The sequence below is a fragment of the Microbacterium sp. Y-01 genome (genome assembly GCF_003856715.1).
Classification (GTDB): Bacteria; Actinomycetota; Actinomycetes; order Actinomycetales; family Microbacteriaceae; genus Microbacterium; species Microbacterium algeriense.
The window spans coordinates 282,203-395,547 of the sequence record NZ_CP024170.1 but is presented as its reverse complement, the minus strand read 5'-3'; the positions used below and the strand labels follow the sequence as shown (position 1 = coordinate 395,547).

The following is a 113,345-nucleotide window of genomic DNA, read 5'->3' as shown; positions in this document are numbered from 1 at the left end:
CGCGCCTCGGCGGTGCCGATCGTCGACAGGACGGTGCCGTCGGCGAGTTCGATGGCGACCCCGTGGTGGGCCGCCTCGGAGGTGAGGGTGTCCACCTCGGGGAGCGTGCCGGTGCCGATGGCGTCCGTGTCGAACACGCGCACCTCGCCTGTGCCGTCGTCGAACAGGGCCGTGCGTCCGGCATGCGGAGTGGCGTGGCCGGCTGCGACGGCTTCGAACACCTCGCCCGTGAATTCCACGGCGTCGGAGGCGAGGCCGCTGTCGAGGACGTGGAAGCCGTCTTCCGCGGTGACGAAGACGTGACCGTCGTGATCGCCGGCGCTGTTGACGCGAAGGAAGCCGCCGAGCGGCGCCTCCCCGATCGTCTCGAGGGTCTTCCCGTCGAGCACCAGGACTCCTCCGTCGTAGGTGACGGCGACGCGCGTGTCGCCGTCATGCTGTTCGCCGCTCGGGGCGTCGGCCGAGGAGCCGGCGGGGGCGGCGCCGGCGCATCCGGCGAGCGCCGCGACGGCGAGCGCGCCGAACGCGGCGAGCGCGAAGCGGGTGCGGGGTCGGGACATGGGTGGTCTCCTTCTCTGTGTGGTGGGTGCGCAGGTGCGCGGTGACGACCGGGGCCGCCGAAGACTCGGGTCAGCCGACGAGCTGGAGGAACGAGGGGTCGAGATCGTCGAAGGAACGGGTGATGCGCGCGTCGGTGTGGTCGATCTCGTGCACGGCGCCGAGAGCGGGGTCTGCGAGGTACGCGTGCCGCCCGCCGACGACGAGCTGCACCCGCTCGCGCAGCGCCGGGTCGGAGACGGCATCCGCGAGCAGCGGTTCCGTCCGAGCGAGCACCGAGCCGTCCGCTGCCAGGATCCGCACCCGCCCTTCGGCGTCGACCGCGACCGTGCGGCTGTCGTCATCGCCCACGGCGACCGCACGCAGCAGCGGCACATCCGAGGGCAGGAACGTCCAGCGGCGCTGCCGGACGTCGAGCAGCCAGGCCCCCGCGGAACCGGCGACGCCGGCGAGATCAGGACGATCGGTTCGCCCGGCGAGGTCGGTCGCCGGAGGAGCATCCGCGGGGAAGGGGATGACCTCGGCGGCGACGGTTCCCCCACCTCGCGGGTGAACAGCACAGCGCCGTCGGCGCACGCGAACACGGCGCCGACGCGGGTGAAGTCCGCGTCGGAAGCGTCGCGGCAGGGCGCGGATGCATCGAGCGCGGCGCCGGAGAGATCGGTCGCCGCGACCGCCCGGTCGGCGGGCACGAGCAGCCCGCCGGCGAACGGCACCACCGGGCCGGTGTGCATGACGGCGACCGGGGCCGCGGACTCGAGCCCCGCGCCGAGCTCCTCATGGTCGAGGACCACGAGGCTCGAGCCGCCGAACGCGACGGACGCACGCTGCCCTCCTGCGGTCACGCGCACGTCGCCGGTGCCGTCGAGCGTTCCCGCGACCGCGCGTCGCCGCGGAACGAATGGGTGTGGTCGCCGTGCGGAACGGTCCAGCGTGCGGTGTCGATCACCTCGACGCCGGCGTCGTCTGCGAGAGCCCGGTAGATCAGGCGCCCGTCGCCGGACACCGCGGTCACGTCTCCGGGGGCGGATGCGAACTCCTCCCGCTCCTCGGTGTCGAGGTCGATCAGGGTGAGCGCTCCCTCTTCGTCGGCGATGACGAGCGCGAGGGCAGGGGAGGCGACCTCGGCGGCACCCCCGGCGTCGAAGCCGTGAACCTCGGTGGTGGTCGGGCGGGGCGTCGGGGCGACCGCGCAGGAGGCGAGGGTGAGCAGGAGCGCGAGCCCGGCGGAGGCGACGGCGAGGCGGGGAGTGGAGCGTGTCATGGCTCTCTCACCCTATTGAGAATGATTCTCATCCTCAAGTCGGAAGTCCGATGCCGCGTGTGTCCGGCGTCGGAGACGGATGCGCGCGAACGTCGCCACCCCGGCGTAGGGTCGCAGCATGAGCAGCACAGCGGCGGTACGTCACGGAGTGGTCCCCTCCTATCTGCTGGCGCGCCTCGCCGAGTCCGGCCGCTTCCCGAAGGCCGCGGCCGCCGCCCGGCAGACGCTGACCGCGGGGCGCCCGCCGTTCCGCGCCCGCATCGACCTCTCGATCGACGAGAACGGCGACCTCGTCGCGCAGCTCTCCGATGCGCCGAACCGCACCATCAGCGACGCCGGCAACACGCAGCAGCTCCCGGGGGCGATCGTGCGCGGCGAAGACGACGCCCCGGTCGAAGACGCCGCGGTGAACGAGGCCTTCGACGGCCTCGGGGCGACGTTCGAGATGCTGCTCGCGGCGTTCGGCCGCAACTCGCTCGACGACGCCGGCGCACCGCTCAACGCCACGGTGCACTACGGCGTCGACTACGACAACGCCTTCTGGACGGCGAGCGCATGGTGTTCGGCGACGGCGACGGCGAGGTGTTCCAGGGGTTCACCGCGTCTCTCACCGTGATCGGCCACGAACTCGCACACGGGGTCGTGCAGCACACGGCCAACCTCGAATACCAGGGCCAGCCCGGCGCCCTGAACGAGTCGATCGCCGATGTGTTCGGCGCCCTGACCGAGCAGTACGCCCTCGGGCAGACCGCCGACCAGGCCAGCTGGCTCATCGGCGCCGAGATCTTCACCGACGCCGTCGAGGGTGCGGCCCTGCGGTCGATGATCGCTCCGGGCACGGCCTACGACGACGATGAGCTCGGCAAAGACCCGCAGCCCGACCACATGAGCGGCTTCGTCCGCACGACGGAGGACAACGGCGGGGTGCACATCAACTCCGGCATCCCGAACCGGGCCTTCGCCCTGTTCGCCCGCGATCTCGGCGGCAACGCCTGGGAGCGCGCTGGCACGGTCTGGTATCGGGCGCTGACCGGCGGGCTGTCCGACACCGCGACGTTCACCGAGTTCGCTGACGCCACGGTCTCCGCCGCCGAGTCCATCGACCGCGCCACGGTCGCAGCGGCTCGACGCGCGTGGACGGCCGTGGGAGTCTATGAGGATGAGCGAGTCCCCTCCGCCGACTGACCCGCAGGTCGTGGTCGCGGTGGTGCGCTCCGGCGGCATCGCGGGGATCCGCCGGCAGTGGCGGGTCGAGGTGGAATCGTCGGACGCGTCGGAGTGGATCGACCTGATCGACCGCTGCCCTGGGACCAGGAGACGGATGCCGACACCGGGGCCGACCGCTTCGTCTGGCGGATCCGCGCCCGCACCCCTCCGAGCGCCGCGAGCGCGAGCTCCCGGACTCTGCCCTGGACGGCCCTGGCTCGCGCTCGTCCAGGCCGTCCGCGCTGCCGCTGCCTGACGGATCGCGCAGGCACCGGCATCCGATCAATCCGGTGTGAATCAGACCCGGCTGCCCCCTCCCGGGGTCACAATGGACCGCATGGGACTGTTCCAGCACAAGCCTGAAGAAGAAGAGAACCCGTGGGCTCTGCCCTCCGAGCCGCTCGAGCACTCGGAGTCGGATCAGCTGGACACCGCCCCCGTGGTCGATCCGCTCTCGATCGGCCTCGGGCCGAGACCAGCGGCGACCTCAGCTCGATCCTGTTCCCCGTCGCGCCGCCCCCGCCCCTGCCGAGGAGCGCGCGGAGACCGGAGAGCCCGAGGACTGACCCCGCCGCAGATTCGCGCTCGCGTCGCATCCCTGCGCCCCTCCGCTGCGACCTCGGTGCGAAACGGCGGTGGCACGGGCACGCACTCGCCCGCGGCTACGGTGGAGGGATGACGATCACCGCCGCCGCAGACGGCTCCGCCCTGGGAAACCCCGGCCCCAACGGCTGGGCCTGGTACATCGACGAAGCCAACTGGGCAGCCGGCGGCTCCCCGCACGGGACGAACAATCAGGGCGAGCTGCGTGCGGTGCTCGAACTGCTGCGCGCGACGGCCGGCACCGACGAGAAGCTGCTCATCGAATGCGACAGCCGCTACGTGATCGACTCCGTGACCAAGTGGATGCCGGGATGGAAGCGGCGCGGATGGCGCAAGTCCGACGGCGGCCCGGTGCTCAACCGTGACCTGCTGGAGGGGATCGATGAGGCGATCCGCGGCCGCGACGTGGAGTTCTCCTGGGTCAAGGGACACGCGGGGCACCCCTGAACGAGGCCGCGGACGAGCGCGCGAACGCCGCGGCCAAGGCATACCAGCAGAAGCAGGAGCCGCGTCGTGGCCCCGGGTTCACGCTCGCGACGGATGCCGGCGCCGCCGTGGCCGCGTCCGCCTCCGTGGCCGCAGCCGCCGCCCCCGCCCCCGATCCGGCACCGGCTGCGACACCGGCACCCGCTGCCGCAGAGCCGCTCTGGGCCGAGGCATCCGACCTGCTCGACGGTCTCGACGCCCCCGTGGACGACCCGATCGAGGTGCGCATCCCGCTCTCCTCCGACGAGCACGCCCGGCTGCGAGACCGCGCCGAGGCGCAGGGGGTCACCCTGGAAGAGGCTCTGCGCCGTCTGATCTGAGGCACCGGCGCCGCACCCCGCGTCGGCGCGTACACTCGCACCATGTCGACTCCCGCTCGCACCATCGGCCGTATCTTCCTCGGTTCCTCCCTCGTCTTCGCGGGAGTGTCGCACCTCACGGTGGCGCGGAAGGAGTTCCAGGCGCAGGTGCCCGAATCCCTGCCCCTCGATCCGGATGCGACGGTGCTGGCGTCCGGCGTGGCCGAGATCGCGCTCGGATCGGCGCTGCTCTGGGCGCATCGGCGCCGACGCGCGGTCGGGCGGATCGCTGCCCTGTTCTTCATCGCCGTGTTCCCGGGCAACGTGGCGCAGTGGATGCATCACCGCGACGGCTTCGGACTCGACACGGACATGAAGCGGTTCGTGCGGCTGTTCTTCCAGCCCGTGCTCGTCGCACTGGCCCTGTGGTCGACCCGCCCCGCTCGCCGCTGACGCCCGCGACCGCCCCCGTCACAGTCGCTCCGGCCGGGCTCCCAGTCCCACGAACCGCCCGGTGACCCGCGTCAGCGCCGGATGATCGCGCAGCAGCCGCAGCGGGACGGGAAGCGGTGCGCCGACCGGAGTGGAGGCGAGCAGCGGACGCTGCAGGATCCGCTGCACTCCCTGCGTGACCACGACCGGCCAGGTGCGTCGGCGCTGCACGCGTCGAAGGTCGCGGATGCGGGGTGTCCCCCGCTCCAGCGCCGGACCGAGGACGCGCGCGGCCGCCACCGCATCCTGGATCGCGAGGTTGATGCCCACGCCTCCGGCCGGGGACATGGCGTGCGCGGCATCGCCGATGCACAGCAGGCCGTCGCTCCACCAGCGACGCAAGCGCTCGAGCCGCACGCGCAGCAGGTGCACGTCCTCGGCGGTCAGATCGGCCGCGGCGGCTCCGAGCCCCGGGGCGATGCGGCGCACCCGCTGGATCATCCGCTGCACATCGGCCGTCGATCCGGTCCAGGTCCCGGCGGGGATCACATGCGCGATCTGGAGGAAATCCCCGCGGTCGATCGTGATGATCATCCCCTCGCCCGCCTGGATGAACGGATGCGTCTCTCCCGGGTGCTTCGGCAGCCGGAACCAGAGCACATCCATCGCGGCCGCCACCCCGACAGGCGTCAGGCCCGCCGCGGCTCGGACCTCGGAATCGCGCCCGGATGCGTCGACGACGACGCGGGCGCGCACGTCGACCGCGCCGTCGGGTCCGGTGCCCGTGACGCCGACGATCCGCCCGCCCTCCCTGGTCACACCCGCCCCCCGCGTCGACCGGAGCAGATGGAACCCGGGGCGCCGGCCCGCGGCATCCGCCAGCAGATCGAGGAAGTCCCACTGCGGCATGAACGTCATCACCCGCCTCGCGGTCGGCAGACGCGAGAAGTCGGCGAGCGTCAGTTCGGTGCCGTGCCAGCTGAGAGTGACCCGCGACATGTCGGCGTGCGGACGGGCCAGGATCTCGTCGAGGAGGCCGAGCTCTGCGAGCAGCTGCTGCGTCGAGGGGTGGATCGTGTCGCCGCGGAAATCCCGCAGGAAGTCGGCGTGCTTCTCGATCACCGTGACGTCGAGGCCGCGGCGCACCAGCAGAAGCCCCAGCATGAGTCCTGCGGGCCCGCCGCCGACGATGACGGCATCCGTCTCGATCTCCGTGTCCATGGGGAAAGCGTGCATCGCTCCGTGCGACGATGCGAGCATGGTCGATAAACGCGCAGGGCGCCCACGGGGGCCGTCGACCGTGCGACAGCGGCTCCTGGATGCCACCCAACGCCATTTCGACGCGGGCGACCTGCCGACCGTCTCGTCCAGGGACCTCGCCGCCGAGGTCGGCGTCAGCCACTCCCTGGTCAATTATCACTTCGGCTCGCGAGAGCAGTTGGTGGCCGCGGCGATCGCGTTGCGCGCCGCGCCGCACGACGTCATCGCCCTGTCCCGCGACGAGGACGGACGAGTCGATCTGTCGCGCCTTGCTCACGGCATCCTCGCGGTCTGGGAGCACCAGGAGCACGGCACTCGACTCGCCGAGTTCGCGCGGCGGCTGGCGTCCGGCGACGGCTCGTCCGACGCGATCGGCGACTACATCCAACGCTCCGTCTTCGAGCCGCTCGCCGTCGACTTCGGTCGCGAGCATGCCCGCCGCATCGCCGTGGCCGTCGTCGGATTCCTGTTCGGCCGCTACGTGCTGGCGCTGCCGATGTTCACCGCGCCGACGCGCGACGAGGCCGGACGACTCCTGCTCTCGATGATCCGCTGACCCGCGATCCGTAGACTCGGCGGATGACGGAATGGGTGGTGACGCAGCGGTGAAGGCCCGCACCGTCTTCGGCCTGCTCCGCCTCGCCGCCGCCGTCGTCTGCCTCGTGGCGCTGATCCATCGCCTCGCGTGGGGTCTCGCCTCCCACACCATCGCGAGCCAGAACTTCTTCACCTACCTGACCAACCAGTCCAACATCGCGTTCGTGGTGCTGCTGTCGATCGCCGGTGTCATCGCCCTCCGCACAGCACGCGATCCGCGGTGGCTCACGGTCGCCCTGGCGCTCGTGCTGACCTGGACGATCACGGCCGGGCTCGTCTTCGCGATCCTCGTGTGGCAGGCCGGGCTCCGGGGGATCCGCATCGACGTGCCCTGGTCGGACCAGGTGCTTCACTTCTGGCTTCCGGCGGTGACGGTCGCCGCCTGGGCGCTCGCTCCCGGTCACCGCTCCGTCCCCTGGCGGGTGGTGCCGATCACGCTCGCCTACCCGGTGCTGTGGGGCGTGTTCACGATGGTCCGCGGGCCGATGATCGGCTGGTACCCGTACTACTTCCTGGACCCCCGACAGGTGAGCGGACCGCTCGAGTTCGTCGTCTCCTCCTCGATCGCTCTCGGCACGTTCGCGGTGGTGGCCTGCGCGCTCGTCCTGATCAGCCGGATGCCGCTGCCGAGACGACGCGGCGGCGAGGAGGATGCGGCGCAGGGACCTGCACCGGACGCCCTCGCCGTCCGGGAGCGCGTGACTCAGAGGTAGAGGGCGAGTGAGGCGAGCGCCGCGTCGAGGGCGTCGTCCTCGTCGAGGGCCGCGAAGTCCGCTGCCGCCGATCCCCGACGATCCCGACCAGCACGTTCTCGCCGGTCGCCGGTCGCAGGTTGATCCAGGTCGGGATGGCCACGTCGGCGCCCACCGAGTGCCAGATGGCCTCCTCGTTCTCCCAGAACGGCTCGTCCCACCGCAGCCAGACGGTCTCGATCGCGCCCATGCCGAGGGCGGAGATCGCGCCGCGGTTCGAGAAGGGCAGCGGCGGATCGAACTCGATCGCACGATCCTGCAGCACACCCAGCGGCACGGTCACCAGCACCCGGTCGAACGACATCGCCTCGCCGGTGCCGAGGCGCACGCTGACCCCGCTGTCGTCGTAGGCGAGTCGGGAGACCGGGGAGTTCAGGCCCACCTGGACGCCGTCGAGCGCCTGATCCACGAACGGGGTGAGGCTGTCGCGCGCGCCGGACAGGTCTCCCGTCGGCAGCGGCGGTGCGAACCAGCTGGAGAGCTCATCGGCTCCGGCGCCCGTGCGGGTGGCGAGGATCGCGAGCAGCGCGGCGGTCCCCGGATCAGCGGGGTCGAGGCCGGCCGCGGCGAGCGCGTCCGCGATCGAGGAGTCTTCGGGGGCGGCCTGGGCCGTGGCGACGGCGGCGGTGAAGGGCTGGGGGTCGACGGGGTCGCTGTCGCCTTCGGGGGTGCGCCAGAGCTCGCCGGTCAGGTCCTCGACGTCGACCTCGCCGCCGCCCAGGCGGTCGAGCACCTCGGCGTCGTCCGCGCCGAAGAGCCACGCGCCGAGCTGCACCGGGAGCGGCCAGGTGTCGTCCTCGCGCGAGAAGACACGGCCGCCGACGCGGTCCCGCGCCTCGAACACCGTCACCTGCATCCCGCTCTCCGCGAGTCGGGCCGCGGCGGTGGCTCCGGCGAGCCCTGCCCCGATCACGGCGATGCGCTCTCCCGAGGTCGCCGGGATCAGGAGCTCGTCCGCGGCCCGCTGCCCCGAGCTGATCGCGCCGCGCACGGTGCCGGGAGCATCCGGATCGGTCGCCTCGCCCGCGAAGAACAGCCGCTTGTCGACGGGTCGGGCCAGCGCGATGCGGGTGTCGGACAGCACGCCGACCGGGGTGAAGCTGACCGCGCCGAGGGCGAACGGGTCGGAGGTCCACGTGCTGCGGATGCTCCCCGCCGGGGCGGGCATCCCGGGGGGAGGCTCCGGTTCGCGCGTGCGGGTCGGGGTGGGCGTCGGCGCGGGCTCGGGTGTGCAGGAGGCGAGCAGCACCGAGGCGACACCGGCTCCGGCGCCGAGGAGCAGAGTGCGGCGCGTGATCCTCATCGTGTCGCCACTTTATCCCTCATCCGTCGCGTCCGCTTCGCTCGCCCGGCGCCCCAGCTCTGCCGCCACAGGCAGAAACGCCGAATCAGGCGGTCTCCGGAGAGAACCGCCTGATCCGGCGTGACCGCCTGATCCGGCGCGGGATGGCGCGGGATGGCGCGGGATGGCGCGGGGGCGGGGGTCAGACCGCGAGCAGCTGGCGCTCCAGGCGGGCGAACGATGCCTCCATGCCGTCGGCCATGCCGGTGGCGAGGATCATGTCGCGCGTCTCCTTGTCCGGGTACTCGATCAGCACCGTGACGAGGGTCGCGCCGTCCTCCTCGTAGAGGTTCAGGTCGTTCAGGGTCTCCGTGGGCATGCCCTGCATCCGTTCGGTGGTCACGGCGCGACGGGGCGCGTCGATCAGCAGCGCCTCCCCCTCGAACCCGAACGGCTCGCCCTCGGTGTCGCCGACCGGCGCCCAGGAGTTCCGGTACGACTGGCCGACCTCGGTCGCGGCGACGCACTCCGTCATCTCCCAGCCGTCGGGACCGAGCATCCACTGGCGGATGAGCTCCGGCTCGAAGTGGGCGCGCCAGACCAGCTCGCGCGGTCCCTCCACCAGCCGCGTGATGCGCACGTGCGTGTCGTCGAGCAGCTCCACCCTGGTGCCCTTGCCCTGCGCGTAGTCGCGGAGGTCCTGCAGCACGGCGTCCAGCTGGCTCATCGCCATCTTGATGCCCTCGACCTGGCCCATCGACACGACCTGCTCGAGCGCGTCGACCGAGTCGAAGTGACTCGTCGTGACCATGCGGGTGCCGTCCGCGGTCGGCTCGAAGGCGAACGACATGCGCTGCGCGGGGAAGCCGTCCAGCGGTGTGCCGTTCTCGTCGACGAAGGAGTCGATCACCTCGAAGCCGCGCGGCTCGTCGATGGAGAGGAACTCCCACGAGCCGGAGGAGCGCTCGCCCCGCGGTCCGTTCATCGTGTACACGGCCTTGCCGCCGACGGTGTGGTCCCAGGCGGTGAAGGTCGCCGGCCATCCGGGAGGGCCCCAGAAGCGCTCGAGCTGGCGCGGGTCGCTGTAGGCGCTCCAGACCCGCTCGACCGGGGCGGCGAAGTCCGCGACCACGGTCATGGTGAGGTTTTCGGCGTCGGTGGTGACATCGGTGACGGGCATTTCAGTCTCCTTGTTCGGTGTTCGTATTCTCGGTGCTCTCGGCCCCGTGGGTCCCTGAGCTCACCCCGTGGGTCCCTGAGCTCACCCCGTGGGTCCCTGAGCTTGTCGAAGGGTCCGCCAGCAGGTCGTCGAGCCGGGCGATGCGCGAGCGCCACAGCTCTTCGTATCGGGCGAGGAGCGCCCTGGCGCGGGCGATCATCTCGGGGTTCGCGCGGACGAGCCGCTCGCGTCCCTCGGCGCGCTTGACGATGAGGTTCGCGGCCTCGAGCACGGCGACGTGCTTCTGCACCGCGGCGAACGACATCTCGTATTCGGAGGCGAGGGTCGAGACGGACTGCTCCCGCTCGATCGTCCGGCGCAGGATGTCGCGCCGGGTCGACGTCGCCAGTGCGTGGAACACACGGTCGACCTCCGCTTCGCTCAACTTCTCTTGTGCAACCATTTGGTTGTACGTTATGCCCACGGCGAAGCGGTGTCAACACTTCTATTGTGACTTGCGGCTTTAGATCGGACTAGATGCTTTACATCGGACTACCCGAGGCTGAGCCGGACTGAGTCCGATCTAAAGCAGAGTGCTGGGGGCCGCCTCCCTTCGGAGTGGCAATGAAGCCAGCTGCGGTCGCGAGGAAAGTCAGATCGTCAGGCCGACTCATGCAGGACGACGGTCAAAACGCGCGCACATCCAGACCCCGAATACGGATGGTTGGCGGTCGGCAGAACCTGCGCCGAAACCCATACACCACCCGTTTCGGCGCCCTAACGTTTCGGCAGGGGGTTACGGCGGGGCGACGCTCGGCGTGTCGCACTTCCCCAGCACCACCACGGGTGCCCGGCCGCAAACGATCGTTTTCGGTGGTAGCCCGGGCACGACATCAACAGCGAAGTCGAGGATGATTGAGTCGTGGAGATTGAGCTGCTTTATATCGCCGGTTGCCCCAGCTGGGTTGAGGCTGGCCGTCGTGTTTCTGAGGCGCTACGAGAAACAGGCCACGACGAATCGGAGGTTCACTACCGACTCATCCGGACGGAGGAGGACGCGGGCGCAGTCTCGTTCGCGGGCTCCCCCACGATCACCCTGGATGGCAACGATCTCTTTCCGGGGTCGGGGCGAAGCAATGACCTCGCCTGCCGTATTTACAGCACCCCTGCTGGGCTGGCCGGGATGCCAACGGTTGAACAGATTCGAGAGGCGCTCTCCGCTCATGGCGACTGACGAGGACGTTGCGTGCACGTGCTGCGGGCGACATCTGCCACGCAAGAAGCTGCACGCACTCGGAGACGATCGCGCTTTCATCTGTCGACGATGCGGCTGGTGGGTGGCTCTGCGCCTACATCGCGACCGCCCGCCTGCCTAAGCGTGAACTCACTCAACGGCTGCCCACGGCGATCGCGCCGATGTAGAGGGCGAGTTGATGGGTGTCCCACCACCGCACAACGGATCTCACTCGGTGCTCTCATCCCCGGCGCGGATCATGAAAACTGCTCCGGTGATCGCTGCGGCGAAGATTACGATGTCGGCGATGTTGCCGATGAACCAGTTTCCGTAGGCGAGGAAGTCCACGACGTGACCACGGGCGAATCCGGGGTCCCGGAAAAGGCGGTCGCCTGCGTGTGAGGCGGAAGCGCCGCCGAGCGCGCCGATGACGATCGCCCATCTCACGCGTTGCACTCGGAACGCGAACACGATCGCTGTGACCGTGGCGGCGACAGCGAGCAGCGCGAACACCCAGGTGAAGCCTTCCCCGAAGGAGAATGCCGCTCCGGGGTTATAGGCGAGCTGCAAACCCAGCAGGTCACCGATCAGCGGGATGCGCTCACGGTCGGTGAGGGTCGCTTCGGCCCACACCTTGGTTCCCTGATCGATCAGCACGACGACCACGGCGATCAAGAGCGCTCCACCAGTGAGCTGCCGCCGCCGGGTCGACGACAGCTTGCGCGCAGCGGGCGGATGAGCCTCTGACTGGGAGGAGGTCATGCGAGCACCTCGATCAGACGGACGATGACCCCAGATTCGATCAGGATGAACAGGCCCAGGCCGATGAACACGGCCGGTACGAGCCAGTGCTCGACGCGCTCCAGCCCCTCGGTAACAGCCTTGTTGGTGCCGATCAGCCGGCCGGCCGCGCACCAGAGCGCGACGAGGATCAGGAATACGACGATCATGATCGCGACGTCGCTGGGGGCGCTGGTGCGGAAGATCGGCGTGTAGAGGGAGATGTTGTCGGCCCCGTTGGCGATCGTGATCCCTGCGACGCCCCATAGTCCGACCGCGGTGATCTTGGAGTCGTCATCATCGTCATCGCTGTTACGGCGCAGGCCGCGAATGAGCGTCCAGATGCCGATGCCGAGCGGGATCAGACCCAGGAAACCGACCCATTCGTCCGGAACGATGGTGAGACCGAGAGCGGCGATCACGCTGATCACGACGAGGGTGATGAACCCGAGATACTGGCCCGCGACGATCTGCCACGGCCGGGGCTTCCCTCGACTGGAAGCCAGGAACAGCACGGTGAGCACGACAATGTCGTCGATGTTGGTTGCCGCGAACAGGCCGATCGCTGAACCGATAGTTGCGAGCATCAGCTTTCCAGTCGTGGCGTGCGGGTGCGTGCGGCGCGCAGACCGTTGAGGATCACGATGACCTCCGCGACCTCGTGGACCAGGACGACGGCCGCGAGCCCCAGGACGCCGAAGAGCGCGAGCGGGAGCAGTGCAGTGATGATCAGCAGCGACAGGATGATGTTCTGGTTGATGATCCGTCGACCGCGGCGGGCGTGATCGAACGCTCGCGGGATGAGGCGCAGATCATGGCCGGTGAAGGCCACGTCGGCGGATTCGATTGCCGCGTCGGAGCCGGTGGCGCCCATCGCGATACCGATGTCTGCGCCAGCGAGGGCCGGTGCGTCGTTGATTCCGTCGCCGATCATCGCGACCGGCCCCGCCTTTGACAGCTCGCCGATCGCGGTTGCCTTATCCTCGGGACGCAGTTCCGCGCGCACGTTGCTGATCCCGGCCTGCGCGGCCAGTGCACGAGCGGTGCGGGCGTTGTCTCCGGTGAGCATCGTCACGCCGACGCCTTGGTTGGTGAGCGTCCGGACTACCTCGGGGACTTCAGGGCGCAGTTCGTCGCGGACGCCGATCGCGGCGACGGGGGTTCCGTCGCGGTGGACGATCACGACGGTCATGCCCTGCTCCTCCAACTCCGCGACCTGCTTCCCGAGGTCGCCCGCGTCCAGCCAGCGAGGACTGCCGACGGTGATTCTCGATCCGCCGACAGTGCCGTCGATGCCGTGCCCGGCCTGCTCGGTCACATCTGCAGCTGCCGGTGTGCCCGGGGCCGCGGCGGTGATCGCAGAGGCAAGGGGATGCGTGCTGTGCTGCTCCAGTGCGGCCGCCCAGGCCAGCGCCTGTGTCTCGGTCACGCCGTTCGCAGTGAGCACCGCGGTGACCGCAGGTTCGTTGCGGGTGAGGGTGCCGGTCTTGTCGACCGCGACGTGGCGGACCGTGCCGAAGCGCTCGAAGACGGCGCCGGACTTGATGATCACGCCGAACTTGCTTGCTGCGCCGATCGCGGCGACGACCGTCAGCGGCACCGAGATCGCCAGCGCACACGGAGAAGCGGCGACCAGCACGACAAGCGCGCGGGTGATCCACACCTCTGGATCGCCCAGCAGCGACCCGATGATCGCGACGAGCGCTGCGAGGATCAGAACGCCGGGTACGAGCGGGCGGGCGATCCTGTCCGCGAGACGTGCACGCTCGCCCTTCTCGGTCTGCGCCTTCTCGACCAGCTCCACGATCGTGGTGAGCGAGTTGTCGGTGCCCGCAGCGGTCGTTTCGACCTCCAGCGCGCCGGCGCTGTTGATCGCACCGGCCGACACCGCATCGCCGGGCTCGACCTCGACGGGGATCGACTCCCCGGTGATCGCCGAGGTGTCCAGGCTGGAGCGGCCAGAACGGACGATCCCGTCGGTTGCGATCCGCTCGCCGGGACGGACCACCATGACCTGGCCGACCGTCAGATCTCTCGCGGGCACCTGCGCAGAGACGCCGTTCTGCAGCACGGTCGCTGTCTCCGGCACGAGCTTCAGCAGCGCCCTCAGCCCGCCCCGGGCACGGTCCATCGCCTTGTCCTCGAGCGCCTCAGCAATCGAGTACAAGAACGCCAGAGCCGCAGCCTCCTCCACGTAGCCGAGGATGACCGCGCCGATCGCGCTGATCGTCATCAGCAGCCCGATACCGAGCTTGCCCTTGAACAGTTTCCGGATCGCGCCGGGCGTGAACGTCGACGCACCGAGGAGCAGACCGGCCCAGAACAACACCAGCGCCGGGATCTCGAGGCCGGACCATTCAAGGATCAGACCGGCCAGGAATGCGACACCGGAGAAGACCGGCACCATGATCCCACGGTCCCTCCACCAGGGCCGCACAACCTCTTCGGTCTCATCCTCCGCCGCAGTGGCAGGCTGGGCAGGCTCGTGCTCGCAGCCACACGCCGCGCTCACGCGTCCGCCCCCGTCCCACAGCAGCCAGCCACCGTGCACGCAGAGTCCACGCACGGCGCGTGCTCATCGACCGCCAGCGTCACGTCCACGAGCGCGACGAGCGCAGCCGTAAGATGCGGGTCGGCGATCTCGTAACGAGTCTGGCGACCCTCCGGCTCGGCAACGACAATCCCGCAGTCACGCAGGCAGGTGAGATGGTTCGACACGTTCGAACGCGTCAGCTCCAGCTCACGAGAGAGCACAGCCGGGTAGCTCGGTCCACCGAGCAGAGACATTAGGATTCGGGAACGCGTGGGATCGGCCATGGCCCGGCCGAGCCGGTTCATGACATCGAGGCGTGAGGAAATAGTCAGCACACACTGAACTATACAGTGATTGATGACCTATTGGAACGGCTTCACCCCAGGCGACATCTCTGGGGCCTGGGTGTAAGTACATCCGGCTCACACCCCACCGAATACGCCTACCGAAACCCGCTTACGGCGCACGTTTCTGGCATTCGATCTGGTGTGCCTTCACTCACCGCGCCGCAAACGATCGTTTTCGGCAGCTCTCGCGTAAGGCTGAGGCGTAAGGTTGCCTGGTCGACCCGGACCCTGTCGACGGCGGTGATCCGGTCCGCTCGTCATGAGCGCGGTAGCCGGTCCACTCGTCGCAAGGGTGGTGCCGACGCCCCACTAATCGTCGAGACGGTCGAGAATCTCATTCATCTGGTCGATCTCTTCCTGCTGTGACGAGATGATCTGCTCACAGAGATCTTGGATCTCCGGGTCGCTGATGTCTGATTGCTCACACACCAGAATCGCTCGAGAGTGATGCGGGATCATGGAACGGAGGAACTGGTCGTTACCGACGAACGCTTCCGAGCGTCCCATGAAGAAGGCGACAAGGAAAAGCGCGGCGAAACCTACGAGCAAGCTGATGTTCGCGGCCTTGTTCGGGAACATCTTCCACATGACGATGACCATGATGATGCCCATGGGGAAGACCATCATCAGTGCCATGTAGAGGTTGCTGATGTTGAGGAAGAGATCGTCCAGGACGTTGATCATCGCAAACGTGAGGAAGTACATCACAACGAAGCTGAGCGATAGCGAGACGGCGAGCTTAAGGTAGCTCGACATCCCGCCCTGATTCTTCCCCTGGGAGTGGCCGGCCGGCGGGCGTGAACCGTTGTCGGCGTGCTGGCTTGTCATAGCGACTCCAGCAGTGCAACGCACGCCTGTTCGCAGCGTCGGCATGCCTCAGCGCAGATCGTGCAGTGTTCGTGCATGGTGTGCTGTTCACACTCGTTAGCACAGCTCAGGCACGCCGCTCGGCAAGCTTCGAGCGCGGCACGGGTGACGCTGGCGTCGTGCCCGGTGCGACGGGAGAGGATCCGGGTGGTGGTTACGCAAAGGTCTGCACAGTCCTGGTTCGCGCGAATGCACTTGATTAGGTCAGCAACCATGTCCTCGCTGAGGCAAGCGTCGGCACATGCGGTGCAGGCTTGCGCGCACGCGAGACACGCGTCGATGCAGTCGACGAGCTTCTTCTGATCAATTCCGCCCAGATCTTTCGGATACGTGCTGAGCATTTCTTCGGTGACGGTCATGAGAGAACTCCTTTCGTGAGCCACGAAAGTACGCTCGCATCGCCCGCGCACTGAGGCCCTTGAATACCCCGCTGGGGTCTGGTAACCCGGTATTGATAAGCCGCCGCGCTGCGCAGATCAGCCTGTGAGCTGAACAGAGTCGGCGACCACGTTCGCCTAGCGGGAATAGAAGCGAAAACATTGAGTTAGATACCCCCAGGGGGTATGCTCGAGGCATGAACGGGTACGACGGAAGCAAGGACGACCTGCGCAAGCGGTTGAATCGCGTCGAAGGCCAGGTGCGGGGGATCTCCCGGATGGTTGATGAGGACAAGTACTGCATCGACATCCTTACGCAGGTCTCTGCGGCGACGAAGGCCCTGGAGACGGTGGCGTTGTCGTTGCTGAGCGATCATCTGAGTCACTGCGTCGCTCAGGCAAGTGCTGAGGGTGGCGACTTCGCAGCGGAGAAGGTTCGTGAGGCCAACGAAGCCATCGCCCGCCTGGTTCGTTCATGACCACACGTCTGTTTAGTAAAGGAGAACACCATGACTGATCGCCCCGAGCTGGGACTGACGGATGCGAACGCTGGTTGCGCATGCTGCGCTGCCCCACCGAACACAGAGACAGCCGTCCACGACGATTCTGCGGTCACATCGGAGGTGCTCGTCGACGGGATGACATGCTCGCATTGCGCATCGAGCGTCAGTGAGGAGCTGGGCGCTGTCGACGGTGTCGAGTCCGTCACCGTGGATCTCAACGCGGGTGGCACCTCCCGGGTGACCATCCGCAGCACCGCCCCGGTTGACCCCGCCGCTGTGAAGGCTGCGGTGGAGGAGGCCGGCTACGCTCTCGCGACCAGCCAGCCCTGAGTTGCATCTGTCGGCGTCCGGCTTACCCCGGGCGCACCTGAGCAAGGAGTCTCCGATGAGCCAGCACGACGAACACACCGATCACACCGCGCACCGCAACCACACGGCGGCGGCAACGACGGAGCACGACCATGGGGCGATGAGCCACGATCACGCTGCACCGCACGAAGACACCGGGCACGGCGGCCACGAAGATCACGCCGGTCACGGCGGGCATGGCGGCCACGGGGATCATGTGGGGCAGTTCCGGCGCCTGTTCTGGATCATGCTGCTCCTCGCCGTGCCGGTGGTCGGATTCTCGACGATGTTCTCGATGATCCTGGGGTACCCGCTGCCGGACGCGGCGTGGGTCGCGTGGGTGTCACCGGCTCTCGGAACGGTGATGTACGTGTGGGGCGGTGCCCCGTTCCTGACCGGTGCGGTCGGTGAACTTCGTGCCCGCAAACCGGGGATGATGCTGCTGATCGCCCTCGCGATCACCGTGGCGTTCCTCGCCTCCTGGGGGGCGAGCATCGGGCTGCTGCACCACGAGCTGGATTTCTGGTGGGAGCTGGCGCTGCTGATCGTGATCATGCTGCTCGGCCACTGGATCGAGATGCGTTCCCTCGCCCAGACGACGTCGGCGTTGGATTCCCTCGCCGCATTGCTGCCCGACGAGGCGGAGAAGGTCGACGGAGACACCACTGTCACCGTCGCACCGGCTGATCTGCAGGTCGGAGACGTGGTGGTGGTGCGTCCGGGCGGGCGGGTCCCCGCGGATGGGCGGATCGTGCAGGGTTCGGCCAGCATGGACGAGTCGATGATCACCGGAGAGTCTCGGCCGGTGCGCCGCAGCGATGGTGACCCGGTAATCGCTGGAACCGTAGCCACCGATTCCGGGGTGCGGGTAGAGATCACCGCCATTGGTGAAGACACCGCACTCGCGGGCATCCAGAAACTGGTCACGGAGGCGCAGAGTTCATCGTCGCGGGCGCAACGACTCGCGGATAAGGCAGCGGGGTGGCTGTTCTGGTTCGCGCTCGGCGCTGCCGCGATCACCGCGATTGTGTGGACTCTCGTCGGCCAGCCCGAGGCAGCCGTGATCCGCACCATCACCGTGCTGGTCATCGCCTGCCCGCACGCGCTGGGTCTCGCGATCCCACTGGTCGTGTCGATAGCGACCGAACGCGCCGCCCGTGGAGGTGTGCTGATCAAGGATCGTCTCGCCCTGGAGAGCATGCGCACCGTCGACACGATCCTGTTCGACAAGACCGGCACGCTCACCAAGGGCACCCCCGCCGTGACCGCGATCGATCCCGTCACAGGGGCCGACGCCGATCAGCTGCTCGCGTGGGCGGCGGCCGCGGAAGCGGACTCCGAGCACCCCCTCGCCCGTGCGATCGTCAACGCAGCGAAAGAGAAGAACCTCACCGTTCCGCGATCGACCGATTTTGAATCCTCCCCCGCCGTGGGGGTGCGTGCCCGTGTCGACGGACACGTCGTGCAGGTCGGCGGCCCGTACATGCTCGAGCAAGAACACGCCGCCGAGCTGCCGGTTGCCGACGAGTGGCGCGGTGAGGGTGCGATCATCCTCCACGTGCTCGTCGACGGTCAGGTGACGGGCGCGCTGCGCCTCGCGGATGAAATCCGCTCCGAGTCGCGTCACGCGGTCGTTGCGCTTCACGAGCGCGGCGTGCAGGTGGTCATGATCACCGGTGACGCTGACGCGGTCGCCGCGTCCGTCGCCGGCGAGCTGGGTATCGACCGGTACTTCGCCGGGGTCCGTCCGGAGGACAAAGCCTCCAAGGTGAAAGAACTGCAAAACGAAGGCCGCAAGGTCGGGATGGTCGGTGACGGCGTGAACGACGCCCCCGCCCTCGCCCAGGCAGACGTAGGGATTGCGATCGGTGCAGGAACGGACGTTGCGATCGCCTCCGCAGGTGTCATCCTCGCCAGCGACGACCCCCGATCGGTGATCTCCGTGATTGAGCTGTCGCGGGCCAGTTACCGGAAGATGAAACAGAACCTCTGGTGGGCCGCCGGGTACAACCTTCTCTCGGTGCCGTTGGCTGCCGGTGCGCTCGCCCCCGTCGGGTTCGTGTTGCCGATGTCGGTCGGTGCAGTGTTGATGTCACTATCCACGATCGTTGTCGCGCTGAATGCGCAGTTGCTGCGACGGCTGAACCTCAGCCCGGACGCCGTCGTCGACAAGTAGGCGCATGGGCGGCGGCGACGTACCCTGGAAGAAAGGGAGGTGGGACAGTGTTGACGACGATCGCACGGCGCGTGCATGACCAGCGCACCCTCACCCGCACCCTCCTGACCGTCGTCGCCGTCGCCTTTTCCGTGATCTTCGGGCTTCTGGCGATGCACTCGATGAACACGCACACCATGCCCTCCGGGCACAGCGAAACCATCGCGGTCGCACCCGCGCATGCCGACGCTCACCCCGCACACGCCTCAGGCGAAGCTGCAGCGATGGATGAGACGGGCTGTGCGACGTGCTCTGACGATCACGGCATGTCGTGGATGGCCTGCGTTCTCGCGCTCCTCATCGCCGTAGTGCTGGTCACCCGGCCGCCCGCCTGGTGGCGCTCACTCACCGAAACCCCTGGTCCGCTCCTTTCACGTTTTGCGCTTCGCGGCGCGCTGTACCCGCTGCGGCCGCCGTCTCTCACCGTTCTCTGCATCAGTCGCACCTGATGGCTGGCATGCCCGTTCTATGGGCAACGCCCCCTCGCCCAGCCTGTCTCGCTGGGCACCATCATCGACTCTTGGAGAGAACCATCATGAAGACCCGTTTTGCGGCGACCGCCGCACTCACTCTCACTGCTGTGCTCGCCCTTGCCGGCTGCGCTGGAAACACCTCCGGCGGAGGCGATATGCCCGGCATGAATCACGAGAGCAGCAGCTCCGCCCCGGCGTCGGCGGACGCCAATGACGCCGACATCATGTTCGCCAGCATGATGAAGGAGCACCACGCTCAGGCCATCGAGATGTCTGACATGCTCCTCAGCAAGGACGGCGTCAACGAGCGCGTCGCCGCCCTCGCGGAAGAGATCAAGGCAGCGCAGGGCCCCGAAATCCAGAAGATGGAGCAGTGGCTCGAAGAGTGGGGCGCTGATACCTCCAACATGGAAGGCATGGACCACGGCGGCGGCATGATGTCCGACGACGACATGCAGGCCCTCGAAGATGCCACCGGGGCGGACGCCAGCCGTCTGTTCCTCGAGCAGATGATCGAGCACCACCAGGGTGCCGTCGAAATGGCCCAAGACGAAGTCGACAACGGCCAGAACAGTGACGCGGTCGCCCTGGCCGAGACGATCATCGAGGCACAGACCACGGAGATCGCCACGATGAAAGACCTCCTCGACACACTCTGATCTACCTTCGGGGGTGCGGCGCTCGCCCGCACCCCCGAACTGGCCTTCTCGCAGTAACCCACGCCACCGCGCTGGTGCCATGTCGCGACTCTCATTCGCGTACCGCTCGCGCACCTGCATGCATTTCTTCACGTCGGAGTCTCATGAACCGCCACTCGCCCCTACCCGCTTTCGCGATCGCTCTCGCAGCCGTCGCCCTCACCGGCTGCGCCGTGCCGCAGGCCTCCGGCACCAACGCGGTCCCCCCCGTTATCCAACACATTCACGGTGTTGCCGCTGACCCCCGCGGTGAGGACCTCTTCATAGCCACCCACGGAGGACTCTTCACCCTCACTCCTGAAGGTGCGATCGCCGGTCCCATCGGAGGCCACGATTTCGATGCGATGGGCTTTACCGTCCTCGACGACGCCCTCTTCGCATCCGGTCACCCGGGCACACAGACACCCGCAGAGCTCGGCTCCCCGAACCTAGGTGTCATTCGTAGTGACGACTTCGGCGAATCGTGGTCACCGATCGCCCTCACTGGCAGTACGGACTTCCATGTCCTCACCGCCGGACCAGACGGCACTCTCTACGGGATCGCCTCCGATGGCGTCGATCTGCTCATCAGCACTGACGACGGTCTCGAATGGACCCGCGGCGCAACACTTGCCGCGGCAGACCTCGCCGCCACCGGCGACGGTCTCTACGCCGCCGCGGAAGAAGGACTGCTCCTCAGCACCGACAACGGCGCCACCTTTACCCCCGTCGCCGACGCCCCGCTGCTCTACACACTCGACGCCAAACCCAATGGCTCGCTCGCAGGAGTCGGAACCGACGGTGCCCTCTGGTCACAGAACACCGAAGGAACATGGCAACGCCTCGACGCGCTTCAAGGGGCCGCTCAGGCCTTCACCGCGATCGATGACGAACGCTTCATCGTTGTCGACGACCGCGGCATCGTCCAGATCACAGCCGACGACACAACCATCCTCGCCCCCGCCCGGTAGAGAACGCCACCACCAGAACGGCCACCCATGGTCCCCCGCCGCAATCCCTTCCGACGCATATCCGTCTTCATCGCGTGCGCCACAGTCCTCGCCCTGCTTCTCGCCCTTGCGAGCTTCTACCTCATCGGAGCCATATTCAGATGACCCGCCACCTGCACCCAGCTCGGCACCGTCCACGAGCACACGTTCCCACGCGCACCAGCCACATGTCCCCACAGCGGCGTCACGATCGCCTCGTACGTATCGGGGCCTTCCTTCTCCTGGCCGCCGTCGCACTGATCGCAACTCATCTCCTCATCGACACAACCGTTCCAGACCAACGGTCACTCTGGGCATACACGCTCGGAAGCTACGAAACAGCGTTCATCCTCGCGATCGTCGGACTGGCGCTCGTGCTGCGTGAACCCCCGGGAGGCGCGGATGAATCTCAATGACTACTGGACCAACGCCTTTTGGTCCGTCATCCCCACGATCGCCGTCGTCGCAGCATTCTGGTTCGTCCTGCGGTCCATCATCAGAGCCGACCGCAACGAACGAAAAGCACACGCCAAGATCGAGCAACAACTCCGCGCGGAACGAAACCATCCTCGCCAACTCGCATCGGCGGACGACGAGCGAGACCCGCTACCTGAACGCCGGAAACGTCTGCCGAAAGCAGATACCGGCGAACGTTAACGGCGGGCGCACGATGACGGGCGACGCGAACTCGCCGGAAACGATCGTTTTCGGCGGGTCGTCTGCTGCACGCTCCCTCCTGCTGTGCTCACTCGCGTCTTCAGCGGGAGATTTTGGAAAGCGGAGATGGGTCCGAGGCCTCGCTTGCGGCACCACCAGTAGAACCGAATGCGAAACCACGCCGCAAACGATCGTGTACGGCGGGCGGCACCGAACCGTGAGGTTGCTCAACATTTTCTTGCGAGAGGCGAGGGGAAGTCTGCAATGTCGGACATATGAGGGATCGTGGTGACTATGAGCTGACCAGGATCGTGAGGGAACGCTATGACCGGTAACGACGAGCCCGAAGGGCATTCGTCCCCCGATGGCGTTCCTACTCTCATCGCGTGGGCAACGGATCAGGCCTGGCTGGCCGAGGCAGACCGCGATCGCGCCGAGGAACGTTTCGACCGGCTCGCTGGAGACCGCGAACTCGCGACCGCACTCCAGGCCAGCGGATACCGTGGCCGGAACTACGATCTGTTCGCGAATGAGATCGCGAAGTACGGGTGGGCTGTCATCCGCGGGTGGATCTACAAAGGGCAGATTCGTGGCGAGGTGAAGCGAAAAGGCTTCGGCGCACTGGAGCCTGAGCCCCGCCCGGGCTCGATGATCGAAGAGGCCGAGAGCCTGGCGGATGAGACGATCGTGCTCGCCCTCACCGCGTTCCGAGACAAGGTGCTCGTCCCGGGCAAGTGGGACCCCGCCAAGGGAGCTTCCCTGCGCACGTTCTTCGTGGGCCAGTGCCTTCTGCAGTTCAGCAACGTCTACAAGCGTTGGCGTCGAGAAGAGCTGCGTTCATATGCGGAGCCGCAGGCTCCGCCGCCCGCAGCGGCCTGGGCCGACGACTTCGAGGAGGGTCCGTCGACGTCGGCTGCTCCCGACGCGAGCGAGGCGGCGCACATCAAGGACGAGCTGCGTCGTGCATTCGGGAGCATCAAGGACGAGCGTGTCCGCTCAGCCTTTTATCTGAACGTGACGCATGGCTTCACGCACGCGGAGATCGGCGAGAAGCTTGGCATGACCGCGAAAGCGGTGGAGTCGGCGATCGCGCGCGCACGTCAGCAAGTACGACAGAACCGGGAGTCCGCATGAGCAGTGAATTTCGAGGCAAGATCGAGCGCTCGTCCTTCGGGACCCAGAACGCGAAGGCGGCACGCCGAACCGTTTCCGCCAACAAAGCGCAGTCGCTCGTCTCGCGATCGATGACGGGCAAGACTCAATCGAAGCAGTTGAGAGGCCGCGAGGGGAAGTGACCAGCGGCGGACATATACCGAGATGTCGGGATCACAACGGAAAAGAGCCGCCCCGCGGTAACGGGACGGCTCACAAGCCCTGAGAAGGTCAGGTCTCATCCAGAGCACTGACTGTACCGGAGTTGGCAGCCGCAGACTAGCGGCGCTCCATCTCATGGCACCCCGGCACCAATCAGTGAAGGAGTTCCCATGGGAACCGTTCGTCGCTCTGCATCCACCGGTCGTTTCGTCTCCAAGGCCGCTGCGGCCCGCTGGCCCGGAAAGACCACCACCGAACGTGTCGGTTCCGGCACGAGCAACTCGACCACGGTGCACCGCTCCGCGTCGTCGGGCCGGTTCGTCACCGAATCGACCGCCAACCGCAACCCGGGCGGCACGATCAGCCAGCGCGTCTAATCGAACCTGAGGGCCTGCACGTGCACACGTGCAGGCCCTCGTTGTGTAAGTCGAGGGCCTCCAGAACCCCGTCGGTGGCGGTCAGTAGTTCACCTTGTCGATGACGAGGTTCCCGTCGAGCATCTCGTGCGGGACGGGTCCTGCACTGGGGGAGCGGGATGGTCAGTCTCACGAGGTCGGGGTCCGCAACGGTCTCCGCGGACGCCAAGGCGTGAGCGCCCGGGACGGCAACGCCGACCGGCATCTCAATGTCTGCCGCAGCGCCGGAGCCGGCAATGTTCACCGGAAGCCGGCGGCGAGTACTGTTCACCCGAAGGCTAGTGGGGGAGCTTTCCCCTCGTTCGTTCAAGTCTGGCCTTGCGTTGCCTAGACCTTGCGACGGAAGCCGGTGGAGTCCCGAGTGACATCGGGCGACCAACGATGCGGTTCTCGCTTCACGTCGGGCCACTCGAGATCAGATCGAACGATATCCGGTCCGCGCCGGTGTGTCGGAAGCCCGTCGAAGCCGACCGGGCTGATCCTGGGCGCAGGCGACGAAGATGTGCCTACCGGCACTCCGCCTCCCTCCGGGAGTGATGATGAAGCCAGCTGAGATCGCACGGATGATCGCTCGTCGACGGTTCTCGAAAGAGTCGGAGCTGCACTGGGTGCCGCGTGATCATCGTTCGGAGACTGGCTATGCGAACAACACCTCGTTCGCACCGGTCGACCGAAGTCTCGGCCGTTTGGATTGGTCTGTCATCGACCCCATGAAGGTTCGAGTATCGAAGGGCGCCAGCCACTTCTTCACAGGATCTGAGTACTTCTGGAGTCGCACCCGCAGCCACGTGTGGTGTGAGTCTCAGTTCGAGCGCGACGAGTTGATGTGGCTCGATTTTGCCGGACAGGTCGAAAGGGTGTGGTCGCAGCCGTTTGGCGTGGTGTTCGGCGTCCGCTCACCGATGGCCGGTCATTGGCACGTGCCGGATTTCTTGTTGCAGATGTCGGACGGCTCCTACGCCGTCCGAGATGTGAAGCCGAAGGAACGCATCGACGAGTCCGTGCAACTGCAGTTCGATGAAACCGCACGGCTGTCGGCAACGCTCGGCTGGCACTACGAGGTGCTCTCCGGTCACAGCGTCCATGCGACTCGCGTGGTCGAATGGTTGTCGGCGTCGCGTCATGACCGTTGCAGGCCGTCGGCGGACATCGAGGACAAGATCCTCGACGCAGCTACTCAGGGCAAAACACGCCGGGAGTTGTGTGAGCTGGCGTCTCCAGATTGCCCGCTTCTAGCGTGCGCATGGGTTGACAACCTCGCCTGGCGCAGACTTCTCGCGCTCGACTTGTCGTCCGTATTCAATAGCAACACGCTACTGACTACCGCACATCGGGAGAGAACGGACGCGATCAGTGTCCGATGAACGCAAACTGAAGCTCGGAGACTCTTTCGAGATTGACGGCGAGAGCTGGGTCTGGGTCCACATCATTCCTGGCCTGGAGGTGAAGCTCCGCTCTGAACACGCGCCCGATCGACACCTGATCATGTCCGTAGACGAGTTCCTGCTCCAGGCCGGAACAGCCCAACGGGATCGCAGCGTATCTCTTCGACCGGACGGGGATGCATGGCCGACCGACGTATGCGATATGGAAGCCCATCTCCTTGAGGCGTTCACGGGCAGGCCGATGGATCCGTTGGCCTCCGCTTCTCGGGCACAATACGACCCTGCGCTGACAACTCAGAACGCACGCGTTGACGCGAAGCTGCTCGAGCTAAAAGGCACGTCACTTGGGCGAGCGCGCAGCACCTTTCACCTCCTGTGGAAGACGTACCAGCAAGACGGTGCAGCCGGGCTGAATGCCCGCATGCATCGCAAGGGCGAGCAGCGACTCTCCATCAGCCGGGCAGATGCACGGCTGGTGACGATCATCGATCGATTCCTCGATCGCCAAACGGACAAGTCGACGAGCAGCAAACGCCGGTGCGCTGTCTTGGTGAGGCGAGAGCTCGAGACCACTTACCCGGGCGATCCTCTATGCGAAATCAAGGCTCGCACCCTCCAGGGCTACATCAACGAGCGGGCGGCCGGCCGTTACAGCTTCGACAAAGCGACCACCCGGCGAAACACCGATAACAGCCCCAAGCGTCAGTACTACTCCGGGGCTGCCTATCAACTTGGGGAGCGATGCGAGATCGATTCAACGAAACTCGACGTTCTCGTCTGGGATGAGAACAGTGAGTTCCGGCCGACACTCACCGTGCTTCTCGATGTCGCAAGCCGGGTACCGCTCGCTTGGGCGATTCACGCGGACAGCCCTGGCGGATTCGACCATGCACTCCTGCTCGCCCGGGCTGTCATCGGGCGCAAAGCCGTACCTGGTTCGGGAGCAGCCACCCTCGCGGGATCAGCCACGTTGCCTTCTGACCTGATGAAGCAGGTGAACCCCTACCTCACTGACGATTCTCTGGCCCTCCCGTGGATCTTCCCGCGATCGATCACTATCGACGGCGGAGCAGATTTTCGGTCCCGCACGTTCAGAGATGCCTGCAGCGCGTACGGAATCCACAGGGAACTTGCCCCCTCCAGAACGCCGACGGTAAAGCCACACGTAGAGCGCAACTTCGGCACCCTCTCGACAGACTTCGCCGCATGGCTGGCCGGTTTCGTGGGGAACTCCGTCGCCCATCGGGCCGCCAAAGACGACCCCACCCTCACCCTGGATTCGCTTCGCCTCATCCTCGACAGCTGGATAACGAACATCTACCTGAACAGGCCTCACCGTGGCTTGAAGTCGACGAGCTCCCCAGGGCGCATCTTCACCCCGAATCAGATGTACACCGAACTGTTCGCTGTAGGACCCGGCGTCCCGGTGCCTTTCGGAGTTGAGGAGTACCTCGCGCTCTTGCCCACGGAACGGCGCATGATCGGTCGTGCAGGGATCGAACTCCACAATCGCCGCTACGACTCATCCCACCTGGAAGATCTCCGCAATCGCTCCCTCACGGGCGCTGAACCGGGATCCGCGAAAGCCAGGAAATTCCCAGTGAGCTTCGACCCCTACAACGCCAATGCCGTCTGGGTGCGTCACCCAGAAACCGGTGTGTGGATCGAGTGCTGGGACATCGCTCTGCGGGAGAAGACAGCACCGATGGTCGCCGAGATCGACATGAAACTCCTTGCCCGATACCCCGACGCCGCAATCGACGATCCCGACCGCCGCCGCGAGTGGATCGACCACGTCGAAAGTCGCGAACGAGGAGACAAACGGAAGCGCACCCAGCACAAACGGGAGCAACAGCGCCTCAAGGTCGAAGCGCAACGTGAACCAGGCCCCTCGACAACGACACCGATCCCACTACGGCAATGGGCCAAACCCGTCGACATCAGCACCATCGATTGGACATCCCCCGACATAGATCTCGCGCAAGCAGAGGAGCTTGATTCATGAAGATCACCCCACTCGTCCTCCACCATGACCGCAAGACCAGCCTTGCAGGGCTTCGAGAAGCATTCGACGCCGAGCCCGCATCCCCGCCGAAGATCACCTTCCGGCAGTACACAGATCTGGACAGTGAAGCCCGAGAGCTATACGACCAAGCTCGCGAAGACTTTCTCCGGCTGACGCTGAGGGTGAAGACACGCGAGCAAGCGGTCTGCGCTCGCATTCTGGAGGACCTCATCCGGATCAACCCTCGGCTGAAGAACTCGCGGCGCGGGCTGATGATATCCGCGCCGATGTTCTCCGGCAAGACAGAGCTCGCTCTCCTGTTGGCTCGATCCGTAGAACGCAGACACGCAGCCCAACGCCCCGACTACCTCAGAGACGGAGACACACCGGTCGTCTGGGTGGAGATGACCGAACACTCGACCGGGAAGGCTCTCCTTGCCCAGATCGTGGAGTTTCTCGCCCCCACCATCGTTCTCCCCAAACAAATCGCCACCGACAGGCTGCGGAAACTTGCCGTCGAAGCCCTCCACCGTCACGGCACGAAGCTGCTCGTGATCGACGAAGCGCACAAGCTCGGCGGGACTGAACCCTCCAGTGTCATCAAAGCCCTCCAGAACGAGTCCTGTGCGACCGTCGTCCTGGTTGGAATCAGTCTCGACCAAGCATTCAAGACGGGCGACGGCCTGCAAGTCAGCGCACGCTGCGACTTCGTCACACTCGACAAGATCGACCCGGACGTCAAAGAGGACTTCGAACAATGGATCAAATGGGTCGCCACCTTCGACAGCTTCCTACCACTATGCGGGCACTCCCACGGCCTTCTCACCCGCAACGCCGGCACGCTAGTCCACGCCGCCGACGGGCAGCTCGCCGTTCTCGCGATGATTGTGGACCGCCTCGTCGCGTCCATCTTGCGAGACGAATCGCGCACCTCTGAGACCGTAACCCGCGAGCGACTCTTCGGGGTTCTCGATACTCTCCGGCGCACCACGCTCAACAAACACAACGTCACCCTGGACGACTTGGTGGACGCCGCATGATCAGCACGCAGGCGTGGGCGAAACGACCCAAGTGGCATCATCTTGAGACGCCACGCTCCTACGCGCAGCGGCAATGCCGCGCCGCAGGAGTGCCGTTCGACTTCGCCGAGAGAGCACTGACCAGCCGAGCGCAACCGAACATCCACCGCGTCTGGATCGACGACGAAGCGGCCGCTCGGACGGTCGAGGCGACGGCGGGGCGCCCGGCCGGTCATTACCTCCGCATGAAACGTCTAGCGCAACCGGACTCCACACGGGCCTACCCGCAGCGCTTCCTGTGCCGCCTATGCAGTGCCGGGGAGACGATCGAGCAGATTCCCCACGATCGGGAGAACTTCTGTCTCCGACACCCGGGGCAGATGGTGTGGTTCGGTCCCGGAACCGAAACCGATACCCAGGTGATCGTTCCCTTCGATCCCTCTCTTCGGAACACGGAACTCTCCTTCCGTCGACTCGTCGCTACTGGTCGGGTCACCACGCAACTGCACGGTCAGGTGTGGGCCATGGTGCGCGACAACGACACGCTCTCCGCCCAGAACGCAGAGACCGGGCAGAGTCCGTCTTTGATGAGCGCGGTACGCGAGATCGATCGCCGCGCACATCTGTACCGCGCGACGGTGCGCGTTCTGCAGATCTTGTCCAATCGTTCGCACTGCGCACGATGGCGCACTCAGTCGGCGGCAGATCTACGGCTCGATATCAAGGAAACGTTGGGCTTCACCAATAGCGACACCCTCGTCGAACGGGTGATTCTCTGGCTCCGCCCCCTCCGCCGCCACACCATCCCCACGAAGTTCCGCCCCCTGGAAGCTGCCCTCGACACTGTCGACGTCCCCCGCATCCTCGACACCACCGCCAACTACCCGCTGTGGATCCTCCGCCACCCGAAAGCCATCTCCGAATGGGACTGGGATCGCAACCCGCCCACCCGCGACCCCTGGTCCGGAGTCGATGTCTCCCACAAAGCCTGGTGGTTGTGCGAGGAGGGGCACTCCTGGGAAGCAAGCCCCCACGTGCGAGGCTTTGCCGAGACAAACTGCTCGTACTGCATCGGCATGGACTTCTGGCCTGGACACACCGACCTTGGCACCCTGCGGCCAGACATCGCCGCGGAATGGGACACCACCTCAGGAGCCAACCGCGGGGACCCACATCACGTCAGCGTCACCTCTGCCCGGAGAATCAACTGGAGGTGTACTGCTCGAGAGCACACCTGGCCCGCCCAGGTGCGTTCCCGCACCACGCAAGAAAGCAGCTGCCCCTACTGCAGCGGTAGCCGGGCGATACCGGGTGAAACAGACTTAGCCACACTTCACCCGGGCCTTGCAGCAGAGTGGGATTGCGAACGCAACGACAGCTCCATCACTCCGGAGACAGTCACCCCCGGATCGGACCGTGTCGTCTGGTGGCGCGGTCCCTGCGACCACCGCTGGGACGCGGCCGTCGGCGACCGTTGCTCAGGACACGGCTGCCCGTACTGCTCCAATCAACGCACCCTCGCCGGTTTCAATGACCTGGCCACCACCCACCCTCAACTCGCCGACCAGTGGGACCCCGCAAACTCCAAGACTCCGCGCGAGGTCACCGCGGGTTCGGATTACCCCGCGGTATGGCGTTGCGCGCTGAGTCACACGTGGGAGCTTCCCGTCTGGGGTCGCACGAAGGACAAGACGGGATGCCCCGTGTGCGCGAATCGGGTCGTCCTCGCGGGATTCAACGACTTGGGAACCCTCGACCCTCATCTGGCTTCGGAGTGGGACCATGAAGCGGGGGCGAACGACCGAACACCCTCCGAAGTGACCGTTAGTAGCTCCTATGAAGCCCAGTGGCGCTGCGCTGAGAATCACACGTGGCCAGCGACAGTCGCCAACCGACACGCAGGCTCCGGGTGCCCCTCATGCTCCGGACGGGTCGCCATCCCGGGAGCCACTGACCTCGCGACACGCCGACCGGATATCGCCGCACAATGGGACCCCAGCAACGACTGCTCACCGAATCAAGTCACGGTCTCCTCCCACGTGAAAGTGTCGTGGATCTGCCACCGCAATCACTCGTGGCCCGCGACAGTCAAGAACCGGACGTCCGGCTGCGGCTGCCCTTACTGCACAGGAAAGCTACCCATCCCAGGGGAGACCGACCTTGCAACCCTGCGACCCGATCTCGCAGCGCAGTGGGACTCCTCTAACACCCTCTCGCCCACCGAGGTCACCGTCGGATCGGGGAGAAAAGTCACCTGGCACTGTGCCTGCGGGTACACGTGGCCATCGAGAGTTCAGACCAGAACCCGCAGGCCCCACGCCCGCTGCCCCGAATGCCGCAAATAGCGACACTCCAGGTTCCAACGCCATCGAGCTCGCACTTGGCAATGCTGACCCCCTCGAGCACGAAGGGCAAAGGCTCACGTGTTCGCTGCTCGCCCAAACGCGAGCGAGTCGAGAAGCGCTGAAGGCCTGACCAAGGTCGCACTGCCGACTCGCCGTTCACGTCAGCGTCGCGGATTGTCGAGCCCGTGCGCTTCTCAGAGGAGCTCGCTCACCAGCTGTTCGATGCGACCACGGATATCGTCGCGGATGGGCCGTACGGCGTCGATGCCCTGGCCAGCGGGGTCGTCGAGCTTCCAGTCTTCGTAGCGCTTTCCGGGGAAGAACGGGCAGGCGTCGCCACAACCCATGGTGATCACGACGTCAGAGGCCTGCACCGCCTCGGTGGTGAGGACCTTGGGCTGCTCGGCGGTGATGTCGATACCAAGTTCCTGCATCGCGTCGACGGCGGTGGGGTTGATCTGATCCGCAGGCATGGACCCGGCCGAGCGCACTTCGATACGGTCGCCAGCGATCTCGCGGAGGAACCCGGCCGCCATCTGCGACCGTCCGGCATTGTGAACGCAGACGAAGAGGACGGACGGCTTGACGGTGGTGTCAGTCATGTTTGCTCCTGAATGGGCGGTAGAGGGGTTAGCGGAGAAGGTCGTCGACGAGAACATGGACGCGTGCGGCGATATCGTCACGGATCGCTTCGACGCCTTCGCGAGACGCGAGAGCGGGGTCACCCACCGCCCAGTCGTCGTACCGAACGCCGGGGATGATCGGGCAAACGTCCCCGCAGCCCATCGTGACGACCACATCTGCCGCGCGCACCGCGTCGTCGGTGAGCGGCTTGGGATACCGATCGGCGGCAATGTCACCTTCGATGTCCGTGAGCAATGATCGCACATGGGGGTGGATGACGTCCGCGGGATTCGACCCTGCGGAGCGCGCAACGACCTTGCCGCCGCTGATCTGATTCACGAGTGCTGCGGCGAGCTGGGAGCGTCCGGCGTTCGCGACGCACACAAACAGCACCTGCGGGACGGAAGAGACGCGGTCTCTGGTGAGGTCAGCGAGGCGCTGCCGGGCGAACCTCTCGGTCAAGGGGATCAATGCAGAGGTGACGCGAGCAGTGCGGGCAAGGGACGTGTACGACTCGCGGACGATGGTGAGCACCACGTCCGCGTCAACCTCCGGAATCTCGGCGGCGAGCTCATCGGCAAGATGAGTCACGCGCGCGTCGAAGTCGGGTCGAGTGCTCGCATCCGTGCGCTCAACGCTCCACGGCTCACTCACGGTCGCAGGTGCGAACGAGTCCAGGAGAGCGGTGACCGCGCCTCGGCGGTTCGGGTTGATGCGGTACCAGACCCAGGTGCCACGCCGCTCGGAGACGAGGACATCCACGTCTTTGAGGACTTTCAGGTGGTGCGACACGGTGGGCTGGGAGACGTCGGCCAGTTCGGCCAGGTCGCACACGCACGATTCTCCGCGGGGATCGGAGGCGATGGCCGACAGCATGCGCAGCCTGAGCGGGTCGGACAGCGCTTTTAGCGTCGCTGCGACCGAGGTGGCAGCGTCGATGCCGATCGCGTGGGTGGCGACGGGACTGCAGGTGTCGCCGGTGGTCGTCAGTGTGACGTTCATGGCTACATCCTTTCAGCGGTGTACGGGTTGGTGTGGAACCAGCGTCGGGCCGCCCACAGGGAGACGTAAACGAGTCCGACGAGCACGGGGACCTCGATCAGTGGGCCGACGACACCGGCGAGGGCCTGACCGGAGGTGGCCCCGAAGGTGCCGATGGCGACGGCGATGGCGAGTTCGAAGTTGTTGCCCGCGGCCGTGAACGCCAGCGTGGAGGATCGGGCGTATCCGAGCCCGAGCGCCTTCCCGGTGAACAGTCCGATGAACCACATCACGGCGAAGTACGCCAACAGCGGGAGGGCGATACGGGCCACATCCCACGGCCGGTTGGTGACCTGCTCGCCCTGCAGGGCGAACAGCAACACAATCGTGAACAGCAGGCCGTACAGCGCCCACGGTCCGATCTTGGGAAGGAACTTCTCTTCGTACCAGTCGCGGCCCTTCGCACGCTCCCCGATCAGGCGGGAGGCGAAGCCGGCGATCAGGGGGATGCCGAGGAAGACGAGGACATTGAGGGCGATCTGCCAGACCGAGATCTCCAGTCCCTGCGAGTCCAGTCCGAGCCATCCGGGGAGCACGGTGAGGTAGAACCAACCGAGCAGGGAGAAGGCGATGACCTGGAACACGGAGTTGATGGCGACAAGGACGGCGGCGGCTTCCCGATCGCCGCAGGCGAGATCGTTCCAGATGACGACCATCGCGATGCAGCGGGCCAGGCCCACGATGATGAGGCCGGTGCGGTACTCGGGGAGATCCGGAAGGAACGCCCAGGCGAGGGCGAACATCAGTGCCGGTCCGACGACCCAGTTCAGAGCGAGTGAGGAGATGAGGAGCTTCTTGTCGCCGGTGACAGCGGCGACTTTGTCGTAGCGGACCTTCGCGAGGACCGGGTACATCATCACCAGCAGGCCGAGAGCGATCGGCACAGAGATGCCGCCAACCTCAATGTGTGCGAGGAGGTCGGAGACGCCAGGGATGAAGCGGCCGACGAGGATTCCGGCGACCATAGCCAGTCCGATCCACAGCGGCAACCATCGGTCAAGGGTCGACAGGCGGCGGGTCGTCGTTGTGGGGGTGGGTGCGGTTGCGGTGCTCATGCGAGGAGCGCCTCCATCTTCTCTGCGATTACGGGCTTGGCGTGGGCGCCGATGAGCATGTCAACGCGCGCACCCTGGTTGTAGAAGACCAGCGTGGGGATCGAGGTGACGCCGATGGCGGTCACCGTGGCCGGGTTCTGGTCGGCGTCGAGCTTCACGATCTTGACCCGCCCGTCGTACTCGACGGCGAGCTGGTTCAGAAGCGGTGCGATCTGCTTACACGGACCGCACCAGGTAGCCCAGATGTCCACCACGACGGGGATCTCGGAGTCGGTGACTTCGTTCTGGAATGTGGCGTCGGTGACCACGATCGGGAAACTCATGCGAGGACCTCCTGGGCATCGAATGCGGGCGCGGTGTCCGTGAGGGCCGCGAGGTAGTGCTGGGCGTCCTGGGCGGCCGCGCAGCCCGTACCGGCTGCGGTGATGGCCTGCCGGTAGATGTGATCGACCAGGTCGCCGGCGGCGAAGACGCCGTCGAGGGTGGTGCGGGTGGACGGGTGGACGACCCGCACATACCCGTCGGCGTCGGTGTCGACGGAGCCCGCGACGAGCTCGGAGCGCGGGTCGTGCCCGATGGCGACGAAGACCCCAGTGACGGAGAGTTCGCGCTCCGCCCCGGAGACCGTGTCGCGCAGCGTGACCGCCTCGACCTTGTCCGTCCCGAGGATGCCGGCCACTTCGCTGTTCCAGGCGACGTCGATCTTCGGGTGCTCGAGCACCCGCTGCGCCATGATCTGTGAGGCGCGGAACGTGTCGCGGCGGTGCACCACGGTGACCTTCGACGCGAACCGGGTGAGGAACAGAGCTTCCTCCATCGCCGAATCGCCACCGCCGACCACGACGATCTCCTGGTCGCGGAAGAAGAAGCCGTCGCAGGTCGCACACCAGGAGACCCCGTGGCCGGTGAGACGCTCTTCGTCGGCCAGTCCGATCTTGCGGTACGCGGACCCCATGGCGAGGATCACCGCACGCGCCAGGTACGTGTCACCCGAGCCGGTGCGCACCGTCTTCACCGGCCCTGCCAGGTCGACCGCGACAGCGTCGTCGAGAAGGATGCGGGCACCGAAGCGCTCAGCCTGCGCGCGCATCGACTCCATCAACTCCGGACCCTGGACACCGTCGACGAAACCGGGGAAGTTCTCCACCTCGGTGGTTGTCATGAGCGCACCGCCGGCGGTGACGGAACCGGCAAGCACGACAGGGGCAAGGCCCGCCCGCGCCGCATACACCGCAGCCGTATACCCGGCGGGCCCGGATCCGATGATGACTAGCTCAACCTCTTGAATCGACATGCGTCTATATTGACACTTATCAATGCAACGTGCAAGCCTGGTGTCATACCAACGATCCGGCGAGTGTCTCGCCGGAGGAGAGAAGGATGACGTGACAGACCCTCAGACCGTGCTGTTCATCTGTACGCACAATGCGGGACGCTCGCAGCTGGGCGCGCACCTGCTGGCCCGGCATGCTGGCGATCGACTGATCGCAGACAGCGCCGGAGTGCACCCCGCTGCCGCGATCAACCCCGCGGTCGCCGCGACCCTCGACGAGCTCGGCATCGACACATCAGCGGCAGTACCGCGCGGTGTCACCCCGGACGACCTCGCGAACGCTGATGTGGTGGTGCTGATGAAGCCGGGCTTGGAACTACCCGGGCCGGTCTCCGGCGAGCTCGTGCAGTGGGAGTTCCCCGACCCTGCGGACTGGTCCGTGGACAGCGACTCGGTTCGTGACCTGCGCGATTCGGTCGATCTCAAGGTGCGGGCACTGGCAGCCCGACTGTTGGAGTAGCCAGGCCCCTCAAGGAAGATCCTCGCAGCGCAGGCACGCTCAACCTTCATCACCACTCCCGCCTGGGCGGTACACCTCAGAGCATGGCAGGCTTGCATCGACCTCAATACCTCTGGCCGTCGCGGCCGTCGCCTTCGGCGAGTTCAGACCATACCTAGACGCGTCGACAGCTCGCGCGCAGCTCGCGCGACGAGCGCGCCAAGCGCCTCAAGGCGGTGCCCGATTCGCGCCTTCGGGGCGCTTACGTTCACGGCTGCGACGATACGTCCCGTGAAGTCGATGATCGGCGCCGAGGCTGCCACCACCCCGAACTCGAGCTCCTCGTCCGATAGCGCGTAGCCCTGCTCGCGGATACGGCCGAGTTCGGTGTGCAGGCTCGCGAGATCCGTCACCGGAGAGTTGCCCGGCGGGGGAGAGTCCAGAACCGGGAATCCGGAGGGGTCAGCCTGGTCGAAACGGCCGACGAGGGGCTGATCCTGCCCGTGGTCGTCATACCAGCGTGCGAGGGACTCCTCGTCCCAGTCGCTCAGCAGCGCACGACCCGAGGGAGTGCGCCACGCGGCCGTGGTGGTGCCCGCCCAGCCGGTCGTGCGCACGTCGTGCGGGCTCAGCTCGCTAAGCAGCGTAAGCACGTTGCCGCCGCGCAGCACGCACAGGTGACTCGTCTCGCGCGTGGACTGCACAAGTCGTCGCAGGATGCTGCGCGAGGCGTGCACGAGCGTCGACGTGGCCGTGTGCGCCGCCAGGGCGTATAGCCGCGGCCCGAGCAGGTAGCGCAGCGACTCCTCATCGCGTTCGACGAGTCCGGTCTCGGCGAGCGTCGCGAGTGTGCGTGACACGACCGCCTTGTCCCGCCCGGTGAGCTGTGCCACCTGCGAGACGCCGAGTCCGCCGGAGCGCAACGCCTCGTCGCCGCCGAGCAGCTCGAGGATCTCGATGTCGCGTCCGAGGCCGGAGGAATTGCGGCGAGGGCCGCCGGAGGTGGTGGTCACGGTAAGAGTGTAGCGTCAGCGGTTGCCATATACACAACGCTCTTTGACGAAATGGCCACAAAGGCTACCGTGAGTCTCATCCCCGGTACCGGCCTCAACGACGAGACAGGAGCCCTCTTGACCGGATTCAACTGGGAAGACCTCATGGCCTTCCTCACGCGTCGCGCGGACGACATTCTTGAGCTCACCCGCGATCACCTCGTCGTCGTCGTCGTCTCAGTCGTCCTCGCGGCGATTATCGGCATCGGCCTCGGCATCCTGGTCCGCAACCGTCGCATCGCCCGCACCACCGTGCTCACGGCCGCCGCTGTCGCGATCACCATCCCGTCACTCGCCCTCCTTGCCCTCCTGAGCCCCGTCCTCGGCCTCGGGTGGCTGCCGACCGTCGTCGCCCTCGTTTTCTACTCGCTGCTCCCGGTGGTGCGGAACACCGTCGTGGGACTCCGCGAAGTACCGGTCTCGGTGCTCGAGTCGGCGCGGGGCATGGGCCTCGGCCCCACCCGCATCCTCTTCACGGTGCAGCTGCCGATCGCCTGGCCGGTCATCATGACCGGCATCCGTGTCGCCGCCCAACTCACGGTCGGGATCGCGGCGATCGCCGCCTACGTCGCCGGCCCCGGGCTCGGCGAGTACATCTTCAAGGGCCTGAGCTCGCTCGGTTCGAAGAACGCCCTCAACTACGCGCTCACGGGCACCGTCGCCGTGATCATCCTCGCGCTCGTCCTCGACGGCATCCTCGTGCTCGTCGCCCGCCTCACCACCTCAAGGGGTCTCCGTGCCTGACATCACAACGAACACCGGCGTTCTCACCTCCCTCGCGGCGCAGCAGGGCGGCGTCGACATCGTCCTCGACCACATCACCAAGCAGTACCCGGGTCAGCAGAGGCCCGCCGTCGAGGACTTCTCGATGCGTGTCGAGCCCGGCGAGCTGATCATGTTCGTCGGCCCCAGCGGCTGCGGCAAGACCACGACGATGAAGATGATCAACCGCATCATCGAGCCGACCTCCGGGTCGATCCGGATCAACGGCGATGACGTGCTGTCGCTCGACGGCAACGAGCTGCGTCGGCACATCGGCTACGTCATCCAGCAGATCGGCCTGTTCCCGCACTTCACGATCGCCGAGAACATCGCGATCGTGCCGAAGCTGCTCGGCTGGTCCAAAGCCCGTATCGCCGAGCGCGTGGACGAGCTCCTGCGCACCGTGCAGCTCGACCCGGGCACGTTCGCACAGCGATACCCCCGTCAGCTTTCCGGCGGGCAGCAGCAGCGTGTCGGAGTGGCCCGGGCACTGGCTGCCGATCCGCCCGTCATGCTCATGGACGAGCCCTTCGGTGCGACCGACCCGATCACGCGGGAGAAGCTGCAGGCGGAGTTCCTGCGCATTCAGGCCGACATCGGCAAGACCATCATCTTCGTGACGCACGATTTCGAAGAGGCGATCCGCATGGGCGACCGCATCGCAGTGCTGAGCGATCGCAGCCAGATCGAGCAGTTCGACACTCCGGCGCGCATTCTCGCCGAGCCTGCCAACGACTATGTACGATCGTTCATCGGCGAGGGGGCCGCCCTGAAGCGTCTCGCTCTGATCCCGGTGACGGACGCGCGAATCGGATCCGCGGATGCCGCAGCCCCGGCCGTCACGGTCGACGAGCACTCCTCGCTGCGCGAGGCCCTCGACACCCTGGTGCTGACCGGCGCCGCGCGCGTCAACGTCACCCGCGCCGGGGCGGTCGTCGGCTCGATCGACCAGGCGGCCATCTCGGCGGCGCTGGGCTCCGAAGGCCCCGCGCGTCGCGCCGAGGAGGCGTGACCGTGACCGGCCCCCAGGTCGTGCCCTCCGCGACCACGATGCTGCGCACGCAGTCCGCGCCCCGACGCGGCATGCCCGTGCTGCTGCGCCGCCTGATGCCGCTCATCGTCGTCGCGGTCGTGCTGGTGCTCACCTACGTGTGGGTGTCGAGCCTCGACCTCGACTCGATCGAGCAGCGCACGCTCAACGCCGACTACATCACGGCCCGCATCGGCGAGCACCTCGTGCTGTCGATCATCGCCTCCGTGCTCGTGGCTGTGCTGGCGATCCCCGCCGGCATCGCGGTGAGCCGCTCCCGATCGAAGGTGTTCCGCGGCGTCGTGATCGGCATCGCGAACATCGGTCAGGCGACGCCGGCGATCGGCGTCGTGATCCTGCTCGCAATCGTCTGGCAGACGGGATTCACGACGGCACTGCTCGCACTCGTGATCTACTCCTTCCTGCCCGTGCTGCAGAACACGATCGCGGGCCTCGCCCAGGTCGATCCCAGCATCCGCGAGTCGGCCCGGGGCATGGGCATGACCCCGTCACAGGTTCTGCGCCGAGTGGAGCTGCCGCTCGCCTCGCCCGTGATCCTCGCGGGACTCCGCACCGCGCTCGTCTTCGCGGTCGGTGTGGCCACGGTCGCGACCTTCATCAACGCCGGCGGTCTCGGCGACATGATCATCAACGGCCTGAAGCTGCAGCGCTATCCCGTTCTCGTCGTCGGAGCGATCCTCGTCGCCTCGATCGCCGTGCTCATCGACTTGGCCGCCGGCGTCGTGGAGGACATCGTTCGACCCAAGGGCCTCTGAGCACCATCACTCCACCACTAATTCACATGCACAGCACACTCCCTTCCCGAAAGGAACTTGCAATGAACACACGCACCATCGCCACCGCCTCGTTCGCCGCCATCGCCGCCGGCGCTCTGCTCCTCACCGGCTGCTCGTCCGGTGCCGGCGGAGGCTCCGGAGCCCAAGGCGACGAGCTGGAAGGTCTCACTGGCGAGATCGGCTCGAAGGACTTTTCGGAGCAGTACATCCTCGCCTACATGACGGCGGAACTGCTCAATGCGCACGGTGCCGACGTCGAGGCCAACACGAAGCTCGTCGGCTCCGCCAACGTGCGTCAGGCGCTCGCGAATGACCAGTTCCTCGGCTACTGGGAGTACACCGGCACGTCGTGGATCACGTACAACGGCAATACGACGCCGGTGCAGGGCGCCGAGGCGCAGTTCGATGCCGTCAAGGGAGCGGACGCCGAGAACGGCATCGCGTGGCTCGACCCCGCGCCGTTCAACAACACCTACGCCTTCGCGATCCGTAAGAAGGAGGCTGACGAGCTGGGCGTGAAGACGCTGAGTGATGTCGCAGCCCTGCCGAGCGCCGATCAGACGTTCTGCATCGAGAGCGAGTTCTCGACGCGCGACGATGGCTGGCCGGGTCTCAAGGCCGCCTACGGCTTCGATGCCCCGGACTCGAACGTCACGATGCTCGACACCGGCGTCATCTACACGGCGACCCAGAAGGGCGACGACTGCAACTTCGGCGAGGTCTTCCAGACCGACGGCCGCATCCCCGCCCTCGACCTCGTGGTGATGGAAGACGACAAGGAGTTCTTCCCCAGCTACCAGGGCGGCTTCACGCTCAAGCAGAGCACCCTCGACGAGTACCCGGCGATCGCCGACGTGCTGGCCGAGCTGAGCCCGCTGCTGACCACCGAGGTCATGCAGGAGCTCAACGCCAACGCCGATGTCGACGGTGAGGACCCCGAGGACATCGCGATCGACTGGCTCGAGGAGCAGGGACTCATCTGATGACCTCGACCATCCAGCTCGGCGAGAGCTTCGTCGGCGACGGCGTCAACGCCGCACACATCAACACCGTGCTCGGCCACCGCGAGGGACCTGCGGGGACGGCGTGGGCCACTGCCCTCGCCAGCCCCAGCCAGGGGCACGTGCCCTTCGTGGCGGTGCTCCGCCCCTCCCTCCCGGTGAAGCCCCTGACGCTGTTCGTCACGAAGGCCGCACCGGCGGGTGACGAGCACGGCCTCCTCATCTGGGGCCCGGCGCAGGCCGGAGTCGCTGCGGGCGTGGCCGACGCCGTCGCCGACGGTGTGATCCCGCGCGAGGCTGCCGACACGCACGCCCTCATCGCCGCAGTGTGGGTCAATCCGGCGGCCGACGACGCCGACACGGTCTACCGCAACAACCGCGAGGCGACACGCACCGCGCTCGCGAACGGCGCGGCGGGCCTGCCCAAGCTCGACGCCGTGCTGGAAGCCCGGCACGCGCCGACCAATCCGTTCTACACCCCTTCCACCGCATCCGCCTGATCCACAAAGGACACGCATCACCCATGAGCTCTCCCACCCCCGTCCTCGACCCAACGCCGGTCGGGACCCGACCCACCGTCGGGTTCATCGGACTCGGCAACATGGGGTCAGGAATGACCCGCAACCTGCAGGCCGCGGGCTTCCCGCTGGTCGTGACCGATCTGCGCCGCGAGTCGGCGTCCGACCTGATCGAGGGCGGTGCCCGGTGGGCTGAGACCCCTCGCGAGGTCGCCGCCGCCAGTGACCTCATCATCACGATGCTGCCGACGCCCAAGCACGTCGAGGCCGTCGCCTCGGGGCCTGACGGCCTCGTGGTGGGGCTGCCGGACGGCGGTACCTGGATCGACATGTCGACCTCGGTGCCGGACGTGCTGGACGGTGTGCGCGCCGCGACCGCCGGCCGCGGACTGCACCTGCTCGACGCCCCCGTCAGTGGGATGTCAGTGGGCGCCGCGAACGGGATGCTGCAGATCTTCGTCGGTGGTGACGCCGACGATGTGCAGCGGCTGCGTCCCGTGTTCGAGGCGATGGGGGACCCGGAGCGGATCCTGCACGTCGGCGGGCCCGGCGCAGGCTACGCCGTGAAGCTCATGATCAACCAGCTGTGGTTCTCCCACCTGGTCGCGACGGCGGAGGTGCTGTCGGTCGGCGTCGCCGCGGGGGTCGACCTTGGCGTGCTGCGGGACGCGCTCATCGCGAGCCCCGCGAACAGCACCTTCGTCTCACGCGACGTGTTGTCGATCCTCGACCACGGCGACTACGACGAGGGCTTCGCGATCGCCCTCGCCTGCAAGGACCTCGGTCTCTCCGTCGATCTGGCCCGCTCGGTCGGGATGCCGGTCGAGCTGTCCTCCCTCGTCGAGCAGATCTTCCGTCGAGCCCGCGCGAGCTACGGCGACCGCGCCGGGGAGATGACGCCCGTGCGTCTCTACGAGGAACTACTCGGCCGCGACCTCCGTCGGGAGGTGCCCGCATGACCGCGGCACGCGAGGCCGAGGTCATCGCCTCCGTCCCCACCGGCCTGCTGATCGGCGGTCAGTGGCGGGAAGCGACCTCCGGCCACACCTTCGAGGTGCACGACCCGTCGACGGGTGAGGTGCTCGCCCATGTCGCCGATGCGACGCCCGAGGACGGCATGGCCGCACTCGACGCTGCTGCTGCGGCGCAGACCGCCTGGGCCGCCACTGCTCCGCGACAGCGCGGGGAGATCCTGCGCCGGGCGTTCGAGCTCGTCACGGCCCGCGCCGAGGACTTCGCACTCGTCATGACGCTCGAGATGGGCAAGCCTCTCGCCGAATCGCGCGCCGAGGTCGCGTACGGCGCCGAGTTCCTGCGCTGGTTCTCGGAAGAAGCACCCCGCATCTCCGGGCGATACGCCACCGCTCCCGACGGCCGCAACCGACTGCTCGTCGCGAAGCGACCGGTCGGTCCGAGCCTGCTCATCACCCCGTGGAACTTCCCGCTCGCGATGGCCACGCGCAAGATCGCGCCGGCACTCGCGGCCGGCTGCACCTCGGTGCTCAAGCCCGCCGCGCTCACACCGCTCACCGCACTCCTGTTCGCCGAGGTGCTCCGCGAGGCCGGAGTGCCGGACGGCGTCGTGAACGTCATCCCCACGACCCGCGCCGGCGCGGTCACGGGCCCGCTCATCACCGACCCGCGACTGCGCAAACTCTCGTTCACCGGATCAACCGAAGTGGGGCGCCGCCTCATCGCGGACGCCGCGCACCAGGTGCTCCGCGTCTCGATGGAACTCGGAGGCAACGCCCCCTTCCTCGTGTTCGACGACGCTGACGTGGACGCCGCGGTCGAGGGTGCCCTGCTCGCAAAGCTCCGCAACGGCGGCGAGGCCTGCGTCGCCGCGAACCGCTTCCTCGTGCACGAGAGCGTGGCGGAGGAATTCACCTCGCGGCTCGTTGAACGCATGGCAGGGTACGTCAACGCCCGCGGCACCGACCCGGAGTCGACCCTCGGGCCGCTCGTGGACGAGTCGACCCGCAAGAAGGTCGCCGACCTCGTGTCCGGCGCGCTGGAGGACGGAGCGAGCATCGCACTCGGCGGCAGCATCCCCCAGGGGCGCGGCTACTTCTACCCGGCGACCGTGCTCGTGGACGTGCCGCAGGACGCCCGCATCCTCCAGGAGGAGATCTTCGGACCCGTCGCGCCCATCACCGTGTTCCGCGACGAGGACGAGGCCGTGCGCCTCGCCAACGCGAGCGAGTACGGGCTGGTGTGCTTCGCGTACACCCGCGACCTGAACCGGGCGCTGCGCCTCGCCGAGCGTCTGGAGACCGGCATGTTCGGCCTCAACACCGGACTCGTGTCGAACCCGGCTGCGCCGTTCGGTGGCGTCAAGCAGTCCGGCATCGGTCGCGAGGGCGGCTTCGAGGGCATCGACGAGTACCTCGAGACGACCTACATCGGCATCGCCGATCCCTTCGTCGGCACCCACTCCTGAAGGATCATCCGTGCACATCACCGACTTCTCCCTCGACCACTTCTCCCTCCGGGGCAAGCGGGCGATCGTCACCGGGGGCAACACCGGTCTCGGCCAGGCGTTCACCCTCGCTCTCGCCAAAGCGGGTGCCGACATGTTCGTTCCGACGCTGTTCGACGACGGCGGCGAGACCGCAGCTCTCCTCGCCGAGGCGGGTGTCGGCTACCGGGAACTCCGCGTCGACATCACGGCGGAGGGCGCACCCGCGCGCGTGATCGACGCATGCGTCGAGGCGTTCGGGGGCGTGGACGTTCTGGTCAACTCGGCCGGGATCAGCCGCATCGCCGACGTCACCGAGTTCGGGCGCGTGCAGTGGGACCCCATGGTCGCGGTGAACCTCACCGCCGCGTTCGAAATGTCGCACGAGGCCGCGAAGCGGATGATCCCGCAGGGCTCGGGCAAGATCATCAACATCGCCTCGCTGTTCTCGTTCCTCGGGGGACTCGGATCTCCCGCGTACGCCGCGACCAAGCACGGCATCGCCGGGCTCACGAAGGCGTACGCCGACGAGCTCGGCGGACACGGCATCCAGGTCAACGCGATCGCCCCGGGATACTTCGCCACCCCGATTACCTCCGAGACGCGTGGGGACGCGGAGGCGAACCGGCGCATCGTCGACCACACGCCGGCGGGGAGGTGGGGGGACGTCGCCGATCTCATGGGCGCGACCGTCTTCCTCGCGAGCCCCGCCTCCGACTTTGTCAACGGGCACGTGCTGTCCGTCGACGGCGGTTACCTGGTGCGCTGACCGCGGCGCCCCCACACCCTCAACGAACAGGACACCTTCCCCATGGTCACTTCACGATCCGTTCTCTCACGCGAGGAGATCGTCACCCGACTGCAGGAGATCCTCGGCACCGACCAGGTCGAGACCGAGGCGCAGGCGCTGCGCGAGGCGAGCGTCGACCGCTTCAAGAAGTACACATCCGTGCACGGCATCTTCGACGGTCCGATCCCCTCCGCGATCGCCTACGCGCGGTCCACCGCCGACGTGTCGGCGATCCTCGCGTTCGCGGACGAGAACCTCGTCAACGTCGTGCCCCGCACCGGCCGCACCGCGACCGAGGGCGGACTCGAGACGATCGTCGAGGATTCGATCGTGCTCGACGGCTCGCGAATGGACGCGATCCTCGACATCGACCCCGTCGACATGATGGTCACGGCCCAGTGCGGCGTTCCGCTGCAGCTGCTCGAAGACACCCTTCGGGCGCAGGGCCTCACGACGGGGCACTCACCGCAGTCGAAGCCGCTCGCGCAGATGGGTGGACTGGTCGCGACCCGGTCCATCGGCCAGTTCTCCACGCTGTACGGCGGGATCGAGGACATGGTGATCGGGCTCGAAGCCGTGCTGCCCGACGGCGAGGTCGTACGCATCAAGAACGTGCCGCGACGCGCCGCCGGACCCGACATCCGCCACATCATGATCGGCAACGAGGGCGCGCTTGCCGTCATCACCGAGGTCACCGTCAAGGTGTTCACCTACCAGCCGGAGAACAATCGTTTCCTCGGGTACCTCGTCGACTCGCTCCCGGCGGGCGTGGCAGGTCTCCGCGAGATCATCGTCGCCGGCTACCGCCCGTCGGTGGCACGCGCGTACTCCGAGGAGGACGCCGCGCAGCACTTCTCGCACTTCGCCGACGGCAAGGCCGTGGTCGTGGTCGTCGCCGAAGGACCGAAGGGCGTGGCCGACGCCACAGCCGCCGGCGTCGAGGAAATCTTCGCCAGCATCCCGCACGAGAAGGTCGACCCCGCACTGATCGAGAACTGGTTCGACAACCTCAATTGGGGGCAGGACAAGATCGACGCCGAGAAGCGCGAGATGCTCGAGAAGGCGCGCCTCGGCTACACGACCGAGGTATCGATCGACTGGTCAGGCGTCGAGGAACTGTTCGAGTCCGTCATGCGCCGCGCACGCACCGAGTTCCCGCGCGCGGCGGACCTGCGGATGCTCGGCGCGCACTCCTCGCACAGCTACCAGACCGGCACCAACTTGTACTTCGTCTACGACTACGACATCGCCTGCGAGCCGCGCGAAGAGATCACCGAGTACCACGAGCCCCTCAACGCGATCGTCGTGGAGGAGGCACTGCGCCTCGGCGGCTCCATCGTGCACCACCACGGCATCGGCAAGTACCGCACGCCGTGGACACATGAGGAGCACGGCAGCGCCTACCGGCTGCTGCGCACCCTCAAGGACGGGCTCGACCCGCGCGGGATCATGAACCGCGGGACCATCTATCCCCTGGACGACGTCGCCACGCCCGAGGACGAGATGGCGACGCGGGCGTGAGCGCGTCGGCGGCGGGGTACGTCGTCGCGATCGACAACGGCTCGCAGAGCACGAAGGTCCTGATCGTCGACGGCGACGGGACCGTGCACGCGAGCGCCCGTGTCGCGCTGCGGCCGTATTCGTCGCCCGCGCCGGGTCGATGGGAGCATCCGGACGACGACCTGTGGGACTCGATCGTCGCCGCGACGCGCGCCGCGGTCGCCGACTTCGCGGGGGATCCGGCCGAGATCCGCGGCATCGGCCTGTGCACGATCCGCTTCTGCCGGGCCGTGCTGCGCGCTGACGGATCGCTCGCCCAGCCGGTCATGAGCTGGATGGACGAGCGTCTGCCGCGCGCGTACGAGCGTGAAACCGACGAGGCGGTGTACGTCACAACTTCGTCGGGGTACATCACTCACAAGCTCACCGGAGAGCGCCAGGATGCCGCGGGCAACGTACAGGGCAGCTGGCCTATCGACACTGCACACTGGGCCTGGAGCATGGATGCCGCCGAGTATGAGCGTGTGGGTCTGGGACGGGAGATGTTGTTCGACCTGGTCGCTCCAGGCGAGGCACTCGGCACTCTCGCCTCCGAGGTAGCACTGCTGCTCGGTCTGCCCGCGGGAATCCCCGTGATCGCGACGTCGAACGACAAGGCCGTCGAAGCCCTGGGTGCAGGGCTCCAGGACGAGGGGGACGCATTGTTGTCCCTGGGCACGTACGTCGCGACCATGACGCCAGGGGATCGTCCGCTGCCACCGCATCCAGACGTGTGGACGAACTTCTCGTCACAGCCCGGCGGATACCTCTACGAAAGCGCCGGAGTGCGACGCGGCATGTGGACGGTCAGCTGGTTCCGCGACGTCGTATCCGGGTCCATCGAGGCAACGTCGGAAGATGACCTCAACCGCGGTGCCGACAACGTCCCGGCTGGCGCGGGCGGCCTCGTCGCTGCTCTGGACTGGCTCGCGCCCGCGGATGAGCCGTGGCGGCGCGGGGCGCTGGTCGGCTTCGACGGCACGCAGGGACGGTTCCACATCTACCGGGCGATCCTCGAGGCGCTCGCGATCGAGACCGAGAGCGCTGACGCCCGTGCGCGCCGCGCGCTCGGGCGAGACCGTCGTTCCCTCATCGTCACCGGCGGTGGAAGCGAATCGGATCTCATGCTGCGCATCCTGGCTGCCATATATGGGGTACCCGTGCGCACACCCCGTATACGTGACGCAGCTGGTATGGGGGCAGCGATCTGCGCGGCCGTCGGGACGGGGCTGCACCCCACCTGGGCTGACGCCATCACTGCCATGGTGGGGACAGGACAAGAAATTCAGCCCGACCTCGAACTCGTCAGCGCGTACGGGGAAGTCCGTCAGACGTACAGACGAGTGATTCCCCGCGTGCGGACGCTGTTCTCCCCATAAGCCACTCACGGCAGATGTCCCGCGATACATGCAGAAGGGGAGCTCGCCCGAGGTGGAAGAGCTCCCCTTCGCGGGGCCGAGGTTCGACGTCCAGGTCTACTTGGAGCCGTATCCAACTGGGTTGCCCAGGGAGGGCGTGCGCGGCGTGCATGCACAGTCGGACAGATCCAGCTCGAGCTGGATGGTGACGGCGAGCGGGGTGCCGTCGCGGGGGTCTTCGATCGTGACGTTCTTCTCGATCAGCTGGTTGGCCATGTGAGTACTCCTTGGGTTGATTGCGCCCCGCGGGGCGCTGGGTGGTGGTTCGAGCGGCCGGTCAGCCGACGGCGACGCGGGTGGGCTCGAGCTGGATGACGGGCGCTGCGCAGCAGCTGCTGCCGGCCCCGTCGAAGTCTCCGGATCCGCCGCAGACGCCGGTGTCGGGAAGGACGAGCTCATTGCGCTCGGCGCCTGCATGGTCGCCCGCGAGGTGGGCGGCGACGCTGCGAACCTGCTCGAACCCGGTGAGAGCGAGGAAGGTGGGGGCGCGCCCGTAGCTTTTCGCGCCGACGATGAAGAAGTCCGGCTCGGGCTGGGTGAGGTCGCGGGCCCCGGTGGCGCCGATCGATCCGCAGGAGTGGACGTTCGGGTTGATCTCTTCCGCGATCCCGGCGACCGCCTCCAAGGACGCATCCAGGTCGATGCGCATCTCCGACAGGATGCTCACATCGGGGCGGAATCCGGTCAGCGCGAACACGCGGGACACCCCGTCGACCTCCTTGCCGTTCTCCGCGACGATGCGCAGCCCCGCCGCCTCGTCGTGGAACTCGGCGACGCGGAAGCCCGTCACCACCTCGACAACACCGGCTTCGATCACCTTGCGCGCTCGGGTGCCCAGAGCTGCACGCTCGGGCAGTTCATCGCCCGCTCCACCACCCAAGACGTTGCCCGTCGTACCGCGACGCAGCAGCCACGTCACCCGGGTGCCTGGGGTTGTGCGCGCCAGCTCGCTCAGCCGGAGGACGGCATGCACTGCGGAGTGCCCGGCACCGATCACGACCAGGTGCTGCCCCGCACACGCGGAGACATCCTCCGGGATGCGGTACGAGATCCGTGAGGCCGCGACCGCGGCCCGCTCGCCGAGCGCGGGCAGCCCGTCCGCCCCGGCAGGGTTCGGGAGCGTCCATGTGCCGCTGGCGTCGATGACGGCGCGCGCGGAGATCCGCCCTTCTGCCCCCTGCGTGTCCCGGGTATGCACGATGAACGGCTGCCCCTTACGGCCGCTGTCGACCATCAGATCCCGGCCCTTGCGGGCGACACCGGTGACGGTCGTCGAGTAGACGACGCGGTCACCGAAGACGCGGGCGAGCGGGTCCAGGTAGCCGGCGACCCATTCGGCTCCCGTGGGGTAGCCCGAGTGCGGTGCGGTCCACCCGGTCGGCTCCAGCAGACGCCGGGCGGCCGTGTCGGTGAGTTCCGGCCAGCTGGAGAACAGGCGCACATGCCCCCACTCGGACACCGCAGCAGCTGGCCCATCGCCTCGCTCAACGACCGTCACGGCGATGCCACGCTCCGTCAGGTGGGCGGCCGCAGCAAGCCCTTGGGGGCCGGCGCCGATGACTACGACGGGAAGCTCGTTCATCACATCTCCTCAAATCGAAAAACTTCAATATGAATAGCCTGCTCCTCCTATCGAAGTTTGTCAATGCGTGCGATACTGGTGTCATGAGTCTTCCTGCCACCCTCGACACCTCGACGTCCTGCTGCGCCCCTCGGGTGACAGCAGCGATCACGGTCGAGGACGCGGAGCGCGTCGCACGGGTGTTCAAAGCGCTCGGGGATCCGACACGGGTGCGCCTGTTGTCGCTGATTGCCGCCGGTGACGGTGGGGAGGCGTGCATCTGCGACCTCACCGCGCCGGTCGGACTGTCGCAGGGCACGGTGTCGCACCACATGAAGTTGCTCGCCGACGCGGGGCTTGTCACCCGCGAGCAGCGAGGGAAGTGGGCATACTTCGCGATCACCGACGGGGCGCTGGACGCCGCCGCGGACACCCTGCGTTCGGTGTGACGACCCGGCCCCCGGGCTCCCGGTTCGGGGGGCGGCTTGTCGCGCTGTCGCTGGGGCAGGTCATCAGCTGGGGGGTTCTGTTCTATGCGTTGATCGTCGCCTCGCCCGCGATCGCGGACGCGACAGGGTGGCCCGTGGCGCTGGTGACGTTGTCGTTCTCGGGTGGACTCGTTGCGTCGGCGATCGCGGGCGTCGTTGTCGGGCGCTGGCTCGACGAGCGTGGGCCTCGGATGATCATGACCGTGGGAAGCATTGTCGGTGCGGGTGGGCTGGTCATCGTCGCGGCCGCGCCGAATCTTGTCGTGTTCACGGCGGGGTGGATCGTGGCGGGGACCGCGCAGGCCGCGGTGTTGTACCAGGCCGCGTTCACGGTGATCGCTCGCCGGTATGGAGACCGCCGCCGGGGTGCGATGACGATCCTCACCCTCGCGGGAGGATTGGCGTCGACCGTCTTCGCTCCTATCGTCGCCGTGTTGCTGACGGTGATGGATTGGCGGTCGGTGTTTCTTGTCCTCGCCGTCGTCCTCGTGGTGACGACCACACCGCTGCACTGGTTCTTTCTCGAGTCGTCCTGGCCGCCCGTCGTCCATGATGCGTCGGCCGATCACCATACGGTGGCGAGCGTGGTGCGCACGCGGCGCTTCTGGATGCTTGAGGCGTCGATGCTCACCTTGGCGGCGGCGCTGTTCAGCGTCACACTCGCGATCATTCCTCTGTTCACTGAGAAGGGGATGACGTACGAGGTCGCCGCTTGGGCGCTGGGGCTGCTCGGCGCCGGCCAGGTGATCGGCCGACTGCTGTATGTCGCCATCCCACACGCCGCCGCACCCTGGGTGGCGTTGGCGTGGACGGCGGGGCTGAGCGTCATCGGGCTTGCTCTGCTCGCGATCGTGCCTGGGCCGCCGTGGCTGCTCATCAGTATCGGCGTGGGGGTCGGAGCCGTGCGCGGTGCACAGACGCTCGTGCAGGGCTCTGCCGTCGCTGACCGGTGGGGCACGCGGAACTACGGCTCGATCAATGGTGTCTTCGCCGCACCGATCACGGCGATCGGTGCGGTCGGTCCCGCACTCGGCCCGCTCATCGCGGTGGCGACGGGGTCGTACTCCGCCATGGCATGGGTTGCTGTCGGGTTCGCCGGGCTTTCACTCATTTTCGCCCGCTTCACCTGATCTCGCCGCCCGGTCAATGCCGCCCGCCTCCGAGCTGCGAGACGCACCGGCGTGGACAGGGGTCGTTGATCCCGCTGCGCGGGTTGACGTGCTCCACGCTTGGGTAGCGATCTGCACCGCATCCCAGGGGGAGCCGAGCGGCGGGGTATAGGACAGGTCGAGGTCGCTGATCGCGTCTACGGACATGCTGTGGTGCAGTGCTGTCGCGAACGTATCGACGCGCTTGGATATCTCGGCGCTGCGCGATCCGAGCAGTTGCGCGCCGAGGAGACGCCCCGATCCGAGGTCTCCGGTCACGCGGATGTGGATGGGGGTGGCACCGGGGTAGTAGCGCTTGTGGTCGTCGGCAGTGACGGTGTGGCTGTGCGGTCGATGCCCCGCGGTTTCGGCTTCGTGATCTCGAAGGCCCGTGCGGGCAGCCACCAGGTCGAACACCTTCACGACCTGGGTTCCCAGGCTGCCGTGGAATCGCGCATCGGCGCCGACCGCGTTCGCGCCCGCGACTCGCCCTTGTTTGTGCGCGGTCGTGCCGAGCGGAAGATACGTGTCGCCGAGAAGGCGATGACGGGTGATCACACCGTCCCCGCCCGCCCAGATCTGCGGGATCCCTGTCTGCATCCGTTCGTCCACGATGACGGCGCCGCCGGCTCCGGTTCGTGCCCCGATTCCGGTGAGGAGCTCCACATTGGGGCGCACACCCACCACGACGAGGACCAGCTCGGCGCGACGCACGAACGGGGCACCGTCGCGGGTGCCCTGGACCGCGAGGAGCCCGCTGTCGCGGCCGATATCGTGCACCTGCATGCCCGTTTCCACCGTGACGCCGTTGCGGTCGAGCTCGTCGCGCACGAGCGCTCCGAGTTCCGTGTCGAGGGTGGAGAGCACCTGGGGTCCGCGTTGCAGCTGCGTGACCTGGAGCCCGCGGATGGTGAGCGCTTCGGCCATCTCGAGGCCGACGTACCCCGCGCCGATGATGATTGCCGTCGACGGTTGATGCTCATCGAGGTAGTTCTCAAGAGCGAAGGTGTCACCCATCGTGTGGAGCGTATGCACCCCGTCCGCAGGCCCGAGCCGGTCGGTCCCGTGGATACCCGCCGTCGAGGCGGATGCGCCCGTCCCGACGACGAGCGCATCGTAAGGAATGGCGGACTCCGCTCCACCGTTGTTCCGCACGGTGAGTGTGCGGGCATTGACGCTGATGCCCGTCGCGAGCGTGTTGGTGCGCACCTGGAGACCGGCCGCTTCCAGATCGGCAAGCGTGCGATGTGCGAGCGACTGCCACGGTTGCACCTCCCGCGAGAAGTAGTAAGGGATGCCACAGATCGAGAAGTTCGGGTATGCATCGGCAACGACGACCGTCACATCAGCGGATTCGTCCACCTCTCGGGCACGGAGCGCCGCGGAGATTCCTGCGTCACTTCCCCCGATCACGACCAGGTGCATGTGAGTCCTTTCTGTCGAGACCTCGCCGCCTGCGAAGCCTCACTGACGCGCGCGACGTCCGCGCACCTGATCATCGCGTCGATCACGGCACGATCCGACACCCGGGCGGGAAGATCAACGAACCCTTTCGCCCCCGTTCACCCCGCGTTCATATAGATAGCCTTCTATAACTACGTCGGATAGACAAGCATCTATGTGAAGCGGCGATTTGACTGCTTCATCCCTCGAATACCTGAGATGAAGGAAGCACACGTGCGAAAGTCCACAGCAAAGATCTTCGCGTCCACCGCATTGGTCGTGATCGGGGCACTAGCCCTGAGCGGGTGCGGCGGGCAGTCCTCTGGTGGCGACACCTCTGGATCCGGCGCGAGCGGAGGCGGACTGACCGGTTCGGTGAACACCGACGGTTCATCGACCGTCGCCCCGCTGACTGAGGCCGCCGCCGATCTGTTCCGCGACGAGGAGAGCGGCGTGAACGTCTCGGTCGCGACGTCGGGAACCGGTGGTGGCTTCAAGACGTTCTGCGCCGGTGAAACGGATGTGTCCAACGCGTCACGTCCGATCAAGGACGAGGAGGCCGCCGAGTGCGAGGCCGCTGGCATCGAGTACACCGAGATCATCGCCGCCAACGATGGCCTGTCGGTCATCGTGAACCCGGAGAATGACTGGGCTGAGGACTTGACCGTCGAGCAGCTCAACCTGATCTGGGGTCCCGAAGCGGAAGGCGAGATCACGAACTGGAATCAGGTCGATTCCAGTTTCCCCGACCAGGCCATCACGCTCTTCGGCGCCGGCACCGACTCAGGAACGTTCGACTATTTCACCGAGGCGATCAACGGCGAGGACGGTGCGATCCGCACCGACTACAGCCCCTCCGAAGATGACAACATCACCATCCAGGGTGTCGCCGGAGACGTCGGCGCAATCGGGTTCCTCGGTCTCAGCTACGTTGAGGAGAACGAAGGCGTCATCAAGGCAGTCGCCGTCGACGGCGTCCTGCCGAGCACCGAGACCGTGCAGGACGGCACCTACACGCCGCTGGGTCGCCCCCTGTTCATCTACGTCAACAACGCTTCGTACGTCGACAAGGAGCAGGTGAAGTCGTTCATCGACTTCTACGTCGCCAACTCCGCGGAGATCGCTGAGCGTGCACTGTTCGTGCCGCTGACCGAGGAGCAGGTCACCATCGCCACCGACGAGCTCGCCTCGCTCGGCTGAGCACCGCACGCTCCATGACCGCCATCATTGAACGGCGTGGGGGTCCGGCTTCCGGCCGGGCCCCTGCCCCCGCCAGCAGCTTCGCCGGCCGCCGCCGCCCCGGCGAGTTCCTCATCAAGCTCGCCCTGCGCCTGGCTGCAGCCGTCACCGTCGTGACGACGGTAGGGATCCTCATCGCGCTGCTTATCCCGTCGCTGAGCTTCTTCGCCGAGGTCCCGGTCCTGGAGTTCCTGTTCGGCACCCGGTGGGCGCCGCGCTTCGCCGACGCATCGTTCGGCGTGCTGCCCCTGGTCACCGCGACGTTGTGGACCACGCTCATCGCGCTGCTCGTGGCGGTGCCGTTCGGGCTCGGGGCTGCAACGCTGCTCGCCGAGTACGCCCGCCCCCGCGTCCGCAAGGTCCTCAAGCCCTTGCTCGAGATCCTCGCTGGCATCCCCACGGTCGTCTACGGATTCTTCGCCCTGCAGTTCGTGCAAGGCACCGTCCTGCGGGACTGGCTCCACCTTCCGACCGGGGCGTTCAGTGTCCTCGCGGCGGGCCTCGTTATGGGTGTGATGATCATCCCGACGATCGCGTCGATCGCAGAAGACGCCATGTCCGCTGTCCCGCAGGCGCTCCGCCAGGGCAGCGCCGCGCTCGGAGCGAACCGGATGCAGACCACCCTCCGTGTCGTGTTCCCCGCCGCCCTGTCCGGGATCGTCGCGGCCGTCGTGCTGGGCATCTCCCGAGCGGTCGGCGAAACCATGATCGTCGCCATCGCCGCCGGCAACCAAGCACAGCTCGTCACCAACCCGCTCGATCAGGGGCAGACGATGACGGGATTCATCGCCAACGCCGCCCTCGGCGACTCCCGTGTCGGGAGCCTCGAATACAACACGTTGTTCGCGGTCGGGCTGCTGCTGTTCCTCATCACCCTGCTGATCAACTTCATCAGCATCCGATTCGTCCGCCGCTTCCGGGAGGCCTACTGATGTCCCCCACCTCGACGACCGCGACGCAACCGTTGCGCGCCTCGGCCCCCATCGCGACCGGCCGCAACGGTGAGATGCGACCGAGCGCACTCGCGTTCCTTGTGCTGCTGTGGCTCTCCCTGTTCGTCGCATTCGCGGTGCTCATCACACTGCTGATCACGATCTTCCTCACCGGGCAGAACAAGCTCTCCACGGCGCTGCTGTTCAACTTCCCCTCCGCCGACCCTGACGAGGCCGGAGCCCGGCCCGCCATCCTCGGATCCGTGTGGGCCATCGGTGCGACCGCCGTGATGACACTCCCGCTCGGGATCGCCGCCGCCTTGCACCTGGAAGAGTTCGCCGACCGGAAGCGGTGGTTCAACCGGTTCATCGAACTCAACGTGCAGAACCTCGCCGCAGTGCCCTCGATCGTGTACGGGCTGCTCGCGCTCGCCTTCCTCTCGATGCTCGGCGTCACCAACAAAAACATCGTCATCGGCGGGGCGTTCGCCCTGACGCTGCTCATCCTGCCGGTGATCATCATCGCGACCAGAGAAGCACTGCGCGCGGTCCCGCGAGAGATTCGCGACGGATCCCTCGCACTCGGCGCCACCCAATGGCAGACGACGTGGAGACAGGTGCTCCCCGCATCCGTTCCCGGGATCGCGACCGGCTCCATCCTCGCGCTCTCCCGTGCACTCGGGGAGGCCGCCCCGCTGCTCGTGCTCGGCGCGCTGGTGTACATCACCTTCGACCCTAACGGGCTCCTCAGTGGCTACACCACGCTGCCGATCCAGATCTTCAACTGGACCGGCCGCCCGCAAGAAGGGTTCCACGAACTCGCCGGCGCCACCAGCATCCTGCTGCTCGCCGTCCTCATCCTGATGAACGCTCTCGCGATCTTCATCCGCAACAAGTTCCAGAAACGGTGGTAACCATGAGCACTCCCACAGGCAGCGCCGCGACAGCGACGCACACGAACTTCCATGCCGCAGAAACACGACGGCTCGCCGCCACCCCCAGTGGCCTGATCCGCTGCGAAGACGTCAATGTGTACTACGGCGACTTCCGGGCCGTGACCGGCGTCAACCTCGAGTTCGGGCGTAACGAGATCACCGCGCTAATCGGACCCTCCGGCTGCGGAAAATCAACGCTGTTGCGCTCCCTGAACCGTATGAACGACCTCGTCGATGGTGCCCGCGTGGAGGGCACCGTCCTCTTCCAAGACGAGGACATCTATGCCAAGGCCGTGGATCCGATCGAGGTTCGTCGGCGGATCGGCATGGTGTTCCAAAAGCCCAACCCGTTCCCGAAATCGATCTACGACAACATCGCCTACGGCCCCCGGGTCACCGGGATGAAAGTCGACAACATGGACGACCTCGTCGAAGAGGCACTGACCCGCTCCGCGCTCTGGGGCGAGGTGAAGGACAAGCTCAAACAATCCGCGTTCGGTCTCTCCGGTGGTCAACAGCAGCGCCTGTGCATCGCGCGGACGATCGCCGTGCAACCCGACGTGATCCTGATGGACGAGCCCTGCTCCGCCCTTGACCCGATCGCCACGTCTCGGATCGAAGACCTCATGCACGAGCTCCGCAAGGACTACACGATCATCATCGTCACCCACAACATGCAGCAGGCAGCACGCGTGGCCGATCGCACCGCATTCTTCACCGCCCTCGCCGACGAAAGCACCGGTGACCGCACCGGCGTGCTCGTCGAGTACGACCTCACCCGCAACATCTTCGAGCAGCCGCAAGACCAGCGCACGGAGGACTACATCAGCGGACGATTCGGATGACCGACACCAGCCGGGACACCCACCCGCGATTCGTGCTCCACGGGCGCGGCCCCGACATCCTCCGGGGAAGCTTCGCCGAGTTCCGTCACGCGGGAGTCCCCGTAACCGTCCACGCAGAAGTCGTCGAAGCCCTCGCCGACCTCGCGCACGACCATCACGCATCCCTCGTCCTCGGCAGCGGAGAATCATTCGAGAACCTCGCCGCGATCATCCAGATCGCGGGCCCCGTCTGCGACGGTGCCCTGTTCCTCGGTATCTCCGATGCGACGGAGACGTCGACAATCGCAGCCGCGATGAATGCCGGAGTGCGGGGAACCGTCCGACTCCCCGTCACGCCGGACCGACTGCGGGAGTTGGCACGGCTGCACCCACGATCGGCGCCTCCCGATCGCACACTACGCATCGGGGAACTGACGCTCGACGTCTCGCACCGAAGCCTGCGCTGGCACGATCACGCCCTGCTACTACCAGCACGAGAATTCGAGCTGCTGCATCAGATCATCCGCGCCTACCCAGACAGTGTGAGCATCGACGCTCTAGCACTTTCCTTCGGATCCGACCTCGAAGATCCCCACGCCTCAGTGCGGGTCGCGATGACGAAGCTGCGCTCCCGGCTGGCCGCCTTCGCACCAGCACAGGCACTGATCGAAACCGTCCGCGTCGCCGGCTACCGACTCGCCTCCTGAGCATCGATGCCCAGTTCCTGAAGAAGTTCAAGAACCCGTGAGCGGACCTCATCACGCACGGCACGAAGACCGTCATCATCGAGTTCGAGCGGATCGGCGAGATCCCATTCCATATACCGCCGCCCGGGGAAAATCGGGCACGAGTCGCCGCACCCCATTGTGATCACGTAGTCCGCCGCGCGCACGACTTCATCCGTGAGCGGCTTGGGGAACTCGTCCCACAGCTCAACCCCGACTTCACTCAGCGCTACAGTCACGCGAGGATGCGATGTGTCGGATGGAGCAGACCCGGCGGTGCGCACGTGAACACGTCCGCCCGCGAAATGACGCAAGAACGCCCCCGCCATCTGCGACCTCCCAGCATTCTGCACGCAGACGAATAGCACCTCCGGGGTGTCCCGTAGCACCAGGCCACGGGCCGTGGCGAGCGCATCCAGGCGATCCGCGGCGTACCGGGCCGTCATCGTCAACAGGTGCTCACGGACCCGCGTCCGTTGGCTCAACAACCGATAGCTTTGAGCGACGTATCCTGCGACCGTTTCTCGGCTGAACGTGGAGCTGAAGCGATATGCAAGATCCTCCACCACCGTGGTGACCGCACGGGGAAGCGCCATCACTGGGGACTCCGGAGATCCCGCGGTCAGAGAATCGCTGCTGAGCAGACGCCCGAAACGTACCCACGCGTCGATCGTTGGCACCCATGCACCGCTCTTCTCGCGCCGGATGAGACCGGCCATCTGCAACGACCGGAGCGCTTGATCGACACCTGCAGAATCGATACCGAGTTCGCCGGCAAGGTCAGATTCGTGCATACCGGACGCCAAGGCGCTCAGGGTGCGCAGCGTCTCGGGGTTACCGAGTACAGCGACCTGCACCGCGCGATCCCGAGCCGCCTGCTCGTCGAGCGGTCGCCCGACACGATGCGTGTGTTTCTCGCTCATCGGAGAAAGTCTTCAACCGCGGCACGACGCTCGGGATGCACGGAGATCCAACCGAGCTTGCCATCCTGCACCCTCGTGACGAACCCGTCATCAAGGAGTATCCGGACGTGGTGCGTCACCGTTGGCTGCCGCAAACCGAGCGTGTCCGCCAGCTGCCCGACAGTCGCACGTTCATCCGCGGACCCCAGGATGATGCTCAAGATCTGCAGGCGAGTGGGGTCGGCGACAGCTCGCAGCGTGCGGGCCAGTTCCTCGGCCGCACCGCGCTCGAGCGCACCTCCGAGCCGAGGCTTCGGTGCAGGCTGAGCGGTCACGGCATGATTCTAGTTGCCGAACGTTGCGTGCTTCTCAGCCCTGTGCTGGAGTCGTGCGCGACGGCGGTGTGACTACTTCGCGAACATGTCGCCTCGAAGCTTCGACGCCGCGTGCAACCGGAGGAGCTCGATACTGAGCGCGGCGCTTGCCGGACTGCTCTGAGACAAGCTCTTCGCAGCAGCAGCAAGGGCGGGACGAGCGGCATCTCTCTCAAGGGCAATCAGCATGTCAACCGAGACTCCAAGCGAACGTCCCCGCCAGACAGCACCAGGCGTCTGCAGTTGCTCGACAAGTAGCAACACCTCCGCCGCCGGATTGGATGCTCGGGCGAGAGTGCGTGCGAGGATCGCCGCATCAGCGTGAATCGGTCCGGGTTCGGGTCTGATGTATTTCCGCCCCTCGGTCAACGTCGTTCGTGCCTGCTTGGCGAGATCTGACATACCGGCGCGATTGTCGCTCAACGCGCGGGTGGCAAGGTTGGACGGGTTCTCGCGGCTGAGCTCGTGCAGGGCATCAAGCACGATGGCGTGCTCTCGCTCGCCTTGTTCCAACGCAGTCGCCAGAAGGCTCGCAACGCCGGCCGGCATGCCATCAGCGAGATCTGCGAACTGGTTCACAGCGGCGCTGAGGAGTTTGCGTCGTGTCGCCGGGAACTCGATCCCGAAGTTGTCGAGGTAGAGGTCGCCGGCGAGGCTCGCGCCGAGGGCAGTGATCGGCGACTCGGCAGATTGAGTGTCGTATCGAACGACGATGTCGATGAGGTCATCGATGAGGTGCTCTCGACGCTTCAGCAGGCGCCCCGCCGCGAGCAGCCACGTGTTGCGCCAGTGACTCGATGGAACGAGTTCGCGCAGGTTCTGCAAGACGACCTGTTCGTCACCATCGGTGATCGCGCGAGCCGCCATATACTCCTGCAACGATCGCACTTCGAACTCGTACTTCGATGTCTTCGGAGAGACGAGCATGACCAGTCGCTCCGTCGAAAGTTTGAGGAGGGCCGTCGCGATCGACTCCGATTCACTCTCTTCGAATCCGGCCGCGCTCAGCCGGCGGCGAAGAATCCGGGAGATCTCGGATTTCGTGAGGACAGCGTCCGAGTTCCCTGGTCGCTCAGTTCGTGCCTGCAACTTGAGCCCGGCCTGCTCGTGAAGATGGTCGATATGGGGGCGCAGCGACTTCAGTTCCGTGAAGGCTTCGCTTTTCGCCAGTTCACGGTCGTAGACGACGCGATAGTACCGGTCGAACAGCTCGAATCGATCCGTCGGCAGATCGACTGCTTCTTCCGCGAGAGCCGTCATGATCGTCACCTGCAACGGTGTGGTCATCAGTCGTTGCGTGACTCGTTCGTGGACCGCCGTGATGAGCCGTTGTGCAACCTGCTCAGCGAGGTCTGGATCATTGACTGCCCGCAGTGCGGTGAGAGCTTCCGAGTAGCTGATCGCTTCCGTCTCGGTGAGTTCAGACAGGGTGATCTGCGTGCAGGGAAACGCGTCGTCGAACTCCCGTCGATACCCCTGTGGGCGTGTCGTGGCGACGAAGAGCACGTCCGCCTTCTCCGAGCTGAGCTCGCTCACCAGCACTGTGACCGCCTCGATGAGCCGGCTGCGGATCTTCGCGTCAGGCACCTCATCAAGGCCGTCGAGCACGAGGCATGACGGCCAGGTGCGCAACCAGTCCAGCAACGCACTCGGGTCCGACTTCTTCCCCCGAATCAGGATGGAATCGGCGATGTAGGTGAGCAACGAAAACGTCGACGGGGAGGATGCGATCACGGCCCCCGCCTTCGCCAGTTCGATCATGAACGGCCATCGACGTTTCTGCGGGTTCGGGACACCCGCCTTCCTGAGCCGTGTGTCGAGGCCATCGAAGGCGCGCTTAGCCCTCTCGCCGTACTCCTCGACGTTCGTGTCAGCGAGGAAGGCGACACGATACGTGTGGGCGATCACCTGGGCGATCGTGCTCTTGCCCTGACCCGGGCCTCCGACGATGACCACCCCATGGGGCCCACGGCCGGCGGGGGTTGACAGGTGGAGGTCGCCGATCGTCACTGTCTCTGCGGCAGTCATCCTCCGCGACTGGCCTTCCTCGTCCGCGGTCACGCCCGCCGTGAACGGCAGATCGATTGCAATGTCCGCGAGTGTCACTTTCGACGCATCGTTGTACCCCGCATCGCCCGTTCGAACCCACTGCCGGTTGATCAGCTCGGCGACGGCGTGCCCAGCGAGCCGATCCGCCTCGAGAGCCGTCTTCTCGGGGAGCAATTCGGCGACTTGCGCAAGAAAGTCGCCGGTGACGATCTGCTCTAGGAATCGCTGTCGAATAGACGTGTGGGTGTCGAGCATGACGCGAATCTCGTCGTAGTCCCACACGTACCATCCACGCAGTCCCAAGTCTTCTGCGTTGGCGGCAAGAAGCTGGTCGAATTGGTCCCGACCGCCAGTGTCTTTCGTCCCGGTCAGCACGACGTTGGTGGAGAACAGCAGGTATTCCGGCGTTTTCTCGCCGACCCTCCTTTTTGCGAGCCAGCCACGCAGCTCGGAGCGGACCTCGTCAAGGAACCACCGCCAGTCAGCCGTCGTCGAGACCGGTTTCTCGTTGTACTTCATTTGGATGACGCCGTAGCCATCCCACTTCGCGCCCGCCCCTACCGGGAAGTCGACTCGGCCGTCGAACGTAGCGTCGCGCTGCGCGTCCCTACCTGAACCAAAGGGCCTGACACCATTGCCCAGCTCAGCCTTCGCGAGCGCCTGGAGCATGTGCTCGAATTGCTGCCAGCCCATTCGGTTGAGGTTGTAGTGGCCCACGGAGTCCTTCCGGGTCAACGTCGACGCCGAACAGGCGCTCCAGTGACATTCTGCACCAGTGCTGTTCTCCCATCCGGTTGAACCAAGCAAGCAGAGGCGTTCGATAGCGTCGAGGTTCTTTTGGGTAGCGAGCGAACGCACCCCAACCAGACCCGCAGGCGCGCCCGGGCCCAGCAGACGACGTCTGCGATCTCGCCGACTGCCATCGGCTCTATGGGATGCGCGCCGTCGATTCCCCGGGAGACCTCCCCTTCCAGCGGAGGCTCATCTACGCTGTCGCACATGGATGAAACCGGTGGCCAGCCACGACCCCGCCCTTGGCAGGCACAACCATCCGCCGATGCGATCGCGGCGTTCATCGACGCCGTCGGCCGGTTGAACGCGGACGGGGACTTCATCGTTCGAGCGCTGACCGACCAGCTGCGCGCAGAGCGACCGATCGCGGATCAGGACGCGCTGACTCCGCAGGAGGTGGGCTATCTCATCCGGTCGAAGGCGTTCACGCCAGAGTCGTTCGAGGCGACATCGATCGAGGTTGCTCGCGGGGGTCTTCTGGCGAGTGTAGCGAGCACTCTTCTGACGAGCGTGCTTCAGACCGTATCTGCGTCCGAAGCCGCTGCATTTTTGCATATGGACGAAGAGTCGCTCTTTGCTGCCGCCGATCGCGGCGAGTTGTACATGGTCGATGTTGCCCAGTCCCGGCGTTTTCCGTCGTGGCAGTTCAGCCTCTCCTCCCCGGGGAAACTCCTACCGCACCTGACCGAGATCATCGACATCGTAAAAGACAAGGGATGGATGTCGGTATCTGCACTGATGGCGACGCCTCAGTCGACCATGGTCACCGACGGTCAGCACAGCCCTGTGGAATGGTTCAGCCGTGGCGGAGACGTGGAAGCTCTGGCCCGGATCATCGAAGGTCAGAAGTGGCGATAGAGCTTCTGGCAATGCAACGGCGTAGCACGCGCAGCTCACATGTTGTCTAAGGCGTGCGGCCTCGAGCGGCGAGAAACTCCGTCGCCGTCTCAACCCGATACCGCTCGTCGACATAGCTTGCCGGAGTGAGGTTTCGGGTAACGAAGAGGGTGCTCAGGTGAAACTGTTCGCCGTCAGGCGGGTCGCCGAGTCCGAGGCGCCTCGCAATGCTCGCGACGTGAGGCGCTAGTTCGCTCTCCTTGCGCGCGAGCTGTGTTGTATAGCAGGGCTTGGTCCCGCGGTCTCCTACCTGGTCCCGGAAGAAGGTGCGCAGTTGGCGTGCCGTCTCAGCGAAACCGTGCACCGACGCAGGGTCCTTCGCCTCGATCAACCAGATGGTGCTATCGCCAGGGCGTCCGCACACGAGGTCAACTTCGGTCGTGAGAATCGGCACGCCGAGTCGCGGGTGGTCGTTGGGTTTCACGCGGGCGACCGCGGTGTAGCCGAGTTCCTCTAGCCGGTCTTGAAGGAGTCGTTCGAACCGAATGTTGCGGCGCGCACGGCGGTTCGCAAGCGCGTTGCTGACAGGCTGAGGAACATCTCCTGCCCAGGGAAGAACTCCTTGAAGGAGGTGGCGGTAGTAGACCTGAAAGGATGTCAATAAGTACTGCGGGCTGACAATGAGTCGTCCATCCGAGTCTTGCGCCAGCGGTTGCACGAGGAGCCGATGACGCCGAGTGCGCGTTTGCCAGGGCTTCCACTCCACGGCTTGCATCTGGACGGCCGTGCTCGTGAGCATCTCGATTGCAGCTTCGACACGCGTTCTTTGCGACTCATCCGCGCCCGGGCCCAGCGCATCACAGACCCACACTGTGGCCTCGGCCACGGTGACGTGGGCAGTCGTCCTGCCTGGCTCAAACGTCTCCCACCTCGCGAGCGCGGCGAGGGTGGAGAACATGTCCTGCGACGTCGCTCCCCATGCCTGCTGGAACGCATCTTCGACGTCGTCTTCTTCGTTCGCCTGTTGCAGCGAGTCGTCGTCTTGCGTGCCGTGCAGCCGAATGCCCGCAGCTGCACGGGTTAGTTCGTCGTTTCGTAGGCCCCACGCCGACGCGTCGGGATGCGGATCGTCGTCCACGGTCAGCTCGTACATCGGGCTGAGGGTGATGACTGCGGGCGCGACTTGGTGATACATCCGCTCGCTCAATGTGGTCGCGGTGAGGTACGCATCTGCGGCGGCAAGGAGACCACTCCATGCCTGAGGAGTGATCGGCTTCGTCGCCGCCGGCTTGTCCAGGATGCGCAGGGCGGCTTCCACCACGATCTCGTTACATTGACGAAGCTGAAGTGTCTCCGCCGAGAGTTCGGCCGTGCGGGTGAGCGGATCCCATTCGGTCGAGAGATTCGCTGCGACTCGGGATAGATCGTCTTGCTGATGAATGGCGCTGTCCATCACCCTCGCCAGTTGCTCCATACCCGTCAGCACCACCTCGCTCCCATCGTGGCTCTTGATTCCTTCAGTCAGGGTTTCGAGAGCAAGGGGCGCAAGATGTTCGCGGATAAGTCGATTCGCATCATCCGCTCGGTACTCGCCAGGTTGAACGCCGGCATCGTGGAGTCGTCGCCCCAACGCCGCAACCATACGGCTTTCGTCAGAGGGTCGTAGACGCCACGGATCAGGCAGGTGATTGAGAGTGGTCCGGGCCTGCTTCATCTCCAAGACGAGAAAGGGTTTCGCTGTGCGCCACTGGTCGCGGAGCGCCGCTGCGGTGTCGACATCCATGCCTCCCGCGCGGAGCAGATCGAACACTGCGTCCGCTGTTAGGAGATTCGCCGCCTGCGGATCTCCATTCGCTGAGTCGGCGAAGCCCTCGACATCGATGCGCCACAAGAAGTTGACCGGTTCGTCGATGGCACGCACGTGCGGGTCGAGACACGGCGTGACCACACCGGACGGTTCACCCGAGACTGTTTCCGACGCGTGGAGGTAGAGGACATATCCGGGCACATCGATCCCCTGGTGCGCGAAACGCCATCGGCCACCAAGCGCAGCGAAGCCGTAGATTAGCCCGCCGCATAAGTCGAAGACGAACCGTCGGTGGTCGGCAGATGCTTCCTCCAGGCCCGCCCGCGCCACGGCAACGGGAGGTTCGGTGAGAGCGAGGGACCACCCGTCAACACCCGGCGCGATGTTGACACCGCGGATGGCGTCGTACCTGGGGTCACCTGCGATCATCGCGACGTTTGCGACGGGCCCCGGGGCGACTTCTGCCGCTCGGAGGTCTCGAATCGGGGGAAGCCCAACCCTGAGGAGCGCCACTTCGAGATCCGATAGCTCTACCGCTCGATCCCACTCGGCCTCGCCCGCGTGCGCTTCAAAGTAGACGCCATTGGGTACCACGCCACCCTTGAAAAACGACTTGCCATTGGCTTTCCATGGCTCCCAGTAGTTGATCGCCTCCCACCCGAAACTCTCAGGGAAATCGGGAGCGCTCAGATCCCGCGCGAATGCGTAGAGATCATCGTCGGACGTGGCCGTTTCCGCGATCCAGGTCAGGTCTTCGAGCGCGAGTCTTGCCTCGCCGACCGCCTGCGGCACAGCGATGTGACCGGGCGCAGCGAACACCGTCAACGGGATGACCTCCGCGCCCGACTTGATGGTTCCTCGTCGCCCGCCCGCCATCCGCACCGGCACAGGGCCTGATTGCGACCTCACGTGTTTCGCCAGCTCCACTGAGCCGATGTATGGCGGCGGCGCGGCCCCCAGGTCGGGGACGTAGATGACCGAGACGGCGATGAAAGTAGACGGATTCACCGGTACCAACCACTGAACGTCAATCCCTCGAAGCGGGCTGGCGGCGCCTTCGCTGGAGGGCGGGGGTTCGATCAAACGGTGGGAAAAACGCCACAGGGCCTGACGGATCTGGTTCAGGCAAGAGCTCCGGAGGGCCTTTCGTGCTTGGCCGTCTCGGTCGAGCGCAGACACCAGCTCTCGGGCGGCATGAGCCATAATCTCCGGAATGAAGAGTGGCGGCACCCATCGGTGTCCACCCGCCGAGTCAGCAAAGCGAAGGAACCTTTCGAACGGACTGGAGAGACTCTCCACGTCGAACGCGGCCCTACCTGCGGAGTTCGTCATCCATTCCAACGCCCTCTTGTCAGCCTCACCGAGTTCGATGTGGTCGAGGGGGTCCAGGTTGAGGAAGGCCCGCGTCGCTTCGAACTCAACGTCCGGCAATGAGACCTCATCGTTGAGCTCCAGGTCCGGGGCTGGCACCCATGCGTCCGCAAGGTGGCGCACGCAGAAATCGCCGTACCTCATCGCCACGTTCACCACGTTCGCGATACCGAATCGAAATCGCCGGTGGAGGCGACCGTCTACCGCTTCCGCCATTCTGAGCGCACGCGTGAGGTCGGCGACCGGCCGTTCGGTGAGGCCAGGCACCGCGCGCAGCGGCTCCGAGCCGACGGCGAGGAAGGCTGGTCGGGTGGGGTTTGTGGCGATGAAATCTTCACGCTCCAGGCCGATCCCATAGGTGGTAGCCGCTAGATCGGATAGTGCTTGGATCGACGGCAGCGGTTGGTACCCGTCCGGCGCCGGAGCGGCGGAGGCTCGTAGCGCAGCCGCGAAACTGCTTCCCAATGTCACCGACCGATGCCTGTTGCCCGGGGACGTGGCGGCGGCGAAAATCAACGTCCAGAGCTCATCCGGATCGTACGCTGACAAGGCCAGTTCGAGTGCGTCTGGCTCCCGTCGCGCGGCGCTCACCGCCGGCCGTTGAGATCGAGACCGCTTGCTTCTCCGAGTTTTCTTGCTCTTCCCCACGCAAGCATTCAAGCGTAGGCCAACGACATCCTCGTTGATTGCTACGCGATGAATACGTCGCGCCGGGCAGGAAGGTGGCCAAGAGTTGGGAGCCGCCTTGAACGCGCGCACGACATGCCTCCCACAACGCCGCTGCTCCCGGCCCAGGGAGCGCTTGACCGCTCTCACCTTCGGCACCACGCGGGGATGCATACACGCAAAAGCGCGCGTAAGATAATGCGTGTACGCACTAACCAGATGCCGACACGAGGAGGCAAGATGGCTGTGAAGAAAAGTCGCGCCCGCGCCGCCTCCGCTCACGTCGCCGCTCGCGAGACGACTGTGGGCCGCGGCACCGCGACAGGTCGATTCCTCGACGGGAAACCGAAGCTCGTCGTGGCGACCAAGGCCCCAGAAAAGACCGACGTGCAAGCCGGCGTCGAGCGCCTTGCACAGGTGGCGAAGACGTCAAACGTCGACGTATCCGTGTTCAACGCACTCATCGACGAGCTCGCCGATGCCATGACCGACCGTCAATCGACCGAGCTGGGCCTCACAGAGCAGGAAGCCAACTTCCTGATCGAGTCCGGCGATTTCACTCCGGAGGAGTTCGCCGAGGCAGCCGCATTCGTCACCAGCGGCGGGCTCGCCAAGCTCGAACGCGAGACTCACGTGCGCGCCCTGACCAACACCTACACCGCATCCGAAGTCGCAGCGCTCCTCGGCATCGATGCCTCCAGTGTGCGTCACCGCCAGAGCAAGAACACCCTGTACGGCTTCCGGGCGGGAAGGATCCGCCTCTACCCTCGATGGCAGTTCATTCCCGGCGAAAAGGTCTCGACAATCCCCCACCTCCCCCTACTCGTCCGAGCGATCCCGTCCGACTGGGATCCGGCCGACGTCGAAGGCTTCATGACAACACCTCAAGACGACTTGCGGTCGAGCGATGAGTCTGTCGCCCCCCAGGAATGGATGACGCCGATCGAGTGGCTGGCTGCCGCGAAGGATCCTGCACCCGTAGTGGACATCCTCGAAGACGCCGACATCACGTGAGCCCGTCGAACGCGAAAGTCCCCGCAACACCCCCGGCGCCGCTCACACTCGACGCTAGCGAGCACCTGAGATCATTCGATGGGATCCTCTGGAGGGTCTTCGCTACAAGAGGTGCTCACCCACAGGCGTGGGATGAGCTGCGGCACTTCGGGCCGATCAGAACCATGCGCTTTGACCCGCATCCCGAGCCCCAGCAGCATCATGCCGATTATGGCGTGATGTACGCAGCTGCTGGATCTACGACAGCTCTCGGCGAGGTTTTTCAGAAGAGCCGATTAATCAATCGGCGCGTTCGTGGAAACACCCTCGCGGCTTGGCGGCCGACGCGTGAGCTTCAGTTGCTGGACCTCACCAGCAACTGGCCCGTGATCAACGGCACGACCTCTTCGATCCAGATGGGGCCGAAGCGATACACACGGAACTGGGCGAATGCGATCCATGACCAACTTGGGTCGAGCATCGACGGGCTCTACCACGTGTCATCGATCGACTTCGGCCCGATGGTGACGCTGTTCTCGCCCGCCGAGGACTCGTTCCCGCAGCTGCCGTTGGTGCACACCCGACTGGACGCCTCCAGTGCGAACGTGTACCTCGCGAAAGCCGTGAAAAGACTCGGCTACCGCGTCAAGAAGTAGAACCACCCCAGGACAGCAATCTGCGATTGCTCGCATCATCAGATGACGCTCGATCCACCCGTACGCTCAGTACTATGACACAGCGTTCCACCTTGCAGACTCTCGGCGGTGCTGTCGAAGGATTCCGGGACTTCGCGGCGGCGATCAAGAGTGGAGTGCCCACCGTTCGAAAGGGGTCGATGGCGGAGGAAGATCAAGCCCTCTCCGGAAACATCGTCATCCCTCATGCCATAGTCTCCGGGCTCGTCCTCACCGTTGCAGACCACGTATCCGCCTGGGCGGAGCTTGCCGCTAGCCCCGAGAAGGACGTGTTGCTCCTTCATATGCAGGCTGACTACACGTTGTTCCGTCCTGTCTTGGAGGGGCTCGTGGAGGTCATCTGGATTCTGGACGGCACCGATTCCCCTTCTAGAGCCCGCAGGGCACTTGAGATTGCTCGTATCGAGTACAAGCACGGGCTGAAGCTGACCAACGCTCTGCGCAAAGCGCGAACGCCGGATGACAAGACCGAACAGGGAATAGCAGCACTCGGACGTTTTCTCAGGACCACGGCGAGCAACCTCGGATACGATCCGGAGGACGTTCTCAGCGCACCATTGATCGATCCGTCCTCGATCACAAGGAAGATAGCGAATCGCGTTCCAGGCCCCACATTGCAGACCTTCAACTATTGGGCGCTAACCTCGGCCCACGCGCACGGGCAGTTCATCACCACTCTGCGCCACGCGATCGAGACGCCCCCATCTACGCCTCAGATGGGCGGGGCTCTGTACGAACCAGACGAGGAGCTGATTGCAGACCTCATCAAGTTCATTGGGAAGCTGCTCGAGATCGCAATCAACCTACTAAACGAACAGGGTTACGAGCTTCGACGCTAGCGTTGTCCTGCTTCGCCGATCGGGGAACGCTGGGTCGCCGAGATGCGTGCCATGGGGATTCAGAACTCTCTGAGGCGAAATGTCTGACCCGATCCGTATGATCGGATCAACCCCGTCGCGAGGCAGTGAACTTAGCGCTTTACATCGGACTTAGTCCGATTTCATCGCGATTCTGACATCTATTCACCTGAATCCACCCCTCGATCCGAGGCGTAGGCTGGAGGAAGGACGGACCGTCCGAGAAGATCTCCCGGCACCGCGCCCGTTCGGAAGTGGAGTCTCTCGTGGCTCAGTACGACGTCTCGAACCGCTCGGCGATCGTGACGGGAGCAGGCAGCGGGATCGGGCGCTCGACCGCCCTCCTGCTGGCGAAGAACGGTGCGGCTGTGGTCGTGAACGACCTGAACGCGGAGCACGCGAACGCGGTCGTCGAGGAGATCCGCGCCGCGGGCGGCACTGCAGAGGCCTCGGTCGGAGACGCGACCGACGCCACCTGGATCGCCTCCTCCGTCGAGCTCGCGAACACCCTCGCTCCGCTGCGCATCGGCGTCAACAACGCGGGCATCGGCGGCGCCAGCGCTCCCACCGCCGAATACGAGGACGACGCCTGGGACAAGGTGATCGCGATCAACCTCAACGCGGTGTTCCGCAACATGAAGGCGCAGATCCCGTCCATCCTCGCGAACGGCGGCGGTTCGGTCGTCAACATCGCGTCGATCCTCGGCAGCGTCGGCTTCGCGGGCTCGCCCGCCTACGTCACGGCCAAGCACGGCGTGGTCGGCATGACCAAGTCGGCAGCACTCGAGTACTCCGCTCAGGGCGTGCGCGTGAACTCGGTCGGTCCCGGCTTCATCGACACCCCGCTGCTGGCGAACATGGGCCCCGAGGCGAAGGACTTCCTCGTGAGCAAGCACCCGATCGGTCGTCTCGGCCAGGCGGATGAGGTCGCGAACCTCGTCGCCTTCCTGGCCAGCGACGCGGCGAGCTTCATCACCGGCAGCTACCACCTCGTGGACGGCGGCTACACGGCTCTCTGATCCACAGACATCCGGCCAGCGGGAACCCGAATCCCGGTGGCCGGATGTCGTGTGCGGCGACGCGTCAACCCCCCGGTCGCGTCGCCTCGCACCTCACCTCGTCCGTCGCACAGCTTTGCCCGAGAGTGCGACCGGCGGGGAGGCGGGCTGAGGGTCAGGCGACCGCGTGCATCCGCGGCGCGAGGCCCGACGGAGCGAGCTCCAGGTCGGTGAGGTCGAGGCCGGTCGACGTGCTCGCCGCCGCCATCATCTTGACCAGCAGCGGACGCTGGAGTTCGATGTCGTCACGGACCTCGAACCGGATCGGGATCGACGCGTGGACCCACAGGGTCTCGGAGGTTCCGCGACACGTCGGCACGGTCAGCGGGAACGACTCCCCTCGGCGCAGCTTCGTGACCGTGACGAGCCGCAGATGCGCAAGCACCTCGTCGTCGAGTTCGAACCGTTGCGCCTCACCTGCGTAGCTGAGCTGTCCCATGACCCCTCCTCGTGAAAGAGATGTTATGGAAGTTAGATTACTAGTTTAGCTAGCTAAATGGAAATCCGAGTCACTCGGACTCCGCGAGCTCCTCCGTCAGGCGTCGGAGGAACCGTGCGATGACCTCGACCTGATCCGGAGAGAACTCGCTCTCGAGGCGTTCGATGCGCCGCGAGATGTCGTCCGCCGGCGAGGACGCATCCAGGGACGACGGACGGAGGATCTTCGAACGCGCATCGTCCGGATGCGGCGCGACGACGATCATGTCGCGGTCGGCAAGGCGACGGATCACCGAGGTGACGGCGGCGGTGCTGACCCCGAGGTGCGCCGCGAGCGCGCCCGGCGTGACGGGTTGCTCGGCGGGCGCGGCCGAGATGTACCGCAGGGCCGCGCGATCCGTCTCGTTCGGCTGCCGCTGCGCGACGAGCCGCCGCGTCAGCTGCGCATCGACCCGGCGGAGTTCATCCACGCCCCGCGCCAGCTCCGACGTCGCGGTCTCCACCATGTTCCCCATGTCACCTCTCCCGTCCCGCCGAACATGGTACCTCGCTCAGCTGGTTACTGGCTTATCTAGCAAAATTCCGGTTCGATCAGGGGCTCTCCGGGTGAGAGGATGAGAACCCGCGGCGAAAGGATGCCATGTTCGAGCGAGTCAGCCTCGAAGACGCGAAGTACATCGGGTACACCGAGCTGCTCGACCAGCTGCAGGAGCAGTTCCCCGCCGTGGCGCGGCACCGGATCGAGAGCATCATCGTCGCGGAGAACGACGCGATCACCGGCGGCTTCCTCCGCATCGTCCCGGCCGAGGTCGCAACGGGCGCGATCGAGATGCTGGAGCGGGAGCCCGTGGGCACAGGCGAAGACGGCGAGGTGGAGTGATGTCCGAACCACAGGAGTACGCCCGATCCGGCTACTGGTACCCCGACGGCGAGAGCGTCAGCACGGTCGATGTGCTGAACATGCTGCGCCGCTACCGCTCTGCCGAGACCGCCATGCGCGCGCGCACCCGGGCGTCCATGGGCATGAACGAGACCGACCTCATGGCGCTGCGCTTCCTCCTCCGGGAGCAGCGCGCCGGCCGGATCGTCCGCCCGATCGACATCGCCCGCATGCTGGACATCTCGACCGCATCGACGACGACGTTGATCGACCGCCTCGAGAAGGGCGGCCACGTCCGTCGCGAGGCGCATCCCACGGACCGGCGCGCCGGGGTGATCGTCCCCAGCGTCAGCAGCGACGAGGAGGTGCGCGCCACCCTCGGCGCGATGCACCGCCGGATGCTCACGCTCGTCGACGAGCTCTCCGACCAGGAGCGGGCGGTCGTGACGCGATTCCTCGCGGGGATGACGGCAGCGATCGAAGAGGCCTCCGACCTCGACCAGGAGCTGCGCGATGTGATCCGCGACCACGAGGGCCCCGAGAAGTCGGAGTGACGCCAGGGCTCAGAGTCCTTCGGCGATCTCCTTGATCGCGGCGAGGCGACGGTCCCACTCGCGCCCGATCGCGTCGAGCTTCTGCGCGGTCGCGGACAGCTCCGCTCCGACCACGCGGAAACGCAGTTCGCGGCCGGCGCGCACGGGCTCGACGAGCCCGACCTCCTGCAGCACGCTCAGATGCCTCGCGATCGCCTGGCGGCTCACCGGAAGACGCCCGGCGAGGGCGGACGCCGAAGCATCCCCCTCACCGAGCGCCGTCAGGATGCTCCACCGCGTCTCGTCCGCGAGGGCCGCGAACATGGGCGTCAGGGTTCCTGTCGTCACGCTTCGCCTTCCACCAGTGCCACCATCTTGTCGAGCTCCAGGTCCCACCCCGTGCGGTGCGCCTCGAGGTTCGCGAGCGGGTCGGAGGTGCGCTCGAAACCGGACTCCACGACGGTGAGCCGTGTCCCGCCGTCGGACTCCTCGAGCGTGAAGGTGAAGACGGTCGAGGTCGCCTCGTCGACGGCATCCGGCAGCTTCCCGAGCGCGTCGTCGTTGTTCCAGCGGTACGCGATGCGCCGCGGCTCGTCGTACTCCTCGATCCGGAGGGGGATCACGTCGTAGTCGGGGAACGTCATCGTCCCGGTCGCCCCGACCCCGGTGCCGTCCAGCACGGTTCGGCCGAACCAGCGGGAGACGTGCTCGGGCTCTGCGACGGCACGCCAGACCTTCTCGATCGGTGCCGCGATCTGGATGCTGCGCCGGACCGAGAAGGTCTCCTCGTCGACGACCGATGCCTCGTTGTGGGTCATGCTCACCATGATGCTTCCTTTCGGTGCTTCACGCCTTCTTCGCCGGCCCTGCGCCGACTGCAACTCTAGAGTTGCACATCAGTCTCGCTCAGTGCAACCCTTATGTTGCAGTTCTGCGCTTGTCCAGGAATCCGGCCAGCAGCACCGCGACGAGGGCGGCGGCCGGGGCGACGATGAGTCCCACCCGGAGGCTCTGCGTCTCGGCGATGTACCCCACGAACGGCGGCGACAGCAGGAAGCCCAGGCGCAGCAGCCACGACACGACCGTGAGCCCGACACCGGGTCGCAGACCGGGGAGCTCGTCCGCCGCGTGCATCGCCGCGGGGATGAGGGTCGCGATGCCGAAGCCGACCGCCGCGAACCCGAGGATCGTCCCCGGCACACTCGGGAAGACGAGGGCGAGCGTCATCCCCACCGCGGCGATGAGACCGCCGATCCTGGCCACCCACCGCTGCCCGAAGCGGTCGGTGAGCGGATCCCCGAGCAGGCGTCCGACGAACTGCGCGCCGACCAGGGCGATGAAGCCGAGCGGGGCGATCGCGGCGGCAGCCCCCAGGGAATCCGCGAGATACAGCGTCGCCCAGGAATTGCCCGCATCCTCGGCGACGGCGCCCGCCATGGCGATGAGGGTCAGCGCGATGACGGCGATCACGGTCCGCGGACGCACGCCGCGACGCACGGCGCCCGCGAGCGCGGACGGCGCCGCGGCGGCATCCGCCTCGGTCTCGTCGTCGCGTCCGGGAAGGCAGAACCGCAGCGCGACGAGGGCGACCGTCGCGAAGACGGCCGTGGAGACCCCGAGGTGCACGCCCAAGGGCAGCCGCAGCGCGATCGCGATCGCGGCCATCACCCCGCCGAGCACCGCGCCGATCGACCAGATCGCGTGGAAGGAGTTGATGATCGAGCGGCCGTAGCGGCGCTGCACGCGGAGTCCGTGCGCGTTCTGGGCGACATCCGTGATGGCATCCGACGCTCCGCCGAGGAGCAGCGCGATGGCGAACATCACTCCGGACGGAGCGAGCGCCGCCGACAGCAGCCCCAGGCTCGTGAGCACGGTTCCGATCACGGCGATGCGGGCCGAGCCGAATCGGCGGATCAGCACCGCGGCGAGGAGTCCCGCCGCGATCGCGCCCGCCGGGAAAGCCGCGATCGCGACGCCGTAGCCGAGATTGTCGAGGCCGAGCGACGCCTTGATCTCGGGGTAGCGCGGCAGGATGTTCGCGAACAGGGCGCCGTTGGTCAGGAACAGCGCGGACACGGCGACACGGGCGCGGCGGGAAGCCTGATCCGGCGCGGATCGAATCGATTCGACAGACAACATGTCCTCGATCGTACAGGCACGTTCCTACTGAGCCTCCTCCCCCTCCGCAAGCCCGTCCTCCGGACGCCCGGCTGGACGTACGCTCGACCCATGACCGAGCTCACCCAGCCCACCGGCCGCGAAGAGACGCTGCGCGCCCGACCCCGCGCCGACGGCACCGCCCCGCGGGCGCTGGTGCTCGGGGCCACCGGATACATCGGCGGGAGGCTGACCCCTCGCCTCGTCAACGCCGGCTACCGCGTGCGCGTGCTCGCCAGAGACGGTCAGCGGGCGGCGTCCTTCCCCTGGGGCCGGGACTGCGAGATCGTCGAGGGCTCCGCCGACGACGAGGACGCGGTGTCCCGTGCCGTCGCCGATGTGGACGTCGTGTACTACCTCATCCACTCCATGACTGCGGGCGCCGGGTTCGAGGAGAGCGACGAGCGTGCGGCCCGCACCGTGGCCGCAGCGGCCGTCCGTGCCGGGGTGCAGCGCATCGTCTACCTCGGCGGGCTGCATCCCGAGGACGTGGACCTGTCTCCGCACCTGCGTTCGCGGGTGCACGTGGGCGAGATCTTCCTGAACTCGGGCGTGCCGACTCTCGTGCTCCAGGCGGGCGTGGTGATCGGCTCCGGGTCGGCGTCGTTCGAGATGATCCGGCACCTGACCGACGTGCTGCCCTACATGCCGGCGCCGAAGTGGGTGCGCAACCGCATCCAGCCGATCGCCGTGCGCGACGTGCTGCACTACCTGCTCGGCGCCGCCCGCGTCGCGCCAGAGGTCAACCGCGCCGTCGACATCGGCGGGCCGGATGTGCTCCGCTACGGCCAGATGATGAACGGCTACGCGGTCGAGGCCGGCCTGCCGCAGCGGGCCATCGCCGCCCTGCCCGTGCTCACCCCGGGCCTCGCCTCGCACTGGGTGAACCTGGTGACGCCCGTGCCGCGGTCGATCGCGCGGCCGCTCGTGGCGTCGCTGCAGAACGAGTGCATCATGAAGGATCACGCGGTCGACGACCTCATCCCGCGTCCCGCGGATGGACTGACGCCGTATCGGCGCGCCGTCGGCCTGGCCCTCGGACGCGTGGAGGCCGACGATGTGGAGACCAGCTGGCAGGATGCGGAGGTCTCCGGCGCGCCGAGCGACCCGCTGCCGAGCGACCCGGACTGGGCGGGACGCACCGTGTTCACCGACGCCCGTTCGGTCAGGACCGCCGCCTCCGTCGACGAGCTGTGGCGCGTGATCCTCGGCATCGGCGGCGAGAACGGCTGGTACTCCTCGCCCCTGCTGTGGGCGATCCGAGGGTGGATGGACCGCATCGTCGGCGGCGTGGGGCTGCGCCGCGGACGCCGGAGTCGCACCGCCGCGCGTGTGGGCGATGCGATCGACTTCTGGCGGGTGGAGGCGGTGGAGCAGACCGAGGCGGGTCATCTGCTGAGGCTGCGCGCCGAGATGAAGGTGCCGGGAGAGGCGTGGCTCGAGCTCCGCGCCGTGCCGGATGGCGAGGGCGCCCGGTACGAGCAGCGCGCGGTGTTCTTCCCCCGCGGGCTCACCGGTCGGCTGTACTGGCTCGCGGTGCTGCCTTTCCACGGACTGATCTTCGCCGGCATGGCCGCGCGCATCACCGCGGCCGCAGAGCAGCCCACCGCTCCTGCGAAGACAGGCGACCACGCCGGATCAGGCCGTTCCGACGAGGAACTGCCTGATCCGGCGTGATCGCCTGATCTCGAGAAGGTCAGTCGGCGCGGGGAGGCGCCGGGTCGTCCGCAGGGGCATCCAGCGCGGCGTCCACCGCGGCCTCCACCTCGGCGGGCGGGATGATGTCGATCGCCTCGGTCGCGGCCTCGTACACCTCGGCGAGCGTGTCGTCGACGGTGTCCTCGTCGATCCAGGCGAGGTCGTCCTCCGAGTGGTCGTACTCGACGGGCACGAGCGCGAAGTCGTCGCCGTACTCCTCGAGTCCGGCCATGACGCTGTGCCGAACCGCCGCTCTGGCATACCGGTCGCGCAGGATCAGCGGATCGCGCCGCAGATCCTTCATGAACGCGATCATCATGAACGCCATGATGATCGCGAACGGCAGCGCCGCGATGATCGTCGCGTTCTGCAGCGACTGCAGTCCGCTCCCCTCGGCTCCGCTCACCAGCAGCACGGCGGCGATCACGCCGACGAGCACACCCCAGACCACGGCGACCCAGCGTGACGGCTCCGGGCGACCCTGCTGCGAGAGCGTGCCCATCACGAGTGAGGCGGAGTCGGCGCCGGTGATGAAGAAGATCGCGATGAGGATGATCAGCACGATGCTGGTGATGAGCGGGAACGGCAGGTTCTCCAGCACCCCGAACAGCACCTCTTCCGGCGGGTCGACCACGAGGCCCGCGCCGTCCATCTGCTGCTGGATGGCCGTGGTGCCGAAGATCGCGAACCACACGAGTGAGATGGCGGACGGCACGACGATGACGACGGACACGAACTGGCGCAGCGTGCGGCCGCGCGAGATCTTCGCGATGAACATACCGACGAACGGCGACCAGGAGATCCACCACGCCCAGTAGAAGATCGTCCAGCTCGACAGGAAGGCCTGCGCGGCCTCACCCTGCGAGGCGGAACGGCCGATCATGGTGGGCAGATCGCCGAGGAACTGCACGGCGACCGACGGGATGACGTTGAGGATCAGCAGCGTCGGACCGACGAAGAACACGAAGAACGCCAGCAGGATGGCGACCACGGCGTTGATGTTCGACAGCGCGCGGATGCCCTTGGAGACGCCCGACACGGCGGACGCGATGAAGCACGCCGTGAGCACCGCGATGACCGCGATGAGGATGCCGTTGCCGAGCGGGCCGGCACCGCTGACGAGTTCGACGCCGTGTCCGATCTGCAGCGCCCCGAGGCCCAGCGAGGCGGCCGTGCCGAACAGAGTCACGATGATGGAGAAGATGTCGATCGTGCGGCCGACCGGGCCCGTCGTGCGGTTCTCGCCCAGCAGCGGGGCGAAGATCGACGAGATCAGCGGCGTGCGACCGCGGCGGTAGGCGCCGTACGCGATGGCGCCGCCGACGAGCGCGTAGAACGCCCACGCCTGCGGACCCCAGTGGTAGAGCACCTGGGTCTGCGCCGTATGCATCGCCTCGAGGGTGTTCGCCTCGACCGTGCCGGGCGGCGGGTTCTCGAAGAACGTCAGCGGCTCCGCGGCACCCCAGAACACCAGGCCGATGCCCATGCCCGCGGCGAAGAGCATCGAGATCCACGAGAACATCGAGAACTCGGGCTCCTCGTCGTCGCGTCCGAGCGGGATGCGCCCGTAGCGGCTGAAGCCGACGAAGAGCATGAAGACGAGGATGATCGTGGCGATCGTGGTGAAGAAGAACCCGAAGTACTCCACGACCCACGCGAGCACCGTGCTCGTGGTGCCGGCGAGGTTGTCCCCCGCGAACACGCCCCACGCGATGAAGGCGATGGCGAACGCGGCGGCGACGCCGAAGACGAGCGGGTCGGTGCGGTAGGTGCGGCCCGTCTCCTCGACCGAGACCCCGGGGACGAGCGCGGGGTGCACGCTGCGCGGCGGGACGGTCGTGATGTCCCGGACGATCTTTCGTGCGGCCTCCGAGGCCTTGACCGCCTGGCGGTGCGTCCCGGTCACGATGGCGTCGGTGCGCGGGCGCGGGGTCGGACCTCCTGCGGAGCGTTCGGTGGGCTTCTCGTCAGGCGTATCCATGAGAACCCATCTTTCCACGCGAGGCGCGGCGGCGTGGCCGGACCGCGGATCGTGCCGGTGCGAGGGGCTCAGCGGGAGCGGCGGCGGACGCCGGCGAACAGCGAGTGCAGCAGAGGAAGCACGGACACGCAGATCAGGGTGATCCCCAGCGGCGGCAGCGACGGGACGAGCAGCGCGCCGCCGATCAGCATCGCAGCGAACAGCACACCCGAGGCGATGCGTCGCGCGATGCCCTCGAGCCGATCGAGGCGACGCTCCAGCCGCGAGGTGTCGAACGACACGTTGCCGTCGTCGATGCGCGTGATGATGCGGTCGATGCGACCGGGCAGCCGCCACGTCGTGGTCATGGTGTCCATGGCCTGACCCGCGAACTCCTGCACGAGGTTCCCGCTCTCATCGCGAAGCAGCCGTCCGGCGTAGGGTTCCGCGGCATCCCACACGTTGAACGCAGGATCGAGGCCGCTGCACATGCCAGAGGTCAGCGACACCGCGCGGATCAGCAGCAGCATGTTCTCGGGCAGCTGCAGCGGGAGCGAGCGCACCATGTCGCCGAACTCCTCCGCGAAGTCACGGAACTCCCGCGGGTCGACCGTGCTCAACTCCGCGAAGCCCATGCCCCCGAAGCGGGCGAACAGCGCGGTGAGGGCGCGTTCCAGTTCGGCCGTGTCGGCGGACGGCAGCAGCACGCCGATCTCCTGCGCGGCGGCGACGAGGCCCCTGCTGTCGCGGCCGGCGACGGCGATGAGGAGCGTGCGCAGTCCGTCGCGGAGGCTGTCGGGCACCTCGGCCATCATCCCGAAGTCGATGAACGTGAGCCGGAACCGCCCCTGGGTCCCAGAGCCATCCTGGGTCCCTGCGCCAGCCTGGGTCCCTGAGCTCGTCGAAGGGACAGGCGTGACGAAGATGTTCCCCGGGTGGGGGTCGGCGTGCACGAAGCGGTGGGTGAAGACCTGGTCGAACATGACCTCGGCGAACACGGCGGCCACCTCGGCCGGATCGATGCCCGCGGCGCGCAGTGCGTGCGTGTCGTTGATCTTGATCGCGGTCACGTCCGACAGTGTGAGCACGCGACGCGTCGAGCGCTCCCAGACGATCTCCGGCGTATCGATGCGCGGGTCGTCGGCGAAGTTCTCCCGAAACCTCTCGGCGTTCGCGGCCTCGTGCAGGTAGTCGATCTCCTCGAGGCTGGTCGCGGCGAACTCCTCCACGAGGGCGGGCGCGTCGACGCGGTCGGCGACGATCCGCACGCGGGTCAGCCAGCGGGCGACGCGGCGGAGGGCGGCGAGGTCCACCGCGACGATGTCGCCGATGCCCGGTCGCTGCACCTTGACCACGACCTCTTCGAGCCCGGTGTCCGCGGCGTCGAGGGCCGAGAGCCGGGCGCGGTGCACCTGCCCGAGCGAGGCGGCGGCGACGGGCGTCTCGTCGAACCAGGCGTAGGCGCGTTCGAGCGGGATCCCGAGCTCGGCCTCCGCGAGCGCGCGGATCTCCGGCGTCGGCACGGCCGGCACCTCGTCCTGCAGACCCTCGAGCTCTTTCGTGATCTCCGGCGGGAGCACGTCGAGACGCGACGACATGAACTGCCCGACTTTGATCATGAGGCCGCCCAGGTCGACAGCCAGCACGTGGAAGCGCCGCGCGAAACGCTGCATCCGCTGCCCGCGCGTGCGCTCGGCGATGCCGCTCATGCCGAAGCGCGGCAGGACGAGCTCGAACCACCAGATCTTCAGGAACTCACGGCCCGCGAACGACAGGATGCGGCGGTACCGGGCGCGGTGGGCGCCCTGTGCCGCAGCATCCGTCATCGCGTGGTCCTCTCGCAGGTCCCCACCCGATGCCGCACTGCGCGGTCAGTCCTGCGCGAGGATCGAGTACAGCCTACGGCGGGCCTCGTCGAGGACCTCGATGGTCTGCTGCACCTGCTCGGGCGAACCGCTGCGTCCGACCTGCGCGGCTGCGGCGGCGAGGTCGACCCCGGCCTTGGGCAGTGCGCTGAAGCGAGCGTTGTCGCGGTTGCCGTCCTTGCTGGCGGGCTCCCACGGCGCGCGGGTCTCCGTGGCCTCGGCGGCCACGTCGCGGCCGGCCTCGGTGAGCGAGTAGGTCTTCCGACCGTTCTGCTCCTCGGCCTCGATCAGGCCCTCATCGGCGAGCAGCTGCAGCGTGGGGTACACCGAGCCGGCGCTGGGCTTCCAGGTGCCGCCGCTGCGCTCGGCGATCTCGTTGATGATCTGGTAGCCGTGCATCGGACGCTCGGCGAGGAGCGAGAGCACGGCCGTGCGGACGTCGCCGCGCGCCATGCGCGAACCGCCGGACGGGCGGGACTCGAACGACTTGCGGAGCTGGTCCATCGCCTCGAAGAGCGCGCCGGCCGGGCCGTTGGGTCCGCCGAAGCCGTGTCCGAAGAGACCGCCGCCGGTGCTGCCGTCTCCGCCGAACGGGTTGGACGGGAATGCGTTGCTCATGATGACCTCCCAGTCGTGAACGATAGTCAACGATATATCGTTCAGCCTGGATGTGGGGTGGGAGTTTCGGGTGGGAGCGTTCCTGTGCATACCGTCCAGCGCGCCGCAAGCCTGGTGCGCCGTCCAGGAAGGGATGCTTGGCTGATCAGCAGGCATGGCGGGGTTCGAGAGCAGTGGGGGAGAGAGCAGTGATGACCAGCACGACCGGAGAAGGCACGATCGGGGACGGCACCGGCGGAGAGTCGACGGGGAGCGTCAGGGTCAGCGTCGTGGTGCCCGTGTTCCAGCCGAAGGCGTCGTTCGACGAGCTGATCGCCTCGCTCGACGCGCAGACGCTGGACCGGGATGCCTTCGAGGTCCTGCTGTGCGATGACGGATCCGGCCCGGAGACCGCCGAGCGACTCGCCGAGGTCGCTCGCACCCGACCGAACGTCCGGGTGCTGTCACTGCCCCATTCGGGCTGGCCCGGCACTCCCCGCAACCGCGGCGTCGAGGCCGCCCGCGGAACGTACGTGCAGTTCGTCGACCAGGACGACCGGCTGTTCCCGCGCGCCCTGGAGAAGCTGTGCGACTACGCGGACCGGAACGGCTCGGACGTCGTGGTCGGCAAGGAGGTCGGGATCGGCCGGAAGCTGCCCGCCCGCATCTTCCGCCGCGACATCCCGCACGCGGTGCTCGGACAGGATCCGCTCCTGGAGATGCTGACCCCGCACAAGATGTTCCGCACGGCCTTCCTGCGCGAGCACGGCATCCGTTTCCCGGAGGGCAAGGTGCGCCTCGAGGACCACCTTTTCGTCATGCAGGCGTATTTCGCCGCCGAGACGATCTCGATCCTGGCGAGCGAGCCCTGCTACGCGTGGGTGAAGCAGCCGGGCAGCGCGAGCTCGGCGCGCATCGAGCCGGAGTCGTACTTCCCGCACCTGGAGACCGTGCTCGATGTGGTCGAGGCGAACACCGAGCCTGGCCGCGTGCGCGACCGACTGCTGCGGCACTGGTTCCGAGGCAAGATCCTCAACCGGATCGCCGGACGGCGGATGGTGAAGTACCCGGCGGAGTACCGCGAGCGGCTGCTGGATGTGGTGGTGCCGCTGGTGCAGCGTCGGTTCGGCCCCGGCGTCGACGCCGGACTCTCCTTCCCGCAGCGCATCCGCGCCGGCCTGCTGCGAGCGGATCGCCGGGAGGACCTCGTGCGGCTGGCGGAGTTCGAGGCCGGGATGGAGTGCACCGCCACGGTGACGGCGGCCCGCTGGTCGCGCGGGGGCGGACTCCAGCTCACGGTGCGCGTCCGGATCACGCGAGACGGCGAAGAGGCCCTGGTCTTCGAGAAGGCGGGGTCGACGGAGCGGCTCGTGTCCCTGCCGCTGACCTCGCTGGACGGTTTGCCCGATGGGCTCCTGATCGTCGGCAAGGAGACCAGGAACGACCGGATCGGACTCGCCGCGCAGGCCGCGTCGGATGCGGGAGCGGCACCGGCGACCGAGTCGGAGCCCGAGCGCCGCCTCGCCGACAAGCGACCGAAGAACCTCACGGCCATCCCGCTCGCCGTCGACCCGGTGAAGGTCTTCGGCGACGGCGAGGCCAGGTCGGCGGCGCTGGCGGTGACGGTCCGGCGCGCGGGGTGGAACCTCACGGCGCCGCTCACGGCTGCACCGGGGGCGCTGGAGAAGGCCGGTCGCTCGCCTCTGCTCGCCGGTCGGCGCTGCGAGCTGGCCGTCGACGCCGACGGAACGGTGCAGCTGCGCCGCGAGTGGCCGGGCGGCGCCTGGCGGGATGCCGTCGCGCGGACGGCTCGCCGCGTGCGGTCTCGGCTGCGCCGGGGGTAACGGTCTCTCATCGCTTCCGATTGCCGGATCGAACGATTAACGATAGATTCTCGTTGTCATTCGATGGTTTTCGGGAGGTGGCGACGTGGCGAAGACGACGATCGCGGTGCTGCGGGTCGTGATCGCTCTGGCCCTGGTCGGCTCGGTGGCGGTGCAGGCGCTGATCCTGCCGCTGCTGTGGCTCGATCTGGCCGAGGGCGAGCTGTGGGGGCGCCTCCTGGTCGTGTCGATCATCGGGCTCGGCGTGGCGACGATGCAGGTGTTCGGCGTGTGCGTGTGGATCCTGTTGACGAAGGTGCGCCGCGGCTCGATCTTCTCGGAGTCGTCGTTCCGGCCCGTCGATGTGATCATCGGCGCGATCCTGGTGGCCGCGGCGCTCACGTGGATCCTCGCCGCCGTACTCGCGCCGGGGTCGATCGCCCCGGGCGTGGTGGCTCTCATCGGCGGCGCCGGCGTGGTGCTGGCCGGCATGGCACTGCTGGTGGTCGTGATGAAGGCGCTGCTGCGCCAGGCGATCGCGCGTGACGTGGAGGCGCGGTCGCTGCGCTCCGAGCTCGACGACGAGGTGATCTGATGCCGGTGGTGGTCGACATCGATGTGATGATGGCGCGGCGGAAGATCGGCGTCGGGGAGCTTGCCGAGCGGATCGGCATCACTCCGACCAATCTCGCCGTGCTCAAGAACGGCCGCGCGAAGGCGGTGCGCTTCACCACCCTGGACGCCCTGTGCCAGGCGCTGGACTGCCAGCCGGGTGACCTGCTGCGCTGGGAGCCCTAGCCGCGCCGAGCGTCGCTATGCCGCGATGTCGAACCGTGCGCGTCCGCCGAGCCGCGGAGTTCGATCCGGATCGACGGCGCGGGGCGGGATGAACCACGGCCGCCCGCTCACCCCCGAACCCTCGATGACGATCTCCCAGTCGTTGTCGTGGATGCGATGGTGGCAGGTCTCGCAGAGCAGGATGCCGTTCGACAGGTCAGTCGGCCCTCGATCCCGCTGCCACCAGCGGATGTGATGAGCCCGCGTCATCTCGGGCGGGAGCCCGCACATGGCGCAGCCGCCGTCGCGCTCGGCGAGAGCCAGACGCTGCGCTCGCGTGAACAGTCGCTTCTCCCTGCCCCAGTCGAGGATCTCGCTGGCACCACCGAGAACCCAGGGGATCACGCCGCCGCTGGCCGCCATCCGCCGCGCGGCCCCGATGTCGACCACCTGGTCGAGCCCATCGATCGTCGCCGAGCCCGATCCGGACCGAAGGTCCTCCAGCCCCACCCGGACCACCACGGTCGCCCCGGCGAGCGGAACCCGATCGCCGCGGCAGCCGAGCACGTGAGCACAGAAGACGGAGAGGGCGTCGGCCTGGACCATGGCGACGGTGCGACGGTCCGCGTCGGGCGCGCCGGGGAAGGGCGCGTCGGAGCGGGCGGCGAATGCGGCGGAGACGAAGCCGCGGATCGCGGTGACGACCGGGGCCGCCGTCTCGGCGTCGAGCTGGGCGTGCAGATGCACCATGCCGCCGCGCTCGAAGATCCGCAGAGAACGGCGTGCGCGCTGCTCATCGGCGCGCGGCTCGACGCCGTCCGGATCGAGCCAGGCCTCCGCGCGGACGACGAGCTTGCGCACGGCATCGAGCTCGAGCCCCTCGGCCGCAGCGACCAGCAGCCGCTCGGCCTCGGCGATGCGCTCGGCTCCCGCGGCGATACGGCAGCGATCGAGAAGTGCGATGAGGAGGGCCGCCGCCTGCGCGCCCAGAGCGCCGGAGCCGAGAGCCTCTCGGATGAGCGGGTATCGAGCCGGAAGCCGCGAGCCGATCAGGTCGCTTCTCGGGGCAGTCGCCTCTCCGACCTTCACCAGCCGCTGGGCCTCGCCGGTGGAGATTCCGGTGGCGGCCGCGATGAGCTTCGCCGCCGTGCGGAAGCCGCGTTGCTTCGCCAGGCTCTCGGCGCCGAGCTCGGGGCGCGACTCGCGCGCGATGCCTGCCGCCACGTCGACGTGCACGGAATCCAGGCGCCTCTGCAGCAGACCGATCGCCTCGACGACCGTGATGAGCTGCTCACGCGAGAGGTCACCGGCGTCGTCGGCGGCAGCCCAGGCCTCGTCGAGGCGAGACATCGCCTCGTGCAACCCGGACATTTTCGACATGCTTCATTTTATCTCGGATCACCTCGACTTTCGAAGCTTTGTTCGAACGCATGCCGGCATTCCGCACCCCCCATCGCCCGAGCGGAGGCGTCAGCGCGCGGCCAGCAGCTCCTGCAGCCGTGCGGCCTCGCCCTCGGCCATCGCATAGCCGTGCTCGGCAGCCGGGTAGACGCCACCGCGGACCTCCGCCGCGTAGGCCCCGACCCCGGCGACGGCCGCCGTGCGCAGCTCGGCGTAGCGCTTCACGAACCGAGCGGCTCCCCCGTCGTACAGACCGAGCAGGTCGTGGAACACGAGCACCTGGCCGTCGGCATCCGCTCCCGCTCCGATCCCGATCACCGGGATCTCCAGCAGCGCGACGACGGCCGCGGTGACCTCGGAGGGCACGGCTTCCACGACCAGCAGCGAACACCCCGCCTCCTGCAGCGCCACAGCGTCGTCGATCACGGCGAGCGCGGCTTCGGCGGTGCGTCCCTGGGCGCGGTATCCGCCGAGCGCCGTGGCCGTCTGCGGGGTGAGCCCGACGTGTCCGACCACCGGGATGCCCGCCTGGACGAGTGCCCGCGCACGCTCGACGGTGGTGCCGCCGCGCTCGATCTTCACCAGGTCGCAGCCCGCCTCTTTGACGAAGCGCAGGGCGGTCGCGATCGCGAGCTCGTCCGAGGCCTCGTACGACCCGAAGGGCAGGTCTCCGACGAGCAGCGGAGTCGTGAGACCGCGGCGCACGGCCTTCGTGAGCATGAGCATCTCGTCCACCGTGACGGGTACCGTGCTGTCGTAGCCGAGCACGGTCATCGCGGCCGAATCGCCGACCAGCACGATGTCGACGCCCGCCGCCTCGACGATCTGCGCGCCGGGGTGGTCGTACGCGGTGACCATCACGATGGGTTCTCTGCCGGCCTTCTTCGCGACGAGACCCGCCAGCGTGACCCGAGCGCGCGGGGCGGCGTGCGCGCTCATGGGCGCACTCCCGTGATGCCGCGGAGGTTCGCGCTCCTCGGGGTGGTGCACATCATTCGGCGCCCTTCGCATCGGAGACGGTCAGCAGGTGGTTGTCGATCAGCCGAGCGCCGCCGACCCGGGCGGCGACCGCGAGCAGTGCATCGCGCTCCACCGTCGTGACGCCCCGCAAGGTCTCGGCATCGCGCAGCTCGAGGTATTCGGGGGCTATCCCGGCGTGGTCGAGCACGCGCCGCGCGGCGGAGAGGATGGCCTCCGCGTCGCGCTCCCCGGTGGCGAACACCGCCTCGCCCGCGTCGAGGGCGCGGTTCAGGGCCGTCGCCCTGGCGCGCGAGGCGCGGTCGAGGTAGACGTTCCGCGAGCTCATGGCGAGTCCGTCCGCCTCGCGCACGATCGGGCACGGGACGATCCGGACGTCGAGGTCGAGGTCGTGCACGACGCGGCGGACGACCAGGATCTGCTGCGCATCCTTCCGGCCGAAGTACGCCGCATCCGGTCGCACGATCCCGAAGAGCTTCGTGACCACGGTGGCGACGCCGTCGAAGTGATGCGGCCCGCGGCTCGCGCCGTCGAGCACGTCCGCGAGCTCCGCCACGTGGATGGTGGTGGCGAAGCCGTCGGGGTAGATCTCCGCGACATCGGGGGCGAAGAGGATGTCGACGCCCGCGGCCTCGGCCAGCGCGGCATCGCGGGCCTCGTCACGCGGATAGGAGCCGAGGTCCTCGTTCGCACCGAACTGCGTCGGGTTGACGAACAGCGACACCACGACGAGGTCGGAGTCCGCGCGGGCCGTCCGCATGAGCGAGAGGTGCCCGTCGTGGAAGGCGCCCATCGTGGGCACCAGCCCGACGGTGCGGTCGTCTCGCCGGGCGGCACGGACGGCGGCTCGAACCTCGGCGATCGTGCGCAGGATCCTCATGCGGCTCCCTCTTCCGCGTCCGCGGCCCTGGCCGGCTCTGCGGGTGCGGCGGCGAGGCTCCGCGTCGCGGTGACGAGCTCGTCGAAGAGCGGACGGAGGGTCGGAGCGTCCTCGTCGATCGCCTCGCCCTGTCGCGTGACCGTGCGCGCATCGCCTCGGGCGATCGGACCGGTGAGCGCAGCCCGTGCCCCGGTGGCGACCCAGTTGTCGACCGTGCGGTGGACCAGGGGCGCCAGGATCCGTCGGGCGTCGCCGACTCGGAGCCCCGCCGAGGACGCGAGTTCCTCCGCGGCGTCCAGCAGCGTCAGCACGAAGTTGGAGGCGAAGGACGCCGCCGCGTGATAGCTCGCACGGTGCGCCTCGTCGACCGCGAACGGACGGGCTCCGAGAGCGAGCGCGAGCTGTTCCGCGATGGCGAGCGCGTCCGGCGTGCGCCCGGCGATCGCGGCACCGATCCCGTGAAAGGCGTCGGACGACTCGGCGCCCGTGAACGTCTGCAGCGGGTGCAGGCTGAAGTCGGCATCACCCAACTGCGTGGCGCCGGAGACGTGACCGACCAGTCGCGCATGTGGACGAACGGCGGATGCGGCCTCCGGGATCTCGGCGTCCGGCACGCAGAGCAGCGCGATGTCGACCTCGGGGATCCTCGCCCCACGCCCGAGGGGTCCGTGCACCGCGAACCCGGCGTCCGACAGCGCCCGGGCGAGCACTACGCCGAGCCGGCCTCCGCCGAGGACGACGAGGGTGGCGGTGGGGGCGAGCAGTGCGGTCTGCATGGGTTTCCCGGGCTCCTTCGGTGGCGTCTCGGGTGTCAGCAGTATCCGCCGGGAAGTGCGCCGCCGCCAAATCGCGGAGCAGATGGCACCGACGAAGTCACGATCTGCTTGGCATTCTGGAGATATCAGCGACCAATGAACGTGCGGATTGCTCTCGGTGAGGCAGCACGACACCCCGGAGCGCGAACCACGCTCCGGGGTATGGTGCGGGCCCCGTCAGCCGCGGCGCCAGACCGCGACGGTCGCCGCACCCAGCAGCGCCAGGCCGGCCGCGCCGATGAACAGCCACGAGAACCCGCCGGTCATCGCGTCGGCCGCGGAGGCGCCGCTCGCCGTGAGTGCCGCGGTGCGCAGCCCGGCCACCGTGCCGAGGACCGCGAGTCCCACCGCTCCTCCGATCTGCTGGCTCGTGTTGATCAGGCCGCCCGCGAGGCCCGCTTCTCCCCCGGCGACGCCGTCGACCGCGAGCTGGGTGGTCGCGACGACAGCGCCGCCCAGCCCGATCCCGATGAGGACGGTCGGCCCCAGCAGCTGGGTCAGGAACGCCGCGTCGGACGGCGCGGCGGCGAGCCACAGCAGGCCGGCGGCGAGGACGAGGAGCGATCCGATCAGGACGGGACGGGTGCCGAGGCGTGCGATGAGGGCAGGAGCTCCGCCGGCGACCAGCACCAGCACACCGGCGAGGGGCAGCTGCGTGAGCCCGGCCGTGAGCGCGTCGTAGCCGAGCACGGCCTGCATGAAGACGGACAGGGCGAAGAAGAGGGCGACCATCGCCGCGCCGCCCAGCAGCATGACGACGTTGCCGAGCGCGAGGTTGCGGTTGCGGAACACCGACAGCGGGACGAGCGGTTCGACGGCACGACGCTCCACCGCGATGAAGACGGCACCGAGGACCAGCGCCGCCGCGAACAGCACGAGCGGGAGCGGGTGCAGGAACCCGAGCTGCTCCGCCGCGCTGAGGGCTCCGACGAGCGCGACCAGCGCTGCCGTCACGGTCACCGCCCCCGCCGCATCCAGTCGTCCGGGAGTCCGCGCGCCGTCGCGGGTGACGAGCAGCGGGATCGCGATCAGCACGAGCGCGCCGACCGGGACGTTCACGAAGAACACGGACTCCCAGCCCAGGGTCGCGGTGAGCACCCCGCCGAGCAGCACGCCCGCGGCCGAGCCGATCCCGGCCACGGCGCCCCAGACGCCGAGCGCGGTGGTGCGCTCCCTGTCATCCGGGAAGAGGTGGGTCAGCAGGGCGAGAGCGGCGGGGGCGAGGAGCGCGGCGGAGACGCCCTGCAGTGCGCGAGCGCCGAGCAGCATCTCGCTCGAGACGGAGAACCCGGCGAGGGCGGAGGCGGCGACGAAACCCGCCGTTCCGAAGAGGAACACCCGGCGGTGCCCGTAGCGATCGGCGAGCCGCCCGCCGAGGAGGAGCAGTCCGCCGAACGCGAGCACGTACGCGGTGATCACCCAGGCGAGCGCGGCGGTGTCCATGCCGAGCTGCCGACCGAGGACGGGGAGGGCGATGTTCACGATCGAGGCGTCGAGCACGACGAGGAACTGCGCGAGGGCGAGGACGCCGAGAGCCAGCCAGCGGTGTGCGCTGCGCGGAGCCGTCGCGGCGGTCGGAATGGTCAGAGTGGTCATGGGGTACTCCTGTTCTGGATGAGGGACAGCGGATGGTGTTATGAGTGATTACTCACTCACTCTGATGGACAGCAAAAGACGGGACAGCACCCGGGGCGCGAATCAGTCCGGGTGCGTGATCCCCTTGGTCAATGCGGCGACCCACTCCTCGGGCCGCCCGTCGAGCTGGGTCGTGACGATCAGGTGGCACAGCTGCCCGTAGGCGATGAAGCGCTGCACGTCGTCGTCCGCGGCATGCGAACGGCTCTGCGCGAAGGTGGTCACCCGGCCGAGTCCGACGCGCAGCGCCTCGCCGATCGCGGGGATCTCCGCGACGGACTGCGCGTGCACCTGCAACATGAGCAGCTTCCGGTCGGCGATGAGATGCGCGTAGGCGTCGCCCATCGCGTCGAGGATGCCGTCCGGCGACGGATCGGCCGCAGCCTCTGCGCCTTCTTCGAGCGCCACGAGGATCGCGTCGAAGCAGGCCTCGAGCGCGGCGACGAACAGCGCCTCCTTGCCCGCGTAGAGCTTGAAGACGTACGCCGGGGAGATCTTCGCCTCGCGTGCCACGTCGGCGACGGTCGTTCCGTGGTACCCGCCGCGCGCGAACGCCGCCACTGCCGCCGAGGCGACGAGGGGCCGCCGCGCATCGGCGGTGGAGAGGATCGAGCTGCGCGTCGTGGACATATGAGTGACTGTACACTCACTCCCTCGGTTCGGCAAGCTCTCCCCCTTCTCGGGTCGCTCAGCCCACACCTACCCTGGGTCGCTGAGCTTGTCGAAGCGCCGCCCCCTTGGGTCGCTGGCCCTCCCCTACCCTGGGTCGCTGAGCCTGTCGAAGCGCCGCACCCCTGGGTCGCTGGCCCTCCCGTACCCTGGGGTCGCTGAGCTTGGCGAAGCGCCGTACCCTGGGTCGCTGAGCTTGTCGAAGCGCCCGGCGTCAGCGCAGGACCGAGTCCAGCAGACCGGGAAAGAGGGCGTCGAGGTCGTCGCGGCGGAGCGTCAGCATCCGCCGTCGTCCGTTGGGCTCGTTACGGATGACGCCGGCTTCGCGCAGGACCTTCATGAAGTGCGACTTGGTCGATTTCGGGAGGTTCGGGTCGGTGGCGTGGCACGAGGCCATGTCGAGGGGACCGTCGGCGAGCTGGCGGGTGATGGCGAGGCGTTCCGGGTCGCTGAGGGCGAAGAGCACGTCCGTGAGCTGGATCTCGGAGCGCTCCGGGTGAGGAAGATCGCCAGGCATGGTTCGATAATAGTTGAACAATAAGTGGATGGCGAGTACGCTCCGATAGTTCGATGATTCTCGAACCTTACGAGGAGCAGCCATGACCCCCACCCAGCCGATCGTCGCCCCGCCTGTCCCCGCCGCGTCCGCACCGGTTCGCTCATCGTCCCGCTCCGGAACCGCGCCACGGACCGCAGGCCGCTCGCGCCTGGGCTTCCCCCTCGCGGTGGCGGCGCAGATCCTGATGGCGGCCGGGGCGAGCGCACCGTCGCCGTTCTACCCGGTCCTCGCGCACGACATCGGCTTCGACGCGATCGTCATCAGCGCGGTGTTCGCGGTCTACGCCGGCTCACTGCTGCTGACACTCCTCACCGCCGGCTCACTGTCCGACCACATCGGCCGCCGCCCGGTCGTGGCCGCCGGGTTCGTGCTGCTGGCGGGGAGCATGCTGCTGTTCTGGCACGCGGATGCCGTCGCCGTGCTGTTCCTCGCCCGCATCCTGCAGGGTGTGGCCAGCGGCCTGCTCCTCTCCGCCCTCTCCGCCACGGCCCTCGACTTCGCGCCGGGCGGTCGGGCGGGGGTCGCCGCGCTGTGGAACGCCCTCAGCCCGGGCATCGGTCTCGCGCTCGGAGCACTGGTCTCGGCCGTGATGCTCGACCTCAGCGGCGAGGCGCTGCTGGATGTGTTCGCGCCCCTGAGCACGGTGTACCTCGTGATCGCGGTGCTGTTCCTGGGGGTGCCGGAGACTGCGCCGCGCAAGGCAGGGGTCTGGGCGTCGCTGAGCTTCCGGCTGACGATCCCGTCCGCGATCCGGTCCGACTTCTGGCGCGGAGCTCCGGCCGTGATCGCGGGGTGGGCGACGGGCGGGCTGTTCCTGTCCCTCGGGGCCACGATCGTGCGGGGCGAGCTCGGAGGCGAGGCGCACGTCTGGCAGGGGCTCGGCGTCGTCCTGCTCGCGGGAGTCGGGGCGGTCACCGCGTTCACCCTCCGGAAGATCGCCGCCCGGTCGATGGTGCTGTTCGGCACGGCGGCGCTCGCGGTCGGCACCCTGCTGTCGCTGATCGCCTTGAGCGTCACGTCCCTGCCGTTCTACCTCGCTGCCGCCGCCGTGACCGGCATGGGCTTCGGGACGGCCTTCTCCGGGGTGGTCGCGTCCCTCGCGCCGAAGATCCCCGCGACCGAGCGGGCCGACACCTTCGCCGCGATCTACCTGCTGTCGTACCTGGCGTTCGGGGTGCCGGCCGTGATCGCCGGGGCGCTCGTCGGGGCGGTCGGGCTCGAGGCCGTGTGCGTCGGGTACGGGGTCGTGGTGATCGCCCTCGCCGGTATCGCGTTCGCGCTGCGTCTGCGCCGGGCGGCATAGCAGCCGCAGAGCGCCTCAGCGGACGATCAGCTCCGGCGTGATCAGCGCATGCGCGGAGCCGGCCTGCAGGCTGCGCGGGGCGACGATCTCCCCCGTCGGGCCCATCAGGAGCTCGAGGATCGCCGTCGCCACATCCTCCGGGCGCTGCTCGACGCTCGAGAAGCCCAGAGCCTCGGCCGTGGGGGTGTTGTCGAACCCGATCACCGGCAGCGTGAGCCCCGCAGCGGCCACGGCCAGCAGGGCGCCGACGGCGAGCGAGTCACTGGCGCACACGAGGGCATCGGGCACCTGCCCTGCGGCGAGCGCGGCGTCCAGACAGGCTCGAGCGTGGGGGACGCCCTCCTCCGCGGTCAGCCGCTCCCCCGGGGCGTCGGCCGCAGCCATCGCCTCCCGCCAGCCGCGCTCGCGGTCGTCGCCGGTCCCCGACCCCGTCGGCCACCCGAGGAACGAGACCCGGCGCCCGAGGGTCAGCGCGTGTTCCGTCGCGGCGCGTGTTCCCGCGGCGCCGTCGACGTCGACCCAGAGGTGGCGCGGATCGGCGATGTCGTCTTCGCCCCACGGCCGGCCGAACGAGATGAAGGGCAGCCCGTCCTGGTCGAGGCTGCGCACGCGCGGGTCGTCGCGCGAGGTGCCGGTGATGATCGCGGCGTCGATCTCCGACCCCTCCCACAGCTCCGACAGCCGCTGGATCTCCTCTTCCCGCGTGCGGGCGGCATAGACGAGCATCCGCATGCCGCGCTCGCTCGCCCGCTCGGTGACGGCATGCACGAAGCGGTCGAGCACGACGCCGGAGATGCCGCCGACGTACGGATCGAGACGGATGCCGATGGTCGAGCTGCGGCGCAGTCGCAGACGCCGAGCGGCGGCGTGACGCCGATAGCCGAGATCGTGGATCGCGGAGAGGACGCGCTCCCTGGTCGCCGGGCGGACGATGTCCGGGGTGTTGAGCACGTTTGAGACCGTCTGCCGCGAGACGCCCGCGCGCTCGGCGACGTCTTCGACGGTGGGCGCCTTCGCCATCGCACCTCCTCGTTCACGCCCGGGTTGACACTTCCCGCGACTGCCGCCTAGCCTATTCCACACAGAGTTTGATCGTTCAAATTTCTGTGTCGATCCCGACGAGCCTTCCCGGGCGCCGATCGCAGTGACTCATCAAAGGAGAGAGACCATGACACGGCATACCACTCGCGCAGTCTTCGGAACCGGGGCGGTGCTGCTCGCCGGCGCGCTCGTCCTCACCGGCTGCGGGTCCGGCTTCGCGGGCGACGACCAGAAGGACGATGCGGAGGGACTCACGTCCTCGGACGACGCTCTGACGCTGCTCATCGGCTCCTCGGGCGATGCCGAGACGGCCGCCGTCCAGTCCGCCGTCGACGACTGGTCGGCGGAGTCGGGAACGGACGTGAAGGTGCAGGTCGCGAGCAACCTCGACCAGGAGCTGTCGCAGGGTTTCGCTGCGGGCGAGCCCGCCGACCTGTTCTACCTGTCCGCCGACCAGGCGTCCGGTTACGCGAGCAACGGCTCGCTGCAGGCCTACGGCGACCAGCTGTCGAACAAGGACGACTTCTACCCGTCGCTCGTCGAGAACTTCACGGTCGACGACACGTTCATCTGCGCGCCGAAGGACTTCTCCACGCTCGCGCTCGTCATCAACTCCCGGATGTGGGCCGACGCCGGACTCACCGACGCGGACCTCCCCCAGAGCTGGGACGACCTCGCCACCGTCGCGCAGAAGCTCACGACCCCCGAGCACGTCGGCCTGGCCTTCGGCGCCGAGTACCAGCGCGTTGGCGTCTTCATGGCGGAGGCCGGTGGCGGCCTCGTCCAGGACGGCAAGGCGATCGCCGACGACCCGGCCAACGTCGAGGCGCTCGACTACGTGAAGGCGCACCTCGCCGACGGCACGTTCGCCTACGCGAAGGATGTCGGAGCCGGCTGGGGCGGCGAGGCGCTCGGCAAGGAGTCCGCGGCGATGGTGATCGAGGGCAACTGGATCACCGGAGCGCTGTCGAACGACTACAGCAGCCTCGAGTACACCGTCGCCGAGCTCCCCGAGGGTCCCGGCGGCAAGGGCACGCTGCAGTTCACGAACTGCTGGGGCATGGCCGCCGACAGCCCGAACCAGCAGGCCGCGCTCGACCTGGTCGAGTACCTGACCAGCGCCGACAGCCAGCTCGCGTTCTCGGAGGCGTTCGGGCCGATGCCGTCCATCAAGTCCGCCGCTTCCGACTGGACCGCGGCGAACGAGACCCTGAAGCCGTTCCTCGCCGGTGCGGAGTACGCGCAGTTCCCGCCGAACCAGGCCGGATCCGCGGATGTCATCGCCGACTTCAACTCGCAGCTCGAGTCGCTCAAAACGGGCGACCCGAAGACGATCCTCGACTCGGTGCAGTCGAACCTCGAAGCGGTCGTCGAGTAACCATGGCGGTCAAGGCAGCGCCTCGCCGCGGTGGGGCCTCCGGGCTCCGTCGCGGCGAGGCGGCAGCCGGCTGGCTGTTCACCGCGCCGGTGATCGCGATCCTCGGCGTGTTCCTGCTCATCCCCGTCCTGATGGCGCTCTGGGTGAGCGTGTCGGACTGGGCCGGCCGCGGCAGCCCCCTGTCCGGCTCCGTCTCCTTCGTCGGGGCGGACAACTTCGCCGCCGTGCTCGGCGACGGCGGCCTCGCGACGAAGGACTTCGGCACCGCGCTGCGCAACAACACCTGGTACGTGCTGCTCGTCGTGCCGCTGCAGACCGCACTCGCCCTCTTCCTCGCCGTGCTGGTGAACCGTGCGATGCTCCGGGGGCGCGGGTTCTTCCGCACCGCCTACTACTTCCCGTCCGTGACCAGCACCGTCGCGATCACCGTGCTGTGGACGTTCCTGTTCACAGCGAGCGGCGCCGTGAACGACGTGCTCTCCTGGTTCGGCATCAACGGACCCAACTGGTTCAACGATCCGCGGGGCATCCTGCACCTCGCCCTCGGCACGATCGGCGTCGACACCGGTCCCGCCTCCCTGACCGAGGGCGGCGCGCTCGGCGTGTCGTGGTGGGAGTGGCTCGCCGGCCCCTCGGTCGCCATGAGCGCCTACATCCTGATGGCCGTCTTCACGACCTCCGGCACGTTCATGCTCATCTTCCTGGCCGGGTTGCAGAACCTCGGCGCCGACGTGGACGAAGCCGCCATGATGGACGGCGCGAACGGGTGGCAGCGCTTCTGGCGCATCACGCTCCCCCAACTGCGCCCGACACTGTTCACCGTGCTCACGCTGGGCCTGATCGGCTGCTGGCAGGTCTTCGACCAGATCTACACGGGCACCAGAGGGGCGCCGAGCAAGACCACGCTCACCCCCGCCTACCTCTCGTACCAGACGGCCTTCCAGAACCAGGAGTGGGGTCAGGGTGCGGCCATCGCCTTCATCCTGTTCGTCATCATCGTCGTCTTCACGCTGCTGCAGCGGTGGGTCCTGCGCGACCGGCCGGTCTCGAAGCGCCGCATCCGCGCGTACGAGTCGCCGTCGAAGGGAGCATCGTCATGAGGCGACTCTCCGCGAAGCAGCTGACCTGGCAGATCGTGCTCTACGCCCTGCTGATCGTCCTGGCGGTCATCTACATCTACCCGTTCCTGATCCAGGTCGCGACGAGCTTCAAGACCGATGAGGATGCGGCGACGAGCGGCATCACGCTCATCCCCGAGGTGTGGACGTTCGCGGCGTACGAGCGCCTGTTCCGCAACTCCGACTTCCCGTCGTGGTTCGTGAACAGCGCGATCGTGACGATCTTCGTCACCCTCGGCCGGGTGTTCTTCAACTCGCTCGCCGGATACGCCCTCGCCCGCCTCCGCTTCCGCGGGCGCGGCGTGGTCTTCGCGGCACTGATCGCGGTGATGTCGGTGCCGACCGTGGTGCTGCTCATCCCCAAGTTCCTCGTCATCAACCAGCTCGGCATCTTCAACTCCTATGCCGGGATGATCCTGCCGCTGCTCGTCGACGCGGCCGGCGTGTTCATCATGAAGAACTTCTTCGAGTCGATCCCGGAGTCCGTGGAGGAGCAGGCCCGGATCGACGGCGCCGGCACGTTCCGGATCTTCTGGTCCGTGGTGCTGCCGATGGCGACACCCGCGCTCGTGACGATCATCATCCTGTCGTTCCAGGGGTCCTGGAACGAGCTCAGCCACTTCATCGTGTCGACCAACGACCCCGCACTGACCACGCTCACCAAGGGCGTCGCCTCTCTCGCGAGCGGACAGCTCAGCCAGGGCACGCAGTACCCGCTCAAGCTGGCGGCCGCGCTCATCATGACGATCCCCGTCGCCGTGATGTTCTTCGTCTTCCAGCGCCGCATCATGAACTCCACCGAAGGAGCCGTCAAGGAATGACTCCCACCCCACCCCTGCAGCCGTTGCTGGACGACGCCGTGATCATGCTGGAAGCGCCGACCCAGGCGTGGTCGGACCGCGCCGGGCGCATGGGCGATGCCCCGATCCACGGCATCTACCACGGCGACGTCAGGCACATCCGGAGCATCGAGATCGCGGTCGACGGTACAGCGCTCGAGTCCATCGGCTGCTCCTCACCCGTGCCGCAGCAGACGGTCCTGACGGATCTGCTGCGCGGGCTCGACGACGAATCCGCCGACCCGAAGGTGCGGATGGACCGCGATCGCCGGGTCGCCGCCGGGTCGTTCTCGGAGCGGATCCGTGTCGCCTCGCACCTCGGCACCCCGACCGCGGTGGTGGTGACCGTGCGCGTCGTCCCGGACTTCGCCCCGATGCAGCAGGTCAAGGCGGGATCGGCCGCGAGCGCGGCGTGGAGCTGGGACGGATCCGTCTGCCGCGCCGGCGATGCCTCCTTCACGCTCACGGCTCCCGAGGCCGCGGTCACGCGCGACGGCGACGCGCTCGTGCTGCGGTGGGAGGCGACCGTGCCGCCGAGAGGGTCCGTCGTCGCGGACTGGTCGCTCGTCCTGGACGATCCCGCCCTGGTCGTCACCGCCGCTCGCCCATCGCGCGCGGTGCCGGCACCGTCGTCCGGCGACCCGCGAGCAGCACGCTGGATGGACCAGGCCACGGCCGACCTCTCCGCCCTCCGGCTCGCACTGCCCGCCGATCCGGACGACGCGTTCTACGCCGCGGGCGCCCCGTGGTTCTTCACGCTCTTCGGGCGCGACTCGCTCTGGGCCGCGCGCCTCGCCCTCGCCGTCGACCCCGACATGGCGGCGTCCACCCTGAGGGTGCTGGCCCGCCTCCAGGGCACGACCCACGACGCGTCGACGGCGGAGGCGCCGGGCAAGATCCCGCACGAGCTGCGCAGCGGCACGCTCTCCCTGCCCAATGAGGGCGTGCACCTGCCGCCGCTGTACTACGGCACGGTGGACGCGACGCCGCTGTGGATCTGCCTGCTCGCGGATGCGCGTGACGCCGGGATGCCGCTGTCGGAGGTGCACGCGCTGCTTCCGGCGCTCCGTGCCGCCCTCACGTGGATGACCGTGCACGGCGACGCGTCGGGCAGCGGCTTCATCGACTACAAGGACGAGTCGGGACACGGACTCGCGAACCAGGGCTGGAAGGACTCGGGCGACTCGATCCAGTGGCGGGACGGACGCCTAGCCGAGGGGCCGATCGCCCTCAGCGAGGTGCAGGGCTACGCGTACGAGGCGGCGACCCGCGGGGCCGAGCTGCTCGACGCGCTCGGCGAATCCGGCGCCGCCGAGCTGCGGGCGTGGGCGGCGGACCTGCGCGAGAGGTTCCGCGCCGCGTACTGGGTGACTACGCCGGAGGGCCGTTACCCCGCGATCGCCCTGGATGCGCACGGCGCACCGGTCGACACCCTCACCAGCAACATCGGGCACCTGATCGGCACCGGCATCCTCGATCCCGACGAGGAGCGGGCGTGCGCTGCGCTGCTGACCGCGCCGAGCATGTCGAGCGGCTACGGCATCCGCACCATGTCGACGGATGCCGCCGGCTACTGGTCGCTGAGCTATCACGGCGGCAGCGTGTGGGCGCATGACACGGCCATCGCCGCGCACGGGATGCTGCGCGCCGGCCTCGACGCCGAGGCGCGGGTCGTCGCGGAGCAGTTGCTCGACCTGGCGGAGGGCTTCGACTATCGCGTGCCGGAGCTGCATTCCGGTGATGCGCGGGTGCCGGGCGGCGCCCCCGTCCCGTACCCTGCCGCGTGCCGACCGCAGGCGTGGTCGGCTGCGGCCGCGGTCGTCGTCGCCCGGGCGCTCGGATGACCTTGGGCGATCGGCTGAGCGCCCGCGAGCCTCAGCGGATCTCGCGTCCGTCCTTCCAGACGGTGTCGACGAGGGGCACGCCCGGCCGGTAGGCGAGGTGGATGCGGGTCGGCGCTTTCAGCAGCACGAGGTCGGCTCTGGCGCCGGGCGCGATCACGCCGATGTCTTCGCGGCGCAACGCTTTCGCCCCGCCCGCGGTCGCCGCCCACAGGGCCTCGGCCGGAGTCATCCCCATGTCGCGCACGGCCACGGCGATGCAGAACGGCATCGACGAGGTGAAGCTCGACCCCGGGTTGGTGTCGCACGCCAGGGCCACGGTGACTCCCGCGTCGATCAGTCGGCGCGCGTTCGGATACGGCTGCCGCGTCGAGAACTCGACTCCCGGCAGCAGGGTGAGCACGGTGCCGGAGCCGGCGAGCGCGTCGATGTCGGCCTCCGTCAGATAGGTGCCGTGGTCGATAGATGCAGCGCCGAGCTCGACGGCCAGCCGCACGCCCTCTCCCGGACCGAGCTGGCTGGCGTGCACGCGGGGGGCGAGGCCGCGGGCGATGCCGGCTTCCAGCACCCGCCGCGACTGCGCGACCGTGAAGGCGCCCGTCTCGCAGAACACGTCGATCCACTTCGCGTGCGGAGCGCAGGCGTCGAGCATCGGCCCGGTCACCAGGTCGACGTACTCGTCGGGCCGGTCGGCGTACTCCACGGGCACGACGTGCGCGCCGAGGAAGGTCACCTCGGGGGTCACCTCTGCCGCCAGGCGCACGAGTCGCTCCTCGTCGACGACGCTCAGCCCGTAGCCGCTCTTGATCTCGACGGTCGTCGTGCCCTGCGCGAGCATCTCGTCGAGGAAGCCCCGCAGCCGCGCACGCAGCTCGTCATCGGTCGCGGCACGGGTGGCGGCGACGGTGGAGCGGATGCCGCCGGCGGCGTACTTCTGCCCCGCCATGCGTGCCTCGAACTCGGCGGCGCGGTCGCCTCCGAAGACGAGGTGGCTGTGGCTGTCGACGAATCCCGGGATCAACGCGCGCCCGGCGGCATCCACGACCTCGTCGGCGATCGGAGCGTCCGCGGCGGGGCCGACCCACGCGATCCGCTCGCCCTCGATCAGCACCGCTGCGTCGGCCAGGGTCCCAGTGCGGTCACCGGCCGCGGCGACGTTCGTGGTCAGCTCCGCAATGTTCGTGATGAGCGTCGACATGTCCTCACCCTCTCAGAGCATCGGCACGTTCAGGCCGCGCTCGCGGGCGACCTCGCGGGCGTGCTCGTACCCGGCGTCGACGTGGCGCATCACACCGGTGCCGGGGTCGTTCGTCAGCACGCGCTCCAGCTTCTGGGCGGCGAGGTCAGAACCGTCGGCGACCGTCACCTGGCCGGCGTGGATGGAACGGCCGATGCCGACGCCGCCGCCGTGATGCAGCGACACCCAGGAGGCGCCGGACGCCGTGTTGAGCAGGGCGTTCAGCAGGGGCCAGTCGGCGATCGCGTCGGAGCCGTCCTTCATCGCCTCGGTCTCGCGGTACGGCGAGGCGACAGACCCGGAGTCGAGGTGATCGCGACCGATCACGATCGGAGCCGAGAGCTCACCCGAGGCGACCATCTCGTTGAACTTGAGTCCGGCGAGGTGGCGCTCCTTGTACCCGAGCCAGCAGATGCGCGCGGGCAGCCCCTCGAAGTGCACTTTCTCCCCGGCCTTCTCGAGCCAGCGGTGCAGGGCGGCGTCTTCGGGGAAGAGCTCGGCGATCGCCCGGTCGGTCTTGTAGATGTCTTCCGGGTCGCCCGAGAGCGCAGCCCAGCGGAACGGTCCGCGTCCCTCCTCGAACTGCGGGCGGATGTACGCCGGCACGAATCCGGGGAACGCGAACGCCCGGTCGAAGCCGCCCAGCTGCGCTTCGGCGCGGATCGAGTTGCCGTAGTCGAACACCGCGGCGCCCGCATCCTGGAAAGCGACCATCGCCTCGACGTGCGCTGCCATCGATGCACGGGAGCGACGCGTGAAGTCCTCCGGGTCGCGCTCGGCCTCGGCCTTCCAGTCCGCCACCGCGATATGGAGCGGGAGGTAGGCGAGCGGGTCGTGGGCGCTGGTCTGGTCGGTCACGATGTCGATCGGAACGCCGCGGCGCAGCAGCTCGGGGAACACCTCGGCCGCGTTGCCGACGACGCCGACCGACAGAGCCTCGCCCGCATCCTTGGCAGCGACCACGCGCGCGACGGCGGCGTCGAGATCGGTCGTGTACTCGTCGAGGTAGCCGTGCTCCACGCGGCGGGCGAGGCGCGACTCGTCGACGTCCACGATCAGCACCGCCCCGTCATTCATGGTCACGGCGAGCGGCTGGGCGCCGCCCATTCCCCCGGCACCGCCGGTGAGCGTCAGGGTGCCGCGCAGCGAGTCACGGCCGAGCGAGCGGGCCACGGCGGCGAAGGTCTCGTACGTCCCCTGCAGGATGCCCTGGGTTCCGATGTAGATCCAGGAGCCGGCGGTCATCTGCCCGTACATGATGAGCCCGAGCTCCTCGAGCTTGCGGAACTCGGGCCACGTCGCCCAGTCCCCGACCAGGTTCGAGTTGGCGATGAGCACGCGTGGTGCCCACTCGTGTGTGCGGAACACGCCGACCGGCTTGCCCGACTGCACGAGCAGCGTCTCATCCGGTTCGAGCTCGTCGAGAGTGCGCACGATCGCGTCGTACGCCTCCCAGCTGCGGGCGGCCTTGCCCGTGCCGCCGTAGACCACGAGGTCTTCTGGATGTTCGGCGACCTCGGGGTCGAGGTTGTTCATCAGCATGCGCTTGGCGGCCTCGGCGCCCCAGCTCTTCGCGGTGCGCTGGTTGCCGCGGGCAGCGCGGACGACGCGCGGCTGGGTCGCTGAGCCGGTCGAAGTGTCAGCCATGAGTGTGCTCCTTTGCGATGCGGGCGACGGCGCCCGACTGGACGAGGGCGGTGACGGCTTCCATGTCCGGGGAGAGGAAGCGGTCGGGGCCTGGACCTGCGGCGACGGTGCGGATCAGGTCGCGCACGGCGCCGGTCGCGGGTCCCGCCTGCAACGGTGCTCGCAGGTCGAGCGCGCGGGCGCCGGTGAGGAGCTCGATGGCGAGCACGCGTCCGAGCCCGTCGATGGCGCGGCGCAGCTTGCGGGCGGCGGCCCATCCCATCGAGACGTGGTCCTCCTGCATGGCGGACGAGGGGATCGAGTCGACCGAGGCGGGGACCGCGAGACGCTTGAGCTCGGAGACGATGCCGGCCGCCGCGTACTGCGCGATCATGAGGCCGGAGTCGACGCCGACCTCATCCGCGAGGAAGGGCGGGAGTCCGTGGCTACGGGCCGGGTCGAGCGCACGGTCGGTGCGGCGTTCGGAGACCGAGGCGACGTCGGCGACCGAGATCGCGAGGAAGTCGAGGACCGCGGCGACCGGAGCACCGTGGAAGTTGCCGTTCGACTCGATGCGTCCGTCGAGGGTGATGACCGGGTTGTCGATCACGCTGGCGAGCTCGCGTCCGGCGATCAGCGTCGCGTGGGCGAGGGTGTCGCGGGCCGCGCCGTGCACCTGGGGCGAGCAGCGCAGTGAATAGGCGTCCTGCACGCGGCCGTCGTCCGGGCCCTTGTGGCTCGCGACCATGGGGGAGTCGCCGAGGAAGGCACGGAGGTTGGCCGCGGACTCGGCCTGGCCCGTCTGTGCGCGGAGCGCCATCAGGTCGGCGGCGAACACGGCGTCGGTGCCGAGCTGCGACTCGACCGACATGGCCGCGGCGAGGTCGGCGGTGAGCAGGAGCGTCTCGAGGTCGTGCAGGGCGAGCACCAGCATGCCGAGCATGCCGTCGGTGCCGTTGATGAGGGCGAGGCCCTCCTTCTCGACGAGGGTGAGCGGCTCGATGCCCGCAGCAGCCAGGGCCTCGGCCGCGGGGACCAGTGCGCCGGAGGCGTCACGCACGTCGCCTTCGCCCATCGCGGCCAGGGCGATGTGGGCCAGAGGGGCCAGGTCACCCGAGCAGCCGAGTGAACCGTACTCCCGGACCACGGGGGTGATGCCCTCGTTGAGCAGGGCGGCGTAGGTGTCGACCACGACCGGGCGCACGCCGGTGCGTCCGGAGGCGAGGGTCTGCAGGCGCAGCAGCTGGAGGCCGCGGACGACCTCGCGCTCGACCTCGGCGCCGGTGCCAGCGGCGTGCGAGCGGATCAGGCTGGCCTGCAGCTGCAGGCGACGGTCAGGGGCGATGAACGTCGTCGCGAGGGCTCCGAATCCGGTCGAGACGCCGTAGTGCGGGTGCGGGTCGGCGGCGAGGCCGTCGACCACACGCCGGGTGTCGGCGACGCGGGTGAGAGCTTCGGCGTCGAGCTGCACGGGGGCATCGTGACGGACGACGGCGACGACATCGGCGGGCGACAGCGGGGCCGCTCCGACCAGCACGGGGGCGAGTTCGGTCATGATTCGATTCCACACCCGAGGTGTCGCCAGCGGCACACGATCATGCGATGCTGTGTCTGTGATCCCAGACAAGCCCGAGCGATCGACGGAGCCAGTGGCGCCTGCCGCTCAGGTGCCCGCCGCGGAGAACACGCTGCGCATCCTGAGCTATCTCGCCGCCCGCCCTGCGCCGGTGGCGGCTTCGGCGATCGCCCGCGAGCTCGAGCTGCCGCGGTCGACGGTGTACCACCTGCTCACCACGCTCGCCGCGCACGGGTTCGTGCTGCATCTGCGGGAGGAGCGACGGTGGGGGCTGGGCACCTCCGCCTTCGAGCTCGCCGGGGGCTACACACGCCAGCAGCCTCTTGCCCGCAGAGGAAGGCCTCTGGTGGCTGCGCTGTCGGACCGCTTGGGAGAGAGCGCGCACCTGGCAGTGATGAGCGGGGGAGACGTGCTGTACGTCGTGGAGGAACGCGCGCCGCGACGGCCGGCGCTGGTGACGGATGTGGGAGTGCGGCTTCCCGCGCACCTCACGGCTTCGGGTCGGGCCATGCTCGCGGCGCTGCCCCGGGAACAGGTGCGGGCCCTCTACCCGGATGTCTCGGCGTTCCCCGACCGCACCGGGTTGGGGCCGCAGACGCCACGCGAACTGCGGGAACTCCTGCGGGACGTGCGGGTTCGCGGGTATGCGACGGAGAACAGCGAGATCGCGGAGGGGCTGCGCAGCGTGGGAGCGGCGGTGCTCGATGCTGCGGGGTGGCCCGTAGCGGCGGTCGCGGTGACGTGGGGCCGCGCGGATCTGGACGAGGAGTTGCTTGCCGCCGCGGTCCAGGAGTGCGCTGCCATGCTCGAGGCCCGCTTGAAGCGGTGAGCATGCGCGTTAACGCAAGAAAGCCACCCAGCATTGGGTGGCTTTCTTGTTTAAAAGGAGTCCGGCGGTGTCCTACTCTCCCACAGGGTCCCCCCTGCAGTACCATCGGCGCTGTGAGGCTTAGCTTCCGGGTTCGGAATGTAACCGGGCGTTTCCCTCACGCTATGGCCGCCGAAACACTATTGATGTTTCAATCAAACACATAACAAAGTCATTGTTGTTATGCGGTTCTCGACCGTACATCGAGAACCACTCAGTGGACGCGTAGCACCAACAAACGGTGTGTTATCAAGTCATCGGCTTATTAGTACCAGTCAGCTGCATGCATTGCTGCACTTCCACATCTGGCCTATCAACCCAGTAGTCTGGCTGGGAGCCTCTCACCCGAAGGTATGGAAGTCTCATCTTGAGGCCGGCTTCCCGCTTAGATGCTTTCAGCGGTTATCCATCCCGAACGTAGCTAATCAGCGGTGCTCCTGGCGGAACAACTGACACACCAGAGGTTCGTCCAACCCGGTCCTCTCGTACTAGGGTCAGATCCTCTCAAACTTCCTACGCGCGCAGCGGATAGGGACCGAACTGTCTCACGACGTTCTAAACCCAGCTCGCGTACCGCTTTAATGGGCGAACAGCCCAACCCTTGGGACCTACTCCAGCCCCAGGATGCGACGAGCCGACATCGAGGTGCCAAACCATGCCGTCGATATGGACTCTTGGGCAAGATCAGCCTGTTATCCCCGAGGTACCTTTTATCCGTTGAGCGACAGCGCTTCCACAAGCCACTGCCGGATCACTAGTCCCGACTTTCGTCCCTGCTCGACCTGTCAGTCTCACAGTCAAGCTCCCTTGTGCACTTACACTCGACACCTGATTGCCAACCAGGTTGAGGGAACCTTTGGGCGCCTCCGTTACTTTTTGGGAGGCAACCGCCCCAGTTAAACTACCCACCAGGCACTGTCCCTGAACCGGATTACGGTTCGAAGTTAGATATCCAGAGTGACCAGAGTGGTATTTCAACAATGACTCCACACGAACTGGCGTCCATGCTTCAAAGTCTCCCACCTATCCTACACAAGCCACACCGAACACCAATACCAAGCTGTAGTAAAGGTCACGGGGTCTTTCCGTCCTGCTGCGCGTAACGAGCATCTTTACTCGTAATGCAATTTCGCCGAGTTCGCGGTTGAGACAGTTGGGAAGTCGTTACGCCATTCGTGCAGGTCGGAACTTACCCGACAAGGAATTTCGCTACCTTAGGATGGTTATAGTTACCACCGCCGTTTACTGGGGCTTAAATTCTCAGCTTCGCCTTGCGGCTAACCGGTCCTCTTAACCTTCCAGCACCGGGCAGGCGTCAGTCCGTATACATCGTCTTGCGACTTGGCACGGACCTGTGTTTTTAGTAAACAGTCGCTACCCACTAGTCTCTGCGGCCACCACGCCCTTTTCCCAGCAAGTGGGTATAAGCGGATGGCCCCCCTTCTCCCGAAGTTACGGGGGCATTTTGCCGAGTTCCTTAACCACGATTCTCTCGATCTCCTTGGTATTCTCTACCTGACCACCTGAGTCGGTTTGGGGTACGGGCGGCTAGAACCTCGCGTCGATGCTTTTCTCGGCAGCATAGGATCACCCACTTTTTATCCGCATCGTGTCTCAGCCTGTATGAGTCGCGGATTTGCCTACGACTCGGCCTACGCACTTGCACCAGGACAACCATCGCCTGGCTTGGGCTACCTTCCTGCGTCACACCTGTTAATACGCTAACCGCACCAGCATGGGGTCGTGCGCTAGGCCCAGAGCGTCACCCCGAAGGGATCAGTCACTGGGATTCAGACACTTAGCACTACTGGATTAGCTTGGGCGGTTCTTCGCCGGTACGGGAATATCAACCCGTTGTCCATCGACTACGCCTGTCGGCCTCGCCTTAGGTCCCGACTTACCCAGGGAAGATTAGCTTGACCCTGGAACCCTTGGTCTTTCGGAGGACGTGTTTCTCACACGTCATTCGCTACTCATGCCTGCATTCTCACTCGTGTAGCCTCCACGGCTGGTTTCCACCGCCGCTTCGCTGGCCACACGACGCTCTCCTACCCATCAACACGGCTGGACCACGAAGGCCTACCAATAATGTCAATGCCACAACTTCGGTGGCGTGCTTGAGCCCCGTTACATTGTCGGCGCGGAATCACTTGACCAGTGAGCTATTACGCACTCTTTCAAGGGTGGCTGCTTCTAAGCCAACCTCCTGGTTGTCAGAGCAACTCCACATCCTTTCCCACTTAGCACGCGCTTTGGGACCTTAGTTGGTGGTCTGGGTTGTTTCCCTCTCGACTATGAAGCTTATCCCCCACAGTCTCACTGCTGCGCTCTCACTTACCGGCATTCGGAGTTTGGCTGACGTCAGTAACCTTGTAGGGCCCATCGGCCATCCAGTAGCTCTACCTCCGGCAAGAAACACGCAACGCTGCACCTAAATGCATTTCGGAGAGAACCAGCTATCACGAAGTTTGATTGGCCTTTCACCCCTATCCACAGCTCATCCCCTCAGTTTTCAACCTAAGTGGGTTCGGTCCTCCACGACGTCTTACCGTCGCTTCAACCTGGCCATGGATAGATCACTTCGCTTCGGGTCTAGGACATGCGACTGAATCGCCCTATTCAGACTCGCTTTCGCTACGGCTACCCCACACGGGTTAACCTCGCCACATATCGCTAACTCGCAGGCTCATTCTTCAAAAGGCACGCTGTCACCCCTACTAAGGAGGCTCCAACGGTTTGTAAGCAAACGGTTTCAGGTACTATTTCACTCCCCTCCCGGGGTACTTTTCACCTTTCCCTCACGGTACTTGTCCGCTATCGGTCATCTGGGAGTATTTAGGCTTATCAGGTGGTCCTGACAGATTCACACGGGATTTCACGGGCCCCGTGCTACTTGGGATACTCTTCGCGCCAAGAGAGGCATTTCGACTACGGGGTTGGCACCCTCTATGACCGGCCTTTCAAGACCGTTCGTCTATACCTTCTTGTAACGCCGCCACCTCGGCAGAGATGACTGAAAAGTCCCACAACCCCCAACGTGCAACGCCTGCCGGCTATCACACACGCTCGGTTTAGCCTGTTCCGGTTTCGCTCGCCACTACTAACGGAATCGCGGTTGCTTTCTCTTCCTGTGGGTACTGAGATGTTTCACTTCCCCACGTTCCCTCTACCCGCCCTATATATTCAGGCGGGAGTCACTAGGTCGGCACGCCGCCCAGCGGGGTTTCCCCATTCGGACACCCTCGGATCAAAACTTGCTTATCAGTTCCCCGAGGCTTATCGCAGATTGCTACGTCCTTCTTCGGCTCCAGATGCCAAGGCATCCACCGTTTGCTCTTAAAGACTTGAAATCACATGAGTTTGAATCAAAAACTCGACCCCATCCGAAGATGGAATCAGAAATTGACTAATGATCTTTAAGATCATCTTGTGCAACAACCCGAAGGCTGCTGCAAGATGCTCGCGTCCACTGTGTAGTTCTCAAAGTACGGGCGGTCCCTCCATCCGCAACCCCAACCGGGGAAACAGAAAGAGGCCCAGAGTAACCGACTGTGCACTCGACCCGAAGGCCAGTGCGCATCCGGTCCCTCAGGACCCAACAGCGTGCAGGCACCGGTCCCCTCACCCAGAACCTTCCAACCACCGAAGCGGCGTACTAGTTCCGAGATCAGATCTCGATGCCATGTCAAATGTTCCACCCATGAGCTCCCAGCGAAGAACGTATGCCTTCGATCTGGGTTCTGGACACCCGGAGGTGTCAGATGCTCCTTAGAAAGGAGGTGATCCAGCCGCACCTTCCGGTACGGCTACCTTGTTACGACTTAGTCCTAATTACCGATCCCACCTTCGACGGCTCCCTCCACAAGGGTTAGGCCACCGGCTTCAGGTGTTACCGACTTTCATGACTTGACGGGCGGTGTGTACAAGACCCGGGAACGTATTCACCGCAGCGTTGCTGATCTGCGATTACTAGCGACTCCGACTTCATGAGGTCGAGTTGCAGACCTCAATCCGAACTGGGACCGGCTTTTTGGGATTCGCTCCACCTCGCGGTATTGCAGCCCTTTGTACCGGCCATTGTAGCATGCGTGAAGCCCAAGACATAAGGGGCATGATGATTTGACGTCATCCCCACCTTCCTCCGAGTTGACCCCGGCAGTATCCCATGAGTTCCCACCATTACGTGCTGGCAACATAGAACGAGGGTTGCGCTCGTTGCGGGACTTAACCCAACATCTCACGACACGAGCTGACGACAACCATGCACCACCTGTTTACGAGTGTCCAAAGAGTTGACCATTTCTGGCCCGTTCTCGTATATGTCAAGCCTTGGTAAGGTTCTTCGCGTTGCATCGAATTAATCCGCATGCTCCGCCGCTTGTGCGGGTCCCCGTCAATTCCTTTGAGTTTTAGCCTTGCGGCCGTACTCCCCAGGCGGGGAACTTAATGCGTTAGCTGCGTCACGGAATCCGTGGAATGGACCCCACAACTAGTTCCCAACGTTTACGGGGTGGACTACCAGGGTATCTAAGCCTGTTTGCTCCCCACCCTTTCGCTCCTCAGCGTCAGTTACGGCCCAGAGATCTGCCTTCGCCATCGGTGTTCCTCCTGATATCTGCGCATTCCACCGCTACACCAGGAATTCCAATCTCCCCTACCGCACTCTAGTCTGCCCGTACCCACTGCAGGCCGGAGGTTGAGCCTCCGGATTTCACAGCAGACGCGACAAACCGCCTACGAGCTCTTTACGCCCAATAATTCCGGATAACGCTTGCGCCCTACGTATTACCGCGGCTGCTGGCACGTAGTTAGCCGGCGCTTTTTCTGCAGGTACCGTCACTTTCGCTTCTTCCCTGCTAAAAGAGGTTTACAACCCGAAGGCCGTCATCCCTCACGCGGCGTTGCTGCATCAGGCTTGCGCCCATTGTGCAATATTCCCCACTGCTGCCTCCCGTAGGAGTCTGGGCCGTGTCTCAGTCCCAGTGTGGCCGGTCACCCTCTCAGGCCGGCTACCCGTCGACGCCTTGGTGAGCCATTACCTCACCAACAAGCTGATAGGCCGCGAGCCCATCCCCAACCGAAATTCTTTCCAGACGCAGACCATGCGATCACGTCACATATCCAGTATTAGACGCCGTTTCCAGCGCTTATCCCAGAGTCAGGGGCAGGTTGCTCACGTGTTACTCACCCGTTCGCCACTGATCCCACAGAGCAAGCTCCGTGTTCACCGTTCGACTTGCATGTGTTAAGCACGCCGCCAGCGTTCATCCTGAGCCAGGATCAAACTCTCCGTAAAAAAGAAATGCATACCCACACCGGGAAAACGATGGGGCAGCGAGTTTGATGCTGACCAAAGAGATAAATTCATTGCTGACTTCATCCATTGCCAGCCCCCGGAAGGGCTGGTCTTTGATCCAAAGGAATTCTCAACTAGCCGAAGCTAGACGAGGATAATTTGGCATTTGACAAGTGCACGCTGTTGAGTTCTCAAGGATCGGATGCTCCCACGACCCAGTCATCACAACCAGGCCCGCAGGGCAACTTCTCTATCTTACCGATCTCGCCGCCGTTGTCAAGTCCGAATTTCTTCGGCCTGACCGTGGGAGCGGATCAGCATCCTTCATCCTGTTCACTCAGTGAGTGTGTGGGATTCGGGAGGTGTTAGCTGCTTGACGGGAGCCGGTCCGAGGACCTCCGCTCAACCGTTTGGGGCGAACAAGTAATAAGTTACGTGGGTTCTGGGGATCCGGCAAATCAGGGCTGACCGCCGGGCGTGTCGCAGTCGGTTGCGGGCCGAGTGCGCCGCTCATCCGTCTCGGCTCGGGCTTCACTCGGTGGTCAGCGGTGTGGTCGTGACGTCGATGTTGCCGAAAGGGAAGGGACTGAAGACCGTCCATGAGCCGGAGGTGAATCCCTCCATGGGGATCAGGAAGAACCAGACGTGTGACACGACGATCGCGACAGCCACGAGGGCCCCCACTCCGATCGCTGCGCGGTTCAGATCCTTGAGGGCACCGTGTTGGTCGCTCGCCTTCATCACGCGGCCCAGTGCGAGCAGGACGATGGCGGCGAGACCCACGTAGACCAGGGGGCTGGGACCGAGGGTCAGCTGGACGCACAGGGGAGCCTCATCCACCGGCTGCCCCGACGCATCGATGAAGCCACCGCTGCCATCGATGCCACCGGGACAGTAGCCCCGACTCGCGACCATCAGAGTGGGGTACACCAGAGCGGCGACCACGGCGACGATCAGAAGGCGGCGGATCTCCGCGATGATCTTCACTCCGGGGAGGCCTGAGCCTGCGACCGCAATGGTCTCCGACGAGGTGTGCGGAAGCGACAAGGTGATCTCCTCTGTAGGGGTCGTCTTCATGATGGCTCAGTGCTCGGCGTGAGGGAAGAGGGACGGCTGTCCAGGCAGTGGCGTCGATCGGATCCGCGTCATCGTAGAGGTGGACCTCCGCCGCACTGCCGGCGTCCGTTCTCGCAGCGGTCGAACCTTCGCTCTGAGGCGCCCAGGCCGTCGGGCCGGATGTGTACGACCTCGACCGCGACGGTGACGGGATCGCCTGCGACCGAAGCGTGTCCGTCCTACGCTGGAGCGTCTGCCTCTTTCTCTGAGGCGCCTTCCCCTGGAGCTCCATGTCTGCAACGACGGTCGATGATCGTGCCCGCTATCGGGCGAACCCCTCTGTCCTGACCGCGCTGAAAAGTCCGCGGATGCTGACCCGCGAGGTGCTGGCCGGACTCGTCGTCGGCCTCGCGCTCATCCCCGAGGCGATCGCGTTCTCGATGATCGCGGGCGTCGACCCGAAGGTGGGGCTGTTCTCGTCGTTCATCATGGCGGTGTCGATCGCGTTCCTCGGCGGGCGACCGGCGATGGTGACGGCGGCGACCGGAGCCGTGGCGCTGGTCATCGCGCCCGTCGCCCCGACCTACGGGCTCGACTACTTCATCGCCACGGTCATCCTCGCCGGCATCTTCCAGGTGATCCTCGGGGTGCTCGGCGTCGCGAAGCTGATGCGGTTCATCCCCCGCAGCGTCATGGTCGGGTTCGTGAACGCGCTGGCGATCTTCGTGTTCAGCTCGCAGTTCCCGCAGCTGATCGATGTGCCGTGGCTGGTGTATCCGCTGGTGGCGCTCGGCATCGTCGTGATGTTGGTGATGCCGAAGATCACCAAGATCGTGCCGGCACCGCTCGTGTCGGTGATCATCGTGACGGGCGTGGTGCTCGCGTTCGGGATCACTGTGCCGACCGTTGGTGATCAGGGCGAGCTGCCGAAGAGTCTGCCATCGCTGTTCATCCCGGACGTTCCGTTGACGTGGGAGACGTTCACGATCATCGCGCCGTTCGCGCTCGGGGTGGCGCTGGTCGGGCTCATGGAGTCGCTGCTCACCGCGAAGCTCGTCGACGAGATCACAGACACCCACTCGAACAAGACGCGTGAATCGTGGGGGCAGGGCGTCGCGAACGTCCTGTCCGGATTGTTCGGCGGCATGGGTGGCTGCGCGGTGATCGGTCAGACCATGATCAACGTGAAGGCGTCGGGCGCGCGGACCCGCATCTCGACGTTCTGCGCCGGGATCTTCCTGTTCCTGCTGGTCGTGGTGTTCGGGGACTTTGTCGGGACGATTCCAATGGCTGCGCTCGTGGCCGTGATGATCATGGTGGCGATCGGCGCGTTCGACTGGCACAGCGTGCGTCCGTCGACGCTGAAGCGGATGCCGAAGAGCGAGACGTTCGTGATGGTGGCGACCGTTTTGTTGGTGCTGGTGACGCACAACCTGGCGGTCGGGGTTGTCGGTGGGGTGCTGGTCGCGTCGGTGCTGTTCGTGCGGCGGGTGGCGCACTTCGTTTCGGTGTCGCGGGTGGTGTCTCCGGACGGTGGTCGTGTGACGTATGTCGTGGAGGGGGAGTTGTTCTTCGCGTCAAGCAATGATCTGACGACGTTGTTCTCGTATACGGAGGATCCGGATCGCGTTGTCGTTGACCTGTCGGGCTCGCATGTGTGGGATGCGTCGACTGTTGCGGCATTGGATGCGATTGAGACGAAGTATCAGGCGTTGGGGAAGACGGTGGAGATCGTCGGGATGAATGACTCGAGCGCGACGACGCACGGGCGGCTGACGGGCGGGTTCGAGTAAGTTCACGAAATTGCGGAGAGCCGTCGCCGGTACCCCCATCGGTAGGGTGACCGTGTGATCGCCACGGCCAAGTCCCTCGCTTCTCGATTCGATGTGCCGGTCGGAGAAATTCGAGCGGTGCTCAAGAACCTCCACGGTCCTCTGCCGCGCGGCGCGAAAGGCTGGCCCTTGAGCGAGGCCGAGGTTCTTAACGCGATCGAGCACGTCCCTGGGCGTCCCCCGCGCGCTTTCGCCGACCGCCCCACACCGGAGCTGCTAAACCAGTACGCGCAGATCCTCGCCGAGCTTCGCGTTCGCGGAGTGGTGCGCACCGGAAACGCACCTCTTGGTGACTATGCCGAGCACATGGCGCTGAGCGTGTAGGGCGGGTCGCTGGCCCAGAACTCGGCGAAGTCGTACGACCTGACGACCGACGAAGGCCGCACGATTCAGGTCAAGGCTCGTAGTGTGAGCGCTTCGACGTCTCCGTGCCGCGTTCTCGGTCTTTCGTTCGTTCGACTTCGATGTGGCAACGCTTCTCGTGTTGGATTCGCGGACCTATGCGCTGAAGTGGGTGCGTGAGATGAGCCCCGACCAGGTGAGGGAGGCGTCACGCTGGTCAGCGCATGTGCGGGGCCATCTCTTGTCGATCAAGGTTGCGCAGAAGGCCGGCACGGATGTGACGGAGTTATTCATGGGATTCAACTGAACGTCTTTCGGGCAGGTCGCACGAACTTGGTTGCCCTGGCACCAAGCGTCGTGCGGGCGCAAACAACTATGCCCGTAACCGCACGCCCGCGTGAAACGGGACGGTGCCCGCTTCTTGCGTTAGTCCTTGTACCTGCGAACCGCCTCGCGGATTCCATCGGCGTACGAATAGATCTCATCGAGCTCTTCGATCGCGTGCCGCGTCTCGACCTTGTCCTCGTCCAACAGTCCCAGGTACTTCTGCTTCCCGTTGAAGTGAAGACGTGCCACAGGCTTCCGGTTGTTGTCATCGAGCAGCACGGCGAAGTAGCTCTTCGCATCGCGGTGAGTGACGCGCTGTGGCTTGACCTCGCCACAGGCGATCGCCTTCACGATCTGGTATCCCTCGAGCTCTTCGAGAGTGGTCTCAATCTCGGTATCGCGATTGAGATCTGCTTGCGCAACTTCTGCACTTGTCGCCGGCGACGGGTCCGAAGTGTGCGTGATTCCGCTCACGCCGAGAGCGGTCTTCAGGCGATCATTCACGCGCTCGTTCAGGAACTGGTGCGCAGCCTTGCCGACCAGCCCCGTGAACTGCTGCCGCACCTTCTGTGTGTACGAGCCGTCGTAGACACGCGTCGCGAAGAACTTGATCCACTCGTCCGTCGGCTCGCGGAACTGGCTCGCGATCTCTCGCTTGAGGGCGCCGATGTACTTGAGCTCCTCGGCCGCGCTGATGATCGAGTCGAGGTCGAAACTCTCCTTGCTCAACTTCTGAATCTCGGGGATCAGCGTCTCATCGATGTCGAGCAAGTCAAGGACGAGGAACGGCTTGGCATCCATCCGGTTGGGAGCATCGAGGTCTGTGTAGAAGTGCCAGACAACGCCGTTCGTCAGAACAGCGATGCGCGCGTTGGTGACGGCGAAGTAGCGGAAGAGCTGGGAAGCGTGCTCGATCTTGAGCGAACCCATCGACGGCTTGCACTCGATGAGGATCTGAACCTCGCTGTCGCGCATGATGGCGTAGTCAATCTTCTCGCCCTTCTTGGTCCCCACGTCTGCCGTGAATTCAGGGACGACCTCCAGCGGGTCGAAGACGTCGTAGCCAAGAATCGTCGAGATGAACGGCATGACGAACGCATTCTTCGTCGCCTCCTCGGTCCCGATCGCCGTCGCCTGGTTCTTCACCTTCGTTGCGAGGGAATCGAGACGCTCTGAAAACTCCACCGTTACTCCGTTCGTCCTTGAACACGCTTTAGTCCAGACGATAGCGGACCTTGGGGTGAAGCATGTGCGATGCTGCATATCGATATGCTGCGTCGCGTGAGCTCTACGACGCCGGCCCGACTCTCGCTCGAACTGAACGTCAACCAGAAGCGCATCCGCGCCTTCCTTCGGGAGCAATATGGCAGGCTGCCTGAAGGCCTCAATCGATGGGAACTCGAGGACAGTCAGGCTGACGCGGTGCGGGCTCAGTTCGATCCGCAGTTCCGACCCACCGACCCGATAGTCTGGACATTGGAGATCGGCGACACCGTGCTGCGGCGAGAGTTGCACGCTGCATACAAGGGTCAAGAGCAGGGCGGGATCATCACGCCCAAGTTAATTCCCGACATACTCGTCATCACTAGCCCGGAAAGCGGAGCGAGGCACGGGTACGACACCTTTGAAGGGCTGCAGGGAGACGGTTCATTTCTATACACGGGCGAAGGTCAGTACGGTCCGCAAGTATTCGCCCGCGGGAACACTGCGCTTCGAGACGCCGCCGAAAATGGCCGCCCCATCCGCCTGTTCACCAAACAGGGCACCTACGTCACCTACGTGGGGGAGTTCACCACTGGTGAGCCAGCGTTCAGCATCAAGACAATCCCGGACTCCGACGGGAACCCTCGCGAGGGAATCATCTTCAAGCTCGTGCCTGTTGACGCCGATGTGGAAGCACTCGATGCGCCATCCGCGCCCCTCGCGGAAATCGCGCAGGCCTCATCTTGGGCACCTCCCGAGTCGTCGTCGTACGTCGTCGGAGCCCCACTCATCCCCGCTGAGCGAGTCGTCTCCCGAATCGAGTTCGAGTTGCAAAGAGACTTCGGCCAATGGATCGAGTCCCGCGGTGAAACTCCTCAGCGCCTTCGCCTGAACTCCGCAGGAGCCACGATCGAGCCCGATCTCTACGTCTCAGAGTCAGGCTGGGTCGTCGAAGCGAAGAAGTCGCCCGCCCGTGAATACGTTCGCACCGCGATTGGGCAAGTCCTCGACTACTCGCGGCTGGCTCGGGAGTCCGGCAGGCCTGCAGTTCCCGTCATCTTGCTTCCCAGCCGACCGATCGCTCATCTCGAGGCCTTGTTGGCTGAGTTGGGAATCCTCCTGATCGTCCGCGACGACCAGGGGTTCTTGATCATCGAGTAGGCGATCCGGCCGCAAGCTCCGCGACAGATGGTAGGTCGGGGGCGGCCCAATCGAGATCCGGCAGATCACTACGACGAACCCAGCGCAGTTCATCATGATCGAGGCTCTGCGTCGGCGGCTCTCCGAGCAACCTGGCGTGAAGGCAGGTAAGACGGATGATGCTTTCGCCGACAATGGTGTCGTCCGTGCGGAGCGGGGCGGTGACTTCAATGGAGGCGCTGAGTTCTTCGCGTATTTCTCGCACCAACGCCTCGCCGTGCGTCTCACCCCGTTCGAGTTTGCCTCCCGGGAACTCCCATTTCCCCCCAGCGGCCTTCTCGGGTCGGCGGCGGCACGCAAGGATCACGCCATCACGCTCGATGACAGCTGCAACGACCTCGATAACGCGGCTCTCGCTCACCATGCCTCCGAGAGCAAGCTAACAGGGAGTGTCCTCGGAGCACCTCCTATGACCCTGCTAGCGTCGCATTATGCCGTCGCCGCAGACTCTCGCCGCCCTTCGCGCCTTCGTGGCCGAGCGGGACTGGGACCAGTTCCACTCGGCTGAGAATCTCGCCAAGAGCATCTCGATCGAGGCCGGCGAGCTCCTCGAGTGCTTCCAGTGGTCCGCTGACGTCGACCAAGAACAGGTCGAAGCGGAGCTCGCAGATGTTGTCACCTACTGCATCCACCTCGCGAACAAGATCGGCGTTGACCTCGACGAGATCGTCATGAAGAAGTTGGAGTCGACGAAGGCGAAGTATCCGGTGGAGCTGGCCAAGGGCCGCATGACGAAGTACACCAAGCTTTCCGAGGCGCCGGAGTGACAGATTTCAGCATCCAGCGCCTCCCTTTCCGTCGTGACGCTGTTGATACGTGGGCGCGTGACGACACCCGCCACACCAACTGGCCGGTTGTCTATGTGATCGAAGGCGACGCCCAACGCAGTTCGCCAGGGCTCTACGTAGGTGAGACGGTGAGCGCCGCTACACGGATGCGTCAGCACCTTGCCGGTCCGAAGAAGAACGAGTCCCTTGAATCGATCCGCGTCGTCGTGGATCACACGTTCAACAAGTCAGTCTGTCTCGATCTTGAATCGCATCTCATTCGCTGGTTCTCGGGCGACGGCCAATACCGAATCCTCAATGGCAATGACGGTCTGACAGATGCTCAGTACTACGACCGCGCCCTCTACCGCGAATCTTTCCGTGACGTGTTCGAGGCCCTGCGAGCAGAGGGACTCTTCTCGCGCAGCATCCCGCAAATCGAGAATTCCGACCTGTTCAAGCTCTCGCCCTTCAAAGCGCTGACCGACGACCAGGGCATCGCGATCATGGACATCCTGGAGGGTCTGCTCGAAGACCTCCAGGATCCCGGGGCTCGGTCCACACTCGTTGTGCAGGGCAACCCGGGAACAGGGAAGACGATCATCGCGATCTTCCTGATGAAGTTGCTCGCCGACATCCGCGACTACGACGACCGCGACGGGGTGGAACCGGACTCGATGTTCTCGGAGTTCTTCGTCCCCGAGAATCGCGAGCTGCTCAAGACACTTCGCATGGCGCTCGTGATCCCACAGCAGTCTCTGCGGATGTCGGTGAAGAAGGTCTTCAAGAAGACGCCCAAGCTCGATGCTGCGATGGTGATTTCGCCGTTCCAGCTCGGTGAATCGGACGAGGCTTACGACCTCGTGCTAGTCGACGAGACCCACCGACTCGGGCA

General features: G+C 66.6%; 107 protein-coding genes, 3 rRNA genes and 2 pseudogenes (2 of these 112 running past the window's edge). 61 read left to right on the top strand and 51 right to left on the bottom strand.

Annotated elements, in window-relative coordinates; all coding sequences use genetic code 11:
- From CSX12_RS01885 to CSX12_RS01875, 3 genes are all read right to left on the bottom strand, one after another.
- Positions 1-560, bottom strand: the 5' portion of a protein-coding gene (locus CSX12_RS01885; protein WP_206427121.1) for a hypothetical protein. 403 nt of this gene lie to the left of the window's left edge; the window shows 560 of its 963 coding nt (coding positions 1-560); it begins with the start codon at positions 558-560; its stop codon lies off the left edge, out of view.
- Between the two features lie 70 nt (positions 561-630).
- Complete coding sequence (locus tag CSX12_RS01880; RefSeq protein ID WP_124894650.1) at positions 631-1,134, bottom strand: hypothetical protein; 504 nt, start codon at positions 1,132-1,134, stop codon at positions 631-633.
- Positions 1,135-1,399: 265 nt separating this feature from the next.
- On the bottom strand, positions 1,400-1,822 hold the full coding sequence (locus CSX12_RS01875) for a hypothetical protein (RefSeq protein ID WP_124894649.1): 423 nt from the start codon (positions 1,820-1,822) through the stop codon (positions 1,400-1,402).
- Positions 1,823-1,940: 118 nt separating this feature from the next.
- Here CSX12_RS01875 and CSX12_RS01870 point away from each other — a divergent pair.
- The 4 genes and pseudogenes from CSX12_RS01870 to CSX12_RS01850 all read left to right on the top strand — a co-directional run bounded on the left by CSX12_RS01870 (position 1,941) and on the right by CSX12_RS01850 (position 4,869).
- Positions 1,941-3,007, top strand: a pseudogene (locus CSX12_RS01870) (M4 family metallopeptidase).
- Positions 2,982-3,284 carry a hypothetical protein gene (locus CSX12_RS01865; RefSeq protein WP_241160537.1) on the top strand — a complete coding sequence of 101 codons (303 nt, stop codon included), beginning with the start codon at positions 2,982-2,984 and terminating at the stop codon, positions 3,282-3,284. Before CSX12_RS01870 ends, CSX12_RS01865 begins: the two are co-directional and overlap by 26 nt.
- A 419-nt stretch (positions 3,285-3,703) precedes the next feature.
- A pseudogene (locus CSX12_RS01855) lies at positions 3,704-4,248 on the top strand (ribonuclease H); the annotation flags it as partial.
- 231 nt (positions 4,249-4,479) lie between these two features.
- The gene (locus tag CSX12_RS01850) at positions 4,480-4,869 is read left to right on the top strand and encodes a DoxX family membrane protein (protein ID WP_124894648.1); all 390 of its coding nucleotides are present in this window, start codon (positions 4,480-4,482) and stop codon (positions 4,867-4,869) included.
- 18 nt (positions 4,870-4,887) lie between these two features.
- Here CSX12_RS01850 and CSX12_RS01845 read toward each other — a convergent pair whose 3' ends face one another.
- The gene (locus CSX12_RS01845; protein WP_164479521.1) at positions 4,888-6,069 is read right to left on the bottom strand and encodes an FAD-dependent oxidoreductase; all 1,182 of its coding nucleotides are present in this window, start codon (positions 6,067-6,069) and stop codon (positions 4,888-4,890) included.
- 37 nt (positions 6,070-6,106) lie between these two features.
- On the opposite strand from CSX12_RS01845, the gene CSX12_RS01840 reads away from it, so the two are divergent.
- Positions 6,107-6,664 (top strand): TetR family transcriptional regulator, encoded by a 558-nt coding sequence (locus CSX12_RS01840; RefSeq protein ID WP_164479520.1) that lies wholly within the window; start codon positions 6,107-6,109, stop codon positions 6,662-6,664.
- A 31-nt stretch (positions 6,665-6,695) separates the two neighbouring features.
- Entirely contained in the window at positions 6,696-7,418 is a 723-nt protein-coding gene (locus CSX12_RS01835) for a Pr6Pr family membrane protein (RefSeq protein ID WP_124894645.1), read from the top strand.
- On the opposite strand, the gene CSX12_RS01830 is transcribed toward CSX12_RS01835, so the two are convergent.
- The 3 genes from CSX12_RS01830 to CSX12_RS01820 all read right to left on the bottom strand — a co-directional run bounded on the left by CSX12_RS01830 (position 7,315) and on the right by CSX12_RS01820 (position 10,361).
- Positions 7,315-8,760 carry an FAD-dependent oxidoreductase gene (locus CSX12_RS01830; protein WP_241160536.1) on the bottom strand — a complete coding sequence of 482 codons (1,446 nt, stop codon included), beginning with the start codon at positions 8,758-8,760 and terminating at the stop codon, positions 7,315-7,317. The two genes, CSX12_RS01835 and CSX12_RS01830, sit on opposite strands and share 104 nt — an antisense overlap.
- 181 nt (positions 8,761-8,941) lie before the next feature.
- Complete coding sequence (locus CSX12_RS01825; protein ID WP_124894644.1) at positions 8,942-9,919, bottom strand: SRPBCC family protein; 978 nt, start codon at positions 9,917-9,919, stop codon at positions 8,942-8,944.
- 1 nt (position 9,920) lies between these two features.
- Positions 9,921-10,361 carry a metalloregulator ArsR/SmtB family transcription factor gene (locus tag CSX12_RS01820; RefSeq protein ID WP_124894643.1) on the bottom strand — a complete coding sequence of 147 codons (441 nt, stop codon included), beginning with the start codon at positions 10,359-10,361 and terminating at the stop codon, positions 9,921-9,923.
- Positions 10,362-10,820: 459 nt separating this feature from the next.
- Between CSX12_RS01820 and CSX12_RS01815 the strand changes: the two genes are divergently transcribed.
- Positions 10,821-11,132: a hypothetical protein gene (locus tag CSX12_RS01815; protein WP_029153956.1), complete on the top strand. Its 312-nt coding sequence runs from the start codon at positions 10,821-10,823 to the stop codon at positions 11,130-11,132.
- 228 nt (positions 11,133-11,360) lie between these two features.
- On the opposite strand, the gene CSX12_RS01810 is transcribed toward CSX12_RS01815, so the two are convergent.
- The 6 genes from CSX12_RS01810 to CSX12_RS01785 form a co-directional block, all read right to left on the bottom strand.
- Positions 11,361-11,894 (bottom strand): signal peptidase II, encoded by a 534-nt coding sequence (locus CSX12_RS01810; protein WP_029264099.1) that lies wholly within the window; start codon positions 11,892-11,894, stop codon positions 11,361-11,363.
- Positions 11,891-12,499 carry a cadmium resistance transporter gene (locus CSX12_RS01805; protein ID WP_124894642.1) on the bottom strand — a complete coding sequence of 203 codons (609 nt, stop codon included), beginning with the start codon at positions 12,497-12,499 and terminating at the stop codon, positions 11,891-11,893. The genes CSX12_RS01810 and CSX12_RS01805 overlap by 4 nt, the downstream gene beginning before the upstream one ends.
- Positions 12,499-14,424 carry a cation-translocating P-type ATPase gene (locus tag CSX12_RS01800; protein ID WP_206427120.1) on the bottom strand — a complete coding sequence of 642 codons (1,926 nt, stop codon included), beginning with the start codon at positions 14,422-14,424 and terminating at the stop codon, positions 12,499-12,501. Before CSX12_RS01800 ends, CSX12_RS01805 begins: the two co-directional genes overlap by 1 nt.
- Entirely contained in the window at positions 14,421-14,780 is a 360-nt protein-coding gene (locus CSX12_RS01795; protein WP_036275916.1) for a metalloregulator ArsR/SmtB family transcription factor, read from the bottom strand. Before CSX12_RS01795 ends, CSX12_RS01800 begins: the two co-directional genes overlap by 4 nt.
- A 321-nt stretch (positions 14,781-15,101) precedes the next feature.
- The gene (locus tag CSX12_RS01790) at positions 15,102-15,620 is read right to left on the bottom strand and encodes a DUF305 domain-containing protein (RefSeq protein WP_200838872.1); all 519 of its coding nucleotides are present in this window, start codon (positions 15,618-15,620) and stop codon (positions 15,102-15,104) included.
- Complete coding sequence (locus tag CSX12_RS01785; protein WP_082750002.1) at positions 15,617-16,018, bottom strand: four-helix bundle copper-binding protein; 402 nt, start codon at positions 16,016-16,018, stop codon at positions 15,617-15,619. Before CSX12_RS01785 ends, CSX12_RS01790 begins: the two co-directional genes overlap by 4 nt.
- 215 nt (positions 16,019-16,233) lie before the next feature.
- Here CSX12_RS01785 and CSX12_RS01780 point away from each other — a divergent pair, with 215 nt between their 5' ends.
- From CSX12_RS01780 to CSX12_RS01720, 14 genes are all read left to right on the top strand, one after another.
- On the top strand, positions 16,234-16,515 hold the full coding sequence (locus tag CSX12_RS01780; RefSeq protein WP_053095982.1) for a metal-sensitive transcriptional regulator: 282 nt from the start codon (positions 16,234-16,236) through the stop codon (positions 16,513-16,515).
- Positions 16,516-16,545: 30 nt separating this feature from the next.
- The gene (locus tag CSX12_RS01775; protein ID WP_124894641.1) at positions 16,546-16,869 is read left to right on the top strand and encodes a heavy metal-associated domain-containing protein; all 324 of its coding nucleotides are present in this window, start codon (positions 16,546-16,548) and stop codon (positions 16,867-16,869) included.
- Positions 16,870-17,008: 139 nt separating this feature from the next.
- On the top strand, positions 17,009-19,063 hold the full coding sequence (locus CSX12_RS01770; RefSeq protein ID WP_231919681.1) for a heavy metal translocating P-type ATPase: 2,055 nt from the start codon (positions 17,009-17,011) through the stop codon (positions 19,061-19,063).
- 47 nt (positions 19,064-19,110) lie between these two features.
- Complete coding sequence (locus tag CSX12_RS01765; RefSeq protein ID WP_042538298.1) at positions 19,111-19,551, top strand: DUF6153 family protein; 441 nt, start codon at positions 19,111-19,113, stop codon at positions 19,549-19,551.
- 86 nt (positions 19,552-19,637) lie between these two features.
- A complete protein-coding gene (locus CSX12_RS01760; protein ID WP_026049681.1) occupies positions 19,638-20,234 on the top strand; it encodes a DUF305 domain-containing protein in 597 nt (198 codons plus the stop codon).
- A gap of 143 nt (positions 20,235-20,377) precedes the next feature.
- Entirely contained in the window at positions 20,378-21,223 is an 846-nt protein-coding gene (locus tag CSX12_RS01755; RefSeq protein WP_017201937.1) for a F510_1955 family glycosylhydrolase, read from the top strand.
- A 420-nt stretch (positions 21,224-21,643) separates the two neighbouring features.
- On the top strand, positions 21,644-21,898 hold the full coding sequence (locus CSX12_RS01750) for a hypothetical protein (RefSeq protein WP_081859903.1): 255 nt from the start codon (positions 21,644-21,646) through the stop codon (positions 21,896-21,898).
- A gap of 324 nt (positions 21,899-22,222) precedes the next feature.
- Positions 22,223-23,032, top strand: coding sequence for a sigma-70 family RNA polymerase sigma factor (locus CSX12_RS01745; RefSeq protein WP_029264083.1), 810 nt, complete (start codon positions 22,223-22,225; stop codon positions 23,030-23,032).
- The gene (locus CSX12_RS18430) at positions 23,029-23,193 is read left to right on the top strand and encodes a hypothetical protein (RefSeq protein ID WP_157547053.1); all 165 of its coding nucleotides are present in this window, start codon (positions 23,029-23,031) and stop codon (positions 23,191-23,193) included. The genes CSX12_RS01745 and CSX12_RS18430 overlap by 4 nt, the downstream gene beginning before the upstream one ends.
- A 189-nt stretch (positions 23,194-23,382) precedes the next feature.
- Positions 23,383-23,589, top strand: a complete 207-nt coding sequence (locus CSX12_RS01740; RefSeq protein ID WP_017201940.1) for a hypothetical protein — start codon at positions 23,383-23,385, stop codon at positions 23,587-23,589.
- A gap of 575 nt (positions 23,590-24,164) precedes the next feature.
- Entirely contained in the window at positions 24,165-24,992 is an 828-nt protein-coding gene (locus tag CSX12_RS01735; RefSeq protein ID WP_164743619.1) for a TnsA-like heteromeric transposase endonuclease subunit, read from the top strand.
- The gene (locus tag CSX12_RS01730; RefSeq protein ID WP_029264081.1) at positions 24,982-27,018 is read left to right on the top strand and encodes a Mu transposase C-terminal domain-containing protein; all 2,037 of its coding nucleotides are present in this window, start codon (positions 24,982-24,984) and stop codon (positions 27,016-27,018) included. The genes CSX12_RS01735 and CSX12_RS01730 overlap by 11 nt, the downstream gene beginning before the upstream one ends.
- Positions 27,015-28,058 carry a TniB family NTP-binding protein gene (locus CSX12_RS01725; protein WP_124894640.1) on the top strand — a complete coding sequence of 348 codons (1,044 nt, stop codon included), beginning with the start codon at positions 27,015-27,017 and terminating at the stop codon, positions 28,056-28,058. Before CSX12_RS01730 ends, CSX12_RS01725 begins: the two co-directional genes overlap by 4 nt.
- Entirely contained in the window at positions 28,055-30,382 is a 2,328-nt protein-coding gene (locus tag CSX12_RS01720) for a zinc-ribbon domain-containing protein (protein WP_124894639.1), read from the top strand. Before CSX12_RS01725 ends, CSX12_RS01720 begins: the two co-directional genes overlap by 4 nt.
- Before the next feature lie 194 nt (positions 30,383-30,576).
- Here the strand turns inward: CSX12_RS01720 and CSX12_RS01715 are convergent, their stop codons facing one another.
- Genes CSX12_RS01715 through trxB form a run of 5 tightly spaced genes read right to left on the bottom strand, consistent with a single transcriptional unit; the run spans position 30,577 to position 34,396 of the window.
- Positions 30,577-30,984: an arsenate reductase ArsC gene (locus tag CSX12_RS01715; RefSeq protein ID WP_017201945.1), complete on the bottom strand. Its 408-nt coding sequence runs from the start codon at positions 30,982-30,984 to the stop codon at positions 30,577-30,579.
- 28 nt (positions 30,985-31,012) lie between these two features.
- Positions 31,013-32,008: a metalloregulator ArsR/SmtB family transcription factor gene (locus CSX12_RS01710; protein ID WP_124894638.1), complete on the bottom strand. Its 996-nt coding sequence runs from the start codon at positions 32,006-32,008 to the stop codon at positions 31,013-31,015.
- 2 nt (positions 32,009-32,010) lie between these two features.
- A complete protein-coding gene (arsB, locus tag CSX12_RS01705; RefSeq protein ID WP_026049682.1) occupies positions 32,011-33,102 on the bottom strand; it encodes an ACR3 family arsenite efflux transporter in 1,092 nt (363 codons plus the stop codon).
- Positions 33,099-33,425: a thioredoxin gene (gene trxA, locus CSX12_RS01700; RefSeq protein ID WP_017201948.1), complete on the bottom strand. Its 327-nt coding sequence runs from the start codon at positions 33,423-33,425 to the stop codon at positions 33,099-33,101. The genes arsB and trxA overlap by 4 nt, the downstream gene beginning before the upstream one ends.
- A complete protein-coding gene (gene trxB, locus CSX12_RS01695) occupies positions 33,422-34,396 on the bottom strand; it encodes a thioredoxin-disulfide reductase (protein ID WP_124894637.1) in 975 nt (324 codons plus the stop codon). The genes trxA and trxB overlap by 4 nt, the downstream gene beginning before the upstream one ends.
- A gap of 91 nt (positions 34,397-34,487) precedes the next feature.
- On the opposite strand from trxB, the gene CSX12_RS01690 reads away from it, so the two are divergent.
- A complete protein-coding gene (locus CSX12_RS01690; RefSeq protein WP_124894636.1) occupies positions 34,488-34,895 on the top strand; it encodes a low molecular weight phosphatase family protein in 408 nt (135 codons plus the stop codon).
- A 143-nt stretch (positions 34,896-35,038) separates the two neighbouring features.
- Here the strand turns inward: CSX12_RS01690 and CSX12_RS01685 are convergent, their stop codons facing one another.
- Positions 35,039-35,887, bottom strand: coding sequence for an IclR family transcriptional regulator (locus CSX12_RS01685; RefSeq protein ID WP_124894635.1), 849 nt, complete (start codon positions 35,885-35,887; stop codon positions 35,039-35,041).
- 69 nt (positions 35,888-35,956) lie between these two features.
- Here CSX12_RS01685 and CSX12_RS01680 point away from each other — a divergent pair, with 69 nt between their 5' ends.
- From CSX12_RS01680 to CSX12_RS01635, 10 genes are all read left to right on the top strand, one after another.
- Positions 35,957-36,670: an ABC transporter permease gene (locus CSX12_RS01680; RefSeq protein WP_017201952.1), complete on the top strand. Its 714-nt coding sequence runs from the start codon at positions 35,957-35,959 to the stop codon at positions 36,668-36,670.
- A gap of 1 nt (position 36,671) precedes the next feature.
- Positions 36,672-37,700, top strand: coding sequence for an ATP-binding cassette domain-containing protein (locus CSX12_RS01675; RefSeq protein ID WP_051000814.1), 1,029 nt, complete (start codon positions 36,672-36,674; stop codon positions 37,698-37,700).
- The gene (locus CSX12_RS01670) at positions 37,697-38,494 is read left to right on the top strand and encodes an ABC transporter permease (protein WP_124894634.1); all 798 of its coding nucleotides are present in this window, start codon (positions 37,697-37,699) and stop codon (positions 38,492-38,494) included. Before CSX12_RS01675 ends, CSX12_RS01670 begins: the two co-directional genes overlap by 4 nt.
- Positions 38,495-38,556: 62 nt before the next feature.
- A complete protein-coding gene (locus CSX12_RS01665) occupies positions 38,557-39,498 on the top strand; it encodes a glycine betaine ABC transporter substrate-binding protein (RefSeq protein ID WP_124894633.1) in 942 nt (313 codons plus the stop codon).
- A complete protein-coding gene (gene fae, locus CSX12_RS01660; RefSeq protein ID WP_017201956.1) occupies positions 39,498-40,016 on the top strand; it encodes a formaldehyde-activating enzyme in 519 nt (172 codons plus the stop codon). The genes CSX12_RS01665 and fae overlap by 1 nt, the downstream gene beginning before the upstream one ends.
- Before the next feature lie 23 nt (positions 40,017-40,039).
- Positions 40,040-40,993, top strand: a complete 954-nt coding sequence (locus tag CSX12_RS01655; RefSeq protein ID WP_124894632.1) for an NAD(P)-dependent oxidoreductase — start codon at positions 40,040-40,042, stop codon at positions 40,991-40,993.
- Positions 40,990-42,474, top strand: a complete 1,485-nt coding sequence (locus CSX12_RS01650; protein ID WP_017201958.1) for an NAD-dependent succinate-semialdehyde dehydrogenase — start codon at positions 40,990-40,992, stop codon at positions 42,472-42,474. The genes CSX12_RS01655 and CSX12_RS01650 overlap by 4 nt, the downstream gene beginning before the upstream one ends.
- 10 nt (positions 42,475-42,484) lie before the next feature.
- Entirely contained in the window at positions 42,485-43,261 is a 777-nt protein-coding gene (locus CSX12_RS01645) for an SDR family oxidoreductase (RefSeq protein ID WP_017201959.1), read from the top strand.
- 42 nt (positions 43,262-43,303) lie between these two features.
- Entirely contained in the window at positions 43,304-44,803 is a 1,500-nt protein-coding gene (locus CSX12_RS01640; RefSeq protein WP_124894631.1) for an FAD-binding oxidoreductase, read from the top strand.
- The gene (locus CSX12_RS01635) at positions 44,800-46,200 is read left to right on the top strand and encodes an FGGY family carbohydrate kinase (RefSeq protein ID WP_124894630.1); all 1,401 of its coding nucleotides are present in this window, start codon (positions 44,800-44,802) and stop codon (positions 46,198-46,200) included. Before CSX12_RS01640 ends, CSX12_RS01635 begins: the two co-directional genes overlap by 4 nt.
- A 96-nt stretch (positions 46,201-46,296) precedes the next feature.
- Here CSX12_RS01635 and CSX12_RS18425 read toward each other — a convergent pair whose 3' ends face one another.
- Both CSX12_RS18425 and CSX12_RS01630 read right to left on the bottom strand, forming a co-directional pair.
- Positions 46,297-46,455, bottom strand: coding sequence for a hypothetical protein (locus CSX12_RS18425; protein ID WP_017201962.1), 159 nt, complete (start codon positions 46,453-46,455; stop codon positions 46,297-46,299).
- Positions 46,456-46,516: 61 nt separating this feature from the next.
- The gene (locus tag CSX12_RS01630) at positions 46,517-47,821 is read right to left on the bottom strand and encodes an FAD-dependent oxidoreductase (RefSeq protein WP_124894629.1); all 1,305 of its coding nucleotides are present in this window, start codon (positions 47,819-47,821) and stop codon (positions 46,517-46,519) included.
- Between the two features lie 83 nt (positions 47,822-47,904).
- Here CSX12_RS01630 and CSX12_RS01625 point away from each other — a divergent pair, with 83 nt between their 5' ends.
- Together CSX12_RS01625 and CSX12_RS01620 are read left to right on the top strand one after the other, a co-directional pair.
- Positions 47,905-48,249: a metalloregulator ArsR/SmtB family transcription factor gene (locus CSX12_RS01625; protein WP_017201964.1), complete on the top strand. Its 345-nt coding sequence runs from the start codon at positions 47,905-47,907 to the stop codon at positions 48,247-48,249.
- Positions 48,246-49,418, top strand: coding sequence for an MFS transporter (locus CSX12_RS01620; protein WP_124894628.1), 1,173 nt, complete (start codon positions 48,246-48,248; stop codon positions 49,416-49,418). The genes CSX12_RS01625 and CSX12_RS01620 overlap by 4 nt, the downstream gene beginning before the upstream one ends.
- Here the strand turns inward: CSX12_RS01620 and CSX12_RS01615 are convergent.
- The gene (locus tag CSX12_RS01615) at positions 49,392-50,861 is read right to left on the bottom strand and encodes an FAD-dependent oxidoreductase (protein WP_124894627.1); all 1,470 of its coding nucleotides are present in this window, start codon (positions 50,859-50,861) and stop codon (positions 49,392-49,394) included. The genes CSX12_RS01620 and CSX12_RS01615 overlap by 27 nt on opposite strands.
- A 195-nt stretch (positions 50,862-51,056) precedes the next feature.
- Here CSX12_RS01615 and CSX12_RS01610 point away from each other — a divergent pair, with 195 nt between their 5' ends.
- The 5 genes from CSX12_RS01610 to CSX12_RS01590 are packed head-to-tail and all read left to right on the top strand — an operon-like array spanning position 51,057 to position 55,516.
- Complete coding sequence (locus CSX12_RS01610) at positions 51,057-52,079, top strand: PstS family phosphate ABC transporter substrate-binding protein (RefSeq protein WP_241160534.1); 1,023 nt, start codon at positions 51,057-51,059, stop codon at positions 52,077-52,079.
- Between the two features lie 14 nt (positions 52,080-52,093).
- Positions 52,094-53,050, top strand: coding sequence for a phosphate ABC transporter permease subunit PstC (pstC, locus tag CSX12_RS01605; protein WP_017201968.1), 957 nt, complete (start codon positions 52,094-52,096; stop codon positions 53,048-53,050).
- On the top strand, positions 53,050-53,964 hold the full coding sequence (pstA, locus tag CSX12_RS01600; protein WP_124894626.1) for a phosphate ABC transporter permease PstA: 915 nt from the start codon (positions 53,050-53,052) through the stop codon (positions 53,962-53,964). Before pstC ends, pstA begins: the two co-directional genes overlap by 1 nt.
- Positions 53,965-53,966: 2 nt before the next feature.
- Positions 53,967-54,830 (top strand): phosphate ABC transporter ATP-binding protein PstB, encoded by an 864-nt coding sequence (gene pstB, locus CSX12_RS01595; protein WP_319032300.1) that lies wholly within the window; start codon positions 53,967-53,969, stop codon positions 54,828-54,830.
- Positions 54,827-55,516, top strand: coding sequence for a winged helix-turn-helix domain-containing protein (locus CSX12_RS01590; protein WP_124894625.1), 690 nt, complete (start codon positions 54,827-54,829; stop codon positions 55,514-55,516). The genes pstB and CSX12_RS01590 overlap by 4 nt, the downstream gene beginning before the upstream one ends.
- Here the strand turns inward: CSX12_RS01590 and CSX12_RS01585 are convergent.
- The 3 genes from CSX12_RS01585 to CSX12_RS01575 form a co-directional block, all read right to left on the bottom strand.
- A complete protein-coding gene (locus CSX12_RS01585) occupies positions 55,498-56,457 on the bottom strand; it encodes a hypothetical protein (RefSeq protein ID WP_241160533.1) in 960 nt (319 codons plus the stop codon). The genes CSX12_RS01590 and CSX12_RS01585 overlap by 19 nt on opposite strands.
- On the bottom strand, positions 56,454-56,771 hold the full coding sequence (locus CSX12_RS01580) for a metalloregulator ArsR/SmtB family transcription factor (RefSeq protein ID WP_124894624.1): 318 nt from the start codon (positions 56,769-56,771) through the stop codon (positions 56,454-56,456). Before CSX12_RS01580 ends, CSX12_RS01585 begins: the two co-directional genes overlap by 4 nt.
- Before the next feature lie 72 nt (positions 56,772-56,843).
- Positions 56,844-59,576: a hypothetical protein gene (locus CSX12_RS01575; protein WP_124894623.1), complete on the bottom strand. Its 2,733-nt coding sequence runs from the start codon at positions 59,574-59,576 to the stop codon at positions 56,844-56,846.
- A gap of 282 nt (positions 59,577-59,858) precedes the next feature.
- Between CSX12_RS01575 and CSX12_RS01570 the strand changes: the two genes are divergently transcribed.
- Positions 59,859-60,509 (top strand): hypothetical protein, encoded by a 651-nt coding sequence (locus tag CSX12_RS01570; RefSeq protein WP_124894622.1) that lies wholly within the window; start codon positions 59,859-59,861, stop codon positions 60,507-60,509.
- A 46-nt stretch (positions 60,510-60,555) separates the two neighbouring features.
- Here the strand turns inward: CSX12_RS01570 and CSX12_RS01565 are convergent, their stop codons facing one another.
- Positions 60,556-64,137 carry a hypothetical protein gene (locus CSX12_RS01565; protein WP_206427119.1) on the bottom strand — a complete coding sequence of 1,194 codons (3,582 nt, stop codon included), beginning with the start codon at positions 64,135-64,137 and terminating at the stop codon, positions 60,556-60,558.
- Between the two features lie 435 nt (positions 64,138-64,572).
- On the opposite strand from CSX12_RS01565, the gene CSX12_RS01560 reads away from it, so the two are divergent.
- The 4 genes from CSX12_RS01560 (at position 64,573) to CSX12_RS01545 (ending at position 67,896) form a co-directional block, all read left to right on the top strand.
- Entirely contained in the window at positions 64,573-65,346 is a 774-nt protein-coding gene (locus tag CSX12_RS01560; protein ID WP_124894620.1) for a hypothetical protein, read from the top strand.
- Positions 65,262-65,981: an RES domain-containing protein gene (locus tag CSX12_RS01555; protein ID WP_084595612.1), complete on the top strand. Its 720-nt coding sequence runs from the start codon at positions 65,262-65,264 to the stop codon at positions 65,979-65,981. The genes CSX12_RS01560 and CSX12_RS01555 overlap by 85 nt, the downstream gene beginning before the upstream one ends.
- 74 nt (positions 65,982-66,055) lie before the next feature.
- Positions 66,056-66,859, top strand: coding sequence for a hypothetical protein (locus CSX12_RS01550; protein WP_124894619.1), 804 nt, complete (start codon positions 66,056-66,058; stop codon positions 66,857-66,859).
- A 284-nt stretch (positions 66,860-67,143) separates the two neighbouring features.
- Positions 67,144-67,896 carry an SDR family NAD(P)-dependent oxidoreductase gene (locus CSX12_RS01545; RefSeq protein WP_017201980.1) on the top strand — a complete coding sequence of 251 codons (753 nt, stop codon included), beginning with the start codon at positions 67,144-67,146 and terminating at the stop codon, positions 67,894-67,896.
- A 154-nt stretch (positions 67,897-68,050) separates the two neighbouring features.
- Here CSX12_RS01545 and CSX12_RS01540 read toward each other — a convergent pair whose 3' ends face one another.
- Both CSX12_RS01540 and CSX12_RS01535 read right to left on the bottom strand, forming a co-directional pair.
- The gene (locus CSX12_RS01540; RefSeq protein ID WP_124894618.1) at positions 68,051-68,374 is read right to left on the bottom strand and encodes a hypothetical protein; all 324 of its coding nucleotides are present in this window, start codon (positions 68,372-68,374) and stop codon (positions 68,051-68,053) included.
- A gap of 70 nt (positions 68,375-68,444) precedes the next feature.
- On the bottom strand, positions 68,445-68,888 hold the full coding sequence (locus CSX12_RS01535) for a MarR family transcriptional regulator (protein ID WP_124894617.1): 444 nt from the start codon (positions 68,886-68,888) through the stop codon (positions 68,445-68,447).
- Positions 68,889-69,013: 125 nt separating this feature from the next.
- Here CSX12_RS01535 and CSX12_RS01530 point away from each other — a divergent pair, with 125 nt between their 5' ends.
- Positions 69,014-69,253 carry a hypothetical protein gene (locus CSX12_RS01530; RefSeq protein ID WP_017201983.1) on the top strand — a complete coding sequence of 80 codons (240 nt, stop codon included), beginning with the start codon at positions 69,014-69,016 and terminating at the stop codon, positions 69,251-69,253.
- Entirely contained in the window at positions 69,253-69,807 is a 555-nt protein-coding gene (locus CSX12_RS01525; protein WP_017201984.1) for a MarR family transcriptional regulator, read from the top strand. Before CSX12_RS01530 ends, CSX12_RS01525 begins: the two co-directional genes overlap by 1 nt.
- Positions 69,808-69,816: 9 nt before the next feature.
- On the opposite strand, the gene CSX12_RS01520 is transcribed toward CSX12_RS01525, so the two are convergent.
- From CSX12_RS01520 to CSX12_RS01510, 3 genes are all read right to left on the bottom strand, one after another.
- Positions 69,817-70,134, bottom strand: coding sequence for a metalloregulator ArsR/SmtB family transcription factor (locus CSX12_RS01520; RefSeq protein WP_026049692.1), 318 nt, complete (start codon positions 70,132-70,134; stop codon positions 69,817-69,819).
- The gene (locus CSX12_RS01515; protein WP_241160532.1) at positions 70,131-70,604 is read right to left on the bottom strand and encodes an SRPBCC family protein; all 474 of its coding nucleotides are present in this window, start codon (positions 70,602-70,604) and stop codon (positions 70,131-70,133) included. The genes CSX12_RS01520 and CSX12_RS01515 overlap by 4 nt, the downstream gene beginning before the upstream one ends.
- A gap of 100 nt (positions 70,605-70,704) precedes the next feature.
- Positions 70,705-71,925, bottom strand: a complete 1,221-nt coding sequence (locus CSX12_RS01510) for an MFS transporter (RefSeq protein ID WP_206427118.1) — start codon at positions 71,923-71,925, stop codon at positions 70,705-70,707.
- A gap of 90 nt (positions 71,926-72,015) precedes the next feature.
- On the opposite strand from CSX12_RS01510, the gene CSX12_RS01505 reads away from it, so the two are divergent.
- Positions 72,016-73,620, top strand: coding sequence for an SDR family oxidoreductase (locus CSX12_RS01505; protein WP_124894616.1), 1,605 nt, complete (start codon positions 72,016-72,018; stop codon positions 73,618-73,620).
- A gap of 19 nt (positions 73,621-73,639) precedes the next feature.
- On the opposite strand, the gene CSX12_RS01500 is transcribed toward CSX12_RS01505, so the two are convergent.
- The 3 genes from CSX12_RS01500 to CSX12_RS01490 form a co-directional block, all read right to left on the bottom strand.
- Positions 73,640-75,622, bottom strand: coding sequence for a BCCT family transporter (locus CSX12_RS01500; RefSeq protein WP_017201989.1), 1,983 nt, complete (start codon positions 75,620-75,622; stop codon positions 73,640-73,642).
- Positions 75,623-75,690: 68 nt separating this feature from the next.
- Entirely contained in the window at positions 75,691-77,427 is a 1,737-nt protein-coding gene (locus CSX12_RS01495; protein WP_124894615.1) for an AarF/UbiB family protein, read from the bottom strand.
- Positions 77,428-77,472: 45 nt separating this feature from the next.
- Positions 77,473-78,084: a PadR family transcriptional regulator gene (locus tag CSX12_RS01490; RefSeq protein ID WP_026049694.1), complete on the bottom strand. Its 612-nt coding sequence runs from the start codon at positions 78,082-78,084 to the stop codon at positions 77,473-77,475.
- Positions 78,085-78,275: 191 nt separating this feature from the next.
- Here CSX12_RS01490 and CSX12_RS01485 point away from each other — a divergent pair, with 191 nt between their 5' ends.
- The 3 genes from CSX12_RS01485 to CSX12_RS01475 all read left to right on the top strand — a co-directional run bounded on the left by CSX12_RS01485 (position 78,276) and on the right by CSX12_RS01475 (position 80,684).
- Positions 78,276-79,907 carry a glycosyltransferase family A protein gene (locus CSX12_RS01485; RefSeq protein ID WP_164479516.1) on the top strand — a complete coding sequence of 544 codons (1,632 nt, stop codon included), beginning with the start codon at positions 78,276-78,278 and terminating at the stop codon, positions 79,905-79,907.
- An 85-nt stretch (positions 79,908-79,992) separates the two neighbouring features.
- A complete protein-coding gene (locus CSX12_RS01480) occupies positions 79,993-80,481 on the top strand; it encodes a DUF2975 domain-containing protein (protein WP_017201992.1) in 489 nt (162 codons plus the stop codon).
- Positions 80,481-80,684, top strand: coding sequence for a helix-turn-helix transcriptional regulator (locus CSX12_RS01475; RefSeq protein WP_017201993.1), 204 nt, complete (start codon positions 80,481-80,483; stop codon positions 80,682-80,684). Before CSX12_RS01480 ends, CSX12_RS01475 begins: the two co-directional genes overlap by 1 nt.
- Positions 80,685-80,699: 15 nt before the next feature.
- Here CSX12_RS01475 and CSX12_RS01470 read toward each other — a convergent pair whose 3' ends face one another.
- The 7 genes from CSX12_RS01470 to CSX12_RS01440 form a co-directional block, all read right to left on the bottom strand.
- A complete protein-coding gene (locus CSX12_RS01470) occupies positions 80,700-82,034 on the bottom strand; it encodes an HNH endonuclease signature motif containing protein (protein WP_124894613.1) in 1,335 nt (444 codons plus the stop codon).
- A 99-nt stretch (positions 82,035-82,133) separates the two neighbouring features.
- Entirely contained in the window at positions 82,134-83,003 is an 870-nt protein-coding gene (gene panB / locus CSX12_RS01465) for a 3-methyl-2-oxobutanoate hydroxymethyltransferase (protein ID WP_124894612.1), read from the bottom strand.
- A gap of 52 nt (positions 83,004-83,055) precedes the next feature.
- Entirely contained in the window at positions 83,056-83,922 is an 867-nt protein-coding gene (panC, locus tag CSX12_RS01460; RefSeq protein ID WP_124894611.1) for a pantoate--beta-alanine ligase, read from the bottom strand.
- Positions 83,919-84,698, bottom strand: a complete 780-nt coding sequence (locus CSX12_RS01455) for a DUF2520 domain-containing protein (RefSeq protein WP_124894610.1) — start codon at positions 84,696-84,698, stop codon at positions 83,919-83,921. The genes panC and CSX12_RS01455 overlap by 4 nt, the downstream gene beginning before the upstream one ends.
- A gap of 216 nt (positions 84,699-84,914) precedes the next feature.
- The gene (locus tag CSX12_RS01450) at positions 84,915-86,333 is read right to left on the bottom strand and encodes a DHA2 family efflux MFS transporter permease subunit (protein WP_124894609.1); all 1,419 of its coding nucleotides are present in this window, start codon (positions 86,331-86,333) and stop codon (positions 84,915-84,917) included.
- A gap of 102 nt (positions 86,334-86,435) precedes the next feature.
- Positions 86,436-87,002, bottom strand: coding sequence for a TetR/AcrR family transcriptional regulator (locus CSX12_RS01445; RefSeq protein WP_124894608.1), 567 nt, complete (start codon positions 87,000-87,002; stop codon positions 86,436-86,438).
- A gap of 253 nt (positions 87,003-87,255) precedes the next feature.
- Positions 87,256-87,558 (bottom strand): helix-turn-helix transcriptional regulator, encoded by a 303-nt coding sequence (locus CSX12_RS01440; protein ID WP_017202000.1) that lies wholly within the window; start codon positions 87,556-87,558, stop codon positions 87,256-87,258.
- 82 nt (positions 87,559-87,640) lie between these two features.
- Here CSX12_RS01440 and CSX12_RS01435 point away from each other — a divergent pair, with 82 nt between their 5' ends.
- Positions 87,641-88,903: an MFS transporter gene (locus CSX12_RS01435; RefSeq protein ID WP_124894607.1), complete on the top strand. Its 1,263-nt coding sequence runs from the start codon at positions 87,641-87,643 to the stop codon at positions 88,901-88,903.
- A gap of 15 nt (positions 88,904-88,918) precedes the next feature.
- Here CSX12_RS01435 and CSX12_RS01430 read toward each other — a convergent pair whose 3' ends face one another.
- Positions 88,919-89,923, bottom strand: a complete 1,005-nt coding sequence (locus tag CSX12_RS01430) for a LacI family DNA-binding transcriptional regulator (RefSeq protein WP_124894606.1) — start codon at positions 89,921-89,923, stop codon at positions 88,919-88,921.
- Positions 89,924-90,071: 148 nt separating this feature from the next.
- Between CSX12_RS01430 and CSX12_RS01425 the strand changes: the two genes are divergently transcribed.
- Genes CSX12_RS01425 through CSX12_RS01410 form a run of 4 tightly spaced genes read left to right on the top strand, consistent with a single transcriptional unit; the run spans position 90,072 to position 95,123 of the window.
- A complete protein-coding gene (locus tag CSX12_RS01425) occupies positions 90,072-91,322 on the top strand; it encodes an extracellular solute-binding protein (protein ID WP_124894605.1) in 1,251 nt (416 codons plus the stop codon).
- A gap of 2 nt (positions 91,323-91,324) precedes the next feature.
- The gene (locus CSX12_RS01420) at positions 91,325-92,422 is read left to right on the top strand and encodes a sugar ABC transporter permease (RefSeq protein ID WP_124894604.1); all 1,098 of its coding nucleotides are present in this window, start codon (positions 91,325-91,327) and stop codon (positions 92,420-92,422) included.
- Positions 92,419-93,261: a carbohydrate ABC transporter permease gene (locus tag CSX12_RS01415; protein WP_124894603.1), complete on the top strand. Its 843-nt coding sequence runs from the start codon at positions 92,419-92,421 to the stop codon at positions 93,259-93,261. The genes CSX12_RS01420 and CSX12_RS01415 overlap by 4 nt, the downstream gene beginning before the upstream one ends.
- Positions 93,258-95,123 (top strand): glycogen debranching N-terminal domain-containing protein, encoded by a 1,866-nt coding sequence (locus CSX12_RS01410; protein ID WP_124894602.1) that lies wholly within the window; start codon positions 93,258-93,260, stop codon positions 95,121-95,123. Before CSX12_RS01415 ends, CSX12_RS01410 begins: the two co-directional genes overlap by 4 nt.
- A gap of 31 nt (positions 95,124-95,154) precedes the next feature.
- On the opposite strand, the gene hutI is transcribed toward CSX12_RS01410, so the two are convergent.
- Genes hutI through hutH form a run of 3 tightly spaced genes read right to left on the bottom strand, consistent with a single transcriptional unit; the run spans position 95,155 to position 99,538 of the window.
- The gene (gene hutI / locus CSX12_RS01405; RefSeq protein WP_124894601.1) at positions 95,155-96,318 is read right to left on the bottom strand and encodes an imidazolonepropionase; all 1,164 of its coding nucleotides are present in this window, start codon (positions 96,316-96,318) and stop codon (positions 95,155-95,157) included.
- Positions 96,319-96,330: 12 nt separating this feature from the next.
- Positions 96,331-98,004: a urocanate hydratase gene (gene hutU / locus CSX12_RS01400; protein ID WP_124894600.1), complete on the bottom strand. Its 1,674-nt coding sequence runs from the start codon at positions 98,002-98,004 to the stop codon at positions 96,331-96,333.
- Complete coding sequence (gene hutH / locus CSX12_RS01395; protein ID WP_124894599.1) at positions 97,997-99,538, bottom strand: histidine ammonia-lyase; 1,542 nt, start codon at positions 99,536-99,538, stop codon at positions 97,997-97,999. The genes hutU and hutH overlap by 8 nt, the downstream gene beginning before the upstream one ends.
- A 112-nt stretch (positions 99,539-99,650) precedes the next feature.
- Between hutH and CSX12_RS01390 the strand changes: the two genes are divergently transcribed.
- Positions 99,651-100,388 carry an IclR family transcriptional regulator gene (locus CSX12_RS01390; protein ID WP_124896779.1) on the top strand — a complete coding sequence of 246 codons (738 nt, stop codon included), beginning with the start codon at positions 99,651-99,653 and terminating at the stop codon, positions 100,386-100,388.
- Positions 100,389-100,447: 59 nt separating this feature from the next.
- On the opposite strand, the gene rrf is transcribed toward CSX12_RS01390, so the two are convergent.
- From rrf to CSX12_RS01370, 4 genes are all read right to left on the bottom strand, one after another.
- A 5S ribosomal RNA gene (gene rrf / locus CSX12_RS01385) occupies positions 100,448-100,564 on the bottom strand.
- Positions 100,565-100,672: 108 nt separating this feature from the next.
- Positions 100,673-103,777, bottom strand: a 23S ribosomal RNA gene (locus tag CSX12_RS01380).
- Between the two features lie 422 nt (positions 103,778-104,199).
- Positions 104,200-105,723, bottom strand: a 16S ribosomal RNA gene (locus tag CSX12_RS01375).
- Together the 16S, 23S and 5S rRNA genes form the textbook arrangement of a ribosomal RNA operon.
- A gap of 531 nt (positions 105,724-106,254) precedes the next feature.
- Complete coding sequence (locus CSX12_RS01370; protein ID WP_241160531.1) at positions 106,255-106,800, bottom strand: hypothetical protein; 546 nt, start codon at positions 106,798-106,800, stop codon at positions 106,255-106,257.
- Between the two features lie 269 nt (positions 106,801-107,069).
- On the opposite strand from CSX12_RS01370, the gene CSX12_RS01365 reads away from it, so the two are divergent.
- Together CSX12_RS01365 and CSX12_RS01360 are read left to right on the top strand one after the other, a co-directional pair.
- Entirely contained in the window at positions 107,070-108,572 is a 1,503-nt protein-coding gene (locus CSX12_RS01365; RefSeq protein WP_124894598.1) for a SulP family inorganic anion transporter, read from the top strand.
- A 54-nt stretch (positions 108,573-108,626) separates the two neighbouring features.
- Complete coding sequence (locus CSX12_RS01360) at positions 108,627-108,935, top strand: hypothetical protein (protein ID WP_124894597.1); 309 nt, start codon at positions 108,627-108,629, stop codon at positions 108,933-108,935.
- Between the two features lie 444 nt (positions 108,936-109,379).
- Here the strand turns inward: CSX12_RS01360 and CSX12_RS01355 are convergent, their stop codons facing one another.
- A complete protein-coding gene (locus CSX12_RS01355) occupies positions 109,380-110,465 on the bottom strand; it encodes a type I restriction endonuclease (RefSeq protein ID WP_124894596.1) in 1,086 nt (361 codons plus the stop codon).
- Between the two features lie 69 nt (positions 110,466-110,534).
- Here CSX12_RS01355 and CSX12_RS01350 point away from each other — a divergent pair, with 69 nt between their 5' ends.
- The gene (locus CSX12_RS01350) at positions 110,535-111,644 is read left to right on the top strand and encodes a hypothetical protein (protein ID WP_124894595.1); all 1,110 of its coding nucleotides are present in this window, start codon (positions 110,535-110,537) and stop codon (positions 111,642-111,644) included.
- Here CSX12_RS01350 and CSX12_RS01345 read toward each other — a convergent pair.
- Positions 111,634-112,044, bottom strand: coding sequence for a (deoxy)nucleoside triphosphate pyrophosphohydrolase (locus tag CSX12_RS01345; protein ID WP_241160530.1), 411 nt, complete (start codon positions 112,042-112,044; stop codon positions 111,634-111,636). The two genes, CSX12_RS01350 and CSX12_RS01345, sit on opposite strands and share 11 nt — an antisense overlap.
- Before the next feature lie 70 nt (positions 112,045-112,114).
- Here CSX12_RS01345 and CSX12_RS01340 point away from each other — a divergent pair, with 70 nt between their 5' ends.
- A complete protein-coding gene (locus CSX12_RS01340; RefSeq protein ID WP_017202929.1) occupies positions 112,115-112,450 on the top strand; it encodes a nucleotide pyrophosphohydrolase in 336 nt (111 codons plus the stop codon).
- Positions 112,447-113,345, top strand: partial view of a DUF2075 domain-containing protein gene (locus CSX12_RS01335; RefSeq protein ID WP_124894594.1) — the 5' portion only. 853 nt of this gene lie beyond the right edge of the window; only the first 899 of its 1,752 coding nucleotides appear in the window; its start codon is at positions 112,447-112,449; the stop codon falls past the right edge of the window. Before CSX12_RS01340 ends, CSX12_RS01335 begins: the two co-directional genes overlap by 4 nt.

Excerpts from the sequence above, each read along its gene's own strand:
- CSX12_RS01775 (WP_124894641.1), top strand. The coding sequence starts at position 16,546 with ATGACTGATCGCCCCGAGCTGGGACTGACGGATGCGAACGCTGGTTGC.
- CSX12_RS01715 (WP_017201945.1), bottom strand. The coding sequence starts at position 30,984 with ATGACTGACACCACCGTCAAGCCGTCCGTCCTCTTCGTCTGCGTTCAC.
- CSX12_RS01735 (WP_164743619.1), top strand. The coding sequence starts at position 24,165 with ATGATGAAGCCAGCTGAGATCGCACGGATGATCGCTCGTCGACGGTTC.
- CSX12_RS01755 (WP_017201937.1), top strand. The coding sequence starts at position 20,378 with ATGAACCGCCACTCGCCCCTACCCGCTTTCGCGATCGCTCTCGCAGCC.
- CSX12_RS01630 (WP_124894629.1), bottom strand. The coding sequence starts at position 47,821 with ATGAACGAGCTTCCCGTCGTAGTCATCGGCGCCGGCCCCCAAGGGCTT.
- CSX12_RS01665 (WP_124894633.1), top strand. The coding sequence starts at position 38,557 with ATGAACACACGCACCATCGCCACCGCCTCGTTCGCCGCCATCGCCGCC.
- CSX12_RS01340 (WP_017202929.1), top strand. The coding sequence starts at position 112,115 with ATGCCGTCGCCGCAGACTCTCGCCGCCCTTCGCGCCTTCGTGGCCGAG.
- CSX12_RS01505 (WP_124894616.1), top strand. The coding sequence starts at position 72,016 with ATGACCGAGCTCACCCAGCCCACCGGCCGCGAAGAGACGCTGCGCGCC.
- CSX12_RS01740 (WP_017201940.1), top strand. The coding sequence starts at position 23,383 with ATGGGAACCGTTCGTCGCTCTGCATCCACCGGTCGTTTCGTCTCCAAG.
- CSX12_RS01745 (WP_029264083.1), top strand. The coding sequence starts at position 22,223 with ATGACCGGTAACGACGAGCCCGAAGGGCATTCGTCCCCCGATGGCGTT.
- CSX12_RS01485 (WP_164479516.1), top strand. The coding sequence starts at position 78,276 with ATGACCAGCACGACCGGAGAAGGCACGATCGGGGACGGCACCGGCGGA.
- CSX12_RS01570 (WP_124894622.1), top strand. The coding sequence starts at position 59,859 with ATGGATGAAACCGGTGGCCAGCCACGACCCCGCCCTTGGCAGGCACAA.
- CSX12_RS01555 (WP_084595612.1), top strand. The coding sequence starts at position 65,262 with ATGGATGACGCCGATCGAGTGGCTGGCTGCCGCGAAGGATCCTGCACC.
- trxA (WP_017201948.1), bottom strand. The coding sequence starts at position 33,425 with ATGAGTTTCCCGATCGTGGTCACCGACGCCACATTCCAGAACGAAGTC.
- CSX12_RS01720 (WP_124894639.1), top strand. The coding sequence starts at position 28,055 with ATGATCAGCACGCAGGCGTGGGCGAAACGACCCAAGTGGCATCATCTT.
- panB (WP_124894612.1), bottom strand. The coding sequence starts at position 83,003 with ATGAGCGCGCACGCCGCCCCGCGCGCTCGGGTCACGCTGGCGGGTCTC.
- CSX12_RS01830 (WP_241160536.1), bottom strand. The coding sequence starts at position 8,760 with ATGAGGATCACGCGCCGCACTCTGCTCCTCGGCGCCGGAGCCGGTGTC.
- CSX12_RS01475 (WP_017201993.1), top strand. The coding sequence starts at position 80,481 with ATGCCGGTGGTGGTCGACATCGATGTGATGATGGCGCGGCGGAAGATC.
- CSX12_RS01805 (WP_124894642.1), bottom strand. The coding sequence starts at position 12,499 with ATGCTCGCAACTATCGGTTCAGCGATCGGCCTGTTCGCGGCAACCAAC.
- CSX12_RS01850 (WP_124894648.1), top strand. The coding sequence starts at position 4,480 with ATGTCGACTCCCGCTCGCACCATCGGCCGTATCTTCCTCGGTTCCTCC.
- CSX12_RS01420 (WP_124894604.1), top strand. The coding sequence starts at position 91,325 with ATGGCGGTCAAGGCAGCGCCTCGCCGCGGTGGGGCCTCCGGGCTCCGT.
- hutH (WP_124894599.1), bottom strand. The coding sequence starts at position 99,538 with ATGACCGAACTCGCCCCCGTGCTGGTCGGAGCGGCCCCGCTGTCGCCC.
- CSX12_RS01710 (WP_124894638.1), bottom strand. The coding sequence starts at position 32,008 with ATGAACGTCACACTGACGACCACCGGCGACACCTGCAGTCCCGTCGCC.
- CSX12_RS01365 (WP_124894598.1), top strand. The coding sequence starts at position 107,070 with ATGTCTGCAACGACGGTCGATGATCGTGCCCGCTATCGGGCGAACCCC.
- CSX12_RS01640 (WP_124894631.1), top strand. The coding sequence starts at position 43,304 with ATGGTCACTTCACGATCCGTTCTCTCACGCGAGGAGATCGTCACCCGA.
- CSX12_RS01625 (WP_017201964.1), top strand. The coding sequence starts at position 47,905 with ATGAGTCTTCCTGCCACCCTCGACACCTCGACGTCCTGCTGCGCCCCT.
- CSX12_RS01550 (WP_124894619.1), top strand. The coding sequence starts at position 66,056 with ATGACACAGCGTTCCACCTTGCAGACTCTCGGCGGTGCTGTCGAAGGA.
- CSX12_RS01450 (WP_124894609.1), bottom strand. The coding sequence starts at position 86,333 with ATGACCACTCTGACCATTCCGACCGCCGCGACGGCTCCGCGCAGCGCA.
- CSX12_RS18425 (WP_017201962.1), bottom strand. The coding sequence starts at position 46,455 with ATGGCCAACCAGCTGATCGAGAAGAACGTCACGATCGAAGACCCCCGC.
- pstB (WP_319032300.1), top strand. The coding sequence starts at position 53,967 with ATGAGCACTCCCACAGGCAGCGCCGCGACAGCGACGCACACGAACTTC.
- CSX12_RS01845 (WP_164479521.1), bottom strand. The coding sequence starts at position 6,069 with ATGGACACGGAGATCGAGACGGATGCCGTCATCGTCGGCGGCGGGCCC.
- CSX12_RS01840 (WP_164479520.1), top strand. The coding sequence starts at position 6,107 with ATGGTCGATAAACGCGCAGGGCGCCCACGGGGGCCGTCGACCGTGCGA.
- CSX12_RS01515 (WP_241160532.1), bottom strand. The coding sequence starts at position 70,604 with ATGACCCACAACGAGGCATCGGTCGTCGACGAGGAGACCTTCTCGGTC.
- CSX12_RS01430 (WP_124894606.1), bottom strand. The coding sequence starts at position 89,923 with ATGGCGAAGGCGCCCACCGTCGAAGACGTCGCCGAGCGCGCGGGCGTC.
- CSX12_RS01590 (WP_124894625.1), top strand. The coding sequence starts at position 54,827 with ATGACCGACACCAGCCGGGACACCCACCCGCGATTCGTGCTCCACGGG.
- CSX12_RS01725 (WP_124894640.1), top strand. The coding sequence starts at position 27,015 with ATGAAGATCACCCCACTCGTCCTCCACCATGACCGCAAGACCAGCCTT.
- CSX12_RS01750 (WP_081859903.1), top strand. The coding sequence starts at position 21,644 with ATGAATCTCAATGACTACTGGACCAACGCCTTTTGGTCCGTCATCCCC.
- CSX12_RS01470 (WP_124894613.1), bottom strand. The coding sequence starts at position 82,034 with ATGTCCGGGTTGCACGAGGCGATGTCTCGCCTCGACGAGGCCTGGGCT.
- trxB (WP_124894637.1), bottom strand. The coding sequence starts at position 34,396 with ATGTCGATTCAAGAGGTTGAGCTAGTCATCATCGGATCCGGGCCCGCC.
- CSX12_RS01525 (WP_017201984.1), top strand. The coding sequence starts at position 69,253 with ATGTCCGAACCACAGGAGTACGCCCGATCCGGCTACTGGTACCCCGAC.
- CSX12_RS01650 (WP_017201958.1), top strand. The coding sequence starts at position 40,990 with ATGACCGCGGCACGCGAGGCCGAGGTCATCGCCTCCGTCCCCACCGGC.
- CSX12_RS01825 (WP_124894644.1), bottom strand. The coding sequence starts at position 9,919 with ATGCCCGTCACCGATGTCACCACCGACGCCGAAAACCTCACCATGACC.
- hutU (WP_124894600.1), bottom strand. The coding sequence starts at position 98,004 with ATGGCTGACACTTCGACCGGCTCAGCGACCCAGCCGCGCGTCGTCCGC.
- CSX12_RS01560 (WP_124894620.1), top strand. The coding sequence starts at position 64,573 with ATGGCTGTGAAGAAAAGTCGCGCCCGCGCCGCCTCCGCTCACGTCGCC.
- CSX12_RS01615 (WP_124894627.1), bottom strand. The coding sequence starts at position 50,861 with ATGCACCTGGTCGTGATCGGGGGAAGTGACGCAGGAATCTCCGCGGCG.
- CSX12_RS01415 (WP_124894603.1), top strand. The coding sequence starts at position 92,419 with ATGAGGCGACTCTCCGCGAAGCAGCTGACCTGGCAGATCGTGCTCTAC.
- CSX12_RS01425 (WP_124894605.1), top strand. The coding sequence starts at position 90,072 with ATGACACGGCATACCACTCGCGCAGTCTTCGGAACCGGGGCGGTGCTG.
- fae (WP_017201956.1), top strand. The coding sequence starts at position 39,498 with ATGACCTCGACCATCCAGCTCGGCGAGAGCTTCGTCGGCGACGGCGTC.
- CSX12_RS01370 (WP_241160531.1), bottom strand. The coding sequence starts at position 106,800 with ATGAAGACGACCCCTACAGAGGAGATCACCTTGTCGCTTCCGCACACC.
- CSX12_RS01500 (WP_017201989.1), bottom strand. The coding sequence starts at position 75,622 with ATGGATACGCCTGACGAGAAGCCCACCGAACGCTCCGCAGGAGGTCCG.
- CSX12_RS01435 (WP_124894607.1), top strand. The coding sequence starts at position 87,641 with ATGACCCCCACCCAGCCGATCGTCGCCCCGCCTGTCCCCGCCGCGTCC.
- CSX12_RS01770 (WP_231919681.1), top strand. The coding sequence starts at position 17,009 with ATGAGCCACGATCACGCTGCACCGCACGAAGACACCGGGCACGGCGGC.
- CSX12_RS01820 (WP_124894643.1), bottom strand. The coding sequence starts at position 10,361 with ATGGTTGCACAAGAGAAGTTGAGCGAAGCGGAGGTCGACCGTGTGTTC.
- CSX12_RS01535 (WP_124894617.1), bottom strand. The coding sequence starts at position 68,888 with ATGGGGAACATGGTGGAGACCGCGACGTCGGAGCTGGCGCGGGGCGTG.
- CSX12_RS01440 (WP_017202000.1), bottom strand. The coding sequence starts at position 87,558 with ATGCCTGGCGATCTTCCTCACCCGGAGCGCTCCGAGATCCAGCTCACG.
- CSX12_RS01810 (WP_029264099.1), bottom strand. The coding sequence starts at position 11,894 with ATGACCTCCTCCCAGTCAGAGGCTCATCCGCCCGCTGCGCGCAAGCTG.
- CSX12_RS01780 (WP_053095982.1), top strand. The coding sequence starts at position 16,234 with ATGAACGGGTACGACGGAAGCAAGGACGACCTGCGCAAGCGGTTGAAT.
- hutI (WP_124894601.1), bottom strand. The coding sequence starts at position 96,318 with ATGTCGACGCTCATCACGAACATTGCGGAGCTGACCACGAACGTCGCC.
- CSX12_RS01655 (WP_124894632.1), top strand. The coding sequence starts at position 40,040 with ATGAGCTCTCCCACCCCCGTCCTCGACCCAACGCCGGTCGGGACCCGA.
- pstC (WP_017201968.1), top strand. The coding sequence starts at position 52,094 with ATGACCGCCATCATTGAACGGCGTGGGGGTCCGGCTTCCGGCCGGGCC.
- CSX12_RS01785 (WP_082750002.1), bottom strand. The coding sequence starts at position 16,018 with ATGACCGTCACCGAAGAAATGCTCAGCACGTATCCGAAAGATCTGGGC.
- CSX12_RS01350 (WP_124894595.1), top strand. The coding sequence starts at position 110,535 with ATGCTGCATATCGATATGCTGCGTCGCGTGAGCTCTACGACGCCGGCC.
- CSX12_RS01530 (WP_017201983.1), top strand. The coding sequence starts at position 69,014 with ATGTTCGAGCGAGTCAGCCTCGAAGACGCGAAGTACATCGGGTACACC.
- pstA (WP_124894626.1), top strand. The coding sequence starts at position 53,050 with ATGTCCCCCACCTCGACGACCGCGACGCAACCGTTGCGCGCCTCGGCC.
- CSX12_RS18430 (WP_157547053.1), top strand. The coding sequence starts at position 23,029 with ATGAGCAGTGAATTTCGAGGCAAGATCGAGCGCTCGTCCTTCGGGACC.
- CSX12_RS01490 (WP_026049694.1), bottom strand. The coding sequence starts at position 78,084 with ATGAGCAACGCATTCCCGTCCAACCCGTTCGGCGGAGACGGCAGCACC.
- CSX12_RS01835 (WP_124894645.1), top strand. The coding sequence starts at position 6,696 with ATGGGTGGTGACGCAGCGGTGAAGGCCCGCACCGTCTTCGGCCTGCTC.
- CSX12_RS01875 (WP_124894649.1), bottom strand. The coding sequence starts at position 1,822 with ATGACACGCTCCACTCCCCGCCTCGCCGTCGCCTCCGCCGGGCTCGCG.
- CSX12_RS01760 (WP_026049681.1), top strand. The coding sequence starts at position 19,638 with ATGAAGACCCGTTTTGCGGCGACCGCCGCACTCACTCTCACTGCTGTG.
- CSX12_RS01865 (WP_241160537.1), top strand. The coding sequence starts at position 2,982 with ATGAGCGAGTCCCCTCCGCCGACTGACCCGCAGGTCGTGGTCGCGGTG.
- CSX12_RS01495 (WP_124894615.1), bottom strand. The coding sequence starts at position 77,427 with ATGACGGATGCTGCGGCACAGGGCGCCCACCGCGCCCGGTACCGCCGC.
- arsB (WP_026049682.1), bottom strand. The coding sequence starts at position 33,102 with ATGAGCACCGCAACCGCACCCACCCCCACAACGACGACCCGCCGCCTG.
- panC (WP_124894611.1), bottom strand. The coding sequence starts at position 83,922 with ATGAGGATCCTGCGCACGATCGCCGAGGTTCGAGCCGCCGTCCGTGCC.
- CSX12_RS01445 (WP_124894608.1), bottom strand. The coding sequence starts at position 87,002 with ATGTCCACGACGCGCAGCTCGATCCTCTCCACCGCCGATGCGCGGCGG.
- CSX12_RS01410 (WP_124894602.1), top strand. The coding sequence starts at position 93,258 with ATGACTCCCACCCCACCCCTGCAGCCGTTGCTGGACGACGCCGTGATC.
- CSX12_RS01455 (WP_124894610.1), bottom strand. The coding sequence starts at position 84,698 with ATGCAGACCGCACTGCTCGCCCCCACCGCCACCCTCGTCGTCCTCGGC.
- CSX12_RS01585 (WP_241160533.1), bottom strand. The coding sequence starts at position 56,457 with ATGAGCGAGAAACACACGCATCGTGTCGGGCGACCGCTCGACGAGCAG.
- CSX12_RS01510 (WP_206427118.1), bottom strand. The coding sequence starts at position 71,925 with ATGTTGTCTGTCGAATCGATTCGATCCGCGCCGGATCAGGCTTCCCGC.
- CSX12_RS01790 (WP_200838872.1), bottom strand. The coding sequence starts at position 15,620 with ATGACAAGCCAGCACGCCGACAACGGTTCACGCCCGCCGGCCGGCCAC.
- CSX12_RS01540 (WP_124894618.1), bottom strand. The coding sequence starts at position 68,374 with ATGGGACAGCTCAGCTACGCAGGTGAGGCGCAACGGTTCGAACTCGAC.